Origin of the sequence: Hafnia alvei (genome assembly GCF_964063325.1) — a bacterium.
Lineage (GTDB): Bacteria > Pseudomonadota > Gammaproteobacteria > Enterobacterales > Enterobacteriaceae > Hafnia > Hafnia alvei_B.
This window is the reverse complement of sequence record NZ_OZ061315.1, coordinates 2,416,013-2,531,355: the sequence shown is the minus strand read 5'-3', so window position 1 is coordinate 2,531,355 and position 115,343 is coordinate 2,416,013. Positions and strand designations below refer to the sequence as shown.

Below are 115,343 nucleotides of genomic sequence, written 5' to 3'. Positions count from 1 at the left end.
TTGTGCGCCGCGTCACGGTTTTATTGACATGAATTTTAATTATCACTAAGCTCCAACCCAACACCGGTAGCTAATATCTGTGCGTAAGCGTTCACGTCATCCAACGCATTTAATCCTGTTTGCTATTTATGCAGGGGAGAAGGCGTTTCTTTTTGGCTTTCTCCTTGCTTTTGGAGTTAGCACTGTATGTCTCAATCTCATTTTATTAGTACCCCCAAAGCAAATCATGCGTTGTTGCCTTTGACGTCAGCCGTTTTTCTTACTTATCTCACGGTCGGATTACCTTTACCTGTTATTCCCTTATATGTGCACAACCAATTAGGCATGAGTAATACCATGGTTGGTATTGCTGTGGGAATGCAGTTTCTTGCAACGGTGCTCACTCGAGGCTATGCGGGACGGTTAGCCGATCAGCAGGGAGCAAAACGATCGACGCTTCAGGGTATGCTGGCCTGCTCGCTCGCAGGCGTTGCTTATCTGTTGGCGGCGCTGCTGCCGGCTGACGCTATGACCAAATTTATCATTCTTTTGGCCGGGCGTTTGGTATTAGGTTTTGGCGAAAGCCAGCTGCTGACTGGAAATTTAACCTGGGGTTTAGGTCTGTTAGGACCATCACGCTCAGGTAAAGTGATGTCATGGACGGGCATGGCTATTTACGGTGCCCTTGCGGCAGGTGCGCCACTTGGCTTGTTACTGAATCAATATTGGGGATTTGCCGCATTAGGCGTTTCTACTCTGATATTACCGCTTGTGGCTATTTTGATTAATTTCAAGGTTAAGCCGGTTGCTCCTCATGCTGGTCAACGCATTCCAATGTGGCGGATGCTGGGTAAAATTTGGCAACCCGGTGTGGCTCTGGCACTTCAAGGTGTTGGCTTTGCCGTTATTGGCACGTTTATTTCGCTATTATTTAGTTCCCACGGTTGGTCGCATGCGGGATTGGCACTCACCAGCTTCGGACTTTCTTTCGTGTTAATGCGAGTACTGTTTGGCCAGTTGCCAGATCGGATGGGGGGAATGAAAGTTGCTATTGCATCGTTGGTGGTTGAAACCATAGGGCTAATCCTGATTTATGTAGTAAGCACCTCCGTTGTGGCCCTCATCGGGGCTGCCTTAACGGGAGCTGGGTGTTCGTTAATGTTCCCCGCGCTTGGTGTTGAAGTCGTAAAAAGAGTGCCGGCTCATGTGCGTGGTACGGCGATGGGAGGGTATGCTGCATTTCAGGATGTTTCCTACGCTATCGCAGGGCCACTAACGGGCATTTTGGCAACTACGTTAGGCTATTCATCGGTATTTGCCGTTGGAGCAGCATGCTCGGCGTTGGGTATTATCGTTATCCTGCTCTTCCTACGACCAGCTGCGTCGCAGACCATTGAGTCTTAGGTGAAAAAATCAAGGCCTCGAATGAGGCCTTGATTCTAGAGATAAATTGAGTTTGGAATAGAGCCACCAGTAGGTGTTATCCCGTCCCGCCATTTGGGTGGGTTTCCGCCGGGTAAGCCATCGAGGTGGCCGACATTGTGCTTGAAGCAACAACCAACACTAATGAAATCAACTTCTTCATTTGACTCCTTCATGACCTGCGGTTTTAGTACCATAACGCGATGCATCAACTTGAAGCGTGATCGGGTTCACCCTCTGAGCAAATGGTTTGAGACGATGAAGTAATCCGTTGTTATTGCGGGTAATTATTCTCTTTACAATTTTGGCACGCAGAAATGACAAATCGAGCGGTCGCTGGAAACCGATAATCTTAGATATTCTGCTAAGCTTAATAGGATTAATTTTATTAACGATATCAATTGAGCTTGCCAATTTTGGTTGAGCATAGGCTATTGGAGGTCTAAATGGGTTTGCTAAGTTTCGTTAAAGACGCGGGAGAAAAACTTTGGGATGCCGTGAGTGGGAATCATGATGATAAACTCAAAGAGCATATCAATAAGCTTGGTTTACCAGGAGCAGATAAGGTTGACGTAAAAGTCGCGGGTGATGGCACGGCAACGGTTTCAGGTGAGGGCGTAAGTCAGGAGCTGAAAGAGAAGATCTTGGTTGCTATTGGTAACGTTGCTGGTATCAGCAAAGTAGACGATCAGCTAGCGGCTGCGCAGTCTGGCATTGAGAGCCATTTCTATACGGTTAAAGCGGGTGATACTTTAAGCGCGATTGCTAAAGCGCAGTACGGCAACGCCAATGACTACATGCGCATTTTTGAAGCTAATAAACCTATGCTGTCGCATCCAGATAAAATTTATCCAGGGCAGATGCTCATTATTCCACAAAAATAATTGGGCCATTGCGTTTATAAGCCGCGTATACGGCTTTTTTTGCGCCACATGTTATCCATGAAATGCCATTTTGCCCCTCGTCGATATCCGTTATGTCGCTGTCTTGCTATTATCGAGCAACAAAAAATAACGAGGCCTATCGGATGAAAAAAATTCTTACCCTATGTTTGAGTTCGCTATTATTGGCAGGGTGTGCGAGCAGTGAGGGGCAATCGCCGTTTAAGAGCTATTTCTCCTGTGATATCCCTGCGGCGAGTCACTATCCTACAATCGAGTCTACGTCAGATTTACTCGTGAATATGCGCAAACTGGGCGTTGATGCAGAACGTAAAAATGTTGTGGCGGCTCAGTGGGCACAGCAAGCCACAGATGCTAATGAGAAGACGAAAATAGAGTCCTGCAGCAGTGAAATACGTCAAGCATCAATAGAGATTATCCAGCCTCAGGTAAGCCGAGTTCAAAGCGTGACGACAGGCCCCAATCAGTTAAATGCACTCAATGACGTCAATGCAAAATGGCTGGCGTATATGAATTCAATTACGCTAAAAGGGACTGATGCCTCTCTAGCGAAAGCGTTCAATAACGCAGCAGATAATCTTGATAAGATGTGAGATGAGGTTAGGATTTTTTTTAAAAAAGCACCTAAATGACATTTAGGTGCTTAAGAGGCAAGTTTGATTTAACTTAGAAATCGTAACGCAGACGAACCAAATTTAGGTCACTTTTATTGTCTGTTGTATTTGTAAATACATGTTCGACGTCGATCTGGAAACCATAATCGAACTTGGTAGAAATACCGAGAGTCTGATGGTTGCTCTGATAATCACGACCAGTATTAAATTTCAGGCGGTCACCAGCATAATAAGGTGTAATGTTTTTCACCAAATATTGGCTGACAGGGAAAGTATAACCTGCATAATATTCAACACCGTAGCCATTTCCAGCAAAGTAATCATGACGATTTTTTACGCCGGTCATTAAGAAATTACGATACCATCCGGCAGATGCTGCCAGAGTCCAATTGTCAGGTTTCCAGCTTAACCCCGTCCCCAATAATTGTTGGCCATTGTCGTTCTTGCCACTATCCGCACCGTTATTTTGTTTGATGCTTTGTTGGATATAGCTGTACGCAGAACCCCCACGTTAATTCATCCGTGATGTGGTAATCCACACCTAATGCGCCGCCACCTTTACGTTGATAACGCAGCGGGTTGCCGTTATTTACGCCGGCAGGGTGGGAGTCGTCATGTAAAACACCACCAACATACAGATCAACGGGCCCAAAGGTATTTTTATATTGGACTAGATTGTAGCTGCGGTATGAGCCGTCGTAGTTGCCGTTATAACCGTTACCTGGAGCCTGAGCCTGCATATCGAAGTCCCAGATATCCGTTTTAGCGCCAACAACGGTGTAGTAGATACTATTTTGCTTGCCGTAGGTTAGAGTACCCCAAGTTGCGCTTTTCAGACCTCCGAACAGCATGCGTCGATCGGTGTTTGCTGCGCCATCTGCATAATGATTATCCCAGTTGAATAGCGCTGGAATATTCACACCCAATTCGTAGTAACCAATCAGGCTAACATCGTCGAACAGATAATAATCGGCAGAGAAACGAAAACGCGTTCCGCCGTCATAACCGTTGCGCTTATAAGAGCCTCTGTCACTGTTGCCCATTTCATCTATGAACTGTGGACGAATACTACCGCCAACCTGAAACTTCAAGCGGCTGAGTGGATCGCCAGCCTGCGGATCTTGCTCTAACAGAGTAATTTCTGCCAGCGAGGAGAAAGAAGCACAACCCAATGCCACTGCTAATACAATTTTTTTCGCCACATGATGTTTAATCATTTTTTATCCCTGACGTATAACGAATTTTTAATTTACATTCGTAATTGTTTTATAGGTAAAATAATAGAAATACATAAATATGATATATGTAACAGCCATTAAACTCGATATGTATTCAACTATATAGCGCAATAAATTGCAACAATAGTAACGTATTTAAACTAGATAATTAGAACTCGAATTTACTATTTAGCTGAAATTTAATACAAGTTAAAAACTGTTGCATTAAATTTGCTCAATCCTAATACAACGCGAACAATAATCCAACTAAATTGGTTGCTATCAGTGAATGAACATTGGGAGGAATTTATAAATAATAACGCACCTGAATTAACATGTATTAGTAGTGCCGTTTGGTTATAATTACGTAGCGTCATTTATCTCTATATACCACGGGTAACTATAATAGTCATAAACGTGATCTGTTCACGCAAGTTCAAAAATTCCAACAGGCGTTGAAGAGTGGCGATGTGTCAGAGGTGAAGTCTTTTTTGCATTTCCTCTCTTATGGGAAATTCTATTTTTTAGTTATGAAAAAATCGGCTCAAAGATACACTCATTATGTTTAATTGGTTTTATATGGATGTTTTTTGATGAAGATTATTTTCAATGAGATGATTTAACTTAACGACTTTATATTCATGAAAGAACAGATTAACTGGCAATGCTAATTAATACTGAGCTATTACTCTAGGTGGGTGAATAATAGGAACTAAAATAGTTAGGCCCATGATTGCAATTTATCGAGGAGCATATCTGCACAGGATTGTCCCTAGTTATAATTAAGAACAATGTCTGTTTCTGGTATATAGCAGGGCCTGTGACCGAGTACGCGTCAGTCACTAGTTCAAGGACCAGAACTGATCGAATCTGAGAGCATTATTGCTGCTGTTTTTTCGCCGTAGGGAAAGTTTTTCACAGGAAAATTTAGTTCTTAATTTTGTGATTTTATGCGTGATAACAATTATGTTGATGTGGCTCTGCTAGAGCCACTGTGTCTACTTACTTAACCATGAGGGCCTATTGATAATACTGTAATTCTCTTCGCTGTATTATCAACAGTAAAATGCACCCGATGTTGTTGTGATAATCTTATCGAGAAATTATATGGACCACGCTCAGGTAATCTCTCATATCTAAGATCGCCAACTCTAGCCGCAGCATCATTTGGTGGCAGGTTCATATCTCTAATCAGTCGCCTCCATTCATAATATTTTCTCATTCCTGATGGTTCAACTATTCTCAAATTTGATGCTTGTGGTGCGCTATCATTAAAATCCCAACTCATAACAGTTCCTTATTTTTAATGGTCTTAAAATATAACTCTTAATTGTTATCAAATTTATTTAAGTTTGTTGTTTTTATTAATGATTTATTAACTATGATATTAATTATAAATAATTAACTTCTTAACATTTAATATGTTGATGAATTGGTGGCTTTTATATGAACGAAGGATTTTAAAACACAGTTATTCTTTCTCAATGCAACGTTTTATTTTGAAAATGTCACTTCATGCAGTACAAGGTTATCCTAAGAAGGATCTTGAAAAGACTAGAGTCAAAAGGGGGCGTCCGTTCGTATATCGAGATATCTGATCTGAATGGACTAATGTTTCTCCCGATGCACCGCAATCAACAACACATTCATCACTGACTCAGTGCTCATACGTCGTCTCATGCTCCGTCTCCAACCGATATCCCTGTGTGAGAAGTGATCAAGATCAACGGCTAGATAGGCGGTTTTATATCAGGACTATTTTTGATCGATTAAAAAGAGACCTGATACGATTCCTGTATCAGGTCTAGGGTAATGGCTCTTGGGAGAGAGCCGTGCGCTAAAAGTTGGCATTAATGCAGGCTTGGATTGCCTTGCTATTTAAGAGTAGTCGACGGTTTTTTTTTTGCCAGTTTTTAGCCAATTATGCTGTTGAAGATAACTAAAGCAAATGTTAAGTCTTTCTTTTGATGGGAGATGAGCTTGCACGAGAGATTATGCCATTAGTAAAGCGTTGCTCTATTTTATCTTTAACGCATAACGTTAAGCGTGGCATTTTTGGGGTTGGAGAATGAAGTGGAAGGGCGATGCTTTTCTCAGAAGTCGTACCCATTATAAACTAAAAAAACACCGCCAGTCGGCGGTGTTTTTGTTCAGGGCTAGCGAAGAGGGATTGCAGTGCCCCAGCTTTGCCATTTATCCGGCGCATTATCATTAAGCAGGTAGTGCGTATTCGGTTGAGCCTGTGGCGCGAGCGGCGTAGTTGGTGGTGTGGCAAAGGCGATGCCGCCGCGAATAAATTGCTGGAACGTGCCAGTTTTAACCATACCGCCCGTTAATCCAAACTCGACGTTATAGCCTGATGCCAGCCAGAATACTGAGTTTTCACGCACCAGTTTTTGGTATTTCTTGCTGATGCGCAGCGCTACGTGCACGCGGTCAGACATCGAGCCCAGATAGAGGCCCGTCACGGTACCCACTTCGATACCTCGGAAAAGAACCGGAGTACCAATTTGCAGCGATCCCGTCTCTGGCGCATCGACAATCACGCTCAGTCCATCGAGGTAGCGTGAATCAGCGATAGAGGCTTGTTGCAGCTCAAAGGTTCGCATGGTGCGTCCATGACCTGGTTCTAAGTTGATGTAGGGCTGTAGCAGGGTTTCTAAATTACTGACGCCGGTAGCTGAAATCTCCGGTGTAACGATGGAGAAGCGCGTTCCTTGGCGTGCAAAGGAGTCCACATATTCGGGATAAAGCACCGCTTTCGCTAACACTTCGTTGCGTTCGTTGGAGAGTTTTAGCGATTCAACCTGTCCAATATCGATGCCGAGATAGCGAATTGGCATTCCGGCTGAGAGTTTTGAAGCATCGTAGGTGCGCAGGGTGATCTGGCTCCCAATCGCTCTGGCCGCCGTTTCTGAAGCATAAAGCTCAAGCTTCTGCCCCTTGGTAACGCTAACGCCCTCTATATTGTCGAAGCTAACCGCGCCTTTGATTGCGCGATCTAGCGGAGATGCTTGAATCGTCAATCCGCTGCCGTTGAGCTGGACTTTAGCTCCGCCTTCCGCCCAGAAAATAGTTTGCGGCGTAAGCAGCTTTCGGTAGGCCGGTTGAATATAAACATCGATTTCAAATTCATTGGATTTAGGACGAACATCAACAATTTCCCCAACTTGGAATTTACGATACAGCACAACGGAACCCGCTTGAATGTCAGGTAAGGTTTCTGCGCGCAAAGTCAGGGTTGATGGCGGAAGATTACCGGTAATGCCTTGCTCAGCATGTTCACTGTTTTGGTAGAGCGGGTATTTATCCTTGGGTTCACCTTTGCTGCCCGGGATGACGCGAATACCGCCATCTAGCCATTCTTGTGCGCTTGCACCAAGCAATTGAACACCGTCAACACCAAACTTAACGTCAAGACGGCTGTTGACCACAAACTTGCTGTCGGCATGAATCCGGCTGCGATACTGCGGCTCGATAGCGACGTCGAAGACAACCGAGTTATCTTTCAGAACCCGATGAAGGACTTGGCCAATTTTAATCCCGTTCATGCTGATAGGCTGGCCAACGTCCACGCCATAGCTTTGTGATGCGCTGAGCGATAGCTTAAGGATATTAGGCTGCTGTAACAGTGACTCTGCGCTAGGCAGTACGGCGAAATGGTTTTGTGGTTCACCTTCGCCAGGGAGCAGTTCAAATACGTTACCCGTGAGCAGCTGGCTCAGTTTGGCATTATCCAAGCTGAGGCGAGGGCTGGTCATTTTGATGCGGGTTCCACTGCGCATCAGATCGACGATGCTAGGATCAATCGTTAATTCACCGCTGACTTTGCTGTCTTTCTCCAACGTCATTTTGGTGAGCGTGCCGACCTGCAACCCTTGGTAAATAAGAGGCGTTCTGTCCGCTGTGAGGCCATCGCCATTGGGTAAATCTAAACCGATGACGACGCCGCGCTGGCTGTGAGCCAAATCGGGATAGAGCGTGTAGTTGTGATTGGCTACGGCCTGCTTGCCTCCGTGGGGTGAGTCAAAGGCAATGGCCCCATTCACTAACGCGGCCATGCTTTCCATCTGCACCGAAATGCCGTCTAAGGCAAAATCACCTTTGAAACCAGAGACATTCCAGAAACGACTGTTGTCTTTCACCAAATTAGCAAAGCGCTTATCGATAAGTACATCGATGCTAACGCCTTGCTGGTTTTCAGCAATGGTAAAATCGTAGACTTTACCCACCGGAATTTTGCGGTAATAGACCAATGAGCCGGTGCTTAGAGAACCTAAGTCAGGAGCAAACAGGTGGATGAGCAATTCACCGGTATTAAGGCGGAATTTGGGCTGAGTATCCAATGCGACGAAATGTTGGCTCGGCTTACCCGTACCCGGCATCATCCCAATGTAGTTACCGCCGACTAGCGCGTCTAACCCTGAGATCCCGGCCAGAGAGGCTTTGGGCGTGACGAGCCAAAACTGAGTGCCATCACGCAGGGCGTCTTTCATATCGCTTTTAATGCTTACGCTGACTTCAATTTTGTTGAGGTCATTGCTGAGCGCTATTTTTTGCACCGTGCCGACTTCAACGCCTTGATAACGTACCGGCGTTCGGCCAGCCACCAAGCCTGCCGCCGACTGGAAATCGATAATGACGGTATCGCCGCGCTCTTGCATTGTGGAATAGATTAACCAGCCTGCAATCAGAAGGGCGATAAAAGGTAATAACCAAAACGGTGAGATACGGCGTTTACGTCGTAGCGTTGCGTTAGTCGGTATATTCGGCGTTTCCTGTTGCATGAGCATCCCAAATCAGTCGGCTGTCTAACCATTCTACGGCAAGGATGGTTAGGAATACGGCGGCACCAAAATAGAAGGCCGCCGGTCCCATAGTAAAAGAAAGTAGCTGGTCGCGATTAACCAACGACATCATTAACGCGATAACAAAAAGATCGAGCATCGACCAGCGGCCAATCCACGTCACTAAGCGTAGTAGACGCATGCGTGTTTTTAGGCTGTGCTGGGTTTTAAATTGGATGCTGATCAATAAGAACAGCATCACAATCACCTTAGTGAAAGGAACTAAAATACTGGCAATAAATACGATTGCTGCAATAGGAATATTGCCCGAGGTTGCTAACGAAACTACGCCAGAAAAAATGGTGTCTTCCATCCGCACGCCGTTCACGTACAAAATTGAGATGGGCAGCATATTGGCGGGGAAAAGCATCACGATGGCAGCAATCAGCGCGGCCCATGTTTTTTGTAGGCTGTAGGGCTGACGAGCATGCAACGTGGTATGGCAACGCGGGCAGCGGCCTCGTTCATCAGGTAGCCCAGTATAGTGGCAGGCACAGCAGAGTTTCATTTCATACGGTGACGTTTTGGGCTGGGTTCGTGGATAAAACCGCTCCCACAGTTGATTCAGATTAAGATGAATCAATGTGACCAGTGTGAGTAACGTCATCATCACGTAGGCAAAAAAAGCGTTTCCTACGTTGATATCCGCATATTCCTGAACCTTTATACAGGCTACGCCCATGCCGATAAGATAGATATCGAGCATGATCCACTCTTTTAATCTGTCCAGCATCAATAACACTGGGCGCAGATTCATGCCTAGTTTATGGCCGAACCGTAGATAAAGAATGGAGAGCGGAAGCGTCAGCGGGGCGCCTACGGTACAAAATGCCACCATGCTGGCCGTGACCGGGTCCCCTTGGATCGCCATTTGCCAAATACCTTCAATCAAGCTGGCATAAATCGTCGTTCCTAGCAGGCGGATTTGAATCAGCGGCTCGTTTAAGGCAAACGGCATCAGTAGCAAAATTGCAATAGACAGCGCGGTTAAGCGCGTCATGGACCAATCACGTCCAGAGCAAATTTTGGCACAGCAACGTGGGCAGTATGCAGTATGATTTTTATCCAGCTCAGGTAGTTGGAAAACATAGTCGCATTCGTGGCAACGTTTGATGTGCTGTTCGGGTAGCGCAGTAATTCGAGTGATATTCATTCAGAAACGCAGGATGGCTGGCGCAAAGGGTGAAAGTATCGCATTGATGGCCTTAAAACAGAATGGTTGTTATAAAAATGTAGGTCTAACTGATGTAAAGATACAATGTGTAACGAGTTAAAGTGTAGTGATGTTGGATAGGCCTTGTGTGATAACGCATTTAATGCTTATTTTATGTGACGTATTCGGGCCTTATGGCTGTCGTCCAGTAACAAGATAACGAGATTTACATGAGTAAAAAAGAGTTTTATGCCGACCTAGCGCGTGATTTAGCTGCTCTAAGCAGCGGCGAATATAACTTTATCGCAACATTATCCAATGCAAGTGCGCTAATTTACGAGCGATTAGAGGATGTTAACTGGGTCGGATTCTATTTGATTGATGGTAATACGCTGGTACTTGCGCCTTTCCAAGGGAAATTAGCCTGTGTGCGAATTCCTGTAGGTAAAGGTGTATGTGGTACTGCGTTTGCCAAAAATGAGATCCAACGCGTTGCCGATGTGCACGCTTTTGCCGGTCATATTGCCTGTGATGCAGCCAGCAATGCTGAAATTGTGCTGCCTATTGAGGTAAATGGACAAGTTATTGGGGTTTTAGATATCGATAGCACAGTTTATGACCGATTCGATAAAGAAGATGAAAATGGTTTAAAATCAGTGGCTTCTGCTCTTTCTGAACACTTAAAAGAGTGCGACAGCACAAAATTTGTGACATTTGCATAAGGTTGTCGTGCGTATGGCGTGGCTTTTGGCGGTAGCGCCATTATAATGTCGCCTGTTCATGCCATCGCTGGTTGGCAAACCCGTTGTAATCAGGAAATTTCATGGAAAATCAACCCAAGTTGAATAGTAGTAAAGAAGTCATTGCATTTTTAGCCCAGCGTTTCCCGCAGTGCTTTAGCGCAGAGGGCGAAGCACGTCCGTTGAAAATCGGTATCTTTCAGGATCTGGTTGAGCGGATGCAGGGAGATGAAAACGGACTGAGCAAGACTCAGCTACGTTCAGCGCTCCGTCTGTACACCTCAAGCTGGCGTTATCTGCACGGCGTGAAAGTGGGTGCGGAACGAGTCGATCTTGACGGTAATTCGTGTGGTGTGCTGGAAGAGCAGCATGTGGAACACGCTCGTCAACAGTTAGAAGAAGCCAAAGCGCGAGTTCAAGCACAACGTGCAGAACAGCAGGCGAAAAAACGTGAGGCTGGGGAAACGACTGAGAATCGTCGCCCACGTCCAGCGGGTAAAAAACCTGCTGCACGTCGTACCGATGCTGCTAACGGTGATAAAGAAGTGCGTAAACCACGCACTCCTCGCCCGCAACAGGATCGCACGCCTCGCGCGAACACAGAATCAGCTAAACCGCGTGCTGTACCGGTGACTGACATTACTAAACTGACCGTAGGTCAGGGCGTAAAAGTCAGCGCAGGTAAAAGTGCGATGGACGCTTCCGTATTGGAAATCACCAAAGATGGTGTACGCGTTCAGCTTTCTAACGGTCTGGCGATGATTGTGCGCGCAGAACACTTGCAGTTCTGATACGGAGGCCAGCCAAGGCATGAACAAATTTTTCAGGGTATCAGCGATAGCCCTGGCGTTATTCGCTGGTGCCAGCTTTGCGGCTGATAATGTTGCTTACAACATTAATCAGTTACCGCAGTTGCGCCAAGAGCCGCAGCACGCGACCGTCAGTGAACGGGTGACGTCACGTTTTACGCGCTCTCATTATCGTCAGTTCGATTTGAACGATGATTTTTCTAAAAAGATCTTTGCGCGTTACCTCAATATGTTGGACTACAACCATAACGTGTTGTTGGCCTCTGACGTTGCGCAGTTCAAAGACCGTGAGACGGCGCTGGATGATGAGTTAAAATCCGGCCAATTAGATACCGCTTATGCGCTGTTTAATTTGGCACAAAAACGTCGCTTCGAACGCTACGAATATGCACTGTCCTTGCTGAAATCTCCGATGACTTTCGACGGTAACGACACCATTGATGTCGACCGTAGCAAATCACCGTGGCCAACCAGCACGGAAGAGTTGAATAAGCTTTGGGAAGCCAAAGTTAAATACGATGAATTGAACCTGAAACTGGCCGGTAAAGATTGGCCAGAGATTCAAAAAATCCTGACCAAACGCTACCAGTTTGCGATTAAACGTCTCACTCAAAGCAAAAGCGAAGACGTTTTCCAACTGTTCATGAACGCGTTTGCGCATGAGATTGATCCCCATACCAACTATCTGTCCCCGCGTAATACTGAGCAGTTTAATACCGAAATGAGCCTGTCTCTGGAAGGTATCGGTGCAGTGCTTCAGCAGACCGAAGACGACTATACCCAGATTAACTCGATGGTTGCCGGTGGACCTGCAGCGAAGAGTAAATCTCTCAAAGTTGGCGATCGCATCGTTGGCGTTGGCCAGCCGGGCAAACCGATGGTAGATGTGATTGGCTGGCGTCTTGATGACGTGGTTGAGTTGATCAAAGGGCCAAAAGGCAGCAAAGTTCGTTTGGAAATTCTGCCAGCAGGTAAGGGTACCAAAACACGCACTATCACGTTAACGCGTGAACGGATCCGCTTGGAAGATCGCGCGGTGAAAATGAGCGTGAAAACCGTTGATGGCAAGAAAGTCGGGGTTCTGGATATTCCTGGCTTCTACGTCGGCCTGACCGACGACGTCAAAGTACAGCTGCAGAAGCTGGAAAAACAGAACGTGAGCAGCGTGATTATCGATCTGCGCAGCAACGGCGGCGGTGCGTTAACCGAAGCGGTATCGCTTTCTGGCCTGTTTATTCCTAACGGTCCTGTTGTTCAGGTGCGCGATAATAACGGTAAAATTCGTGAAGATGCGGATACCGACGGCGTTGTTTACTATAAAGGCCCGCTGGTAGTTCTGGTTGATCGCTTCAGTGCGTCAGCGTCAGAAATCTTCGCTGCGGCTATGCAGGATTACGATCGTGCGCTGATTGTTGGTGAACCAACCTTCGGTAAAGGTACCGTGCAGCAATATCGTTCGGTAAATCGTATTTACGATCAGATGCTGCGTCCAGAGTGGCCGGAGCTGGGTTCAGTTCAATACACAATCCAGAAGTTCTACCGTATTAACGGCGGTAGTACTCAGCGTAAAGGCGTGACACCAGATATTATTATGCCGACGGGGCTGGAATCGATTGATACTGGCGAAAGCTTTGAAGACAACGCCTTGCCTTGGGATAGCATTAAAGCGGCTACCTACGATAAAGCCGGGGATGTGCAGAAGTTTGATCCGGTTCTGTTAGCCGATCACAATCAGCGTATCGCGTCGAATCCTGAGTTCCAATATATTGAGCAGGACATCGCTCACTATAAAGCGCTCAAAGATCGCAAAAATATCGTCTCTCTTAACTATGCACAGCGTGAGAAAGAGAACAAAGATGATGATGCAACCCGCCTGAAACGCATTAATGAACGCCTGAAAGTTGCGGGCAAAAAGCCAATTAAATCACTTGATGATTTGCCAAAAGATTATCAAGAGCCCGATCCTTACTTGGATGAAACGGTAAAAATTGCGCTTGATCTTGCTCAGCAAATGCAGGGCAGCTCAAAATAAGCGAGCACGGTGACAGTAAAAAGAGCGAGAAATCGCTCTTTTTTTATGTCTGCCGTTCTGGCTGAATGGTTGGGAAATAGTCAATTATGTGATTTTTAGTACGTCAAATTGTAAAGTTATGTTTCTTTAGTGTGTTATTGCTTAACACCACTTGAATCCCGCGCAGATGGCCTTACGATCTATACACTAAATCATTCGAGTTGCATGAAAGTAGCAAACAAGAGTTGCTAATGTTTCTGCCACTTGAAGTAAAACGAGTATATGCATCGCATAATGCGTGCTCCATAAATGAGGATTAATAAATAACATGATGCGTATCGCTTTGTTCCTGCTAACCAACCTTGCTGTCATGCTGGTGTTTGGTGTGGTGTTAAGCCTGACAGGGATCCAGTCCAGCAGCGTGCAAGGGCTGATGGTGATGGCACTGCTGTTCGGCTTTGGTGGTTCTATTGTTTCGCTGTTGATGTCTAAGTGGATGGCTTTGCGTTCGGTTGGGGGAGAAGTTATCGAGCAACCACGCAATGAGACAGAGCGTTGGTTGGTTGAGACCGTCCGCCGTCAGTCTCAGCAGGCAGGTATTGATATGCCGCAGGTTGCGATTTACCACGCACCGGATATGAACGCATTCGCAACAGGTGCGCGTCGCAATGCATCACTGGTGGCGGTGAGCACCGGTTTATTGCAAAACATGAGTCGTGATGAGGCCGAAGCCGTGCTCGCGCACGAAATCAGCCACGTTGCCAATGGTGATATGGTGACGATGACGCTGGTTCAGGGCGTGGTGAACACCTTCGTTATCTTCATCTCGCGCCTGATCGCTCAGGTAGCTGCTGGATTCTTGTCGGGCAACCGCGATGAGGGTGAAAGCAGCAGCGGCAACCCAATGATTTATTTCGCGGTATCCATGGTATTGGAGATTGTATTCGGGATCTTAGCGAGCATTATTACTATGTGGTTCTCGCGTTATCGTGAATTCCGCGCTGATGCGGGGTCGGCTAATTTAGTAGGGCGTGAAAAAATGATCGCTGCACTACAACGCTTGAAAACAAGCTATGAGCCGCAGGAAGAAGGGAGCATGATGGCATTTTGCATCAATGGTCGTAATAAATCATTTAGCGAACTGTTCCTGTCACATCCGCCGTTGGATAAGCGTATTGAAGCCTTACGTACCGGCCAATATCTGAAGTAATTCAGGTTTGCCATCGGTGGCCAAATAGCTAGCGACAAACAAAAAGGAGCCTTTGGGCTCCTTTTTACTATCCGATAACCATCAGATATTATCGCGCTACGCGCAGGCCGCCTTCAGTTCCGCGAGGAGAAAACACCACTTGCCATAGCTGGATATCTCGAGCGCGGAAAGCCCCCGCGCAGGCATTGAGATAATAGCTAAACATGCGGAAGAAGCGTTGAGAATAGTTATGCTCGATCTTCGGCCAATTCTGGACGAAACGTTCATACCAAGCCATCAACGTGCGGTCGTAATCAGCCCCAATATTGTGCCAGTCTTCCATCACGAATTTACCTTCACTGGTGGTTGCGATGTGCTTAACCGAGGGGAGGCAGCCATTAGGGAAGATATATTTATTGATCCACGGATCCACATGCATATTGGTTTCGTTTGCGCCAATAGTATGCAGTAAGAAAAGCCCATCAGGCTTCAAATTACGCGCCACCACGTTGAAGTAGGTTTGGTAGTTTTTTGGCCCGACATGCTCGAACATCCCCACTGACACAATGCGATCGTACTGTGCGTTCAAGTCACGGTAGTCTTGTAGCAAAATCTGCACGTCTAAATCTTTACAGCGTTCCTGAGCCATTTTCTGTTGCTCTGCTGAAATGGTGACGCCGTGAACGGATACGCCGTAGTTCTTCGCGGCATAAGCTGCCAGACCGCCCCAGCCACAGCCGATATCCAGCAGGGTCATTCCTGGCCGCAGTTGAAGCTTTTCACAGATCAGTTTTAGCTTAGCTTCCTGAGCCTGCTTTAGCGTCGTCGCATCTTTCCAGTAGGCGCAGGAATATTGCATATAGGGATCGAGCATTAGGCTGAAGAGATCATTTCCTAAGTCGTAGTGTTCCTTGCCGACGATCCATGCACGTTTTTTCGATTGAAGATTGGTAAGACGCGCCGCTGCGACACGCAAGGTGTCTTTGATGTGGTGTGGCAGCTGATTCTCAAGCCCAGCGCGCAGCACCTTCTGAAAGAAAATATCTAAACGGTCGCACTCCCACCAGCCATCCATATAGCTCTCACCCAGACCGAGTGAGCCTTCTTGCAAGACGCGTTTGAAAAAGTGTGGATTTTTAACGCGAATATCAAAAGGGCGCGAGCCATTAACCTCGATGTCTGCCGACTGCAACATTTCACTGGCAATTCGATACCATTGACTGTTTTGCACGCTTAGATCTTCTATACACGATGAACTCATAGTTTCTCCATGAACCAAATTCTTCATAAAACTGACCTGCTAGAGAGCGTTGGCAATCTAAAGGCGCACGAGTACCAACGGATAATCCGCGGTGTTTAACCCGACTTAGAAAAATGGAAAACTGAGGAAACCCATGCGGTTAGCAGGGACTCATCCTTAAGAAAAAATGTGATGTGCTCCGCACATCGGAAAGCAAAAGTTACTTACTAGCAGAATAATTGTAAAAGCAACCTTCGCAGTATAGGACGCAGCGGTGAGAGACTCAAGTATGAATCCGCACCGCTGCTCAATGGTTTAGCGTAAAGGAGACAAAAATAAATTAATGCTGTGACTGATGTTTTTTACCTGATTCACTCGCCGCTAGCGATTCATCGGATAATTTTCTTGTGACATTGTCACTTTTGAGCCAGTAACCGAAAGCAACCAATACTACGGTGCCCGCCATGATGGCGGTTGTGGCCAATAACGCTGACTCGACAAAAACGGATACCAGCAGGCTTGCCAAGAAACAGACGCCTAACTGTAGAGTGTTCTGCAATGCCGCTGCTTTGCCACTGCTTTCTGGGAATGGCGTTAATGCATTGGCAACCACGATAGGGTAAATCGCGCCGTTTGCCATGGCCATAATGCAGAAAGGGACTAACAGCGCAAAGAGTCCCGGTGAACCCAGCAGCGCCATCGCAAACATTCCTACCATGCTCAGGCTGTATACCACTAACAGCCAAGGCAGCATTAAGTTTCCGCCGATACGGCTCAGCAGCGCGCGGCAGCCATAGCCGCCAATCAAAAATGCGATGGTCTGTGGAACATAGCTTAGGCCAATGTCATTCGGGCCATAGCCCATATCGCCTAAAATGAACGGTGAACCGGTGAGCCACGCGAAGAAACCGGCGGAGCACGCCGCGAAAATCATCACGTTGCCGGAGAAAATATTCGAGCGCATCAGTTGGAAAAAGCTGATGTTCTCTTTAGGCTGGTTTTCTGCGGGTTTCCGACGCTCATCTTTAAGCATGAGGGTTGGGATTAACAGCAGCAAAGAGATGCCAAACAGCACGGCAAAGATAGCCTGCCATTCTAAATGGTTAAGCAACCACGCGCCCAATAGCGGCGCAAGAGCTGGGGACAATGCCACCAACGGCATGATGGTAGCGAACACGCGATTGGCAACGCCTTTGCTGTAGCGGTCGATAACCAGCGCCTGCCACGTCACGGCGGCAGAGCACACCCCAATCGCCTGCACAAAGCGCAGCACCAGAAGCTCTGTGGTGGTATCCACCCACAGCATGCCCAAGCAGCCAAGACTAAACAGGGTTAAGCCCATGGCTAAAACCGGCTTACGCCCGATGCGATCGGACAGAGGCCCCCATACCAGCTGCGCGAAGGCAAAACCGGCGAGGAAAATACTGAGACTCGCACTGATGGCACCAGCGGAAGCATTAAGATCCTGCTGCATCGCACCAAAAGCGGGAAGATACATATCAGTGGCCAGATATCCCAGCATGCTCAATCCGGCCAGATAGAACATGAAAAATGATGAAGTTCGCATTATTTTGACTCGTTATATATTTGTTGCAGAATGAATGTGTGACGCGGGGAGTGTAGCGATCTCTCTAATTACTTGTGAAACGCTAATATTTGCTATCATGGATGAAAATTTTTGAAAGCAAGAAAAGTGAGGTAGCGCACATGTGGTCGGAATACTCATTAGAGGTTGTTGATGCGGTTGCTAGGACGGGAAGTTTTAGTGCCGCAGCCCAAGAACTGCACCGTGTGCCGTCTGCCGTGAGTTATACGGTCCGCCAACTAGAAACTTGGCTAGCGGTATCACTGTTTGAGCGGCGTCATCGAGATGTTGAGCTCACCGAGGCAGGCGCATTTTTTGTTGATGAAGCTCGAACTATTATCAAAAAAATGAATTCCACCCGCCGTCAATGTCAACAGGTAGCAAATGGCTGGCGTGGACAGCTAAATGTTGCAGTAGATCGCATCGTTAATCCTCGCCGAAGTCGCCAACTGGTGGTCGATTTTTACCGCCATTTTCCTGATATGGAATTAATGATCCACCCAGAAGTGTTCAACGGCGTATGGGATGCACTGGTCGCCGGACGCGTAGAGGTGGCGATAGGAGCGACGCGCGCGGTTCCCGCCGGAGGGCGTTTTTCTTTTCGCGATATGGGGTTTCTACGCTGGCATTGTCTGGTTAGCCCCGATCATCCGCTGGCAACGCTGGAGGGTGAGTTAAGTGACGACAAAATTCGTCCCTTTCCTGCTTTATGCATTGAAGACACATCTCGAGATCTGCCTAAGCGCGATACGTGGCTATTAGATAACCAGCGCCGCTTGGTGGTGCCTGATTGGCAGTCGGCCTGCGATTGCCTGGAGAATGGGCTTTGCGTTGGCTTGATGCCTGCACACATGGCAGAACCGTTGGTTCATGCGGGTAAGCTGAAGATCTTAGAATTGGCTCAACCGTTTCCTGATAGCGCTTGCTGCGTAACTTGGGAAGATCATACCCGTTCGCCGGCGATTGACTGGTTGCTTGATTATTTAGGTGATACTGAAACGATGAATCAAGAGTGGCTGAGCCCTGAATAGGATTAGAGCATGATGATTTGGCCATGTGGCGGAACATCGTCTTCGTCGTGTGTCACTAGCAGGGTGGCAATATTCGCCTGACGTAATTCGCTAAAGACCCACTGGCGAAACTGTTGTCGCAGCGCTTTATCAAGCTTGGAAAAAGGCTCATCCAAAGCCACCACGCGAGGGCGAGAAAGCAGGGTGCGTAACAAACTGATTCTGGCGCGCTGGCCGCCAGATAATTCATCAGGATAGCGAGATGAAAATTCGTTCATGCCAATTTTCCCCAATGCCAGTGCGACCTGCCGATGCTGTTCTTCTCTGCTGGTGTTATCTGGTAATGCGAAGAGCAAGTTTTGCTCAACGTTAAGGTGGGGAAACAGCAAATCATCTTGGAATAACAGCCCTATCTTTCGCTGATAGGCAGGAAGCTCAGTCACCTCGCGATTATCAATCAGCACTTTTCCCTGCGTTGAGAGTGGGGCGTGAGCGTGTCCAGAAATGGCCATCAATAAGCTCGATTTCCCGCAGCCGCTTGGCCCCATCAGCGTGAGTATTTGGCCGCCTTCTACGTGGGTATTCAACGCTGAAGTTAGCGGTGTGCCATGCAGGAAAAGCTGAAATTGCTCGAGCGCTAAAACCGTCACAGTTTTTTATTCCTTGTTAATATGAATGGCAGAAATAGCGCGATACCGTAAACCAAAAGCGGAATGAACGTTTGCCACAGGGCCGCAACGGCAGCCATTCGACGATCGATACCGGATGCATAGGCAACGGTTTCAGTTGCCAATGTGGGGAAGCGCCCAGCGCCTAAGCCCAGCGTGGGTAAATATAATCCCATGCTAACCGCGAAACCTAGCGCAACGGAAAGCGTTAGTGGTTTGCTCAATAAACGGATCTTGATGCGCCAGAAACAGGTCCAAGGCGCTTTGCCAAGAGATTGTGCGGTGTAGAGCAGTCGTGAATCGAAAGCCTGCCACGCGCCGCTGAGGCTAAGAAAATAGTACGGAACGATAAACACCATATGGGCAAAGACAACGCTGGGCAGCAGGCCAATAACATCCAGCCAAGCGGCCATATGCTGTAAGCCGAAGATTAGGCTGATTTGTGGTATCAACAGTGGGGCGAGCAGAAGCCAAAAGTTCGTTTTGCTACGCGTATAAAATTGCCACTCCAAAAAACCAACGCACAGCACCAAGCTTAACAGGTTCGCCATCCCCGCAATGAGCAGGCTATTCATAATCGGCGCACTGAGCTGATGAATGCTGGTAAGCCAATAATCATCGGTCCACTGTAGCGGGAAAGAAGAAGAGAAAGGCCAACGCCACGCAATAGACCAAACGAAGAGTACCGCGTAAGCACCTAGCGTTAACAGCACGCCAATTGTCCAGAGCGGAGCAAGCGGCATACGCCATGTGTTGCGCCTTTGCCCATAAGCGTTGCGACAATATTTCAACCAGAGTTTTTCACCGCATCCCCATGCGCCAAAGCTGGCTAATGTCATCGCAATAAGCAACAGCGTGCCAGCGGCGGCCAAAGACTGGTGCCCCATCGAGGGTTCGCTTATCCATTGCCAAACTAACAACGCCAAGGTGGTTGGCTGCTGTGGCCCCAATAGAATCGCAATATCCACGGCGGATAGCCCAAAGGCGAGCACGCAAAACAGCGGCAGGCGCAGGGCCACCAGTATTTGCGGCACTAATAGCAACCACCAGACTTTTTCACTGTGGTAACCCAATGCGTTACCAGCCTGCATTTGACGGGCCACATCAATTCGCCCCGCGATGTTAAACGCCAGCAAAAATAAAAAGGGTGTCTCTTTGATCACCAGTAAAAGAATTAAGGACAGGGCATAAGGGTCATTGACGATCGTCCAATCAGGCGGGCGCACAAAACCCGTAAATGTTGGGGATATAAGCCTGAGTAGCCAACCTGAAGGAGATAACAGCAGTATGAGTCCGGTCGCCAGTGCAATATGCGGCATGGCTAAAATCGCGCTCGAAACAGCGCGAGCGGCCCCGCTGGCGCGCTGTATAACTTGCCCGCAAAGCGCTAATGCCAACCAAAGTGATATTAAGGTAGCGGCGATTGCGCTCCATAAACTCAGGCCAACCGAGCGCATCAAACCTGGCCATTGGAGTAAAAGCGTCCACGGCTGGATGAAGTTATTGAAAGAGGAAATGTCAGACAGCGGCTGAGTCAGTGCCAGCAGCGCTGCCAATATTGGCAACGCTCCGGCAAAGAACAGCACAACGGGGAACAGCGCTAAAAGAAAAGGGCTGCTCTTCATCACTTAGCGGCGATAGTCCAGATATGGGCCATCGGCAACGGAGCGACGCTCCACGAGTTTTGGATGAACTTCGATCGTTTGAGAATCTTCACGTTTGCTCACGATACGGTCGAGCAGCATATCAAAGGCCATAGAGCCCAAACGCTCTTTCGGCTGGTGGATGGTGGTCAACGCTGGTGAGAAGTAGCGAGCGTTGCGCACGTTATCATAACCGATCACCGATATATCCTGCGGTACACGTAAGCCCATCTCATCGGCGGCGCAGATTGCGCCCATCGCCATGATATCTCCGCCCACGAAGACCGCCGTTGGGCGATTTTTTTGCGATAGGATCTGGTGCATGGCTTTGTAACCGGATTCTGGCTCGAAGTCGCCTTCTACCATCCACTCATCGCGTGCGGAAATATTGGCTTCCTGCAGGGCTTTCAAGAAGCCGCGCAGACGACCTCCGCCGGTGTTACGGGAAAGCTGACCGGTAATCGCCCCAATATCGCGGTGACCGCGTTCAATTAAATAGCGACCGGCTAAATAGCCACCTTCGAACGCATTATCTTGAATGGCGTCGGTAAAATCACTGCGCTGTGTGCCCCAGTCCATCACTACCATTGGAATATTGCGGTAGTCCTCAAGGGTTTGCAGCAGGTTTTCTGGATATTCAGAGCACATCACTAACAGCCCATCGACGCGCTTTTGCGCCAGCATTGCCAAATAAGCTTTTTGCTTTTCAGGGTTATTGTGAGAGTTACATAAAATAAGCGTATAGCCTTGGCTGTAACAGGCGTTTTCAACGGCCTCAATCACCTCAGCAAAATAGGGCGCTTCGCTGGAGGTTGCCAGCAAACCGATCGATTTAGTGTGGTTCACTTTCAGGCTACGGGCGACGGCGCTGGGGGAGTAGTGCAATTCTTTAATGGCTTCCCAAACCGCGGTCTTGGTCTCTTCTGCGACAAAACGCGTCTTATTAATAACGTGAGACACTGTCGTGGTTGAAACGCCCGCGCGTTTTGCCACATCTTTAATCGTTGCCATGAAACAGATGACTCCTAAGCTAATGTCACAATGACATAGCTATTGCGTTAATCGTTTGCTTACGTACATCAAAATATACTGATTACAATCGCATCAAAGAGAGGAATATGCGGATTTATCAAGCGCCAGCCTATTCTTTTACGTTATGAAAGCTGATACGTAGCAGTAAACCGTAAATTTTGGCCTATAAAATGCAAAAGGGGAAGTCAAAATTGTGGGTTAACAGAAAGAATAATCGAAAGTTTTACTGCGTGCGATCCCATTTAAGGTATGTGAAAATGATTTCACACACTTTCTGCAAGTGTTTATGTATAATCAAAATTGATCTGATAACGAAATGCGGGAGAAGAAGAAATGGAAACCGACCTGAAATATTCTCTAATGACAACGGTCGCGGCGCTGGCTGTGATTGTTATCTTTAGTTTTGTTGCCGCGCTACATTGATTTATCGCTAAGTTTTCTATCGATAGCTATTAACATGGCTAAAACAAAAGGCGGTCAATTGACCGCCTTTTTCATGTGCGTAACTTAGCAAACTTATGCCAGATTTTTCGCCACGAATTCCCAGTTTACCAGAGCCCAGAAGTTCTCCAGATATTTAGGACGCGCATTGCGATAGTCGATGTAGTAGGCGTGCTCCCAAACGTCCACGGTCAGCAGAGGCTTATCACCGCTGGTCAGTGGTGTTGCTGCGTTTGAGGTGTTCACAATTGCCAAAGAACCATCGGCTTTTTTAACCAGCCAAGTCCAACCAGAACCGAAGTTGCCGATCGCGGATTTAGTCAGTTCTTCTTTGAAAGCGTCGAATGAACCAAATGCTTTGTTAATGGCTTCGGCTACTGCGCCAGTTGGTGCGTTGCCACCTTTTGGTGACAGGCAATGCCAGTAGAAGGTGTGGTTCCAAACCTGAGCGGCGTTGTTGAAGATCCCGCCGGTAGAGGTCTTGATGATCTCTTCCAGTGATTTACCTTCAAATTCAGTGCCTTTAACCAGATTGTTCAGGTTAACCACGTAGGTGTTGTGATGCTTACCGTAATGGTATTCCAAGGTTTCTGCGGAGATGTGCGGTTCGAGTGCGTTTTTTTCGTATGGTAATGCAGGTAATTCAAAAGACATTGCTCTCTCCTATTATTGCTCTATTTTGCAATGAAACAGTTACACGGAAGTGTTTTATGTTTCATGCATCACACCAACGTTAATGTCAGTGAGCGGGTTTTTAAAATTGAAACGATCTTGTTGTGCTCTTGTTATGGGGATCGATTTTAGCAAGTTTTGAATCTAATAACAGGCAAAATTTTTGTTTTTGGTTATCAATTGATGATTTGTACACCATTCGTTCAAAACGGCGACGGTACGAAAATGAGGGGAAGGGGATAATACAAAGACAGGGTAAATCTAAATGATAGGGATTATCACAAAATACGATTAATCCCTACCATAAATCTGTTTAACAATGACCTTCTGCTATTAACGAATCGTTTTTGGCGTCATTACGCGGCGGGCGCCAACGTAGTGTCCTTGCCAATAATCATTATCTAAATAGCTGATCCGAATTTGTTCGCCGGTGCGAGGTGACTGTATAAATTTACCTTCGCCCATATAAACACCTACATGATCGGCGGCGCCACGATTATTAATACGGAAGAAGACCAAGTCGCCTTTTTGTAGCTCTGTTTTTTTCACCGGAGCCGCATCGCGCAGATGATACATTTCATTGGCGGTACGCGGGATCTTGATGCTCAGTAAATCCTGATAGGCGTAATAGACTAAACCGCTGCAGTCGAAGCCCGTGCTTGGTGAAGCTCCACCCCAGCGATACGGTTTGCCTACCTGATTCATCAGCTTATTCATGGCCGTCTGCTTGGCATGCTGGTAGCGTTTTTTATGCTGAGGGCTCAAACGGATCGGTTTACCATCAACGATTTCAATATTGTTTTGATTCAGCTTGGCTAATTCGCCTTTGCTGTTTCTGCCATGGCTATTCAATTCACCGCGCTGGCGACCATAGGTTTTTTTATTACTAACGCGAGCTAGCCTAGCCGTGGAATGAGTGTCGCTTTTCTTGACGCTGGATTTTGCCTTCGGTTTAGAAATAGAGGCTAATACTGCTTTATCTATTTTTTTGCTATTGGCTTTATTGCGCGCAACGGCTCTATTTTTGGCGAACTTGGTGGCGAGAGCGGTAGGCTGAACGTCTGCTGTTTTTTTAGTCGCCTTGCTTTTTTGCTCTACCGATTTTTTATTTTTTGCCGTTGTTGTAGGTGCCGCAGTTTTTTCTTTTTTGCTGGTGGCCGGCTTTCGTTTTTTACGATCGGCAGTTTCGCTACTTGTCGCATGCGACTTTCGCTGATCGGCAACGACTTTATGCCCCGGAGAGGCATTCGCTGCATTAGCAAATAGCTGTGTAAACAGCAGAACAAAGAGCGCGATATATAGACGCATCGATAGGTTCCAGACTTTGTCCCAAGCAAAAAACATGGCAAACAGTATTAAATAAACCGCCGCAACAAAACAGCATTCATTTCTGCTATTTATATTCTCTTTGTGACCAAATGTTACGGTGATTGAATCAGATACTGTTTTGTTCAAAAAACGCGGTAATTCTGATCGTGTACAAAACGGATATAGCATAGCACGTTTTTAGATTAAACTGAGCTTACGCTGTGACGGGATGTTGAAATTCAGATAATAGCCACATAAAAGATGGCGTTTTTTTCTCAGAGCGACACTCGGTACAATCCAGTACAATAATTCGATATGCACTTGCATGCCATAGGCATAACACTGGCTAGAGGAAGTAAACTAAAATGACAATGACCACCATTGAAAAAATTCAGCGTCAACTGGCTGAAAACCCGATTATTTTGTACATGAAAGGCTCACCAAAATTGCCAAGCTGTGGCTTCTCTGCGCAAGCCGTTCAGGCATTGTCGGCCTGTGGCGAACGTTTTGCCTATGTTGATATTCTGCAAAATCCGGATATTCGTGCTGAACTGCCAAAATATGCGAACTGGCCAACCTTCCCGCAGCTGTGGGTTGAGGGTGAACTGGTTGGCGGCTGTGACATCATTATTGAGATGTACCGTGCTGGCGAACTGCAGCAGCTGATTAAAGAGACTGCTGCGAAGCATCCTGCGCAGGAAGAACAGTAATCGTTGATGATTATTGTGAGAAAAATAAAAGGCGCCTAAGGGCGCCTTTATAATTTATTGCGTTAACTCAGAAATAAAAATTCTTACACCGCTCGGTGCTGCAACAAGAAAAAGAGGCAGACTATTCGGTGGTTTCTGGCGCAGGCGTTGGCAATGGCCATCCACCCATACGTTTCCAGCGGTTTACCAACTCACAAAACAGCGTTGCGGTTTGTTCAGTATCATATAGCGCAGAGTGGGCCTGAGTGCTATCAAAGGGGATCTCTGCGGCGATACAGGCTTTCGCCAGCACGGTTTGTCCTAATACCAAACCGCTCAGGGCGGCAGTATCAAAGGTGGCGAACGGATGGAATGGATTGCGTTTTAAACCAGCACGTTCTGCGGCGGCCATCACAAATGAATGATCGAAGTGCGCGTTATGCGCAACGATTACCGCACGATTACAGTCCTGATCTTTAATGCCTTTACGAACCGCTTTGAAAATAGCATGCAGCGCTTCGTATTCGCTCACCGCGCCACGCAATGGATTTTCAGGATCGATGCCGTTGAATGCCAGAGCCTCTGGAACAAGAACGGAGCCAACAAAAGGCTCAACGTGGAAATGAAGTGTTTCATGTGGCTCTAACCATCCATCGTCAGTCATGCGTAACGTGACTGCCGCAATTTCAAGTAGCGCGTTGGTGTTGGCATCAAAACCCGCAGTTTCGACATCAATGACAACAGGATAGAACCCGCGAAAACGCGCGCTCAGCGTATTAAGATTGGTGGTTTCAGCCATGTTCAACTTCTGGTCTATGGAATGCAGCGCGCATTATGGCAAATTTTTTTGCAGTTTGCAGTCAGCAAACGTGGGGCGACTCTCATTCAGGTAAAACATAAAAAAGCGAACGGCTATGCGTTCGCTGGATTTTTAAGCAAAACAGTCAGGTTTTATCCTAGGGAGGCGAGGTTAGTTCCCTAAGCCTGCATCTGCCTGTTTGTTTTCGATCAGTTCGATTTTGTAGCCATCGGGATCTTCAACAAAAGCAATAATAGTACTCCCCCCTTTAACCGGGCCTGCTTCACGCGTGACTTTTCCACCCGCCTTGCGGATGTTTTCACAGGTCGCTGCAACATCATCAACGCCTAATGCCAAATGGCCAAACGCGGTGCCCATGTCGTAGCTTTCTACGCCCCAGTTGTAGGTCAGTTCGATAACGGAACCCACGCTCTCATCACTGTAGCCGACGAACGCAAGGGAGTATTTATACTCTTCGTTCTCGCTGGTACGCAGCAGACGCATGCCTAAAACGTTGGTGTAGAAGTCGATTGAGCGTTGCAGATGACCAACACGCAGCATGGTATGAAGTAAACGCATAATTTCCCTCTGAAATTAGAATGGCCTTGATGACAAGGCTTCGCTATCAGCAATAGCGACAGGATGTAGACACATTGTAACAGCCTACTTTCAGCGATCAATAAAAGCCCCTGATTAATCGCCAGAGCCGTAAATAAAAAACCCTCTGACAGAGTGGAGGCGGTCAGAGGGTTGGCAGCTATGCCAAGGTATTAATATTGCAGCTATAGCGTTGGATAATCTGTGTAGCCTTTAGCATCACCACCGTAGAAGGTTTCAGGATGTGGCGTATTCAGTGGGGCTTTTTTCTCTAAGCGCTCGACCAAATCAGGGTTAGCGATAAAGTTACGACCAAAAGCCACTGCATCAATGAGACCTTGGTTCAACAACGTTTCGGCCTTTTCTGCGGTATATCCGCCTGAACCAATAATGACGCCGCTAAACTGTTTGCGAACTGCCTGACGGAATGCCTCTGAATAAGGCTTGCCGCCTGCCCAATCTGGCTCAGAAAGATGCAGGTAGGCAATTTTACGTTGGTTAAGCTGACCGATCAGGTAAAGCGCCGCTTCTTCTTGATCTTCACCATTGTCCAGACCATTGAACGGGCCTAATGGAGAAATACGGATCCCAACGCGGCCTGCGCCAGATTCGGCAATCGCAGCGTCAACGACTTCTAGAGTTAAACGTGCGCGATTTTCAATGTTGCCACCGTATTGATCGGTGCGGTGGTTTGAGGCCGGTGACATGAATTGATGCAATAAATAGCCATGGGCAGCGTGAAGCTCAACCAGATCAAAACCGGCTTGGCTAGCAAGGCTCACCGCATGACGGAAATCGTTAACGATGCCCGGAATTTCACTGGTTTCTAAAGCGCGAGGTTCTGAACAAGGCACGCGTACCCAGTGACCATTTTCATCACGTACGGTGGTGCGGGTATCGGCGGCAATCGCAGAAGGTGCAACGGGAGCCTGTTGGTTAGGCTGCAGGCTATTATGAGAAATACGACCAACGTGCCACAGCTGTACGGCGATATGTCCGCCTTGCTTATGGACGCCTGACACAATTTTTTTCCATGCGGCTAGCTGCTCTGGCGTATGCAGGCCTGGAGCACCGGCATACCCTTTGGCTTGGAATGAAACCTGAGTGGCCTCAGTAATGATCAAACCTGCGCCCGCGCGCTGGTTGTAGTATTCACCCATCAGCGGGGTTGGAATATCACCCGGTTCTATGCTGCGCAAGCGTGTCAGCGGAGCCATGAAAACGCGATTAGGTAAAGTAACGTCACCAACGGTGACCGGAGTGAATAACTTTTCGATTTTCATAGTCAATCCTGTTGCAGTTGTTGCGCATTATCATGCGCCACGAAGTTTAGGTTAGCTCGTCAGACGTGGGTAAAACGTGACAGCGAGGCTTGGGCAAAGACTAATAGACCAGTTGGTCTAAGTCAATACAAGCACAGATAGTTTGTGAAGAAATAATTGTAAACGCAGGAATTATAGGCAGTTACAGAGAGTGAAACGCGCACGAACAGCACGCGACTGTTCGTGGGAAAGGGGGATTAGGAGAGGATTGTGGCTTAGTAAGCGGCGGTGAATTGCTGCTTAATAAATTGTGGTTGTTCAATTTCATTCAGGATGACAACGGCAAGATCCTCAACGGAAATACTGGCAGGCGCATCACCGTTCATCAGCAATGACGTTGTACCCAAACGGAAACTGCCGGTACGTTGACCCGGCTTTAGCATGGCCGCGGGGGATAATAACGTCCAATCCAGTTGGCTACCGGCACGTAATGTGTCACGCAGTTCGCGAGCACCTTGCGCGCCAGGACGGATCTCTGCGGGGAACTGTGGTGTATCGAGCAGTTCAACGCCTGGTGCCACTTCAAGGCTACCCGCGCCGCCGACCACCAAGAAACGTTTCACGCCTGATTTTTCGACCGCTTTCAAAATAGCATTGCTACCTTTGACAAAGTTGGCGTACAGATCAGGATCGGTCCAGCCGGGGTTAAAGGCGCTGATTATCGCATCTACGCCTTTGAGCGTTTGTGCCAGCCAATCAATGTCGGTCACATCGCCAAGTGCAATATGCAAATGGCTATTAGTGGGTAAATCTTTGGTATGACGAGCGATGGCGGTAACGTCATGACCACGCGCCAGCGCCTCGTTAACCACCACACGACCGACAAAACCTGTTGCACCGATAATAGCGAGTTTCATTATTCATTCCTTTTTCAACATTGATTGCGATAGAGAAACTTTAAGCCTTAACAGCGTGGCTGATAAGTGGCATATTGCCACTAACTTCTTTAAGTAAAACTTTAAGATGGGAAGGGGGATTCGATGGATAAACTTAATCGTATGGCGGTATTTGCCGTTGTCGTCGCGGAAGGTTCACTCAGCGCGGCGGGGCGGCGTTTAGGCATGAGCGCTTCCGCGGTGAGTCAACATATGCGAACGCTAGAGCAGAGTTTGGGTGTGGCGCTGCTGCATCGTTCTACGCGAAAACTAACGCTCACTGATGCGGGCGCGGCATTTTATCCAGGCTGCAAAGCCATGTTGCATGAGGCGAGTCAGGCGGAGCAAAGACTGGCCGAAATGCGCGACACGCTGGTTGGCGAATTGCGCATTGCTACAACGATAGGTCTTGGTGGAACACCGCTTGCGCAGGCTCTTGCCCCGCTATTGCAAGCTCATCCCAAGCTGAGTCTGCGGATCTTAGCTAACGATGAAATTATTAATTTAATTGATATTCGCGCTGATATTGCTTTGCGGGTTAATCGACAATTGGACGATGCTTCTTATATTGCGCATCCGCTCGCGACGTGGCCGATGGTGTTATGTGCATCGCCGCGTTATTTAAACCGCTGCGGGATACCTGAATCCCCGCATGAATTGACGCAGCATCAGTGGTTGATCAGCACCAACGATGCAATTCCTACCTCAATCACCTTACAAAAACGCAGCGGGGAAGTGTGCAAAATTCGGCTGCCCGATATTGCCACCGGCAGTAGCAGCATGAATGTATTACGCGCATTTACGCTGGAGGGATTAGGGATCTCAGTACAGCCGCTGTATGAAATCAGCCATGAGCTTCAGAGAGGAGAGTTAGTGGTGCTGTTACCTGAATGGCGACCCACGCCGCTCAAGCTGCACGCATTAACGTTAGAGAGAGTGCATACTGAAAAAAGCCGTCAGGCTATGCTCTGCTTGCGTAATTTCTTTCAGACATATAAAGATACAGAATATTAAACGAAAATTGATTTGCTCAGTTCCTTGTTTGCGTCTTCACTTAGGATAGTAAGCAGGAGGTATATCGTGGCCCAGCAGCTTGAGTTTTTTGATATTCCTAGCCCGTGTCGAGGTATATGCCAGACGGACGATCGGGGCTACTGTCGTGGCTGTATGCGTAGCCGAGAAGAACGGTTTGACTGGATGAAACTGAGCGATCCGCAAAAACGCGATGTGCTCCGTTTGTGCCGCCAACGATTTTTACGTCAGCGGCGCAACGATAATGCCGATCAAATCAATCCGCCGGAGCAGCCATCGTTGTTTTGATATCTCAGGGCTTGCTTGTCACTGAAGAGACCACGCTTTGCTGTAGCTGCGATAAAGAACAATATAAGCGCCATACCAGACCGGCTAAATCACGGCCGCTTTGATCCGGATGGCGAGATAACACCTCGCTGATCCTTAACAGTTCGGCTAAGGTGCCATCGAGCGACTCATGCTGAACGCCTTTCTCCGTCATAATCCCTTTCAAGCAGTGTATGCAAACGTCGCGCACCGCAGAAAGTGGATCGGAACGTGTCTGCCATTCCCGCAGTTGCCATACTATATGGCTACAGTTAAGTAACACGACGCCCCAACGCAGCACCCAAATACGCGATAGTTCATCCTTGCTTTGATTAAGCTGGCTGATGCGATGATAAATCCGAGACTCGAACTGGCTTTCATCCTGTTGAGGATGACGGCTTATCTGATCCATAAAATCTAGCCGCAGAGCGCGAACGATTCGGCGACTTTTACGTTTATCAGAGCTTGGCCGCAGGATTTGAAATGCCACGGCTGCCAGCAATACACCGCAAATTTTAGCGATGTTACCGTTCACGAAACTGCTGTAATCGTATTCTGGTGGGTTGGTGACCAACAAAAATGAACCCATGAAGACAATCAGCTGTCCCCATAGCGCCGCGGTTTTAGGATTTTGTAGTTTGATCAACTGCATAGTGAGTAAAACCGGCAGCAGGAATGCACAGAACACCCAGAAGTCATCGATTTGAATCATCAACCCAAATTTTGCCAGATAGCAGCCAATGGACAGCAACACCATCGCTTTGAATAACGTGCTTAGGCTGGTCATAGGGGAGGCTGACGTGGAATAGAGCACGCAGGTAATTGCGGTAATAGTTAATGCCGCAGAGCCCGCATCCCATTGGGTATTAATCCAGAATCCACAGCCGACGATGAGCACAATAAACGTACGCAAAGCATTGTAGCCCGACTCCATACTATCCGTATGCCGCGCGATACTGTGAACTTTTGGCGGCGAAAAGCTATCTTCTGGGGTTGAGTTTTCGATGTGGCGAATCCACCGGCTGCCTTGTAAATAGAGCCAGCAGAAATAACGTAGACGCAGATAAAACGTGCGTAGCCGATAATCGCTTGGATCCTGCGGATAAATGCGGCTGAGAATTTTGGCTAAACGATATTTGTTGGTGTTAGGATCCTGCAGCTCTTTTAGGGTGTCTTGTAATACATCCTGCAAGAATTCAGGACGTTCGGGCCAATTCACCAGCATTCGACGAATGCTGGAAATCACGCTGGTTAGCCGCAGTTGTCGATGCAGTAAAAAATTGAGCACATTATTGCGACTTCGCATCCGGTGGTTGCTCCAGAATGCCTGAATACGCAAGATATTCATGGTCAGGATTTGGCCGATCAGACCTTCATGGGATGTCCGCATCTCTGGTGTTGTTTCTGGATGCCACACCATGGTGGCATGTTCCAGTAAACGCTGATGCATTCTGCGTAGCGAGGTCACGAGATTGTTGCCATCGGACGTGCTCGGCAGAATCATCATCATAAAGGCACCGCACAGAATTCCTGTGATCACTTCGCAGACGCGAGCCTGTGCAATATCAAAAATTTGCATGGTATCGGTGGATTCTGCCGTTGAGAAGGCGATGATCGCAGCGGTATAACCTGCTAAAGCAAAAGCGTAGGCGACGTTATTTTGGTAATGATTCGAGACATAGGTGCAAAGCGAAATCCACGCCGCAATATAAAAAGTAAATAACCAAGGGTCGTTTAGTGTTTGTCCTGCGATCAATACGGAAGCTGCGGCGCCGATTAGGCTGCCCGCGATGCGGCCGATACTCTTGCTGATAACCCCGCCAACGGTAGGGAAACTCACTACGGCGGCAGACGTAAACGCCCAATAGGGGTCATCCAGATCTAATAAAAAAGCGACCCAGAGCGCCAAACACATGGCAATAGCGTTGCGAAGTGCATAACGCCATTGTGCTGCGTTGGCTTTTGCCCACGGAGTATTGCGCCAATCTAGCCAAGAGAAATTCACCATGCTGTCCTGTTAACGGCTGCGAACAGAAATTGTGCAGGTGGTTCCCGCAACCAGCAAAACATCTTTAGGCACATTTTCAAGCTTAATTCGGATCGGCACCCGTTGAGCCAGTCGTACCCAAGGCACGTTCGGTTTTACATTAAGCAGCATATTATCGCTGCTATCGACGCTTTGGTCATAAATTGCGCGGCCAATACTTTCTACGCGTCCCTGTAATGGAATATTTCCGTTATACAGAGTTATATCCACGTTATTTCCGATGTTTATATGTCTGAGTTTGGTTTCTTCGAAATAACCCATCACATAAAACGAATTAATATCAATAAGAGCCACGAGCGGTGAGCCAATAGAGGCATAATTTCCCACTCGGGTTTGTAAATTAGTTATAAATCCACTGACCGGAGCATAAATATTTGTGTGGTGTAAATTCCACTCAGCCTGTTCCAAATTAGATTGCGCGGATTTATAATTCGCTTTCATTGCTTGCGCATTCAGTTGGGCCTCGTCGAGGTCTTCTGCGGAGATAACGTTACGCGGTAGGTTTCCACGGCGAGCGGCTTCATGGTTAGCTTTGGCTAAATCTGACTCGGCCTTAGCCATCGCGGCATTGGCATTACTTAGCGCAATTTCGAACGGCGTAGGGTCTAAAGAAAATAACAGTTCACCTTGTTTTACCTGTTGGTTATCACTGATATTTACTTTAATTATTTTTCCCGATACTTCTGGTGTAATATTGACGAGCTCGGCACGGACTTTACCATCTCGCGTCCAAGGCGATTGCATATAATAATTCCAAGCCCACCAGCCGGCGGTGATTGCAATTGCACAAACTATAACCGTTGAGAAGTAGCGTAATGTGTTCTGTTTCATATTATTTTACCAACTGGTTAATAGCCAAAGACTGGTGCTTACACAGATGACGAAAATTGACAAATCCATTAGCGTTGGATGCCAAATATCGCCAGAGTAAATCACATCGCGGAATAAACGATGAATAAGCAACCAGAAAACAATACCGAGTAAAACAGCTTTAAAAATAGGCGGAAAATAGAGCGATGCGCCTAATATCAGATCTGGCAACGGTGAGCCTTGGGATGAAGAAAGGATGTCCATGTTTACCACTCCCGATCCATTAAGAGATTTATAGGTAACATAGATGTTAATTGTCCATAAGCATAGATTATTTTCTGGAGGATATAGATATACATTTGAAATTTTTACGATTGAGAACCAAACTAGTAGCTACTCTGGGTGAGTATCTTAGCACGCTAATTATAAGGAGAGTAAATTGGAATCGACACTAGGCTCGGATTTAGCACGATTAGTTCGTGTATGGAGAGCGTTAATTGATCAGCGTTTGAAACCGCTTGAATTGACACAAACGCATTGGGTTACTCTATACAATATTAATCGTCTACCGCCGGAGCAGTCTCAGATCCAACTGGCTAAAGCTATCGGCATTGAGCAGCCTTCATTAGTTCGCACGTTGGACCAGCTTGAAGAGAAGGGCTTAATTACACGCCATACCTGCGCAAACGATCGCCGCGCTAAACGCATTAAGTTGACGGAAGAAGCTGCACCTATTATCAAGGAAGTTAATGACGTTATCACGATGACGCGTGGTGAGATCTTATCTGGCGTTTCACCAGAAGAAGTGACACTGCTGACTAGCTTAATTGAGCGTCTGGAACAAAATATAATTCACTTACAAAACAAATAATTATAATTATTTTTTATTACTAACAGCAAACCAAAAAAAACCGGAGGCATTGCCTCCGGTTTCGTGTTCTCGTTTAACTAAGCCAATCAGGCTTAGTTAGTCGCTGAGACGCTGACGCTGCTGCCGCTAGACAGCAGCATGACACGCTGACCAACCGCGAAAGGTTTGCTGCCGTTTTTCTGCACTACGGCAATCGTTTTGCCATCGTCTTTACGTACCACTAACTGCACGCCATCGGTACGGTTAACAGCACCTTCAATGCTGTTACCGGCTAAGCCGCCCGCAACTGCGCCAGCCGCCGTTGCTAAGCTACGACCAGTACCGCCGCCCACGGTGTTACCTAAGAAACCACCTAACACCGCGCCACCGATAGAGCCAATGACGTTGCTATCGTTGCCAGCCTGAATACGAACCGGCTGAATTGACACGATGCTACCGTAAGTAACCTGCTGAACTTCTTTAGCCTGACCCGCAGTATAAACGTCACCAGATAATGTGCTGGTGTTTGCACAACCAGCCAATGAAGCGCCGGCAAGAGCGATAACAATAAGACGCTTAATCATAACAATATTCCTTCCATTCTAGCCTTCTACGCGCGGGCTTGTTTTTTGGCCTGTCGTTACGGCTGTGTGTTTACTCTAAAAGGTTGGCTATAAACAAACTATTGCCTATACCAATGCCTGTATCGCTGTAGCATACAGATGATTGACTCAACCAACAATAAACGACCGTTTAAGTTTTGTCGGTTTAAATAATCACCAACTCTTTTACTATTTTACTGCATTTTGTCAGTCTACGAATCGTTCGTAAGGAAAATATTACGTCAAGAAAGGTCAGCAATGTTTATGATATTGGCACGGAAATTAGATAAATCCGGTTCCGTTTAGTGGCTGAAGAGGCTAATTTCAACTAACGAAAATAAATAAGGACGATGAAATGAGATCGGGACGGTACATTGGCGTGATGTCAGGAACCAGCCTTGACGGGATCGACGTTGTCATTGCCGCTATTGATGAGCGGATGGTCGCACAGCAAAGCAGATATTCACATCCCATTCCTATGGACGTAAAACAATCAATTTTAGGCATGTGCCAAGGGCAAGCGGTGACGCTAGCGCAGGTCGGTGAGTTAGACCGACAGATGGGAAGTCTCTATGCCGAAGCGATTAACCATTTATTAAAGCAAGCCTCGCTGACACCGCAAGACATTACGGCCATTGGCTGTCACGGCCAAACCGTTTGGCATCAGCCCGAGGGTGATAATCCGTTTACCATGCAGTTGGGTGACAATAACCGTGTTGCCGCACTCACTGCGATTACGACCGTGGGTGATTTTCGCCGCCGCGATATGGCCTATGGCGGGCAAGGCGCGCCGTTAGTGCCTGCTTTCCATCATGCGTTACTCACGCATCCGGTAGAACGGCGCATGGTGCTTAATATTGGCGGCATCGCTAATCTTTCCCTGCTTTTACCGGGGTTACCGGTCAGAGGGTTCGATACCGGTCCCGGTAATATGCTGCTGGATGCTTGGATCTGGCGTAATCATTGCAAGGCCTATGACGAAGATGCTGCGTGGGCAAAACAGGGCTCGGTGAATCAGCCTTTATTGCAACACCTTTTGGCTGCCCCTTATTTTGCGCGTCCGGCGCCGAAAAGCACGGGGCGAGAGCTGTTTAATTTGGGCTGGTTGGAGCAGCAGCTAGCCCAATTCCCGGCGATTGCCGCCGTAGACGTTCAGGCTACGCTGGTGGAGCTTACCGCAATTAGCATTTGCGATCAGGTTCAATTGGCGGGCGGCTGTGAACGTTTACTGGTATGCGGCGGAGGGGCGAGAAATCCGCTCATTATGAGTCGTATGGCGGCGTTGCTGGCGGGAACCGAAGTCTGTAGCACTGACGCCTATGGCGTGAGTGGCGATGATATGGAAGCGTTGGCCTTCGCCTGGCTGGCTTACCGTACGTTATCGGGTATGCCCGGTAACTTACCTTCGGTCACTGGTGCTTCACAGGAAACCGTTCTTGGCGCGATTTATCCAGCCAACCACGCAATTTGATTTTCTGATTCAATTTAAAAATACAATGGGAGAACGCTCATGTTTAAATATATCGCTGCCGCAGGTGCGATTTTATTATTGGCAGGTTGTCAGACCGCGCACAAAGAGGCTGCGCCTGAGCCGCTGAGTTACCAATGTGGTACGACTCCGTTGACCGTAACCGTGGATAATCAGAAGGATCAGGTCAGTTTCATCATGGATGGCAATCAGTTAACGCTACCACAGGTGATTTCTGCGTCCGGCGCGCGTTACAGCGACGGTAAGTACACCTTCTGGTCTAAAGGCAATACCGCGTTTATCGAACGTAACGACCAAATCATCATTAACGACTGCGTGCTGAAATCTTAATCATTTCTGGGGCTGCACCCGCGGCCCCAACCGTTTTTCCCTTTCGTATAATGACTGTCCCTATAATACGCGGTGTACTGTCACTGCTCGTCGACGCATTTCGTAATGCTATGAAAAATTACTTTCAATTCAGTGTTATAGATATCTGCTGCCGTCTTTGAATGGCACGGGGATTTGCTCACAGGCATATTTTTTCCTCAATAATGGCTAATGCAGCCACAACGATAGCCGTGAGTGAATTGAGATTATCCCGCCACGGGAGCAGAATAGCGTTCTGGACTGGTGATGGACTGCTGAATATGAGTGAAAACAACGAGTTTGATGTTGCCGATCTGCGTCGTGAGTATGTACGCGGTGGACTGCGCCGAAGCGATCTGACGGACGATCCGCTAGAGATGTTTGAGCGTTGGTTAAAACAAGCCTGTGAGGCGCGTTTAGCCGACCCAACGGCCATGTGTGTGGCGACGGTAGACAAAAGTGGCCAACCGTATCAGCGCATTGTGTTACTCAAGCATTTTGACCAGCAAGGAATGGTGTTCTACACCAACCTAGGCAGCCGCAAGGCGCAACAGCTGGAAGAGAACCCTCATATTAGCCTGCATTTCCCGTGGCATATGCTCGATCGCCAAGTCAGCATATTAGGCACGGCAGAAAAGCTATCGACGCTAGAAGTGATGAAATATTTCCATAGCCGGCCGAAAGATAGCCAAATCGCGGCTTGGGTATCTCATCAATCGTCACGCATTTCGACGCGCGGCATCTTGGAAGGTAAGTTCCTCGAGCTGAAACAGAAATTCTTACAGGGTGAAATCCCCTTGCCAAGCTTCTGGGGCGGATACCGCGTAAAAATTAACTCGATGGAATTCTGGCAGGGGCGAGAAAATCGCTTACACGACCGTTTTATTTATCAACGCCAAGGCGATGCGTGGGAAATTGACCGGTTGGCGCCTTAATCAGCGAAAAACACCAGTTAAATCTAGCGCGATGGGCGTGACCCCTTTATTCTATAGGGCTTATCACCCGCACGAACTATCACTCGTATGGAACGCGCGGTAGTAAATTAAAATTTAATGGAGTCTTTAATGGCGAGCAGCAACCTGATTAAACAACTGCAAGAGCGGGGCCTCATTGCCCAGGTAACGGATGAAGAAGCGTTGGCAGAGCGACTGGCGCAAGGGCCACTAGCACTGTATTGCGGTTTCGATCCGACCGCTGACAGCTTGCACTTGGGCCATCTGGTTCCGTTGCTGTGCTTGAAACGTTTCCAGTTAGAAGGCCATAAGCCTGTTGCCTTGGTTGGCGGCGCGACAGGGCTTATCGGTGACCCAAGCTTTAAAGCTACAGAGCGTAAACTGAATACGCAGGATACCGTGCACGAGTGGGTAGATAAAATCCGCCATCAGGTTGCACCGTTCCTCGATTTCGACTGTGGTGAAAACAGCGCTATTGCGGCCAACAACTATGATTGGTTCGGCAATATGAACGTGCTGACCTTCCTACGTGATATCGGTAAACACTTCTCTGTTAATCAGATGATCAACAAAGAAGCGGTAAAACAGCGTTTGAACCGTGACGACGTGGGTATCTCGTTCACCGAGTTCTCCTACAACCTGCTGCAGGGTTATGACTTTGCTAGCCTGAACGAGCTGCACGGCGTTGAGTTGCAAATCGGTGGTTCTGACCAGTGGGGCAACATTACTTCAGGTATTGATTTAACCCGTCGTCTGCACCAGAAGCAGGTTTGGGGCTTGACCGTTCCGTTGATCACCAAAGCAGATGGCACCAAATTCGGCAAAACCGAAGGTGGCGCAGTGTGGCTGGATCCGAAGAAAACCAGCCCATACAAATTCTACCAATTCTGGATCAACACCGCCGATGCGGACGTGTATCGCTTCCTTAAGTTCTTCACCTTTATGGACCTGAAGGATATCGACGCGCTGGAAGAAGAAGACAAAAACAGCGGCAAAGCGCCGCGTGCACAATACGTGCTGGCTGAGCTGGTGACCCGCATGGTTCACGGCGAAGAAGGGTTAGCCGCTGCAAAACGTATTACCCAGAGCCTGTTCTCTGGCGCGCTGAGCGAAATGACCGAAGCTGACTTTGCTCAACTGGCGCAGGACGGTATGCCAATGGTTGAACTGGCACGTGATGCAGACTTGCAACAGGCGCTGGTGGATTCCGAGCTACAGCCGTCTCGTGGTCAGGCGCGTAAAACGATCGCGTCGAATGCAATTACCATCAATGGTGAAAAACAGTCTGATCCGGAATATACCTTCAGCGATGCTGACCGTCTGTTCGGACGCTTTACTTTATTGCGTCGCGGTAAAAAGAATTACTGCCTGATTTGCTGGAAATAAGCCACGGATGCAATAAAAGGGGGACTCAGGTCCCCCTTATTTTCCCCTTAATATGAATAAACCGCTGTCGAGAGCGACAGTGAAGTAGGTCGCATCCATGAAAAATATCCTATCTATTCAATCTCATGTGGTTTTTGGTCATGCAGGAAACAGCGCAGCTGAGTTTCCTATGCGTCGTATGGGCGTAAATGTCTGGCCACTGAACACCGTTCAGTTTTCAAATCATACCCAGTACGGTCACTGGACTGGCTGTGTGATGCCAGCCAATCATTTGACGGAAATTGTGCAGGGAATTGCAGACATCGATCAGCTTAAAAACTGCGATGCCGTATTGAGTGGGTATATTGGTTCGCCAGAACAGGGCGGACATATTTTGGATATTGTACGCAAAGTCAAAGCTGCCAACCCAAATGCTTGGTATTTCTGCGACCCAGTGATGGGGCATCCGGAAAAAGGGTGTATCGTTGCGCCGGGCGTAGCCGAGTTTTTTGCGCGCGATGCGGTTGCCTGTAGCGATATCATGGCGCCTAATCTGTTGGAGTTGGAACAGCTGACGGGACATACCATTAACAGCGTAGAAGAAGCGCTGGTTTCCGCTCGCAGCGTTATTGCTCGCGGACCGAAAGTGGTTCTGGTTAAACATTTGTCCTACGCCGGCTATCACAAAGATCGCTTTGAAATGATCTTGGTTACCGCCGATGAAGCATGGCACATCAGCCGTCCGTTGGTCGATTTTGGTGCCCGCCAGCCGGTTGGCGTGGGGGATTTAACCAGTGGTTTACTGTTGGTGAACATGCTGAAAGGTGAGCCGCTGAAGAAAGCCTTAGAACATGTGACCGCAGCTGTTTATGAAGTGATGCTGACCACCAAAGAAATGGGTGAATATGAGCTGCAGGTTGTGGCAGCTCAGGATCTGATCGCTCAGCCAGTGCATCAGTTTGCGGCTGTGGCGCTGTAAAACGGCTTAATATTGCATTGATAAAAAAATCCTCCTGCGGTCTACATGAGTGCAGGGGGATTTTTTATTTGCCTAAGATCAGAATGGTTTGGTCGGCAAATATTTCCCATCAAAGGTGATCACCGCGCGTGAACCACCGTCTGGATCTTCCACTTTCTTAATATCCAGCTTGAAGTTGATGGCGCTGATGATGCCATCGCCAAACTGTTCGTGCACCAGCGCTTTGAGCGTTGTGCCATATACCTGCAGCATTTCGTAGAAACGATAGATGGTTGGGTCGGTTGGGATACCCTGAGGAATCGAGCCGCGCAGTGGTATCGCCTGCAATAGCAGCGCCGCATCTTCTGGCAACTCGAGTTGTTTAACGATTTTTTGCGCGGCATGTTCCGGTAATGGATGCTGGCCTAACAATGCGGCGGTGACGAAGGCAATACTCATATCCGTGCCGTCGGCCAGATCCTGCCAAGTCAGGTTTTTCACCATTTTGGCCATAATAATGGTTTCAGTAAGAGCGATGCGGGCGTTTTGAGTCGTCAGTGTTTGAGTCATAATATTCTCCAAAATAGTCAATGAATTAGGCGGCGTTAGCTGCGCGGTGTGATGCCAAGGCGCAGGTGTAAGGATTTTCACTCAGTGAAACGAATTTTTTACTTTCCCCCTCAAGGGTCAGCATTTCTCCGCTTTCAATGTCATAGACCCAACCGTGCAGGTTGAGTCGTTCTTGCTCGATCGCGACCGCTACTGAAGGGTGCGTTTTTAGATTGGAAAGTTGAGCAACGACGTTAGCCTGCACCATGCCATTGAGGCTTTCGGCTTCGGACGCATAGAAACGGGTTGCATTAACCAGTTTGGCAGCATCCGCGTGTTTCAGCCATTGAGATACCATCGGCATATGGTCTAGGCAAACGCCTTGGTTAATCGCCGTCATGGCTCCGCAATCCGAGTGTCCACAAATTACGATATCGGTTACGCCTAAAGCGGCGACAGCGTACTCAACGCTGGCTGAAACGCCGCCGACTTCAGGGCCGTAGGACGGAACCAGATTACCCGCATTGCGAATAACGAAAAGATTGCCGGGCTCCTGCTGAGTTAAGAACTCTGGTACAACACGGCTGTCGGAACAGGTGATAAAGAGAACGCTTGGGCTCTGGTTATTCGCCAGATCTTTGAACAGCTTGGTGCGCTGCGGAAAGCATTCCTGTTGGAATTTTAAAAAGCCTTTAATGATGTTCTGCATGATATTTTCCTGCGTGCTAAAACGTGCAGCAAGAATGCGGTTATTTCTCTATAATGTCTAAGTGCCATTTTTTATACTTTGTATAAGTTTTTTGAATAGTAGGTGCTATGTTCCTTCGCAATCTTCGTGCTCTTCTTTCCGTGGTCAAACATCGAAATTTCACCCGCGCTTCAGAGGAAGTCTGCCTTTCTCAGCCCGCGCTATCACAAAAAATTAAGCAGTTAGAGGAGCAATTGGGCGTCGCTTTGCTCGATCGAACACACCGGATTGTGCGTCCAACCGACGTGGGAGAGGTGTACCTTGAACATGCGCGTCGTGCGTTGAATGAGCTAGAAATGGGCTATCGAGCGATCCATGATGTGCAGGATTTAAGCCGAGGAAGTTTACGGGTTGGCTTTACGCCGACTTTTAGTGCCTATTTGATCGGTCCGTTGTTTAAGCGCTTTTATCAGCTATATCCCAACATTAAGCTGCATCTGCGTGAACTTTCGCAGGAGCAATTAGAAAAAGACTTGCAGGAAAATGAGTTGGATCTTGGCTTGGCGTTTGTTTCTCATCACGTTGAATATATCGATTATCACCCGCTATTTTCTGAAGTGCTCGCCGTGGCTGTGGGGGATAACAGCCCGCTATACAGCAAAGAAAAGATGACGCTGGATGAGATTTCAGCGGTGCCAATGGCGCTGTTAAGTCAGGACTTCGCCACGCGTGCCTATATCGACCACTATTTTGACCAGCATCAGCTAAAACCTCATCTAGCCATTGAGGCCAATTCCATTAACACTATTCTGGATCTGGTTAAAAGCAGTGATTTGGTGTCAGTGCTTCCTCAGGCCATCATTGAGAAACAGCGTGAAATGCACGCTATCAGCTTAGTGCCTTCGTTACCCCAACGTACCGCTGCATTGCTGATTCATAAAACACATTATACAAGCGCGGCAAGCCAAGCTTTTAAGTCACTTATGTTTGAAGAGTTTATGCAGGATCATATTGATTCGAAATGAAAAAGGCCCACTAAGGGCCTTTTAGATAGAGCAGAAAGAGATTACTTGAGGCCTTCAGCCGTCAGTGCTGCGTCAACGGCAGGGCGAGCAGCAACGCGTGCCATATAGCTGACAATGTTTGGATAGGCTGGCAGATCGAAATGCAGAGCTTTAGCCCAGCCCAACACGGTGAACAGATAGGCATCAGCTACGCTAAAACGCGCGCCCAGCAGATAGCTCTGATTGCTCAGTACACCATTGAGATAGGTGAACTGCTGTTCCAGTTTCTGACGTGTGATGGCCTTATATTCATCAGGCGTTTTCGGGTTAAACAGCGGGCTAAAGCCCTTGTGCAACTCGGTCGCAATATAGTTCAGCCACTCAATGGCATGATAACGAGCCAGTGAGCCAGCCGGTGCGATCAAATTGCGGTCTGGCACCTTGTCTGCGAGATATTGCACAATGGCAACGCCCTCAGTTAACAAGCTTCCATCATCTAATTGTAGGGCAGGTACTTGACCTTTCGGGTTGATCTTCAGGAAGTCTTCACCGTGCTCGGTCTTCTTAGTGGCAAGATCGACGCGCTCAATCGTAAAGTCTAGCCCAGCCTCACGCAGAACAATGTGCGGAGAGAGAGAACAAGCTCCGGCTTTGTAAAACAGTTTCATCAAACACTCCTTAGACGATCCTGAGACATTGATATACCCGTCATACTATTTGGGGTATCGATATACCTAGCGAAGAACCATATTACGGCGACAATGAATAATTGTCAGTGACTGGTTTGAGTATTTTTGCAGGCGCTCGCAGATAAAAAAAAGCGCCCCAGAGGGCGCTTTTCACAATGATAACCGGAAGTGATTAAACGGTCGCAGCTTCGCGAGCGTTTTCTTCATCGCTGCTCTGAGTCATACGATTCAGTTTAGGCGCGGTCAACATCATCAGCACGGCAATAACCGCTGTTACGATACCAATTTGCATAAATACGTGGCTGTAGATAGCCAGTGATGCGTGAGCATCTGGTACGTCAGAAGGTACAGCGGTCAGCGCAGCCACTTTACCCGCAATCAGCGCAGCCGCTGCGGTAGTCAGGAACCATGAGCCCATGATGAAGCCCATCAGACGCTGTGGAACCAACTGTGCAACCATTGCCAGACCCAGACCAGAAATCATCAGCTCGCCGATACTCTGCAGAGCGTAGCTTAGGATCAGCCAGTTTACAGACATGATGCCTTGCTCGTTGGCGAAGGTTGCGCCCCATGGCAGCACTAAGAATGCACCGGAACACAGAACCATACCGATAGCGAACTTGTGTGGCATTGGCAGACGGTCGCCCATCTTGTTATAAACCGCAGCCAAAATTGGGCTAGCTACCATGATCCAGAATGGGTTCAGTGCCTGATACTGTTCTGGCTCAAACGCGATACCCAGAATAGAGTGCTCAACGTTGTGAATCGCAAAGAAGTTCAGAGACGTTGGCATCTGGCTGTACAGAACGAAGAAGACAACGGCTTCCAGCATCAGCAAGAAAGCAACGATCATCTTACGACGAGCAGGGCCGTGCAGAGCGAAAGTCTCTTTAGCGAATACCAGAACGATACCCAGAGAAATCAACGCCAGCGCCCAACGAGCAACGATCTGGTTGTGCAGAAGCCAGTAAGAAACACCGATCAGCACTACGATACCCACTAAGGTCATCAGCAGCTTATTAAATTTCAGAGGCTCAAAGTCAGGTTTAGAACCGTGGTTCTTAACCCAGCGACGGCACATCATGAAGTTAACCAGCGTGATCAGCATACCCACAACGCTCAGTGAGAATGCGATGTTCCAGCCATACTGTGCGGCCAACCATGGGGTTGCCAGCATAGAGAAGAAGGAACCGATGTTGATGGACATATAGTACATAGTAAATGCACCGTCCAAACGCGGATCGTTTTTCTCATAGCAGGTTGACAGCAGGGAAGATGGGTTGGCTTTGAACAAGCCGTTACCTACGGCAATAGTCGCCATACCTGCATAGACCCACGTGATATCGTGGCCTGAGAAGGCAACCAAGGCATAACCCACGGCGAGGACTAATGCGCCAAGCACGATAACGCGTTTAGCACCGAGAACTTTATCGCCTAACCAGCCACCGATAGCAACAAAGCCATATACCAGTGCGCTGAAGGAAGAGAACAGGGTGATCGAGTCGGCCTCGGTCATTCCAAGCATTTTGACCAGATAAACGGCCATGATGCCCTGAAGGCCGTAGTAACCAAAACGTTCCCATAGTTCGATGGAGAAAATCAGGTAGAAAGCTCTAGGCTGCTTAAAGGCGTTTAGGCTAACGCTCTCATCTGCCTTATTACTGTTGTTGTTTGCGGTTGACACAAATACCTCGAATTTTTTCATACCCTATCAGTGACAGGGAAACAAAGAGTGATGCGGGGAAGCATCCTTTTGCATTGTTATAAGTTGGAAGATCGGGGGTTAATGTTCACTATATGATGCAGTCTGACAATACCTATGAAATATTCTGTTACATAAACTTTATGCAGAACATCCGCGAGTTGTTACAAATGTTATGCAGAGTGAAGCATTGTGTTTTCGCTCTTTCCCGAATTAATGTTTTGATTAAATCCTAATCAGACCGTTTTTCGTTATATATTCTTCTATTGTAAAGATATGCAGTGTGATCGACTGCTTTCTATAAAAATGCCATTGCAATAATAATGCATAACCGTTTATGTGCATAATTATCCAAATAATTCACATTTTGTATGAAAATAGTTATTTTTCGTGACCTGATAAATGTGATCTATTTCAAAAAAATGACAACGAAAACCCTTGATCTCGGCGCTATGGCATCTTTTCACACATTTTATGAAAAAAGCGGACGGGATCACAGTTGCAGGAGGCGGCGCTAGGGCGAGATTTGGGGGCTAGTGAGGAAGCTGCATTCAATAATGCGCAAGAGAATACCTGCGCATTATGTATCGGTATGCTTAGGATTCGGGATAAACCTTCTCTTTGAACTCACACAGATCTTCGATGATGCATGAGCCACAGCGCGGTTTGCGCGCGATGCAGGTATAGCGGCCATGCAATATTAACCAGTGATGACAATCAAGCTTGAACTCTTTGGGTACCACTTTTAGTAGCTTAGCTTCGACTTCATCAACGTTTTTTCCTGGTGCAAAACCGGTGCGGTTGCATACGCGGAATATGTGGGTATCTACAGCGATCGTTGGCCAACCAAAGGCTGTATTGAGCACCACGTTAGCGGTTTTTCTGCCAACGCCCGGCAGAGCTTCCAGCGCGGCGCGATTTTCTGGCACTTCGCCATTGTGCTCATCAAGCAGGATCCGGCAGGTCTTAACAATATTCTCTGCCTTGCTGTTATATAAACCGATGGTTTTGATGTACTGCTTGATGCCATCAACGCCCAGTTTGAGCAGCGCCGCTGGGGTATTTGCCACCGGATATAGCAGCGCCGTTGCTTTATTTACGCTCACATCGGTAGCTTGCGCCGATAGCAGCACTGAAATCAGCAACTCAAAATTTGAGCTGTAGGCCAGTTCCGTGGTGGGGTGAGGATTATTCTCTTGTAGCCGCTTAAGGATCAGCGTGCGCTTTTCCTGATTCATAATGCTCGTTCGCTTTCATTATTGATAGTCGGAGCAACGGTTTGACGCGCTGCCTGACGGGCTTTCATTTTCTGATCAATAACATACTTCAGCGCCAACAAAAATCCTAGACCCAAGAATGCACCGGGTGGCAGCATTGCCAGTAGGAATGGCGTATCAGTGTGGAAGATTTCAATGCGCAACGATTTAGCCCAAGAACCTAACAATAAATCGGCACCGTCGAACAATGTACCGTTACCGCAGATTTCACGTAGCGAACCCAATACGAACAGCGCACAGGTTGCACCCAGTCCCATCGCTAAACCATCAATGGCAGAAAGACCGACCGGATTTTTAGCTGCATAAGCCTCGGCGCGACCAATCACGATACAGTTGGTCACGATAAGTGGGATGAAAATCCCCAACGACTGATACAGCCCAAACGCGTAGGCGTTGATCAACATCTGCACGGTGCTCACCACCGAGGCGATGATCATCACATAAATCGGAATACGGATCTCGTGCGGAACCCAGCGGCGCAGGGCAGAAACGGCGCTGTTGGTGAAAACCAGCACTAACGTGGTTGCCAAACCCAGCCCAAGAGCGTTGGTTGCGGTAGATGATACCGCCAACAAAGGACACAATCCGAGCAACTGAACCAGCGCAGAGTTATTTTTCCACAGGCCATTTGCCAGCAGCGTTTTGGCTTCACTCATCAGTTACTTTCTCCTGCGGTTATTTGGCAGCGCGGCATGGATTCAATACGTTCACGATTCTCTTGTAAGAAAACGGCCGTGTGGCGAACTTCATTGACCACCGCGCGTGGCGTAATGGTAGCTCCGGTAAACTGATCAAACACGCCGCCGTCTTTTTTCACAAACCAGCGTGGGTCATTATCCCCGTGAACGGTTTGATTGCGGAAGCTGTTAATCCAGTCAGAAATTCGGGCATCAATTTTATCCCCTAGACCGGGCGTTTCATGATGCTCTAAAACGCGTACGCCCAACACCTTACCGGAAAAATCAGCGGCAACCAGCAGTTGAATCGCACCGGAATAGCCATCGGGCGCGGTAGACTCCACCGCGGCGGCCACCGGTACGCCATCTTTCCGTGCCAGATATAAATGGTGCGGTGCAGCAGATCCAAGACGCTTATCCGTGACAACGTAACATTCATGCTGTAATTCGTTGTTATACATCTCGGTGGGTAGAACCTGGTCAAAGAGTTGTTTTTGCTGTAGTTCAGCCTGATGAGCGATGGTATCTTTGGTTAATTCATTCACCACCGCAGTTAAACCCGTGGCTAATACGGCAAACAACGCAAGCGTGGTGCCATGGCGGCGCATAGTAGAAAGCATAGCGATTCCTTAGCGATGTCCGTAAGCGCGTGGCTTGGTGTAGTGGTCAATCAACGGAACGGTAATATTCGCCAGCAGTACGGCAAAGGCTACACCGTCTGGATAGCCACCGTAGGTACGGATAATCCACACTAATGCGCCAATCAAACCACCGAAAATCAAACGCCCGCGCGGCGTTGTAGACGCCGTCACCGGATCGGTTGCGATAAAGAAAGCGCCCAGCATGGTTGCGCCGGAGAACAGTTCTAACATTGGCGGCACTGCGCTTTCGGGAGAGAAATAACCGCCGAGAGCCGAACATACCGCTAAGGCCGCAATAAAGCTCACGGGGATCTGCCAGTGAATCACGCCGCGCAGCAGTAACACGATGCCACCGAGCAAGAAACCGGCGTTAACCCACTGCCAGCCTAAACCAGCAAACTCGCCTTGATAAATTGGCTGGCGCAGAATCTCAGCCACGTCATGGCCAGAGCGAAGACTGGTTTTAAAGCTGTCTAACGGCGTGGCTTGACTGATGCCATCGGCGGTTTGAATCAGCTGATGGATAACTGTGCCGTCGGCGGTATGCCCGCTAAAAATAAGCAACAGCGTATCATTCACATTCAGCGGCGCGTTCATCAGGCTCTCTGGCGGCAGCCACGTGGTCATCTGCACGGGGAAAGAAATCAGCAGAACGACATAGCCAATCATCGCTGGGTTAAACGGGTTTTGCCCCAAACCACCGTAAAGCTGTTTGGCAATCACGATGGCAAACACCGTGCCTAATACCACCATCCACCAAGGCACCAGCGGAGGCAGACTGATCCCCAACAGCAACGCCGTCAGCAGAGCGGAATTATCGCCCAAGGTTTTAGCTACGTTTCGATGACGCAAGCGCAAAACCAGAGCTTCGGTCAGCAGCGCCGTCACAATGGCCAACGCGCATTGGATAAGATTGCCATAGCCAAAGAAATAGGCTTGAGCAGCGATGCCAGGAATACAGGCAAAAATCACCCACAGCATGATGCGCTGGGTTGATTGCTGATTATGAGTAAAGGGTGAGCTGGCGATTCTAAAAGCCATTTAATCCTCGTTAACCGCGGCTGACTTCTGCGCCGCCTGTTTCGCTTTTACACGGGCAATAGCAGCTGCAACAGCGGCCTTGCGTGGGTCTTGTGAGTTATCAGCGCCTTCATCAGAGGACGCTGAAACCGTATCATTTTCTTGCGCCTGAGCCGCTTTTTTGGCTTTAGCGCGTGCAATCGCAGCGGCCACCGCAGCTTTGCGCGGATCCGTATCGATGCTAGTTTCCATTTGATCCGCAGGAGATGTGGCATTCTCTAGCGACGTAGCTCTTTTCGCTTTGGCTCTTGCGATAGCGGCGGCAACCGCAGCTTTACGCGGATCTTCACCGGCTTCCTCAGCAGGAACGACGATATTTTCATTGGCCGTTGCGCCACCTTCAGCGGTATTTGCCTGAGCGGCTTTTTTGGCTTTAACGCGAGCGAGCGCGGCGGCAACAGCTGCCTTACGCGGATCGGCTTCGGCTTCAGGCTGGGAAACATTTTCCTGCTTACGTTCGCGAGCCAAGGCCTTGCGCGCCTCGCGAGCCGCGCGAATGCTGTTATCTTCCTGATCGTTGTTAAACGGGTGAATTGAGCTGATACCGTTCTGCTGCTCTTGACGCTGTTTAACGCGTGCCACCGCGGCCTGTACCGCAGTTTGGTCGCTTTCGGTCACTTTCACCGCGGCCTGTTTATGGCGCAATTCTCGAGCGGCTTTTTCACGTTCTAAACGCGCCTGACGGGCTTCGAAACGCTCTTTTGCCTGAGCGGCTCGCGCCGCTTCCTGATCGGCGGCTTTAATTTCCGCCTTCTCTTGGCGGTAGTATTGCACCAAAGGAATACTGCTTGGGCAAACGTAGGCGCAGGCGCCGCATTCAATGCAGTCGAACAGATGATGCTGGCGCGCTTTCTCATGCTCTTGACCACGGCTAAACCAATAAAGCTGCTGCGGCAAAAGACCGGCAGGACAGGCATCGGCGCATTGGCTGCAGCGAATACAGGCCTGCTCTTCGTTGGCTTCATCAAACTCATTTTTTGACGGCGCTAAAATGCAGTTGCTGATTTTAACAATCGGCACATTGAGATAGGCGAGGGTAAAGCCCATCAATGGACCGCCCATAATCACCATCGGTGAGCGGTTCTGAGCTTCAAACTCACCGGCCTGTAAAAGATGCTTAACCGGTGTGCCTAAGCGTGCCCACACGTTGCCCGGCTTTTTCATCAGTTCGCCGGTGAGCGTTACAACGCGTTCAATCAATGGCTCACCGTCGATAATGGCGCGTTTGATCGCATAAACCGTACCGACGTTTTGCATTAAAACGCCGATAGACGCGGAGTGTTTGCCAAAAGGCACTTCCATCCCTGTGAGGATTTTGGTGAGCTGTTTGGCACCGCCGGACGGGTATTTGGTCGGGATCACTCGTAGTTTGATATCGTCGTGGCCCTGTAGTGCGAGCTTCAGCGCCGCGATGGCTTCTGGCTTGTTATCTTCAATGCCAATCAGGGTGCGCTGAGGTGACAAAATATGGCGCAGAATTTCACAGCCGGCGATGATTTCAGCGGCATGTTCACGCATCAGACGATCGTCGGCGGTGATATAAGGTTCGCACTCAGCGGCATTGATAATCAGCGTTTCAACTTTGCTATAGCCGCCTTCCAATTTGTTACCGGTCGGGAAGCCCGCACCGCCTAAGCCCGCAATACCCGCCTGATGGATAAGCTCAGTGAGGGCTAACGGTGACTCTGCGCGGTAATCCGCGACCGGATGCAACTCTCCCCAGCGATCTTGATTATCGGGAATCAGGGTAATACAGGTTTCGCGCAGACCCGAAGGATGCGCGGTTATCTGAGGCGAAATGGCGCTAATCACCCCGGACGTAGAGGCGTGAACCGGCAGCATACGGCCCGTACCGCGCGTGAGCGGCTGACCTTTCATGACGTGCTGACCGACTTTCACTAACAGTTCACCTTCCGAGCCGATATGCTGCTGAACGGGAATAATCAACATTGGCGGCAGCGAAAAGTGGCGCAGCGGAACATGGCTGGACGGATGCTTCATTTCAGGCGGATGAATACCGCCTTTGAAGTCCCACAACTTGTCTTTTTTCAGCGCTGCAAACAGATTAAACATGGTGTTCCACTTCGCGTTCATTTACGGAAATTGTTCTGACCGGAATGGTGTTTAGGTCCCATTTCCAGTTTGCCGTGGTGGTCGGTACCGGCACTAACGTGATGCAGTCGGTTGGGCAAGGCGCGACGCACAGATTACAACCGGTGCACAGATCGCTCACTACCGTATGCATGGCGCGTGTTGCGCCAACGATGGCATCAACGGGGCAGGCTTGAATGCATTTGGTACAGCCGATGCAGTTCTCTTCATCAATCAGTGCCACCTGACGCACCGGCTCAGACTGGGCGGCTTCGCCGTCTAAAGGCTGAGGGTCTACCGCGAGCAGTTCGGCGATCTTCAACATCACCTGCTCGCCGCCTGGGGCGCAACGATTAATTTTTTCGCCACCGCTTGAAACAGCTTCGGCGTACGGGCGACAGCCAGGGTGCCCGCATTGACCACATTGGCTTTGCGGCAGGATAGCGTCGATCTGTTCAACGATAGGGTCAGCATCAACTTTAAAACGGCGCGCGGCAAAGCCGAGCACGATACCGGAAACCAGCGCGATAGCGCCGACGGCACAAATAGCAATCCACAACGACGACATTAGAATTTCACCAACCCGGTAAAGCCCATAAACGCAAGGGACATCAGTCCGGCGGTAATCAGTGCAATAGATGAGCCACGAAACGGCGCGGGTACGTCAGCCACGGCTAAACGTTCACGGATCGCGGCAAACAGAACCATCACCAGCGAGAAGCCGGCAGCGGCGCTAAAGCCATAAACAGCAGACTGCATAAAGTTATGCGACTGGTTGACGTTAAGCAGCGCCACGCCAAGCACGGCGCAGTTAGTTGTAATCAGCGGCAGGAAGATACCGAGCAGTCGATACAGCGCAGGGCTTGTTTTACGTACCACCAGCTCGGTGAACTGCACCACAACGGCAATCACCAAGATAAAGGTTAAGGTACGCAAATATCCTAGCGCCAGCGGCACCAGAATGAATTCATTAACCGCCCACGCGCAAACAGAGGCGAGGGTGAGTACAAAGGTGGTTGCCAGCCCCATACCAATGGCCGTTTCCAGCTTTTTAGACACGCCCATAAATGGACATAAGCCGAGAAACTTAACTAAAACAAAGTTATTGACCAGAACGGTACCGACCAGTAACAGCAAATAATCGGTCATCAACTAAACCTAGCAAGAAAAACAGTAGACGAAGAAAAACCGCCGTATTATCGGGATTTAGCCGCCGGACGACAACAGATCAAGTACAAGGTTATTCGATTTATTGCGAATTAACTCGAATGAGGGAGTACTGAACGCCGATAAAACAGCCTAATTACGGCTCAATAAACGTATCGCGTACGCGGCTTGAGCGCTTGATATAAGGAACAAAAATAGCGGCAGCCAATAGCGGCATCACCATATTACGTACCGCCGAGGCGTCGGTAACGGGAGAAAACGCAAAGGATTTCAACGCTAAAAGCACCATCACCAGCAGCCATAAAATGAAAAATTTAGGGAAGCGGCGTGAGCGTTTGCCAAAAAGATACAGATTAAACAGCGTGAAGGCCCAGACGATCACGGTGATAGCAAACGACAGCATCCACTGGCTGGAAAACGTGGGGCTATGCGAAAGCAACTGACTGCGACTGGCCGGCTGTATGATCGTCATCAAAAAGATAATCAGCATCAGACTGGACGACAGCAAAGAGACAATCATGTAAGCCAGCGGCGCAACCAGCCAGCCACCAATCCGTTTTGTTTTCATATTGCTACCTTCATTTGACATAGCCTGTTTTCAACATAGCTCGTCACGTTAAATCCCAAATTCAGCGTTACGCATCATACAGGCTAATTGAAGCGCTATCATCGATATCGTGCTGCCGAGCCGTCAACGGGTCACGGCATGCACGAAATGACGATAATTTCTTCAATGTTACAGCGTAACTTAATTATTTCATCAACTCAGTCCGACGATATTTCCCGCGCTATCGATATCAATATGACGGTAGGCGGGTAAGGTGCTAAGCCCCGGCATGGTCATAATGTTTCCGGCATAAACACGAATAAAACCGGCGCCAGCTGATACTTTCAGATCGGTGACAGGCAGAATGAAATCACGCGGCACATTTTTTAGGGCCGGATCGGCACTGATTGAGAGCGGTGTTTTTGCCATGCACAGTGGCAGGTGACCAAATCCAGCCAGCTCAAGCTGCTGCAATGTGGCCTGTGCCGCTGGGGTTAATTCAGCTCGTAATGCGCCGTAGCCATTTTTTGCCAGCGTCTGCAATTTATCCGCCAGAGACATGTCATCAGGATAAAGTAATGACACTTCGCCGCCGGTACGGCAGGCCGCAGTAACACATTCGGCTAGCTGGGCCGTGCCTTTGCCGCCCGCAGAGAATGCATCGCTGATTTCAACCCCGAAAGCACCATGTTCCATCGCGAATTGGCGAATGAAATCCAGCTCTTCCGCGCTGTCTTCTGGGAAGTGATTGATAGCCACGACGACCGGCAACCCATAACGGGACGCGTTGCCGATATGCCAGGCTAAATTGCTCGCGCCTTCGACCAGCAAAGGTAGGTTGGCATGCTTAACTTCTTCCGGCAAAGACTGTCCCGGTTTCATATTAAACTTGCCGCTGTTGGCTTTTAAACTGCGCAGCGTAGCAACCAATACAACGCAAGAGGGTTTGATACCCGACTGGCGAGATTTGATATTAAAGAACTTCTCCATGCCCATATCGGAACCAAAGCCGGCTTCGGTCACCACATAATCTGCCAGCTGTAGGGCAAGACGATCGGCTAGAACCGAAGAGTTACCGTGGGCAATATTCGCAAATGGCCCTGCGTGGATCAGCACCGGCGTGTTTTCACTGGTTTGCATTAATGTTGGATGAATGGCTTCTTTCATTAATACAGTCATTGCGCCAGCCACTTCCAGATCCTCGGTGGTAATGGCGTGACCCTGTAACGTATAGGCCAAAATAATGCGCCCAATGCGCTGACGCATATCGGCCAAACTTTCTGAAAGCGCCAAGATAGCCATCAGCTCCGACGCGGCGGTGATATCAAACCCGTCATGACGCGGAACGCCATTGTTACCGCCGCCCACGCCGATATCTATGCTGCGAAGCGCACGATCGTTATGGTCAATCACGCGTTTCCACACAACGTGTTCAGGGTCGATATCCAGACGTTTTAATCCGGTATGTTCAGTAAACTTTTCGCCCAAGCGCTGTTCATGGAACAGACGGGCATCCAGCGCGGCGGCAGCCAGATTATGTGCCGCAGTGATAGCATGAATATCGCCGGTGAGATGCAGATTGAGCTGCTCCATGGGCAGGACCTGGGCTACGCCGCCGCCGGCTGCACCACCTTTCACCCCGAACACGGGGCCAAGGCTCGGTTGACGAATACACGCCAGTGCTTTTTTGCCAATAAAGTTCAGCCCTTGGCTTAAGCCGATAGTGGTGACGGTTTTACCTTCACCTAATGGCGTTGGCGTAATACTGGAAACCAGCACTAACTGGCCAGTACCTTGCTCGGGTCTAATTGCCTTGATGTCTATTTTGGCCGCGTAGTGGCCATAGGGGATCAAATGTGTCGATGGGATCCCCAGTCGTTCAGCGATCTGGGCGATAGGTTTTAACTGAGGAGCATGCATCTGTTCGGGGAGGGACGTCATGGGGTCGTGATCCTTGCAAAAACAGGTAAAGGCAAACTGGTTAATGGCGACGATTATAGGCTATCGGGCAGTACACTCAATGAAGAATACCGCCCGACACGCATTTTTCGCGCGTAATATTTCACACTACGCAAACGTTTACTCTGCGAGAAATCAATGTTGTGGCAGTAGATATTTGCCCAGTGTCACCAGAAGAACTGCGACGATAATGACACACAGCGCAAGCCATTCGGTTGACGACAGCGTTTCACCGCCCAAACCAGTACCTAACAACACGGCGACTACCGGGTTAACGTAGGCATAGCTGGTGGCAACGGCGGGGCGAACGTTACGAATCAAAAACATATACGCGCTAATCGCGATCAGAGAGCCGAAAACCGCCAGATAACTTACCGCCAAAATACCCTGTATGCTTGGCATTTGCGTCATACGTTCACCGGCTATGGCGCTGGCGATAAGTAAGACTATCCCAGCGGTGAGCATTTCAATCGCTCCAGCCATCAGGCCTGCCGGTAACTCAACGCGAGAACCCCACACTGAGCCGAACGCCCACGTCATTGAACCCGCTAAAATAAGCAGCGCCATCCACGGATTGCCGCTTAAATGCCCGCCGCTGTTGAGCAAAATAATGCCACACAGGCCAATTGCAATCCCCAGCCACTCTAACCAACGCGTGGGCATTCCGTACATTCGACTAAAGCACAGGGTGAAAAGGGGAACGGTGGCCACCATGACCGCCGCAATCCTGGAGGGAACATCTTGATGCTCAGCCACGGTCACAGCGCCGTTGCCGGCTGCCAGCAGCAAAATACCGATGATGGCGGCGTTTAATAGAGGACGACCGCTTGGCATTTTGTGGCCGCGTAGACGGAGAAACGTAAGCATTACTAGGCCAGCACAGAGAAACCGCACGCCGGCCATCATTAATGGTGGCCAACTTTCCACGCCAAGACGAATGACAAAGTAAGTAGAACCCCAAATAATATACAGGGCAAATAATGAGCCAATGAGTGGGAGAAAGGTGGCAGCACGAGAGCGCATAGTAAGCATTATCCTTGGCAAAAATAAGCAGCCAGTAAACGCTAAAATGGGCTGAGTAAGTACTCTTTTCTCATGCTTTTTGCTTATTAATGAAATGAATTTAAAGGGAATTGGCTATAAGGCCACGACAATAAAGTTTATTGTCGAAAGATAACAAAAAATACGTTCACTTTAGCACCAAACGTTAAAGTGAAACCGCATTCAAACGAATAGCCAACGGCAATATAATGCGGTTAATAATTTTTATTGAACGTAGCGCCAGATCTCTTTAGGTACACAGCCCACATCATATAAGCGGCCGCCGCTGGCTAATTCTGCGCGGCGATGATCGGCAGCACGATACATATTAATAATTTCCTCATCCTCAATGAGAGAGTAATTAAGATGGTCAAAGAGTTTTTCTAAGCTTTCCAGTGTGCTAACTCTGCGGAACTTTAGCAGATAATCATTTACGTTCATTTTATATGTTCATCAACAGGAAGGATAACAGAAGAGTTTCCAGTATATGTAGTGAAAACCATCTGTCTAGTACAATATTAGTGATACGTGTTACATAATTAAAAAAAGGTTATAATTTAACAAGTAACACGCTGATCGCCTGTCTAATATATCGACGGCGGGCAGGTTCAAGATAATTTTCGGCTAATTAAATAGTGTGAAATACTTTCAAACAAAATGAAGTACTCAATTTCGCGTGGCGTGTTTTTATATTCACGATTGCTGTTTGCACGTGGTTTCGTTGTGCGAGACCATAAAAAATGGCAATCACAGTTATAACCACTGTGCTGCCATTTTATATTGCGTGATGGGTTATTTACGGTTCAACATGTAATACATTTCATTCCAGCGGATCTCATTTTTAAAGGCGGGAAGCGTGGTGGAATTATCAATGAGTAAGAACTCGATATTGTGCATTTCTGCATATAAGCGCAAATACTCAACGTCTAGCGCTTGGGTAAATACCGTATGATGCGCGCCTCCGGCCAAAATCCATGCTTCAGCCGCGGTGGCTAACGACGGCTGGGCTTTCCAGATGGCGCGTGCAACAGGCAGTTTTGGTAAATCACGTGGCTGTTCAACGGTATCTACGCAGTTAACCAAGAGGCGGAAACGATCGCCCAAATCAATCAGGCTGGCATTCAGCGCTGCGCCCGCAGGGGTTGAAAACAGCAGGCGAGCAGGGTCGGCTTTACCGCCAATGCCGAGATGCTGAACATCCAGCAGCGGCTTTTCTTCTTTGGCTATTGACGGACAGACTTCCAGCATGTGCGATCCCACCACCAGATCGTTTCCCGGCTGGAAATTGTAGGTGTAATCCTCCATGAAAGACGTACCGCCTGGTAGGCCCGCCGCCATCACTTTCATGATGCGCAACAGGGCGGCGGTTTTCCAATCGCCCTCGGCACCAAAGCCATAGCCTTTTTGCATCAATCGTTGGCAGGCTAAGCCAGGCAGTTGTTTTAGCCCATAGAGGTTTTCAAATGTGGTGGTAAAGGCATGAAAACCGCCTTGCTGAAGGAAGCGTTCTATACCTAATTCAAGGCGTGCGGCATCCAGCAGATTTTCGCGTTTTGCACCGCCGTTTTTCACGGCGTCGGTCAGGATATAGCTGGCTTCATACTCTTCCACCAGCGCGCTGATGTCGCCATGGCTAACTTCGTTGACCACCTGTTCCAAATCACCCAGCGCATAGCCATTCACGCTATAGCCAAATTGAATTTGAGCGCTGACTTTATTTCCTTCCGTCACCGCCACCTCACGCATATTATCGCCAAAACGTGCCACTTTCAGATGCTGACTTTCGTGTTTTGCAGCACAAGTGCGCATCCAACGTGCGATGCCTTCCTGTGCCTGTCGATCTTCCCAATGCCCGGCAACAACGCTGTGCTGCTGACGCATACGCGCGCCGATAAAGCCGAACTCTCGGCCCCCGTGTGCGGTTTGATTGAGATTCATAAAGTCCATATCCATGCTATCCCACGGAATTTGGGCATTAAACTGGGTATGGAATTGCAGCAGTGGTTTCTCTAGGCGGCGGAGGCCGTTGATCCACATTTTCGCTGGCGAAAATGTATGTAGCCAAACCAGCAGGCCAAGACAATTATCTTGATAGTTTGCATCGCGGCATAGCGCCGTGATTTCATCCGGCGTCGTCGCCAACGGTTTTTGCACCAGTTTGACCGGCAACCCGCTCTGATTCAGATGGGCGACCACTTTTTCAGCCTGCTCTTTGACCTGCTGTAATGTACGTTGGCCGTATAAATGCTGGCTGCCGATGACGAACCAGACTTCGCTTTGTTGGAACTGTTGCATGATGACTCCGTAAATTCTGAATGAGATTAAAGTTTGACGGCGGCGTAGCAGGGCTCAGCGCTCTGACACCACTGCTGATAACGTTCGTAAAGCTGCTGGAAACGCGCCACTCGCTCTGGATTTGGTTGTAACGTACGTTCAACTTGGCTGGCCATGTTCTGCTGGGCGGTGGCGATGTCGGGGTAGGTGCCTGCGGCAACGGCGGCAAAAATCGCGGCTCCCAATGCGCAGCACTGATCGGAGGCAACAATTTGCACCGGGCGATTCATCACATCGCAGCATACCTGCATGATCACCGGTGATTTACGCGCGATCCCTCCGAGCGTCAGGACGTTTTCCACCGGCACGCCCTGATGTTCAAAGCACTCCATGATGGCGCGTGCGCCAAAAGCCGTTGCGGCAATAAACCCGCCGAATAGGGCTGGTGCATCGGTTCCTAAATTAAGATCGGCGATCACGCCTTTCAGACGCTGATTAGCAAAAGGCGTGCGGCGGCCGTTGAACCAGTCCAAAACCACAGGAAGGTGATTAAGATGGGGGGCTTTGGCCCACTCTTCGGTGAGAGCCGGTAATAAGTTTTTGATGGTGCTTTCTAACAGTGGGGCCAGCTCGGGGTGCTGTTTGGCGATTTGATGCAGCGGCCACGTTAATAAACGGCTGAACCAAGCGTACATATCGCCAAACGCCGACTGGCCGGCCTCTAACCCGACATAGCCTGGGATCACGCTGCCATCGACCTGCCCGCAAATTCCGGCAATGGTGCGATCGCCGATTAACTGTTGATCGGCAATCAAAATGTCGCAGGTTGATGTACCAATCACTTTCACCAGCGTATACGGCTGCGCACCCGCGCCAACGGCACCCATATGGCAGTCAAATGCGCCGCCGGAAAGGACTACATCGGTTGAGAGGCCTAAGCGCTGTGCCCATTCATCGCTTAATTTCCCCACCGGAAGATCTGCGGTGTAGGTTTCACTAAACAGAGGCTGTTGAAGTTTTTCGCCAAGACAGGGATCGAGCGCTTCAAGAAATTCGCGTGGAGCAACGCCTCCCCATGAGGGATGCCAAAGGGCTTTGTGTCCGGTGCTGCAACGTCCACGTTTTAACTGATGCGGCTGCTGTTTACCGCACAACAGCGCAGGTACCCAGTCACATAACTCAATCCAAGATGCTGCTGATTGACATACCGCGCGATCTTGACGGCTGATATGTAGGATTTTCGCCCAAAACCACTCCGACGAGTACACGCCGCCGATATAACGCGTGTAGTCAGGGAACGTGCCGCTGCGGCATAGCTGGTTGATCTCCTCGGCTTCTTCGATAGCGGTATGATCTTTCCACAATACAAACATCGCGTTGGGGTTATTGGCAAACTCCGGCAGTAACGCGAGCACATCGCCGTCATCATTAATCGGTGCTGGCGTCGAGCCGGTAGAATCGACGCCAATCCCGACCACCGCAGCGTGTTGTTCCGCACTCATCCTTGCTACCACGGCTTTTATCGCCTGTTCGAGCGATTCAATGTAGTCGAGCGGATGGTGGCGAAATTGGTTGGCGGGCGCATCGCAAAATAGTCCTTCTTTCCAGCGTGGATAGTAGACGACCTCGGTATCTAACTCTTGCCCGGTCACACAATCTACGGCGAGCGAACGCACTGAGTCACTACCAAAATCCAGCCCGATTGCAATGGGGTTCACGCGCATTCCCTATCTCCTGTTATATAGATTTCACTGCTAACTAACATAGGAAATAGAGCCCCTTTAGTGTGAGGAGGGCTTAGCTGCAAGTATGTATTTTTCAGCTATGGCATGCATTTGTGTGAGCAGTATCAAAAGTTTTGATTGTTATTGAATTGCTAAATATATGCACATAATGGCTGTATTTTTCTGGTGTGATTTTGCTCTCTATTTGTTCTTTAATTAGCCGCTACAACTTAGCCCGTCTTATATAACGACCTTACATTGCAGTGTGATACCCCATCATTTGGCATCTACTGCGCTAAACCCCCTAAATTCGTACACCTAGCTTTGCGTTGTTAAACAGCATGGTCTGTATGACAAATCTGCTACATAAGAATGACGAAATTGGAGAGTTAGAAATATGCATAAATTCACTAAGGCTTTGGCTGCCATTGGACTGGCTGCCGTTATGTCACAATCGGCTATAGCCGAGAACATGAAACTCGGTTTTTTGGTTAAGCAACCGGAAGAACCTTGGTTCCAAACTGAATGGGCATTTGCCGATAAAGCTGGAAAAGATTTGGGATTCGACGTGATTAAAATTGCCGTTCCTGACGGCGAGAAAACGTTAAATGCCATTGATAGCCTTGCCGCAAGCGGCGCCAAAGGTTTTGTTATTTGTACGCCGGACCCAAAACTTGGCCCTGCGATTATCGCCAAGGCGCGTAGCTACGATTTAAAAGTCATCGCGGTCGACGATCAGTTTGTCAATGCCAAAGGTAAACCGATGGAAAATGTGCCATTGGTGATGATGGCGGCCAGTGAAATTGGCGCGCGCCAAGGGCAAGAGCTGTGGAAAGAGATGAACAAGCGCGGCTGGAAAGTGGACGAAACTGGGGTGATGGCGATTACCGCGGATGAACTGGATACCGCGCGCCGCCGTACCACTGGCTCAATGGATGCCTTAAAAGCAGCCGGTTTCCCAGAAAAGCAAATCTACAAAGTACCGACCAAGTCGAATGATATTCCCGGCGCGTTTGACGCGGCTAACTCCATGTTAGTGCAGTATCCGAAAGTTAAAAACTGGCTGATCGTGGGCATGAATGACAACACCGTGCTTGGCGGCGTGCGCGCAACGGAAGGCCAAGGGTTTAAAGCCGATAACGTGATTGGTATTGGTATCAACGGCGTGGATGCGGTTAGCGAACTTTCAAAAGCTAACCCAACGGGCTTCTACGGTTCTCTATTACCAAGCCCCGATATCCACGGCTACAAAAGCATCCAGATGCTGAATGATTGGGTGACGAAAGACGTTGAGCCCGCCAAGTTCACGGCGGTGACAGATGTGGTGCTGATTACGCGTGACAATTTTAAAGAAGAGTTGAAAAAGAAAGGGTTATAGCCGCCTTCGTTTAAATGAGAAACGGATCTCGCATTGAGTGGCGAGATCCTATCAATTCACGACTTTAGCCGCAGGCTGGTAAGGAGAGAGTTTATGACCTCCAACGTACCCTATTTGGAATTCCGCCATATCGGGAAAACATTTCCCGGGGTGAAGGCGCTGGATGACATCAGTTTTCGCTGCCAAGCGGGTCAAATCCATGCCCTGATGGGCGAAAACGGCGCGGGCAAATCGACGTTGCTGAAAATTCTCAGCGGCAGCTATACGCCGACGCAGGGTGAAATTTTGCTTAAAGGTGAGCCGGTTCAATTCAATAAAACGACCGATGCGCTGGATGCTGGTGTGGCCATTATTTATCAAGAGCTGCATTTGGTGCCTGAGATGACGGTGGCTGAAAACATTTATCTGGGCCAGTTACCGGCCAAAAAAGGCTTTGTGAATAATTCTCTGCTCAATTATGAGAGTCGATTACAGCTTGAACACTTAGGTTTGGATATTGATCCACAAACGCCGCTGAAATATCTCTCCATCGGCCAGTGGCAGATGGTTGAAATCGCTAAGGCGCTGGCACGAAATGCCAAGGTGATTGCTTTTGATGAGCCGACCAGTTCGCTGTCATCGCGGGAAATCGAGCAGCTGTTTCGAGTGATCCGCGAACTTCGCGCGGAAGGGCGCGTCATTATCTATGTGTCGCATCGTATGGAAGAGATCTTCGCATTGAGCGATGCCATTACGGTGTTTAAAGACGGCAAGTACGTAAAAACGTTTGACGATATGCAGCAGGTCAATCACGAGACCTTAGTTCAGGCCATGGTGGGGCGCGACTTGGGTGATGTCTATGGCTATCAGCCGCGTGAACATGGGCCGGTTCGTCTGGCGGTTGAACAGGTATTGGCTCCGGGCGTGAAGCAGCCTGTTTCGTTACAGGTGAAACAAGGCGAAATTGTTGGGCTCTTTGGTTTAGTGGGTGCCGGTCGCAGCGAACTGATGAAAGCGCTGTTTGGTGGCACCAAAATTACACAGGGAAAAGTGCTGTTGGACGGGCGTGATATGCAGGTGCGCAGCCCGATAGACTCTATTCGTCAGGGTATGATGCTATGTCCGGAGGATCGCAAAGCAGACGGCATTATTCCCGTTCACTCGGTGCGAGAGAATATTAACATCAGCGCACGCCGCAATACGTTAACCGCCGGTTGCCTGATAAATCATCAGTGGGAAGTCAAGAATGCGGATCGGCGTATCAGTGCGCTAAACATCAAAACCCCAAGCCCAGAACAACTGATTATGAATCTCTCCGGTGGCAACCAGCAGAAAGCCATTTTGGGACGTTGGCTGTCTGAAGATATGAAGGTCATTTTACTTGATGAGCCAACGCGCGGCATTGATGTCGGTGCTAAACACGAAATCTATCATGTGATCTACCAACTGGCTGAGCAGGGTATTGCCGTGCTGTTTGCTTCGAGTGATTTGCCTGAAGTGCTCGGCCTTGCTGACCGCATTGTTGTTATGCGTGAGGGCGCGGTTTCTGGCGAGTTACTGCGTGAAAACGCCAGCGAGGCCAAAGCGTTGGCCCTCGCCATGCCCGGTATCTCCACTTCCTCTCATGCGGCCTGAAAAAGTCTAGGAGCAGAATTATGTCGAGTGTCACGTCTACGCCGGCGACGGTTAAAGCAGGAAAAAAGGGGCTTAACCTCAGCCGCATTTGGGATAGTTACGGCATGCTAGTGGTGTTTGCCGCGCTGTTTATCGCCTGTTTGATTTTTGTGCCTAATTTTGGCTCGTTTATCAATATGAAGGGGCTTGGGCTAGCCATCTCAATGTCGGGCATGGTGGCCTGCGGGATGCTGTTTTGCTTAGCATCAGGTGACTTTGACCTGTCAGTTGCTTCGGTTATTGCCTGTGCGGGAGTTACTGCTGCTGTTGTCATTAACATGACTGAAAGCCTGTGGATCGGCATCTTTGCTGGTTTATTGCTGGGCGCCGTGTGTGGCTTGGTTAACGGTTTTGTGATTGCTCGTTTAAAGATCAACGCGCTGATTACCACGTTAGCCACGATGCAGATTGTACGCGGTTTGGCCTACATTATTTCTGATGGCAAAGCGGTCGGTATCGAAGACGAACGTTTTTTTGCATTGGGCTATGCCAACTGGCTAGGGCTGCCGGCACCGATTTGGATCACCGTTATCTGCTTTATTTTGTTTGGTTTCTTGCTAAATAAAACCACTTTTGGGCGAAATACCTTAGCGATTGGCGGTAACGAAGAAGCCGCGCGTTTGGCTGGGGTTCCGGTGGTACGCACCAAAATTATTATCTTTGTGTTGTCGGGGTTGGTATCGGCGGCGGCAGGGATCATTTTAGCGTCACGTATGACCAGCGGCCAGCCAATGACCTCAATAGGCTACGAGCTGATCGTGATCTCGGCCTGCGTGCTGGGTGGCGTATCGCTTAAAGGCGGAATTGGCAAGATATCTTATGTTATCGCGGGTGTGCTGATTCTAGGAACGGTGGAAAATGCGATGAATTTGCTGAATATTTCACCATTCTCTCAGTACGTGGTGCGGGGGGTTATCTTGTTGGCAGCGGTCATTTTTGACCGCTACAAACAGCTCGCCAAGAAAACGCTCGCCTAATCCCGTGAGGGAACAAAATTATGGCTAAAACGTGAGCTGAAATAGGATGAGTCCTGATTGTTAAGTATAAATTATAGATAATTATTTATCTGCTTCACATTTTTACAGCAATTATGAGCAGCGTTTTCGCTGCTCTGTAAACTGGTTAGGTGGTTTACTAATGGATGGGAGGGACGATGTATCAACGTTTAATGCAGGACCCACAACCAAATCCTTTATTACCGGGATACAGTTTTAACGCTTATTTGGTCGCAGGATTAACGCCGATTATTGCCGAGGGCCCATTAGACTTCTTTATTGATCGCCCTGAGGGCATGAAAGGCTATATCCTCAATTTGACGATCAAAGGTGAAGGCCGCATTTTTAGCGGCAAAGAGGGAGAAGAAACTTTATACAGCAAACCGGGAGAGTTGCTGTTATTTCCACCGAAAGCCAGCCACTTTTATGGGCGCTCATCGGAAAGCGATTGTTGGTATCACCGGTGGGTCTATTTTCGTCCTCGCGCCTACTGGGCTGATTGGTTAGAGTGGCATAGTCAGGTTAATGGCGTGGGGCACATGGTATTGCCTGAAAATACGCTACTGGAGTTTGATCGCCTATTTGCCAATATTGAACAAACACACAAATCCGGGCGCCGCTTTGCGGAAGAGCTGGCAATGAACCTGCTTGAGCGTTTGCTGCTGCGCGCGATGGAAGAAGACCCACAGGCACCACAGCGTATTATGGATGCACGCATTATTGAAGCCTGCCAGTTTATTACCGGTAATTTGGCCGATGAGCTGCGTATCGAAGATGTGGCGAAACACGTTTGCTTATCACCGTCGCGCCTCGCTCATCTTTTCCGTGAACAGGTGGGGGTGAATATTCTGCGTTGGCGTGAAGATCAGCGGGTTATTCGCGCTAAACTGCTGCTGCAAACGACTCAAGAACCTATTGCGACAATTGGCCGCGTGGTGGGCTACGACGATCAGCTCTATTTTTCACGCGTTTTCCGCAAGCGTGTTGGCGTTAGCCCGAGCGATTACCGTCGTCGTAATCATGAAGTCAATGATTCCTCATCGATGAGCGCAGGAGAGCGCCGCCAGAGCGAAAGACAGAGTACGTTGCTGAGAGTGTAGATTGGTGACAGTGTCACCTTTTTATCAAGGGTTTTTTATCATAGGAGATGAGATATCAAATGGAATTGGCTAAGAAACTTCTGGCAGTTGTTCTCGCTGGCGCACTGCTACCAAGCACGGCATTTGCAGTGAAAATCTTAAAATACAGCGATCACGAAGCGTTGGGTGGAACGCGAACCGAATTTATTAATGATGTATTTTTCTCTGCCATTGAAAAAGAATCTCATGGTCGTTTGAAAATAGAGCCTCATTGGGGCGGTGAACTTGCTGCTGGTTATGGGGCTCTGGCGTTGGTTGGTCAGGGAAAGCGTGCGGATATGGCCATCGTCGTGCCTGAATACACCGCGAAGCAGCTACCTTTACATCAGATTTTCAAAAGTTTCCCCGTTGGGCCTTCGGCCGATCGGCAAGTTAGTTTTTTCCGTCATATCTACGCTGAAGTCCCCGCTTTCCCTGCAGAACTCGAGCAAAACAACGTGGTAAATCTGTATTTCGCCACGGGTTATCCGGTTGCTTTCTTTAGCACTCATCCATTGACATCGTTGACGGAAGTAAAAGGAGAAACGTGGCGCTTAGCCAGTTTTTGGCATCAGGCTTTTTTAACACATGCAGGTGCTAAGGCTGTGACACTGCCGTGGGGAGATGAGACGCGTAACGCGCTGCGATCCGGGGCGCTGGATGGCATCATGGTTAACGTTGACAGTGGCTATGAGATTGATGCACACATAACAGCGCCCAATATACTGATAGCGAAAAACCTATGGTTAGGGCATATCTATCTGTTAGTCATAAATAAAGACACATGGAATGAGCTTGAGAAGCAAGATCAGGATGCGATCCAACGCGCAGCGGAGATAGCCTATAAAAAGCAAGGTTCAGTTATGAATAAGGCTTTTGACACACAGATTGCTGAGATGCGTAAAACCGGGGCTAACGTGAGCATTCTTCAGGCCAAAGAACTGCAGCAGTGGAAAACGCTCTCTCGGTATCAGGACGTGCAGGAGAGTTGGGTGAAGGAGCAGGAAAAATCGGGGGTTCAAAACGCCGGAGCTACGCTGCAGAAAATGACTCAAATGGTTAATCAAGCCCTACGTTAGCCTCTCTTTCTGGCTTTCTCACATCAAACTACAATCTCCAAAGATTGAGCCAATGATTTTGTTCTCGATGCGAGTGCGACCAAGGCGGCGCTTGCAGCGTTGAGACCTTGTCTAATAATTACCCGCCTAATCAAGATCGCACGGAGTCCCCTTGCTCCTCGTGCTAAAACAGGCTATCAAATAGCACTATCTTAATATTTCGATAACAATGTATAAGTTGAAAAGATGATCTAAGGTCATCTCTTACTTTTTTGATTGCTAGGGCAGCGAGGTTTTGTATGGCGGATTCAATTCGTGTTGGGCTTATCGGTTATGGCTTTGCGGGTAAAACGTTCCATGCACCGTTGATTGCTGGTACGCCGGGTCTAACATTAGCGGCGGTTTCAAGCAGCGATGCCGAGAAAGTACGCGCTGATTGGCCAGGAATGGCGGTGGTTGGCGAACCGGGGCAGCTTTTCACCGATCCTAATATTGATATGGTGGTTATCCCAACGCCTAACATTACGCATTACCCTTTAGCGAAACAGGCGTTGCTGGCGGGTAAACATGTGGTGGTGGATAAGCCTTTCACGGTCAATCTACAGGAAGCACGCGAGTTAGATATGCTGGCTAAGCAGCAAAAGCGGCTGCTGTCGGTGTTTCATAACCGCCGTTGGGACAGTGATTTTCTTACGGTGAAAACGCTACTGGCGGAAGGCGCACTCGGTGATGTGGTGCAGTTTGAATCACACTACGATCGTTTTCGTCTGGAGGTCCGTGACCGCTGGCGCGAGAAAGTGGGCGCAGGCAGCGGGATCTGGTTTGATCTTGGCTCGCACTTGCTTGATCAAGCCTTACAGCTGTTTGGCAAACCCCAAAGTCTGTTGGCAGATTTGGCAGCGATGCGGCCAAACTCGCAAACCACAGACTATTTTCACGCCATTTTGTATTACTCCGATAAGCGCGTCATTTTGCACGGCAGCATGGTTACGGCCGCTGAAACGCCGCGTTATGTGGTTCATGGCACGAAAGGCAGCTACATCAAACATGGATTAGATCCACAAGAGGATCGCTTGAAGGCCGGTGAGCGCCCACCGCAGGCGGATTGGGGTTATGACATGCGTGATGGCGTGTTAACGCTGGTGCAAGACGACATTATGGCAGAGCAGTCGTTGCTGACTATTCCGGGCAACTATCCGGCGTATTATGCCGGTATTCGTGATGCGATTAACGGTGACGGTGATAATCCCGTACCAGCTTGCGAGGCGATAACCGTAATGGAGCTGCTGGAATTGGGGCAAGAGTCTTCGTTACAGCAAAGAGCGTTGCCGATACCTGCTTAGTGTGGTGCTGTTATCTCTACGTTGATACAGCTTGCTGATACCTTTTGTTGATGTAATAGCGAGTAGTCTCAGATAAGCCTTCTTTCGTATATTCATTGAATCATAGAAAGAAGGCTTTGTTTTTTCATTAAACCTTATGTACATGCACATTTTTGGTAAGGGATGTTGAGTTATGTCTTGGCTGCAACGTTTGCGTATTGATAAGTTTTTACTGGTTCTGATTTGCGTGGTGATTCTGGCGTCGTTATTCCCTTGTGAAGGGATTTACAAAACGATCTTTGAACATCTCACCACTGCGGCGATTGCGTTGCTGTTTTTTATGCACGGCGCCAAACTTTCACGTGAAGCCATTGTTTCTGGCATGGGTCATTGGAAGCTGCATTTAGTCGTCTTTCTCAGCACCTTTGCGCTTTTCCCTCTACTAGGGTTAGCGCTCAACGTGGTGGTGCCTAATCTTTTGAGCCCTGCGCTCTACCTTGGTTTCCTTTATTTATGCGCATTGCCTGCAACCGTTCAGTCGGCGATTGCTTATACCTCAATGGCGGGGGGAAACGTCGCCGCCGCAATTTGTAGCGCATCGGCGTCTAGCATTCTTGGCGTGTTCCTTTCGCCACTGCTGGTGGGACTGTTGATGCATACGCAGGGTGGTGAAACCGATACGCTGCACGCAATTGGCGCAATTATCCTACAGCTGATGGTTCCGTTTGTGGTGGGGCATTTATCTCGTCCTCTCATTGCCAAATGGGTCGAACGTCACCGTAAGCTGATTAATATCACTGACCGATCTTCGATTTTGTTAGTGGTCTATACCGCATTCAGCGCAGCCGTTATTGAAGGAATTTGGCACCAGATTGACGTCTGGTCACTGTTGTCTATCGTTGTCTTCTCCACCGTGCTGCTAGCGATTGTGCTGGTCATTAACACCTTTGCGGCTCGTTGGCTAGGGTTTAACACCGCAGATGAAATCACTATTGTATTTTGTGGCTCTAAAAAGAGCTTGGCGAACGGGATCCCGATGGCAAACGTACTTTTCCCAGCCTCCGCGGTGGGTATGATGGTTTTGCCATTGATGATTTTCCACCAAATCCAGCTGATGGTATGTGCGGTTTTGGCGCAAAGATATGTGAATCGAGGGAAGAAGGTGGCTGAGGGGCGGGTGGAGGAATAGGGGGAGTATGTCGGGGTTGTGTGAGGTTACGTCCGCCTATTGGGAGTATGTCGGTTTTGTGTGAGGTTACGTACGCCTATTGGGAGTATGTCGGTTTTGTGTAAGGTTTCGTACGCCTATTGGGAGTATGTCGGGGTTGTGTGAGATTACGTCCGCCTAAAACACTGAACTCCACATTTAAACCGTGCAGGCGTCCGTGTTAGGGGGCCAGTCGCCGCCCCCTAACAACCCGGCTTGGCACCGTTCTTCAGCCTGCTTCGCAGGTTCCCTCATCTCGTCATTCCGGCTTTAACGGAACGAACGGCAATCGCCATCCTGGCTCCTCCGTTCTTTCGCCGACGTCCCTGTCGGCGAATCCTAGCCTTCATTCCTCTATTCGGCTGAAAAACAACGTGCCAGAAAAGGTCAAAATCAAATTCAAAAGATTTTATTTGTTTATGTCTTCGAAGAAAGAGCAACGCTAACAGGATGTTAGCGTTAGGGGAGGAGGCGCCAGGATGGCGCATGCCGACCCGGCGCGGAGATGGCGTCTCGGATAAAAGCGCGAGGATTGAAGGGGCGCGCGCTGGCGCCCCTCATCGTACGCCTTAGATTTAGCTATATGTGATAGCTGTTATTGATAGGCGGACGAAATCTTTCACCTTTCACCTCTCACCTTCCACCGACTCAACCCTACCCGATTTTCTTCTCTCGCAGAGCGCGTTTCTCTTCTGCAGAAATAAACGCCATCTCCAACCCATTGATCTGGGCGGTACGGATTTCTTCTGGCGTTAAACCTGCGGCAGGTGCGGCAACGTTATACTCATGTGCCAGCTCAATACCTTCGACCGCGGGATCGTCAGTGTTAATTGAGGCCAGAATACCGTGACGTAAGAAGGCTTTTAGTGGGTGATTTTCCAGTGAAGCCACGGTGCTGGTTTGAATATTTGACGTCAGGCACGATTCCATCCCGATACGATTTTCAGCCAAATAATCCAGCAGCTTGGCATCTTCGACCGCTTTGACGCCGTGGCCGATGCGTTCCGCGCCTAATTCATGAATGGCTTGCCAGATACTTTCAGGGCCGGCTGCTTCACCCGCGTGAACCGTAATATGTAAGCCGGCATCGCGTGCACGATTGAAATGATTAAGGAATAAGGAGCCAGGGAAGCCCAGTTCGTCACCGGCCAAATCCAATGCGGTGATGCCTTCACGGCAGGCCAGCAGGGCATCTAGCTCTTTCAAACAGGCGCTTTCGCCAAAAGTGCGGCTCATGATGCCGATGAGGCGAGTCTCAACGCCATAATCACGAACGCCAGGATCACGGCTTCAACCACGCCTTGAACGGGTAGCTGATGTTTCATCGCCATGTAATAGGGTGAAAAACGCAGCTCTGCATAGTCAATACCTGCACGAAGTGCGTCTTCCACGTTTTCATAGGCAACGCGGCGGCAGGCATCGAGTGAACCTAAAACGGCAACGCCCCAATCCAGCTTCTGTAAAAAACTGACTAAGTCTGGAGCGGTATCGGTGATTTGCACGTGGGGGCGCAGGGCTTCCAGTTCTTCAGCGGGCAGAGTCAGATTGAACTGACGACCCAGTTCCAGAATAGTTTGTGGACGAATGTTACCGTCAAGATGACGATGGATATCGGTCAGAGGAAGGCGGATGTCAATCATGATATGCACTCTCAGTTATTCTGGATAAAGTGCGTAACAGTATAAAAACAATACACTGCAAATTACCAGTAAGTTGCATAAAAACGTGATATTCATCACAAATAATGGCGAGAAGTCTAAAATTTGCGGGGTGCTGTATAAATATACAGTTATGGCGTATGGTAAGAAATCAAGATAAGTATTATGGAATATTTTATTGTTCTTCGAACAACTTTTCGATGGATTTGGTTGGGTAGAAAAGCGAGTTTGCGTTATTGCCTGTAAGAGCAATAAACCCAAGTTTCAGGTAGAACTGCTTCGCTTTATCATTGAGTGCATCGACAAACATGCCATGAACACCCACGGCTAGCGATGCTCGATAAACGACTTGCATCGCGTGAGTAACCAGCGCCGTTCCCCACTCTTGTCCATGCAGCTCTTTTTGAATCGCTAGACGCCCTAGAGTGATACTGGGCACGTTAACGTAAGGTACTTTGCGTTTCTGTGTATTGGATGGAAGCGTTTCCTTCTCGAAGCAACTGCCAGATAGCGTGTAATAGCCAACTACTTTGGGTTTTGGCGTTTGGGTTATGAGCACATAGCCACGTAAAATTCGTGCATTATGCTGGCGCGCAAGATGATCGCTAAGAAAAACATTCAGAGATTCTTCGCCGCAGTCAAAGCCAGAGAAATCGTATTCGGCCTCACTGGAAAAAATCTCAATCGCTAACTCAGCCATGCTTTACTCCATGCTCTGTAGACGTTTGGCTGCTCGTTTAAGTCTATCGTTTGGCGCTGGAGGGTTACTGATGGCGTCCATCACCAGATTCCATGATTCATCGCTGAGGATCAGACGACGGTGTTGCTCGATAACTTCCGCAGCGCGTTCAGAAGCGCTGGTAAGCATAAACTGCGTGATAGTTTGGTTGGACATAGCCGCAGCTTCTTCAATTGCGTTTTTATCTTCATCAGTTAATCGAAGATCGATACGCTGTTTTTTTAATGCAGACATGCTGTATTCCTCGACGGCTCGCGGCAGTCATTTTTTTGTTTTAAAGATTAGGTTTGAGCCGTTTAATTCAATATGGATGTGTACGGTATTTTTCCGTACGTAGACTATAGAAGTGCTTGAACAAACTTTCAACCAATAAATCAGTTAGCGAGATCATTTGATGCTTGAGATTATGAGTTTTGAGGGGCGTTTGGTTATGGCGTCAGTAGGTTTAGCTGCCAATTTTGAAGAGGACTAAATGCCCCCGCCGCTGGGTAGCTGCGGGGGGAGGCTGACTACTTAACTAACTTTTTTAAAGCAGAAATCAGTTTTTGCACACCTAATTCAACCTTGCTGCGTGGGCAGCCAACGTTAAGGCGAACAAAACCGCGGCCTTCTTCACCGTAGGTAAAGCCGGGCATAATCGCCACTTTTTCCTCATCGATGAGTACGCGCTGTAGCTCTTGGTCATCCACGCCCAGGACACGCAGGTCTATCCAGGCTAAATAGGTGGCCTGCGGGATTTTCCATGCCAATTGTGGGAAGGCTTGGTTAAGTTCGGTGGCAACGTATTCCAGATTGGCCTGCAAATAAGCGCGCAGTTCATCTAGCCACGGCTGACCTTCTCGGTAGGCGGCGATATGCGCCGCAACCGCAAGCACTGCCGGAGACGAAAGACCATCTTTGCTTTTAAGCTGCAAGAAATAAGCGTCGCGAGTGGCTGGATCGTTAATAAAACCATAGGCGCCGGTTAACGCAGGGATATTGAAGGATTTTGAGGCGGAGGTCAGCAATGCCCACGGTGTTTTGCCCACTTCATTCCACGGCAGATGCTGGCGATCGCCCCACGTCATATCCATGTGAATTTCATCACTGATAACTTTCACGTCATGGCGCTCACACAGCTCAGCCATGGTTTCAAGTTCCGCACGTGTCCAGACTTTACCCGTTGGGTTTTGCGGGCTGCATAACAGCAGTACTTTGGTCTGCGGACGAGCCAGTAGCGCTTCCAAATGAGCCATGTCGCAGAACCATTCCCCCTCAGACTGCTTCATCGGGCAGGCTAGCAATTGACGCTGATTGCCAAGCACGACTTTGTAGAAAGCATCGTAGGCGGGTGTATGAGTAACAACGCATTCACCGGGTTGAGTCCACAGGCGAATGAACTGTGCCACCATATAGATCACGGAGGGGCCATAAACAGCTGTATCGGTGTCTATGGCGCTGTTAAAACGCTTAGCGTACCAATGACGCAGTGCGCCGAGGAAATCTTCGTGCTGCCAGCGACTGTAGCCGAGCACGCCGTGTGCAATGCGTTTTTCCAGTGCCTGCGTAATGCATGGGGCAGTCGCAAAATCCATGTCGGAAATGGTGAAAGGCAGTAGATCGTTAACACCAAAACGATCGCCGATATAATCCCACTGGGTACACCACGTGCCGTGACGGTCAACAGTTTTAGAAAAATCAAACATATTTCATTCGCCTTAATTTGATGTTTGCTCGAATGAGAAATAAAGCGGGGCGCTAAGCGCCCCAAATGTATGGTCAAACAAGGTTATACGCTTGGCTGAGCTATTAGGTAGTCTAATTCATCTTTCACCGACTGTACCTGTGGCCCAATGACAACCTGTAAATTATGTTCATTCACATGCACCACGCCAATCGCTCGCAGGTTTTTCAGCGTGGCATCGTCAATCAGCTTCATGTCTTTCACCGAGAGACGCAGACGGGTAATACAGTTGTCGAGTGACACGATATTATCCGCGCCGCCCAGTGCAACCAGAATCCCCGGGGTGTCATAGCCCGATTTGCTTGCAGAGGCCGCCTTCGCGGATTTTTCGCTGGTGGTGCTGTTATCGATATCACGTCCCGGCGTTTTGATATTGAAGCGAGTGATAGCGAAACGGAAGATTGCGTAGTAGGCAACGAACCACACCGCGGCCACCACAGGAACCATATACCATTTGGTTTGCAGACCGTGCAGAACACCAAAGACCACGAAATCGATGATGTTGCCGTCGGTGTTACCGATAGTCACGCCGAGTACGGACATGATGGTGAAGCCCAAGCCAGTCAGAATAGCGTGGATCAGATACAAGAACGGCGCGACAAACAGGAACAGGAATTCGAGCGGCTCAGTGGTACCTCCAACAACACAGGCAACCACGCCAGAAATCAGCAGGCCTTTAATTTTATGACGGTTCTCAGGACGCGCACAGTGGTACATCGCTAGAGCTGCACCCGGTAAACCGCCCAAGAAGGCAGGCATTTTGCCCTGAGACAGGAACTGCGTTGCGCTTTCAGAGAAACCGTGAGTGGTTGGGCAAGAAAGCTGAGCTTGGAAGATGGTCAATGCACCGCTAACGGAGTGACCACAAACGTCCATGGTGCCGCCTGCTTCGGTGAAGCGAATAATGGCAACCAGAATGTGCTGCAAACCAAACGGTAACAGCAGACGCTCGCCGGTACCGAAGATCATCGGACCAAATGCGCCAGCGCTATGGATAAGGCGACCAAGACCATTAATGCCCATAGCGAACCACGGCCAGATCAATGGAACCAGCAGACCCAGCAGGCCTAAAACCAGCAGCGTGATAATTGGAACGAAACGGGTACCGCCGAAGAATGAAAGCGCATCAGGGAGGCGAATAGTGCTAAAGCGTTCGTGCAGCAAGAACACCACAATCCCGACGATAATCGCACCCAAAATACCGGTATCAATAGACTGAATACCCAGCACGGTTTGAATGTTATTGGCTTTCAGCACCAGAGGATCAACGCTAGGCAAAATCCCTTTGGTCGTCAGATAGAAGTTAGTGGCCAGATTAAATACGGTAAAACCTACAAAACCCGCAAATGCAGCGACGCCTTTGTTATCGCGCGCCATACCCAGCGGGATAGCAACGGCGAACATCACCGGCAGGAAGCTAAAGCCGAAGGAGCCGATTTTGCTCATCCAAGTAAACAGCAGCTGAAGCGGGGTATGATCCAGTACTGGCAGCAACGTTAAAACATCGCGGCTGCTCAGCGAGCTACCAATTCCCAGCATAATGCCGCAGAAAGAGAGCAGCGCCACGGGCAGCATAAAGGTCTTACCAAGGCTTTGGAAAAACTCCCATAGCGTAATTTTTTGTTTGGTCGGGCTGGGCATGGTAACTCCTGATGGAAAGATCCTTTGATGGATCGCTGTGTCTAATAAAAATCATCAATTAGTCTTAGTCTTTCTGGTAAAAGAAGATAAAACGTTTTACCAAACAAAACCATTTGCCGGATCACAGTTCTAAAAATCAGTGTTAATGTGAATTATGCGAGATTGGATTAAATGTTTTACTAAAAAATACGGTAAAATAACCTACAGAAATGAACACCCTATGCTATCGATAAGTGAATAATTAACGGCATGAACCCGAAAAAGATCACCATAACCGACGTGGCGCAGCATGCAGGCGTATCAGTCACTACCGTTTCTCTGGTCCTTAGCGGCAAGGGGCGTATTTCTGATAAAACCTGCCATCGTGTTAACTCGGCGATTGAAACCCTTGGTTATGTCCGCAACCAACAGGCAGCGATGCTGCGCGGAAGCGTGTCTAACGTGATCGGGCTTATCGTTAGTGATATTAGCGAGCCGTTTTATGCTGAAGTCGCGGCAGGAATTAGCGAAATTCTGGAAGCGCAGGGCAAGGTGTTATTTCTTACCCAGTGTGGAAAAAATGGGCTGCATCTCGCTCGTTGCCTCGATAGCCTGAGCGGTTATGGTGTTGATGGCATTATTGTTGGCAGCGGACGTTTTCTTAGCGATGAGATGAAACAAAAAGCGCGAGATATGCATTTGCCGCTGGTATGCGCCGCCCGAGCCAGCGAATTTGATGATATCGACGTTATTCGCCCTGATAACTCGCAGGCAGCAAAGATGGCGACGGAATATCTGATCAAGCATGGTCATCGCCAGATTGCTTATCTGGGCGGTGAAAGTAGTTCGCTTACCCGTGCTGAACGCTTAGGTGGGTTTTGCGGAACCTTGATCCAATATGGTCTGCCGTTCAAATCGGAATGGGTCGTCGAGTGCGACTGTAAGCAACAAGAGGCGGCTGAAGCCACCAAAAAACTGCTCAATCATCACCCGAAGATAACGGCTATCTTGTGCCATAAGGCGTCTATTGCCATGGGCGCTTATTTTGGCGTAATCGGCATGGGCAATAGCGTGGGTAAAGACGAAAACGAAAGCTACTATTCGCGTCAGGTGGCATTAATAGGTTTTGGGGATGTGCCTGAAGCGGAGCTGACCGACCCTCCGCTAACTTTTATCAGTAGCTCTGCGCGTGAAATTGGCTATAGCGCGGCGAACCGGATGCTACAGCGCATTGATGCGCCGGATGAACAAGTCCAACATATTATTTTGCCACCAAAGCTGATTGCCAGAGGCTCGGCGTAATCCTTTCTGAATTAGCTTAAAAAAACGGCCCCAACAGAGGCCGCTTATCGTTAACATCGTGTCTGAATGCTGAATCAATTCCCCGCAGGGGCTTCGCTCTGATCCTGCATACCACCTAAAATCCCAAACAGGCCAACAAACTGAGCCAGCGGCATTTTGGTGCCATTCAAATCAACCTGACCATCGGCATAGCTGAAGCTGCTCGAAATCACGTTGTCTTTTTGCGTTGTCAGTTTAAACATCTGGCCCATGGCTGAAATGCCTTGGACTTGCTGTCCTGCCAAGCGCGTGGCTTCTTCAGCATTATAGCCTTCCAGCTCGGCAGCCTGAGAGGCTAACTGGGTTGCCATTGGCATGGAGATCGCCAGTTTTGCATCCAATTTTTTGATTGACTGCAACATCAACGGCTCGCTGGTGGTTTCTGTCTGTGGCTGAGGATTAGCAAGGTTGAGATCGAGACTAAACTGGCTTTCACCCTGAGAAGTTTTCCAGCTCAGCGGTTGAATATTCAGCGTTGGGTTGCCGGCGAGTAGGGCAGGCATATTCTTTTCAACCAGCGCCGCTAACTCTTGCTGATAGATATCAGGATCGACGTCGTCGCCCTGCGCCAGTTGGCGATTGATAAAATCATTGTACTGCGAGGTGAAGGTTTTCAATCCTTTCCCATCAACGCCGTTAAATTTCAGCGTTAACGCCCCCTGACCGAAGTCTTTACCGCTGATTTTTAGCGCATCAAGCGTGTAGTTCAGCACGCCATTAAGGTTTTTATCATCTTCGCCGACGTTCGCGTCTAGCTTGAAGCCATCAAGCACGGCAGATTCTTTGCCATCAACAGACACCGATAGATGCTTGGCATTCATTTTCTGCGAGCCGATATTCAGGTCAAACTTGCCGCGATGGCTGTCGCTTTCCATAGTGAAGCCTTGCAGGGTGATTTGCTCTTGCTGGCTCATTTCATTTGGTGCGGAAATCACCACGTTATCGCTGTTCATGTCGAATTTCAGCGTGGAAAGATCTTTGGCAACGTCGGCGTTAATCACTGCGCCGTCAAATTTCACCGAAATTTTGTCTTTCGCGTAGTCGACAGGGATCAGTGTAACTTTCGACTGTGTATCACCGTTATAGGCGATACGGGTATCCGCATCGATCAGCGATTTGCCCTTAGTGGCATCAAATAACGCTTTTACCGCTGGCGTGTTTTCTAATTCGGTATGTACGGATGCCATACTCGGCACAAAGTTGAAGTTCTTGAGCTGTGCGAGCGGGAATGGCCCGTGGGTAATGGTTTCTTTCAGTACAATTTGCTCACCGGCTTTAAGACTTGGTTCGCCTTTGAAGGTCGGGTCATTTTGCAGAATATAGCGAACATCGGTCGAGAACAGATGGCGGTTGTAGTCTTCGTAGCTGAGCTTTAGCCCCGCTTTAGGGAAGTAATTGTTGATCTGGCTATTGACGTTCTCAACCTCAGTCGTCATTCGTTGCTCAATGAGCTTTCCGGTATACCAAGAGGCTCCGGTCCAGGCTGCGCCTAACACCACAATGACCGCAACCGCGACAGCTGATTTTTTCATATTGAGTTCTTCCTTAAGCCTTAAATGTGCTGCCGCGAGGGAAATGCCTCAAAAACGGCGTGTCGAACAAATGATGATAGATCGTACGTACCCAAAAAAATTCAAGTTGCTTGAAGTATGACGGGTATAACAAAAAAACGCCCGTAGGCGCTTTTCATTGTGGCTTTAAACCCATGCAATGTAAACCAAGCCCATTCGCAAATACTTATCTGAATTTGCTGGGGAAAGGGATACTTCCACCAAGGTTTACACTAGGTTTATTTTCATAGCATAAATCAGAGTTCGTTAAATACGCGCGCTAATTGGCCATGGCCTTGCACCTGTACCGGTGACTCACTGGCGGGCAGATAACAGGATTCGCCGGGAACCAGCACGATACGCTGCTCGCCTTTGACCAACGTGGCCTCACCGGTAACACAGAACAAAATCGCCGCACTTTCTTGCGCTAATGGCTGTGGCGTCTCGGTCAGGGTATGCACGGCAAAGGCAAAGTCTTCCACCGGAATAGGGAAGCGAGTTTCGTGTTCGTTCACAACAGGAGTGGTCAGCAACGTGTTAGCCGGCTTAGCAATAAACTTCACATTGGCTAATAGCTCTGGCACATCGATGTATTTTGGCGTTAGGCCCGCACGCAGCACGTTGTCGGAGTTCGCCATGATTTCCAAGCCGACGCCATCCAGATACGCGTGCGGAGTTTCTGCATACAGGAACATACTTTGGCCTGGTTCAAGCTCAACGGTATTGAGCAGCAACGGCGAGAAGAGACCACTGTCGTCTGGATAGAAACGAGCAATACCGCGTACGGCGTCCCATGCAGGCCCTTGCTGGTGGTTTAGCGCCTCGGCCAGCACGCTTAAGGCCTGTGTTTTTAATTCACCGGACATGCTCAGCAAATTGCCAAATAGTACGGATAAATGCTGCGCGTCTGGAGACTGAATAAATTTCGCAATGTCAGGATGCGCAGTGGCTACGGGTTGTAATAACTGAGCAATTTCGGCGAATTCGCGAAATCCATTCATGGCTTTGAAAGGCGTTAACGCATAAACCAGCTCGGGTTTATGGTTAGGATCTTTGTAATTACGATTTGCAGCGTTGATCGCAATACCTGCGGATTCCTCGCGCGCAAAACCTTCCTCTGCAGCATGTTTGCTTGGATGGACTTGAATCGACAGCGGCTGTGCTGCGCACAGGACTTTGAATAAGAATGGCAGTTCTCCAAAACGCTTCGCGACGGCGCTGCCTAGGTTTCCCGTCAGATCTTTGGCGATCTCATCGCGTAATGACACCTTATTGCCTTTTTTATCCAACACTTTAGAGCTGCTGAGCGGATGAGCCCCCATCCACAGTTCAGCCATCGGTTTGTTGTCTGGATTCGAGAAGCCATACAGCTTGCTCAGCGCATCGTGACTGCCCCAAGCATAGTTCTGTACGGCATTAATCATTTTTTGCATTGGTATCAACCTAGAGTGAAGTTAAAGCGAAACGTTAATATGAATAATAAAGCATGGCGGTAAGTAAACAGGAGAGGACCTATCTGATGCAAGGGTATTGATGTAAGAAATTCGTTTAGCTCTCACATTCTAACTGGTTGATATCCCGCTATACTCATTGAAACAATGGCTAACTCACCGGAATCATGCATTTATTCTCAAGGAGAAGATATGACAGCTATGCGTGTTGAAAGAGACTCTATGGGCGATATTGATGTTCCTCAAGCGCGACTGTGGGGCGCGCAAACGCAACGTTCTTTGGAGCATTTTCGTATTTCGGTGGAAAAAATGCCGCAGGCGCTCATTGATGCTTTGGCATTGGTAAAGAAAGCCGCCGCGCAGGTTAATCTCGATCTTGACCTGCTGAGTGAAGATAAAGCCGATGCTATTATGCAGGCGGCTCAAGAGGTTATAGATGGTTTTCGTTATCAGGAGTTTCCGTTGGCCGTATGGCAAACCGGATCGGGAACTCAAAGTAACATGAATATGAATGAAGTTTTGGCGAATCGCGCCAGTGAATTACTTGGCGGCGAACGTGGAAATGAACGTAAAGTTCATCCTAATGATGATGTCAATAAAAGCCAAAGCTCAAACGATGTTTTCCCCACGGCGATGCATGTTGCCGCCGTGCAAGCTATTCGCCTCCAACTTCTGCCGCAAATAGACGTTTTGGTACAAACTCTACAAGATAAATCAGCGCAATTTGACGACATAGTCAAAATTGGACGCACGCATTTACAGGATGCGACGCCGCTAACGTTAGGCCAAGAAATCTCTGGCTGGGTCGCTATGCTGATGCACAGTAAAAAGCATATTGAACATAGTTTGGCGCATCTTTATGAATTAGCGCTGGGGGGAACGGCGGTAGGAACGGGGCTGAATACCCATCCTGAATATGCGGTCCGCGTGGCTAAAACAATCGCGCAATTGAGCGGTAGCGATTTTATCTCGGCGCCGAATAAGTTCGAAGCCTTAGCCAGCTGTGACGCTCTGGTTCAATCCCATGGCGCTTTAAAAGGACTCGCTGCATCAATGATGAAAATTGCTAACGATGTAAGATGGTTAGCATCCGGCCCGCGCTGTGGGATCGGGGAGATTCTTATTCCTGAAAATGAACCTGGCAGCTCAATTATGCCGGGTAAAGTTAATCCGACGCAGTGTGAAGCGGTAACCATGCTTTGTGCTCAGGTAATGGGCAACGATGTGGCGATCAATATTGGCGGCGCGTCAGGTAATTTTGAACTGAATGTTTTCCGCCCATTAGTTATTCATAACTATTTACAGTCAATACGCCTACTGGCCGATGGTATTGAGAGTTTCAATGAGCACTGTGCGCGCGGCATTGAACCCAACCGTCCTCGAATCAATCAGCTATTAAACGAATCACTTATGTTAGTGACCGCGCTTAATATCCATATTGGTTATGATAAGGCCGCCGAAATTGCCAAAAAGGCTCATCACGAAGGGTTAACGCTAAAAGAGTCGGCATTGCTTTTAGGTTATGTCACTGAATCGCAGTTTGATGAATGGGTGAAGCCGCAAGATATGGTGGGGAGTCGCGTTAAAGCGTGACGTTGTCACGCTATTCAAGCTCACGGTACAGGTGCAAGCGAGGGATCAAGAGTTCGAGCTTTTTAGCTCGCGGACGATGTTTAACATTAATATTTTCCGCATCGTAATCACTCAAATCGCCAAGGATTGGGATGGGCGTTTCGCTAAATTCATCCGTTAACGCGATAAGCGGCATGCTACAGGGATGTTGTACCTGCTTCTGTTCTTCTTGATACCAGACTCGCGCAATCGGCTGGACTTTAACCGGCCGTTTTATTTTCAGCTTAACGTCTTCCGGCAAACGCATAATGTCATCAAGCTCTTTTGTTACCATCGCCGCCCATTGCTCGCGTGAGTAGGGCGGAACAGAGCGATTGGCAGACAAACTTTTCTCGAGGCGGTTAGTAATCTCTTCGCGACTCATATTATTGATCACGCTTTTATTCGCCCACCCGAAGCGAACGGTCGAAGGGTTGTGTAGCACGGTTAAGGAGCGATAGGCACTCAGCGTCAGCAAACCTTTGAGATGAGCATGCACAAATTCAAACCTTTGCTCAGGGGGAAGACCGGATTCAACGGCGATAATCTTCTCCAGCTGTTTCTTGAGTTGGTTAACGTCGGTAATAAGGGCGCTGGTGGATTTTACCTGAGAGTTACTGGCTGAAAAACAGAGCACACCGGGCATACGAACCGCGGCTTTGCTGCTGATATGCTGTGCATGATGATGGATGAACAAACGACGAAAATGTTGTAAACCTACTTCAAATGCAGCCTCACCCGAGCAGGGGATAACGCTGATTTTTGTAATATCATCATGTTCTTTACCTTTCTCAATATCAGGCAGCAAAAATACGTTGGCCTGAAGCCGCGTCAGTGATTTCAAAACAGCATCAATTTCAATTAAGCCTTGCTCAAGCTGGCGAAAACAGGTGTTCATACGATCGATAACATGGTTCGCAGACATGGTTTTTCCTACCACAATAATTTAGTTACAACATACATTGTATGTTATTCCCTAATCGTTGTCTGTAGCCACTATGACATTTCAAGCGATAGCGTTACCTATTAAACCGAGAAAGAGCTTAGTAACGAAGGGGAGTATTGATGTCGTCTGTCGGAATCCCCGCCATGCGGGGATGGTGCTCGAGGGTTAAATTCTCTTTGCTTCAGGCAATCTTTTTAGTGCTCGACTGATCCACAGTGCCAAAACCAGCATTACGCTAAGGAAAATTACGATGCCGTTCCAGCCATAGTTATTCCAGAACACGCCACCGAGAGTACCGGCCACGCTAGAACCGACATAATAACAGAACAGGTAGAGTGATGATGCTTGGCCTTTAGCGCGGCGGGCGCGGCGTCCAATCCAGCTGCTTGCCACAGAATGAGCGGCAAAGAAGCCCGCAGTAAACAGCATCATGCCAATAAAAATGGTGGTCAGTGGGGCAAAAAGCGTAATCAACAGCCCAATCAACATAATAAGAATCGAAACGGTCAGCACTGGCCCCCGACCAAATTTGCTGGTTAACGCTCCGGCTTTAGGCGAACTGTATGAGCCTGTCAGGTAAACGACCGATAGCAACCCGACCAGCGCCTGGCTGAGAGAGTACGGCGTGCCGAGCAGCCGATACCCAATATAGTTAAACAGCGTGACGAAGCTTCCCATCAGCAGAAAGCCTTCAGCAAAAAGTAGCGGTAGGCCTTTATCATGCCAATGCAGTCGAAAGTTAATCAACAATGTCCTAGGGCGGAGGGGCGTGGCCCTGAAGTGTTTCGACGCAGGCAGGATTTTCCAAAACATAAACGCGGCGGCGAGGGCAAACAAACCAATAATTGCCACCGCGATACGCCAAGAGAAGAAATCAGTCAGAACGCCGCTGACTAAACGACCGCTCATTCCACCAATCGAGTTACCGCTGATGTACAGCCCCATCGAAAATGCGACTACGGCAGGATCTATCTCCTCGCTGAGATAGGTCATGGCTACTGCGGCAACGCCGCTTAAAGAAAGTCCAACCAGCGCGCGCATCACTAAAATACCGTGCCAGCTGGTCATCATTGAACAAATTAATGTGCATATTGCTGCCATCAATAGCGCGGTAACCATCACCTGCTTGCGCCCAATGGCGTCTGATAACGGGCCCGTGAACATCAGGCCAACGGCAAGCAGCCCTGTAGAGACCGAAAGTGACAGGCTACTGCTGGCCGGCGAAATACCAAAATCGTGCGATAGAACAGGAAGAATCGGTTGCACACAGTAAAGTAGGGCAAAGGTTGCCAGGCCTGCGGAGAATAGCGCCAGAGTCACGCGGATAAACTGGGGTTGGCCACGTTCAATATACGGAAGTTTGTTTAGCGCGCGGCGCGTTGGTGCTACAGGCGACACAACAAGCGCATTTGAGGTTGAATCAATGCGAGGCGGCATTGTTTCTGCCGGAGGGATTTCCAATCTGTATCCTTACCGAAAATATCGGGTAAAACGGTTCATCAGCTCTGCTTGCCCATATTATGTGCGGCAGGTCACAATGGCTGATATAAATTCAGCATAGGTATCCCCGAATATATTGTCTAATATATTAATAAATGAAAATAAGACGTTTAAGATATTAATTAGCCTATGCGTATAGAAATTAGACATCTCAAATACTTTATTGCCGTTGCTGAAGAGTGTCATTTTGGACGTGCAGCAGAGCGTTTAAATATCTCTCAGCCGCCATTGAGCCAACAAATTCAGTCGCTTGAAGTGGAAGTGGGCGCTCGGCTTTTAGAAAGAAACAACCGAAATGTCAGCCTCACGCAAGCAGGAGAACTCTTCCTAAAAGAGTGCTACGAAATTGTGGAGCATCTTTCGCAGGCTGCAGAAAATGCCGCGCGAGCACATCGAGGTGAATTAGGTAATTTGAAGATTGGCTTTACCTCATCCGCTCCTTTTATCAGTTTGGTTGCTAGCAGTCTGTTTATTTTTCGGCAGCGTTTTCCTTTGGTTCACATGCAAATGCGCGAGGTGAACACTAAGCAGCAGATTGAGCCGCTGTTAGAGGGAAAGCTCGACATTGGCGTGATGCGTAACACGCGATTACCCGAAACGCTGACTCATCAACTTTTGCTGCGTGAGCCTTTGGTTGCGGTATTACACCAGAATCACCCTTTGGCAACGTCTGGGCGAGAGCGATTGAAGTTTAGCGATTTGGCGAATCAGCCCTTTGTCTTTTTTTCTAGAGAAGTGGGAACGGCACTGCACGATGAAATATTAACGCTGCTGAAAAATGCGGGGATCACACCGTATATCACGCAAGAAGTGGGGGAAGCGATGACGATTGTCGGGTTGGTATCCGCAGGGCTTGGGGTGTCTATTTTACCCGCGTCGTTTACGCGAATTAAGGTGGATGGTGTTTGCTATAGATACTTAGATGAGGAAACAGCATTTACGGAGATCTGGTTAGCGTACAGTAAAAATAGGCCTTTGAGCGCACAGGCGACGGCATTGATAAATTTAATGATTGCTCAACCATAGATAAATAATTGCTGCTAAAATCGACCATTGCTGGGCTTATTTGTGCACTAAATCACATAACGAATCAAATAGTTGACGGGTTTACTCAAAACCGACACCATAGCGTTAATATTTATTTAGAAGCGCGAAAAATAAGCGGGAGTAGGTCGGTGATAGCTGAAAGCCAGCCGGGACATATTGATCAAATCAAGCAGATAAATGCTGGGGCGGTATACCGTCTTATTGATCAGCATGGCCAAATTTCCCGCATTGAACTTTCTAAACGCGCACAGCTTGCGCCCGCAAGCATCACTAAAATTGTGCGTGAACTGCTTGAAGCGCATCTGGTGCAAGAAACCGAATTTCAAGACGTTGGCAGTCGTGGACGTCCTGCCGTCGGCCTAATTCTCGACACTGTGGCTTGGCATTATCTCTGCGTTCGTGTGGGTCATGGTGTGATGACGCTGGCGCTGCGCGACCTCAGCAGTAAATTAGTGGCTGAAGAAGACGTTGAATTGCCTGCACAGGCAGACCAACCATTGCTAGAACGTATCATCAATGAAATTGATCAGTTCTTTATCCGCCATCAGCATCAGCTAGAGCGACTAACGGCTATCGCCATTACGCTTCCCGGATTGATTAATTCGGCGAAGGGTATGGTTCATCGCATGCCTTTTTATGCCGATGTGTGTGATATGCCGCTGGGCGTCGAGTTGGAACAGCATACCGGTCTACCGGTGTTTCTTCAGCACGATATCTGCGCATGGACGATGGCAGAATCGCTGTTCGGTGCCGGTGAAAACTGTAGAAATATGCTGCAGGTAGTTATCGATCATGATGTGGGTGCCGGTGTGATTACCGATGGTCGCTTGTTAAACGGTGGTCGTCATAGCGTGGTGGAGATTGGTCATACGCAGGTCGATCCTTATGGCAAGCAGTGTTATTGCGGTAATCATGGCTGTTTGGAGACGGTTGCAGGGCTTGGGCATATTCTTGAATTAGCCGAGCAGCGGTTACCGCTTTCGCCATCGTCTTTGCTGCATAACGCGCCGATCACAATTGATGCTATCTGTCAGGCCGCTATGCAGGGCGATCAGCTGTCGAAGGATATTATCAGCAGCGTGGGTAACAACGTGGGACGAATTCTCGCCATTATGGTGAACCTGTTTAACCCCGAAAAAATCCTGATTGGCTCACCGCTTAATCAAGCCAGCGCGGTTCTCTTTCCCTCTATCAATGCGGCAATTCAGCAACAGTCTTTACCTTATTATGCGCAGGGACTGAGCGTTGAGGCTACGCGCTTTCGCAATAATGGCACCATGCCTGCGGCCGCATTAGTCAAAGAAGCACTTTACAATGGTTCATTGTTGGTTCAGCTGCTGCAGGGCTAGCAGGAACTGCACGTATTTGGCTAAATTCCTTTCTAATTCATACCTCTAATTTGGTACAGATGCCGGTTTTTCATGAAATTGTCACCTCGTTAAACAAAATATTGAGCTAACGCAAGCTGCAGCTTTACCGCTTCGCCTAGACTTTTCATTATTGTTGATGGCGGAAGGAAATTGTCGTTCCGCCAATTTTTTGGTTTTTTTTATCGGAGATTCTCCGGAGTATCATTCATGTTAAAGCGTGTTTTTGTCACAGGAACAGACACTGAAGTCGGTAAAACCGTCGTTTCTCGTGCGTTACTGCAATCCATCCATGCTTCTGGTGCTACTGCTGTAGGCTACAAGCCTATCGCCGTCGGTAGTGAAGAAACCCCGCAAGGACTGCGTAATAAAGATGCGTTAACATTGCAGGCGTCTTCTTCTATCCCATTGAATTATGATGAAGTAAACCCGATAACGTTGCAGGAAGAAATTGCGAACGCCTATACCGGCGAGCCATTGGATTACAGTTTGATGAGCCGCGGGCTGCAAAACCTAAGCGGTAAATCAGCGCATTTAGTGGTTGAGGGGACCGGCGGCTGGCGTGTTTTAATGCACGATTTGCGCCCATTGTCTGAATGGGTTGTGCAAGAGCAACTGCCCGTGATTTTGGTGGTGGGTATCAAGCTTGGTTGCATCAGCCACGCCATTCTGACTGCGCAGGCCATCATTAATGATGGTTTACCCTTTGCCGGTTGGATCGCAAACCGAATTAACCCTGGGCTTTCGCATTATGCCGAAACGTTAGAAGCGTTACGCCAAAAGTTGCCTGGGCCACAGCTAGGCGAAATCCCTTACCTGTTCCGTCCAGAGGAAAAAGATCTGTCTAAGTATATCGATCTTTCTCCTCTCAAATAGCGCCGCCTATTTGCCGTAAACTGACCCTGTCCGCAGCCAGCGTGACAGGGTTGTTGCCATCACGCAGGCCAGCAATAATCCCGGTAGCAACGTATATTCTCCCGTCATCTCAAACACCATGAGCGCAGACATCACCGGCGCATGCGTGGTTGCAGCCAACAGCGTTGCCATGCCGGTCAGCGCCATCAATAGTGCAATGTGTTCGCCCATTCCCGGCCAGTGCGCAAATAGTTGCCCGACAAAAGCACCTAGCGCGGCGCCGATAAACAGCGTTGGGGTAAATACACCTCCGGGAGCGCCTGAGCCATTGCTGGCCAGTATCGCAACCAGTTTACAAAGCAAAATCGCCCCAATGAGTAAGGCACCCGGCGGGGCAGAGAGTAACGATTGCACTACGCTGTAACCATTTCCCCAAACCTCGGGAAAAATGATTGATAATCCACCGACGATCAGACCACCAAGCGCGAGCTGCAGCGGCGGAGGAAGGCGTAGGTGTTGAAAGAAATGGCTGCTGTATTGCATTAATGAAAGAAATAGTGGCCCCGCAAAGCCCGCTACCACACCCATCAACGCCATCAATAAATACTGTACTGGCCACGGTGCGACCAGAATTTGTACCTGATACAGGGTTTCTTGCCCACCGTTAAGCAGATTACTCATCAGCAGAGCACTGACCGCAGCGATCACCACCGGGCCAAGAGAGGCGAGGATTAGCGATCCAAAAAGGATCTCCGCAATAAATAAACTCCCCGCCAAAGGCGCGTGGTAGGCGCTAGCCATCCCAGCGGCGGCGCCACAGGCAACCCACAATTTCCATTCCTTTGGTGGTGTAAACAACCGAGCAAAAACCGATGCAAACAGGGCCGCGAGCAGGATCATTGCGCCTTCGCGACCGATAGCACTTCCGCTCGATACCACAATTAGAGAGGCTAAGCTTTTGACAAGGCTGGCGGAGATATCTAAACGGCCATCGCCTGCGTCGAAGGCTTCCATGTAATCTGTCGGGGCGGATGGTCGTTGGTGTTGATATTTCTGAAATAGCCACAGTATGGAACCCGCAACCAGCCCGCCTAAAGCAGGCGTTAGCAAACGTCTCCATAATGGCAACTCGGCCGCGGCGGCCACCAGACTTCCCCCGCGACTGCCTAAGAATAACCATTCGAGTTTCAACATCGATTGATGAAATAGCCAAACAACGGTGGCTGCAGCGATCCCCAAAATCATCGCAATGGCTAAGCGGCGCAGCATCAGTTGATAATGTTGCATATGAATCAGACGTTTCATGCGTGGTGAAGTCATGTTTAGCCGCGGGTTAGCAAAAAAGAAGCACGCTCTGCGTCGTGCTAAGGCATAAAAGTGCTAGCAGTTTAAGGGTTTTAACAGCAGGAAGAAACCGCGCCGCAAAAATGCGGCGCCTAGAGATGATTAATGAATGGGATAAGGGGTATAAACGCCGTTTAGCGACTCAAGGAACGCCACAATATCATCCACGTCTTTCTGTGGTAACGAGGTTCCAACCTGATATTTCAGCATCAGCTTCACCGCTTCATCCAGCGTGGGTACGTCACCACGATGGAAATAAGGTGCCGTCAGAGCAACATTGCGCAGCGTTGGCACTTTCTGCCGGAAACGATCGCGTTCCCCTTGAGTCACATTAAGTCGGCCAATATCCGCGCTGGTCACCTTGCCAAAAGCAAAATTCTGCTTCAGCCCTAGAGGTTCAAAAGCCTGACCGCCGAGTATTTTCCCCGTGTGGCAGGTAGCACATTTATTATCTTTAAAGAGCTGATATCCATGCATTTGCTGGGCGGTTAGCGCTTTATCATCGCCGCGAAGATAGCGGTCAAACGGACTGTCGGGTGTAATAAGCGTTTTCTCGAATTCGGCAATCGCATCGGTGATGGTATCACCGGTAAAACCTTCGGAGTAAACCGCTGTAAATTGCTGTTTGAAAAGAGAATCTTGGTTGAGCTTGCCAGTGATTTCATCCCATGACTTGGACGCCATTTCGATTGGGTTAAGCGGCGGGCCACCAGCCTGTTTTTGTAAATCTGGCGCTCTGCCATCCCAGAATTGCTCAATGTTAAACACCGCGTTAAATACCGTTGGCGCATTGATTGGGCCAACTTCACCGCCTACGCCAATGGAGGTTTGTCGGCCATCAGCGCCGCCGGCCCCTAACTGATGGCAATGAACGCAAGCAATGGAATTATCGCCAGACAAACGCGGGTCGTGGTACAAGCGGAAACCCAATGCCACTTTATCAGCCTGAACGGGAAGGGTACGTGGCAATGGTTGAACGGGTTCATTCATTAATGCCGGAGCCATATCTTTCGCGGCATAGTATTTTATGCGCTGTTCTTTCACCCAGTTCAAAATGCCGGAGCGCTCTTCATCACTCAGAGCGCCAGCCCAGTGTAGCGCGGTGTAACGAGTCGGCGGCATGGTGTCGTGCTGCATGACCCATTCCACTTTAGTCATGTCTCCCTGTTGAGGGCGAGTATTATTAATGAGGCTATTGCGAATAGGAGTGAGATCAAAGGATTTGTAGCCAAGATTGATGTCATATTCCATCAGTTGCTTAGCAATGGGAAGTTGTGAATAAAACGGAAGCTGTGCCGATGGGGTGTGGCAGTAATCACAGCCTTTTACACTCAGGGTTTTCAGTATTGCCGCATTTTGTGGCAAAAGCGAAGTCTGATCGGGCATCGTAATTCGTTGCTTATCATGGTAATAGACATATCCCACTAGACCTAAATAGCCAACAACACCGACAGTGGCTGCAATTCCCAAAAGTTTTGTTATTTTTTTCATGTTAAAACTCCATTTCAGAGCATGAATTCGGGCTGCGCCAACGCTGGGTACACAACCCTCAGAGGGCCAAAATTTGGCTTATCCATGGTGCGTGTTGTATCCCGTGTGTTTGTTGACAATCATCAATGATAGGGGCCGGTAGCGCCTATCATTGAGATAGGAAACAGCAATCAATCAAAAATCATTTTAGCTTATAGGTGACAATGTCACTTTTGTATTCATCTCAGTCCTATTCTCTCTTCGAGAGTTCACACTATTAGCCTAGATATTCATGGTAAGGTGTTGAGCTAAATTTCTATTCGCTTTTTCGCGAGGCAGCATGGTTGAGCAGGTAGAACAGCAATATTTACATCGAGGCATTGTGCTAACCGCGTGTATGTTAGCGACCTTTATGGCGGCTATTGAGGTAACGATAGTGTCGACGGCCATGCCCACGATTATTGGTGACTTAGGCGGTTTCTCACTGCTGGGCTGGGTATTTGCTGCATATCTATTAACACAGGCCATTTCAATTCCTATCTATGGTCGACTCGCCGATCTTTATGGTCGCAAGCGGATGTTCTATATCGGCGCCTCGCTTTTTTTATTGGGTTCGGTGCTGTGCGGTTTTTCTCACAATATGCTGTGGATGATCGTTTTCCGTGCGATTCAGGGGATGGGCGCAGGGGCGATCACCCCGATTGCATTCACCATCGTTGCAGATATCTATTCACCGGCGGAACGTCCAAAAATACAGGGTTATCTCTCTAGCGTCTGGGGCGTATCGGCTATCGTAGGCCCGTTGATGGGGGCGTTTATTGTTCAGCACTTCAACTGGGCACTGGTTTTCTGGGTTAACGTTCCTATTGGTATCACGGCGATGTATCTGCTGTGGCGCTATTTCCCCGAAACGGTACATCCACGGCAGCATCCTATCGATTTTGCCGGTACGTGTTGGCTAACTATCGCGGTGGCCTCGTTGCTGGTTGCGCTCTTACAGGCCGATATACTGAAGTACTGGGTGTTTCCGTTGCTATTACTCTTTGTCGTCGCAGCTTATTTTCTGCTACGGCAAGAGAAAAAAGCCCCCGAGCCCTTATTCCCGTTGGCGCTCTGGCGGAATAACGTGATCGTCGCGGGTAATATTGGCGGGCTTATTGTCGGCGCATCCATGATGGGCGTTGCCGCATTTCTGCCTACGTTTGTGCAGGGCGTGATGGGGGGAACGCCGTTAGAGGCGGGCACCACGTTAGCCATGATGTCAATCGGCTGGCCGTTGGCTAGTACCCTTAGCGGGCGGATGATGTCGCTAACGTCCTATCGTACGACAGCAATGTTAGGCAGCTTTCTGCTTATCGCCGGAAGCTTCATTTTACTCATGCAGCAGCCGGATAGTGGCTTGCTATGGGGGAGAGTGGCTGCCTTTGTGATTGGCTGCGGTATGGGGATGACCAATACCACATTTCTGGTTTCGGTACAGAATGTTGCGCCCGCTAATATGCGAGGAATTGCCACCGCATCAACGGTGTTCACCCGTATGCTAGGTTCAGCGCTTGGCACTGCCATTTTAGGTGCGACGCTCAATCTCAACCTCGATTGGCGCTTGCCGGATATCCATGATCCGGTCCAGAAACTCATGAGCATGCACCAGAGTGGCATACAGCCAGATGCCAATATGGTCAATTTAACGACTCAGGTGGCGGCATCTATCCATTGGGTGTTTATCGTCGCGGCAATATTGTCGTTGTTTGCTTTAGTCACTGCGTGGCTCATTCCGGCAAAATTAAAGCCTGAAAGTGAGACCTGCGTGGAATTTGATGGCGAATGCTAGGGACAAAAAAGGCTGCCATGAGGCAGCCGTTTCGAGATAACGCTGATAATTAATGAGTAGCCGGTGCTGGCGTGCTGTCGTCTTCAGCGCCGCTAGTGCGCTGATAGATGATCTTCTGCGTGTCATTTTCGCAGTGACCCACGACCTGACCACCGCTTGCTTCAGCCTGATCGTTCGGCACAACGTCCAACGTAAAGCCAGACTCAGGTACACCATTTTTGATGATTTTTTGGCTAATATCTGCTTTGACTGTCTCACAGGAAGCCTGCGCAGCCAGTGGAATAGCACTCAACAGCATGATGCCAAGCAATAATTTCTTCATGAAATATCCTCCAAGGATCCTTGCAAAAGCGTTTAAACTTAATGCTTATGGATTAAGCGGTCGTCCGGTATTTCTATCTAAACAACGTTGGGTATTCGGTTCCCAGTACGCATTAACGTTTAGACTTTTTTCACATGAGTCTTGCAAATCTACAGCTGTGTCGAACTTGTCGAACTGCTTCTCAACGCGGGTATTAACTTTATTGCGCAGAGAGCGGGTATCATCCCATTGTTCTTTCTGCTGACGAGCATCTTCTTTTGTCAGGGAGTTATCCTGACCGCCGCTAGAGCCAAATACACAGGTGCTGCCTGACGCACAAGAATCGGCTAAAGCCGTGGCCTGCCAGCCACCGATCATGATGGCTACGGCTAAAGGCATCCAACGAGCGGCCATTTGCAATTTATTCAGTTGCAATTTATTCAGTTTCAATTCGCTATCCTCTTTTCACAATAACCGTCTTTCAGGCCATCATTCTCGATATGAAGACACTATAGCACTCCGTCAGTTCCGCTGATAGTTTGCGAAAATGTTGGTTTCAGTACGGTTTAGTGCGAAAACAGAAGTTTACAATGTCGTGAAATTTAGCCGCGGTAGACAGACAGCGGGGCAAAAGACTGACTGACCGGCATCATTTCAATGGTATTGATGTTAACGTGTGGAGGCAGAGTAGCGACCCAATACACGGCTTCAGCAATATCATCTGCGCTTAATGCATTGGCATTCTCATATGTTTTCCCTACGCGCTCATCATCGCCTTTAAAACGAACGTTTGAAAACTCGGTACCGCCGACCAGTCCAGGTTCGATATCGCTAACCCGCACTTGGGTTCCGTGTAGGTCTGCACGCAAACCAAGACTAAATTGCTTAACAAACGCTTTTGTCGCACCGTACACATTGCCACCGGCGTATGGCCAGTTAGCTGCCGTCGAGCCGATATTAATAATATGACCGACGTTGCGTTCAACCATATTGGGCAAAATAGCCCTAGTCATGTTAACCAAACCTTTGGCATTCGTGTCGATCATGGTGTCCCAATCATCAACATTTGCTTTATGTGCAGGCTCTAAACCTAAAGCTAACCCCGCATTGTTAACTAAAACATCGATACTACGTTTCTCTGCCGGAAGACTCTCTAACGCCTGCTGTATGGCCGCGCGGTTGCGAACGTCGAGTTGCACGATAGTTAATGCATCACCCAATTCGTCTTTCAACGTTTCGAGACGGCTTAAACGACGACCGGTCGCAATCACCGAATGTCCGTTCTTGATAAATTTGCGCGTTATCGCCTCACCGAATCCTGCGGTGGCTCCGGTTACAAATATATTCATACTCAATTGCCTCGTTAATTTAGCGAAAGAACAGGCCTTTCAATCTACCAGAAGCGAGCTAAATTGCCATGACACGGGGCAGAATAATGACGTGCATCTATACTTGAAAATACGGAACATTCCTAGCCAAAATATAGGCAGAACAGGGAGTTATTCCATTGAGAACCGGTTGCAGATTTAGTACTATCGCCATTCATATACGTACACGATATAACAATCGCTTTAAATTGAAATGGCGATATATTATTTGTTTAAGAGCAATGTCAGCTAATGTAATTATGAGTTTGTATGGGAAATCCTATGAGTCTTGAGCAAAAAAACGGTACTGATGAGATTGATCTGCTTGACCTGCTATTACAGTTATGGAACGGAAAGAAAACAATCATTGCGGCTGTTTGTATTGCGATCGTTTTGGCTATTGGATATCTAGCCGTTGCAAAAGAGAAATGGACATCGACAGCGATTATTACGCCTCCGCAGCTAGGCCAGCTGGCGGATTATCCTACGGCTGTGGCCGTTATTGACCCTAGCAATAGTAAAGATATAAGCAATGATGTGTTTGCTAACTTTGTATCCCGTGTTTCAGCTGAAACACTGACGTTTCTGCCAGAAAAACCCTTGGAGATTAAGCCGACAACCTCCGGGAGCAGAGATTCATTTACCGTGAGCTTTAGCGCTGAAACGGCGAAGGACGCACAGAAATCATTGGTTACCGTTTTAAATAAAGTTAACAAGCAAACTTCCAGCAGCTTTTATTCAAATGCTGAGAAGGCATTGGCAGTGAGAATGCAGGCCATTAATACTGCATTAGATTCTCAGGTAAAAACGGCTGAGGAGAAAAAAGCACGTCGCTTAAATGCCTTATCGGAAGCATTGAAAGTTGCAGAAGCTACAAACACTAAGAGCGTAGCTGTCAAAGAGGTCACCGGACTTTCTGATGAAATGCTATTTATGCTGGGTGAGCCTGCGTTAAAAACAATAATTGCCAATGAAACTTCTTGGCCGTTGTATTTAAGTGATAGCTATTACTCTAACCGAGAAACATTACAAGCGCTGCGCGAGATTAAACTTAGCGATAGCGGTAATGATAAATTCGAAGCATTTTCATTCTCACAACAGCCGTCATTGCCAGTCATGAAAGACGCACCGAAAAAATCGTTAATATTAATCCTATCCGTATTACTAGGTGGTTTGATCGGTAGCGGAATTGTATTGTGCAAGGGACTTATCCGTAATATAAAAGAGAAGCAAGCGGCTTAACGGTAAATTAGAATTAACCTACGAGGGCGGCACATCAAGAAAACGTGGTGTATCGCCCTTGATTGTTTCTAGAGGAAGAAGGATATCGATGTTTAGCATTACGCGCATAGGAAAAATGGACAACCCACTTTATAAAAGTGTAGATGAACTCTATGAAAGTGCTTTTCCTTATCATGAAAAGCGAGATGAAAGGGCGAAGCAGGCAGCGCTTGATAACCAGAAATACCATCTAAATGCTTGGCATCATGATAATGTATTTGTTGGGTTTATTGGATATTGGAAGTTTAGAGACTATGTCTATATCGAGCATCTGGCAATCAATCCAAGCTTGCGCTCTCAGGGATATGGCAAAAAAGTTCTAGAATGTTTTATGTCTCAACACCCGCAGACAATCTTAGAAATAGATCCGTTGACGACCGAAATTGCGAATAGGCGTTTACGTTTCTACCAAAGCCTTGGGTTTGTAGAAAACAGTTATTCCCATACTCATCCAAGCTATCATTCAGAGATTAACGACCATGAATTAGTGGTGCTGAGCAACAAAAAAATTATTACCAATAGTCAATATGTGACTTTCCTCAATGACTTACAAAACGTAGTCATGATCTTAAACTGATCACCTTATATTTATATCTGCAATAGAGCCTACCTCTCTAAAAATGTGTACATAATCCTAAGGTTGCTCAATCGCCTTGGGAGCATTGTCACGGTAATCGCATCCCACTCATTGCTACCCTTATTTAATTACATGAACTTTCCTGCGCATCAGCATGATTGATAGCAAAGGATAATTAATTAAACCGGGAAAATAAGGAATAGGAATGTATTCTTTGAAAAAATGCGCGATTGCTTTATCCATTAATATGGCATTAATCTCAACGGGTTTTACCTGCACGACATTTTTAGCGGGCAATGAGGCCACGGCAGATGGTTCTATTATTGTTGCACGTAGTGCGGATAGTGATGCATTAAAGGCGCAGCACTTTGTTATTCATCCTGCAAAACAGAATCAGACAGGGACATACAGTACTAAAGCACATAATGGCGCGAATGATTTTACCTATCCTTTACCGAAAGATTCATTACGTTATACAACGGTGCCTAATTGGAAAACACAGCTGCATGGCGCGACTGGATTTAATGAAGCCGGTGTTGGCGTGAGCGGAACCGAGTCTATTTTCGCATCACCTAAAGCGCTTGCTTTTGACCCTTATGTTGAAGAAACAGGGATTACTGAGGACGATATCCCGGATATTTTGCTGTCACAAACCAAAACTGCACGCGAGGCGGTGAAGTTACTGGGGCATATTATTGAAACCAAAGGGGCAGGTGAGGGATTTGGCGTTGCCGTGGTAGATGAGAAAGAATTGTGGTATTTAGAAACGGGGTCTGGCCATCAGTGGATGGCACAGCGAGTGCCGAATAATCAATACGTTGCTACCGCCAACCAAGGACGATTACAAAACTATGACCCTAAAGATCCTAACGTTATGGGGTCAAAGAATCTGGTTGAATTTGCAGTAGAAAAGGGGCTTTATCAGCCTAAAACAGACGGCAAATTTAATTTCTCTAAAGCCTACACCCGCGATGATGAGCGCGACCGGACTTATAACGATCCGCGTGTTTGGACAATACAGAAACAGCTAAACCCATCGGTTAAGCAAGTTATGGCAGAAGGGCGACAGTCTCCGGTTTTCCTAACACCAGAAAAGAAAGTTACGCTTGATGAAGTTAAAGCCATTCTGCGTAATCACTACCAAGGCACCAAACACGATCCGTATTCGAACGGGCTAAATGGTAAGGAAGAGTGGCGACCAATCAGCGTTTTCAGAACCTATGAAGCACATGTGATGCAGGTACGCCCCGAGTTACCAAAAGAAATCGGTGAAGTGACTTATGTGGGATTAGGAATGGCTGACCTAACGGCGTTTGTTCCTTATTACAGTGGGCTGACGTCTTTCCCTGCTAATTATGCCACCGGCTCGGACCACGCTGACAGCCAGTCGATCTACTGGAAGTATCGCAAACTACAAACATTGGTCATGACGGATTACCCGAAACTTGCGCCGGTCGTCCAGAAAGCATATCTAGACTGGGAAGCGAAAGTTGCGGATCAACAAAAAGAAACTGAGGCACAATATCTAAAACTGGCGAAAACAGATAAGGCCGCAGCCGATAAAATGCTAAATGATTTCAATCTTCGTGTCATGGCAGATGCAGAGAAACTCACCGAAGATCTCACCAATGAAATTTTCACCATCCGCACCAAAGATATTCAGTCTGACATTTTCTTTGCCAACAAAGCGAAGAAGGATTGATGATATACGGATAGAGCATTCTTGAATGAAGAGGCCCAATCATCAGATTGGGTTTCTTGTTACATATTACTTAATTTTCAGCATCCAAGTGAAACTGATGCAATATCCGATGAGCAATAGGTGCCAGCACTAATCCTAAGGTTGTCATAAATACTAGGCTGGTAAACATCCCATAAAACGCAAAGAAGACCTTTCCGGCCAAGCTTTGAGGAATAAAATATGGGCCAATGCCATTGGCGATAAACGCGCTATTTAATGTCGCATCATGCCAATTGATATTGGTATCAAAAACCATGTGTCCTACGACGCCAATAAGTAAGGTAGTGATTATTAGAACAAGAGCGCCACCAAAATGTAGTGAGAGACGTTTTAAAAACGCACCAAGTGAAATCACGGGCATATTTTTTGATTCATACATATTGATAAGCTCCTATTGGTGATGGTGTCACTATTGTAACGATTTTGAGTAGCCTTGCTCTGAACCTCAGCTCAACAACTTAACTTACATTTATCATTAGGTTCGAAGAATGTGCCCGAAAATTTGCCGGGTTAGGTACGCCGGCGACGTATTAGCAGATGAGTCCAACCATGACCAAAAACCTTTAAATTCTACCTATCCTTATCATAGTTCGTATAATGTATATTATGTTAAATTGAATATCTGGCTGATAAGGAGTCCAAACAGCATTTCCCTACCCCCCACTCATTTCCTTCTTGTTGCATACTTATTTTGTTTAACTTAGCCTCGCTGATCCTCGAAATCAGTAGATTAGATTTTGGCGGCGCTCTGTGAAATCTAAAAAAGTATGGGTACATCACCCGCCTAGAATTTACAGAGCGCTACCAATACTGAAATCAATTCTCATGGGTTTTATCAATCTTGATGCCTGTCTCATCGCTGACATTATCATGATGACTTGGTTATGGCTGACGCAAGTAAACATGAGTTTCGGTGTACTTAATCACAATTGGTGAAAGCAGCGCTAGCGCTACAACGTTAGGCAAAACCATCAGGCCATTAAACGTATCTGCCATATTCCAAATCAGATCGACCTTAAACACAGATGAGCCAAACAGCGCGCACAGCATTAAGGCTTGAAATATACGCAGTGATAACGGGGAGCCAAAAAGATAGCGAATATTAGTTTCTGCGTAGTAGTACCAACCAATAATCGTAGAGAAAGCGAAAAACATCAGGGAAACAGTGATAAACACCCCACCCCAATAGCCAAAAATCAGCGTATACGCATATTGCGTTACTGCGATACCTGTCCCATGTTTCCCCATGAACGGTAAAAACTCTGATACCGGTAGTCCTTGTAAATCCAACATTTTCAGCCCAGTGCTGACTATCGCCAATCCGGTTAATGTTACGATCACGCAGACGGTAAACACCCCTGTCATGGCAATGAACGCCTGATCCTCTGGATTTTTAACTTTTGCTACGGCATGAGCATGTGGTGTGGAACCCATTCCCGCTTCATTCGAGAACAATCCGCGAGCAATACCAAAACGTGCAGCCTGTTGAATTGAAACTCCAATCGCACCACCTAGTGCGGCCTGCGGATTAAACGCAGCAACGACAATCATATGTAATGCAGGAAACACATAGTTATAGTTAAGCAATAAAATAAGCACGGCCCCAATCACATAAACCGTTGCTTTCAGCGGCACGAGTTTTTCATTTAATGCTGCAATATAGTGCAGTCCTCCCACCACAACCAAGCCAACGAGTATCGCGATGCACAATCCCACAATCCAGGTACTGACGCCAAAGGAGAGATGAAAAGCATTCGCAATAGAAGCACAGTATGACATCGTTATTATTGGTGGTGGCCCAGCAGGACTTAGTGCGGCGATTTATGCTGCAAGAGCCCGTTTAAAAACATTGGTCATTGAAGAAAAACGCCAAATGGGTGGCCAATGTAGTACCACCGCTGAGTTAGAAAATTATCCTGGTATATTGCAAGACAGTGGTCATGGTTTGATGGATAAATTCCATCAACATGCCGTTCACTTCGGCGCTAAATTTCAACTAGGCAAAGTGATATCACTCAACCTTAATAAGGATGGACAAGAAAAGGTCCTCAAACTTAAAGACGGTGCAAGCATTATCAGTAAAGCCGTTATTATTGCCACTGGTACTCGGCCACGCACATTGGGTATTCCCGGAGAAAAAGAGTTTGCGGGTCGCGGTGTTTCTTATTGTGCAACCTGTGACGCCGACTTTTATACTGACCTAGATATTATTGTTGTTGGTTCTGGCAATACGGCTATTGAAGAAGCGGTATTTCTCACTCGCTATGTCAACCAAGTTACGCTCATTGTTATTCATGCTGAAGGACATTTAGATGCGGATCTGATTGCTAAAGAGCAAGCATTCTCGAACCCTAAAATTCATTTTATCTGGAATAGCGTGGTCACGGCCATTATCGGCGATGAGTTGGTACAGAGTGTGGAAATTAAAAATGTTAAAACAGGCGTCACTCGTCTTGTTGAGACCAACGGCGTATTTATGTTTGTAGGCACCGTTCCACAAACAGATTGGCTTGAACCGCACAGAAAACAATTGCCGCTGACTTCTGCGGGCTATATCAAAGTCAATACTCAGCAAGAAACCCTGCTGCCTGGCATTTTCGCCGTGGGTGATGTGTGTCAGAAATTCCTTCGTCAGGTCGTTACCGCCGCTGGTGATGGTGCCAGCGCCGCCGTGGCAGCCAGTCAATACATTGAGCAAGAAGATTTTTGGACGCACCATATTCTGCAATCAGAAAAATGCTCATTAGTACTGTTCTGGTCACCGTTGCAACCTGAAAGCGTCGCGTTAATGACTGAGCTCGAATCACGTACTCACGATGATTCACACTGGCAGTTAGTCCCGATCGATACCTACAAAAACCAGCGTTTAGCTAACCGTTATCACGTTTGTCAGCTACCGACGCTAGTGTGCCTAGAGCGCGGCAAAGAAACGCGGCGTTTCGAAGATCCCAATGAATCAGAACTCAGCGAGTTATTAGAGGAGTCACTCAATGCTTGAATTGAATAAAGATAACTTCACTGAACAGACCGCTAACGGACTTGTTTTAGTCGATTTTTGGAGCGAAAACTGCACCCGATGCAAAGAGCTAATGCCCGATATACATCAGCTTGCAGAAAAATACGCCAACAAAATGACATTTTGCAGCCTGAATATTCAGGGGAATCGCCGCTTGGCGATGCAGCAGAAAGTGATGGGACTACCCTCCATCGTCTTTTATCGAAATGGCGAGCGTATACAGCATATCAGCGGGGAAACACTCGACCGGGAGCAAATTGAACAGGCAATAACAACACTTTTGGCTTAGGTCTGCATTGACCTTTAAGCCTTGACTCTAAGCGTTACTTACAACAACTGGAGGTTATAAGTGGATTTAAAAAGCAAGAAAATCATAATGCTAGGTGATAGAGATGGTGTGCCAGGCCCTGCAATCGAAGCCTGCGTGAAGTCGGCAGGCGCAGAGGTCGTGTTCAGCACAACGGAATGTTTTGTCTGAACCAGCGCCGGAGCAATGGATCTGGAAAATCAGCGTCGTATTAAAGCACTGACAGAAAAATACCCACCACAAGATTTAGTCGTAATTCTGGGTGGCGCAGAAGCTGAGGCATCTGGTCTGGCATGTGAAACTGTCACTAACGGCGATCCGACTTTTGCAGGCCCTCTGGCTGGAGTTCAGTTGGGACTCCTGTGTTATCACATCGTTGAAGATGAAATTAAACAGGCCGTCAGCAATGACGTTTATCAACAGCAGGTTGGCATGATGGAGATGGTTCTCGATATCGATTCTATCGTTGCGGAAGTGAGCCAATACCGAGCGCAATACTGTAAGTACCTTAATCAATAGACGTTCCCCCAACCGGAACGGTGGCTTTGCGTGGATGAATCAGGCGCAAAGGTTCGCGTGGTTGGGGTCACCATCCAATATTGGGAGTATTTTATGGGACATGCAGTGATTCTGAATACGGGCTACATTTTGGCTCACGCACCAGATTTGCTGGTTTGGCACGGTTCTACCGCGCAACAGATACGGGAGCAACAACCTTCTCACCCATATCTTGATGAGATGAATCACCACCTGCGCAACTTTGAACACGCCGTCAACTATCCGCCAAATCAATGCTACATCGGCAATATTTCGCCACCGCAGCTATCAGCAATAGCGATGCCGTGGTGTGCTTGCAACAAACCAATGAACGCTCGGGCTGAGTCTGGCGAGATCTTCACTCAAGAGCTGCTCTATGCCCTACTTAACTACGTAGACTCATTTGAATTAACCGCATGGCATCCAGATTTTGTTGCCCGCACCGCTGAGCTGATTGAGCAACACCCAAAGATGTCGAGTCTGCCGATCTTTTAGTTTTAATTGACCTCGAACAGTCATATTTCGTGTTTGATATTCGTGAGGATATCCTATCCGGTATCCATAAAGGCGATAATGTCAGTCTACGCATCCCTGCGCTAAACGAAAAAGTAGTTACGGCCCAAGTGAGATATATTTCTCCACTTGGCGATTTTTCGACAAAAAGAGCCACGCGAGCGACCGGCGATTTTGACTTAAAAACATTCGAGATCAGATTGTATCCATCAGAATCCATTGAAGGGCTACGCCCAGGGATGAGTGTATTATGGTTATGGAAACTATAAAAACCAATCTTGGAATATATTTTTATTTATCAATAAAGGAAATAAAAATAGCGTTTAAAAAACCCATATACCATTGGCTATGCTGGATTTTTCCTTTGTTGTTATTCACACTGCTTAATGCAAGTTTTTCCAGTGGAACACTATTAGATATTCCTGTTGCCGTGGTCGACATTGATCACAGCCCGTTATCAAAAAGAATCACACGTGAGCTTAATGCTGCATCTCATGCACAGATAAAATCCTTTAATGATAATTTGGAACAGGCAAAGTTGGCTCTTGAACATGGCGATGTTTATGCCGTGCTGTATATTCCTTTTGATCTTGAAAAAAATGTTCTAGCAGGAAAAAGTCCAAGCGTTCTGTTTTTATACAATGCGCTTTTCTATGCCTCAGGTAGCTATTCATCTCAGGATTTTTCAGGACTGATATCTGAGATTAATAGCACTTATCGCCCTATCGTGAATGCCCAGAATGAGCACCAAGGAATAAAACTATCCGCGCTTCACCTCGTTTATAGCAGTCTTTTCAATCCAAGCGGGAGTTTTGTTTATTATCAGCAATTCGCTGCAACAATACATCTTTTACAACTGTTTGTTATAACGACAACTATTTATATTCTCGGGGGGACGCTAAAAACAAACTCAATTATTGGCTTCAATATGATGATTATGTGCAAAATCATTCCATATACAGTGATATTTACACTATTGCTCGTTGTTGAGTTGGCGATACTCATCACTCATTCTGGCGCCAAAGTGAATGGAAATCCGCTCTATATTATATGCGTTGGCTTCTGCTATGTTCTTGCAGCTCAAAGTTTAGGGTTAATTCTCTATACCCTCACGCCGTCAACAAATATGGCGTTTACTCTGATTGGGTTACTGGTCAGTATTGCACTAAGTTTCTCTGGTTTGGCAATGCCGGAGTTTTCACTGACGATTATTGGAAAAGTAATATCTGAAATGGAGCCGCTAACCCATGCGTTAAAAACGATGTTTGATATATTCTTACGTCATATTTCAGCACAAACAGTGCTGAAATCATGTGCAATACTCACTATTTACCCCATCATAACTTTTATCCTTATTCGTCGCAGACTTTATCTTAGAATTAAACGAAATCCTAGAGGTCACTATGCGTGAGTATTACCATACTTTCTACCATATATTCATGCATTTGATAAAAAAGCCATTGTGGTTGCTAGTTTTGGTCTCTTTGCTCATGATGAGTTTGGTTTATGGAAATCATGTCTGGAAACTACCCGTTGGATTAGTTGATTTAGACCACTCCAATATGAGTCGTGCGCTAGCGCGAAAACTCAATGCTATGTCGAGATTGGAGATCATCCATTACCCTGTCGAACTGGAAACAAGAAAGGATCTGGCAGACAAGAAGATCTTTGCTGTCATTATTCTTCCCAAGGATACGGAAAAAAATACGCTTAATGGTAAAGGAATCTCGATTCAAGCCTATGGTGACGCAACAAACCGCTTGCCTAATGGGTTAATTCAGAAAGATATACTGTCTGTATATGAAGATACTATTTCAAATTATAATAAAACGCTGGCTATGAAAAATAACTGGAGTGATAAAGACTTCGCTTCATATGAACAGCCCATCAGCGCATCTCTGGTAGAGCTGTATAATGCAGGGATCAGTTTTTCTGCCATTATTTTCCCAGGGCTTGTATCAATGATACTGCAACAATCGCTTCTGGTTGCCTGCGTGACAATTACTTTAGGGTTAAAGCGCCGAGATGGCGATTTAATGCTATTCAGTGAGTACATGGGCGGCGTGAGCGCAACGTTTCCTATATGGATCATATTATCGCTTGTGGTTTATGTCATTCTTCCAAATATCTTAGGCTACAGGCAAACCGCCGACATTCCGAGTCTAATAGCCGTCACAATTCCTTTTATCTATGCGGTTATTGGCCTTAGCCGAGTGATCACCGAGTGTCTTCTTCACTCGGGATTAATCTACCTTACACTCCCTTTTATCACTCTTCCGGTATTTTTTATCTCTGGAACTATTTGGCCACTTCAGGCAATGCCATCTACTGTCCGTTTTATTTCCTATATGCTGCCGTCAACGTGGGCCACAAAAGCAATGGCCGGAATGAACCAGATGTCTATGCCACTTGCGGACGTCACAAAAGAAATCGTTATCCTTATTATTCTTGGAAGTCTTTATTTGGCCATTGGCGAGTTTGTATATAGAAAAAGAAACCGTTTACGGTTTCGGTTCATGCAAAGAAAGATATAAATTAACAAACAAGGAAAATCGTATGAAAAAGTATATTTTTTTATTGTATTTGGTTTTATTCTCCTCCTATTCACTTTCTGCCGTTGAAGTGAGTAAAAGTCAAACAACTACGTTACATAAAGTCGGCCATGTGTCTATACATGGTGATACGACAATTCTTTCCCCTGAGGATGCAAGAAATGCGCTTAATGCCAAGGTTGATAAAACGGGGGCGCGATACTATTACATCGTTGCACTGGGAACCGCTGGTGATTCTAGCGTATACAATGTCGATGCCATTATTTATAACTAACGCTTTACAGTTTGAGTATTTTATCTAAAACGTCGTATCAAGTGCGAACCCTAAATTTTTTCAAATAACTATCGTTCGCACTTAATGCTACTTTAGCGCACCTTACCTCATCATCTTTTAACTTATTTCAACTGCTTGCGCTACGTGAAATCTGAGCATTTAGCAGTAGGATTACCGGCCAGATTTCGTCAGTTGAAACCTATATAAAGCAGACAAAAAAGCCCAGCGTCACTTGCTAGGCTTTTCATTTTGCGTTTTACGGCTGATCTCGTTTTAACGAAACTGTTACGACATGTCAGATAGCTAAACCAATACGCGTTCCAATGCGTCGAGATCGTTTGAACTGAGCAATAGCTTAATCTTCTCAATCTCTGCTTCAGGTCTGCTATAAATATTCAACGCTAAAATCCGAACAATATCTGCGTCAGAGAACCGGTACCTAATCAGCTTTGCCGGATTGCCACCAACAATGGCATACGGTGGAACATCTTTGGTTACGACGCTTCCCGCAGCAATAATGGCACCCTCGCCCACGTTAACGCCGGGCATCAACATACTGCGCATTCCTAACCAACATGCATCGCCAAGAACGGTGTCGCCTTTGTGTTGATAGCTGTCGTATATCGTTTCCATGAAGGGATAGAGATTTATAAAATCAGTGCGATGATTGTGATTCCCACCCATTAAGATCACGCATTCTGCGGCTATGCAGACATAATCACCAATCAGCAGTTTATCTATATACCCTAGGGGTTCCCAATTTTGGCTAACAGCGTCACCGTGCAGATACCGAACCACCGAGCGTTCAAATCCGCCGTCCCAGTAATCGCTGTAATAACTGTGGGTACCTTTAACAATGATATTCGGGTTGGTTACCGAGAGGTGCAACAGCTCGGTCTTTGACCAATGTTTTTCTTTCATGACTCATCCTTTTCTATATAAGAGCCACGGAACGATTTTATTTCGTGGCAGTAATTACTCGTTCAGATAATTACTGTCATTAGAGATTCGAGGGTGTTTTAGCAGAGGTAAATGTGGAAGGTTCATACCTGATTTCCTTACGGCAAATTCGGTCAAATAGTATCGAACATACCGTATTGTGTAAATATTGAAGCTAAACATGGGCTCACTGTGAGATAAATTTTTCGCAAATGGGCCACCCATGAATATAAAAAAGCCCACAGACGTGGGCTTTTAGCATATTAAAAATCTTAACGGAACGGTGGTTCATTGAAGGTGCGCAGCTTACGCGAATGGAGCTTATCGCCTTCGGCTCTCAATAAATCAATCGCGCGAATACCGATTTGCAAATGCTCGGATATTGCGCCTTCATAGAAATGGTTAGCTTGGCCTGGAAGCTTAATTTCACCATGCAGAGGCTTATCCGAGACGCACAACAGCGTGCCGTAAGGAACGCGGAAACGATAGCCTTGCGCGGCAATCGTTGCGCTCTCCATGTCTACCGCTACCGCACGGCTTAAACTAAAACGCAGCGCCGACGCGGAGAAACGTAGCTCCCAGTTGCGATCGTCAGACGTCACCACGGTACCGGTACGAAGTCGTTGTTTCACCTCTTCTCCCGGCATTCCGCTTACGGCCTTGGTGGCATCATATAATGCACGCTGTACTTCAGCGATGCTTGGGATCGGAATATCAGGCGGCAAAACGGCGTCTAACACGTGATCATCACGTAAATAAGCATGCGCCAAAACATAATCGCCGATGGCTTGGCTTTCACGCAGCCCACCACAGTGGCCAATCATTAACCAGACGTGTGGTCTGATAACGGCCAGATGATCGCAGATCGTTTTCGCATTTGAAGGGCCCACCCCGATGTTAACCAGCGTGATCCCCTGACCTGTCGATGAAATCAGGTGGTAGGCTGGCATCTGGTGTTTCTTCCACGCCAAATCAGAAGTGGTTTTCTCTGGGTCGGCCGTTTCAGCGGTGATATAGCTGCCACCGGCGCAGGACAACGCCTCGTAAGGGCTATTCGGATCAAGAATTTGCTCGCATGCCCAACTAACAAACTCATCAACATAGCGACTGTAGTTAGTAAAAAGAATATAGGGCTGAATATGTTCGGCTGGCGTACCGGTATAGTGTATGAGGCGTGCCAGAGAGAAATCGGTGCGTAGCGCGTCAAAGTGTGACAGCGGGAAGACATCACTCCCCGTTTCTAAACCATCGGTGATCCCATCGCCAATTTTGGCCAGATCGGTGGTTGGAAAATGCTGCGCTAATCCTGCCGTCATGGTTCTATCCAGAATAAGATCAGAACCATCAATAACAAACGGATACGGCATTTCTTGTTGTGACGGTGTCACTTCAAAGCTCGCGCCGTATTCGGTTTCTAATAATGCTAGCTGCTCCGATAAATATTCTCGAAATAGTGCTGGGCGGGCAACCGTCGTGCTGTATTGGCCTGTTCGCGAAAAACGCCCATAGGCTCGTGTTCTTAGGTGTTCGCGAAATTTCCCATCCCAACTAACGCTCAGCTGCGGGTAAGAAAACAGTCCTTTGGCCCTTTCTCCTACGTCTGGCAATTTCCCCTCATGGATATAATCGCTGATGGCGGTACGCAGTGCGGACAGCGCTGACTCATACAGTAATTCAAGTCGATCAAGTGCTTCGGATGCCGTGAGATGCATAGTCTCTTGTGATTTATTCAAAATATCCCCTTAATGACTCGAAAAGCGCAGGTTTAACAGTATGGTCTACTCGTAAATTTTTGCTTATCGCTGATATTATTCAGCGGGTTCATTATGCAGCAACCAGCGCCGCATGAGATCGGCTAATTGCTGCCTTTCGGTCGCTGTAAGCGGTTCAAGGATCTCTTTTTCATTCTGAACGTGATGTTCTAGCGCCCGATCTATCACATTCAGGCCCTCTTCTGTCAGCCCTATTTTGCAGCTGCGTTTATCATGCGCATTCGGCTGCTTGAACACCAATCCCCGCGATTCCAGCCGTTCGAGGCGCACCGACATGGCACCGGAAGAGAGCATGACCGTTTGATAGAGGTCGGTTGGCGTTATCAATTCTCCGCTTCTGCGTAGCGTAGCCAAAATATCAAATTCGATGGTGTCTAAACCGTGTTGCTCATAAACGCAGGTGACTTTGCCCGATAACAGCTGCCCCATACGCGCCATTCGGCCAATAATCCCCATCGGAGAACAGTCGAGGTCTGGTCGCTCGCGTTGCCACTGCGCGATAATTTTATCTACGTGATCTTGTGTCATCGCTCCTCCACGATATCTTTTTAAAAAGATACTTGTTTTATTTTTATTTCGCTACTAACTTGTCTTTTACAAAAGTAACTTTTCAAAAAGATAAATATGAACATACTCATCGCTTTTATGGTTCCGCTGCTGTGGGGAAGTACCTACGCCGTTGTTGGCTACTTCCTGCAAGACATCCCGCCTGTCTGGATTGCGGTTTTCCGCGCCCTGCCTGCCGGTATTTTACTGTTGCTGATCCATCCCACCAAGTCACCGTTAAAATGGAGCCGAATGTTTGCAATAAGCATTTGTAACATATCTCTTTTCTTTGTGCTTTTGTTTATTGCCGCGCATCGATTACCCGGCTCTGTGGCTGGCACATTGGGCGCAACGCTGCCGTTGATGGTGTTGCTGTTACAGTGGATTCAGGAGGGAAAAAAACCGGCGTTATCTAAGCTTGGACTCGCAGTATTAGGGCTGGTTGGCGTGATGTTACTGCTGAATCCTTCGGCTAATTTAGACATTATCGGCGTGGCTGCGGCGTTGTTGGGCACGTTATTGATGGCGCAAACGTCTCTGTGGATCTCACGTTGGCCCACCAACGACCAGCTTGGTCTTGCGGCCTGGCAGCTATTCCTTGGCGGTATTCTTTTATTGCCCTTTGCATTCATGTTTGCGGGAATACCCGCTCTACCTACCCCAAAAACCTGGGTTGGCCTAACGTGGTTAGTGGTGTGTAACACCGCATTTGCCTACTGGTGCTGGACACGTTCGGTGACGCTTCTTGGCCCGCATACCATGTCAATGATATCGCTGTTTAACCCTGTTACCGCAGTCTTACTCGGTTTTATCATCCTGAGCGAACGGCTTTCTGTCGTTCAATGGAGCGGTATTATCCTGATCTTCTTGTCGATATTGCTGATGAAAACGATAAAGGCCAAGCCCGCAGCCGTCTAGCAACCGGTGTCCTATCGCGCTGTTGTTATCAATGGCTCTATATTTATTGCCTGTAACACAAATGCCATATGAAAATGCTATACCTAAAGAGTAATCATTTATTCCTCTCTGAGGTGTCTTATGAATACTTTCGGGCTAACGCGTACCTTTGCAGGAATTTTGATTGTCGACTGCTGCCACTGTGCGCAATACGATCATATTGAAGAGAGCTTCCAGCTTGCGGTGCAGAAATACAGTTTTCTGGTGCGCCCGGGAGAACATATCGACGGCAAAGAATGGGTGCGCAGAATTGAGCAGAGAGATCCGCCGCAAAATGTTGAGCATATGCTGAATGCGATTCTGGCCGTCATGCACCAAAATCCAGAGGTTAAACACGAGTGTGTTTATTACTGAGCCAGACAAACTTATTAATGCCTATCAATTAAGGAGCTTTATCACTAAAGCTCCTTTCTCGCTGTATTAACCGTTTTTTTAACTTATTTTTTTCGCCAGCATGGTGGCGAAGCGCATTTTAATGCGGTTGCCGTCGGCATCAACCCGATGCAGCTCCCCTACATCTTCGTTGTATTTTGCAAACTCCCAACCGCTGTAATAGTTGCGCAGCTCGTCGGGCTTGAAGGTGAATGAAAACGGAACGTTGCAAGGATAATCAGGGCTATCTACCGCGGCCACAATCAGGTTGTAACCGCCGATGCGGGTGCTGTCTTGCATGTTACGAATAATGGCCGGAATTTCTGGTCGCCCCAGGAACATAAACACCACCGTTGAAAGAATGAAATCATACTCTCCACTGAAGCGATGGGTATTGAGGTCAACTTGCTCTGCCGTAATGTTTTTTAGCCCCTCAGCCTGAATAATGTCATTCAGGCTGTTGATGCTCATGACGTTTTTGTCCCACGCGGTAACGTTAAACCCTTTCAGGTTCAGATACAGCGAGTTGCGACCACGGCCACAGCCAAGATCTAATGCATTCCCAACAGGAACGATCTTAGCGGCATTCACTACCTCAGAGTGCGTCGACGTCAGTTCATATTTCTTCGTGAAGTAATCGCTGTCGCGTGTCATGTGAGTTGTTTCAGAATTCATTAGCGTGTCCATATCAATTACCAGAATTAATCGGGTAATTATCCCTTATTCCACCCACAAATGCTTCCCTGCACGTCAGTGGATTTTGCCGCTTGCGGTAATCAGAGCTTTACAGCATCCGGTTTTTTGGCCGTTGGACGTTTAGCGCCTCCTATCGTTTCACCAAAAGGACCGGTGTTAATGCTCTGAGCACGCTGCGCTGGCGTGTGATTTAAGGTCAGCAACGGCATCACCAGTTCGGCAAAACGATGCGCTTCTTCTAGGTGCGGATACCCAGACAGAATGAAATTATCGATGCCCAGCGCTTGGTATTCAGCAATGCGGTCGGCAACCTGCTGCGGATTTCCAACCAGCGCGGTGCCCGCGCCGCCGCGTACCAATCCCACCCCCGCCCACAGATTGGGGCCAATTTTCAAACTGTCTCGAGAACCGTTATGCAGCTCACTCATGCGTTTTTGCCCCGATGAGTCCATACGGGCGAAAATTTTCTGCGCGGCGGCAATGGTTTCATCGTCCACATGGCTAATCAGTTTTTCCGCGGCAGCCCATGCTTCCTCTTCGGTTTCGCGCACAATAACGTGTAGACGGATACCATATTTCAGCGTTCGCCCTTCTTGTTCAGCGCGCTGGCGTACGGTCGCGAGTTTTTCAGCCACCAAATCTAGCGGCTCTCCCCACGTAAGATAGGTATCAATTTGGCTGGCAGCAACGTCGATAGCTTCAGGCGATGAACCGCCAAAATAGAGCGGAGGGCCATCTTGCTGAACGGGTGGAAACAACAATTCCGCGCCTTCAACCTGAATATGCTCTCCGGAATAGTCGACTTTTTCACCTTGCAGCAATTTTTTGTACACGTGCAAAAATTCATTCGTGACGTTGTAACGTTCGGCGTGACTCAGGAATATACCGTCACCTTTGTTTTCAACCGGATCGCCACCGGTGACAACATTAATCAGCAGCCGCCCTTCAGAAAGCCGGTCGAGCGTTGAAGCCATGCGCGCAGCCAAGCTGGGCGGTTGCAATCCGGGACGCACCGCGACTAAAAACCGTAGGCGTTTCGTCATGGGCGCTAATGCCGCCGCGACAAGCCATGAATCTTCACAGCTTTTCCCCGTTGGAATCAATACGCCGTAGTAGCCAAGATAATCTGCCGCTACCGCAATTTGTTGTAAATATTGAAGATCAACGGAGCGTCCTCCCTCAGCGGTACCCAAATAGCGGCCATCGCCATGGGTTGGAAGGAACCAAAAAACGTTAATGCCAGATTGATGCTGTTCGCTCATTATGCTTTTCCTTTATAACCATATTTAAAGAATATCTATTGAAATAACTTCTTTGGTTATAAATCTTTCTGCACAAGATATGCCAACATGCTTGGTTTTTATTTATCATTAAAATCAATTAATTATGACAAATTCGGTTTCTCAGGCTTGCTGCAAATGCAACAGCATCGGCACCTAAGCTGCTGCATTTGCAGCAGAACGCGGTTTGCTGCATCTCGCCGCCAGAGCATCGATGAGATATGTTCGATTGCATCACGCATTCATTATGGAAATGAGTTATGCCGTTGCCGTTACTTTCATCACAGCCGGTGTTGGTCGACCCCGCCTCTATCGCGTTTAAAAATGTGCTGGATAAACTTGCGCCCACCGATGCCACCGTGCTGATCGTTGGGGAAACCGGAACCGGCAAAGAAGTCGTGGCCCGCTATCTTCACCATCATAGCCTACGCAACGATCGGCCTTTCTTGGCGGTTAACTGCGGTGCATTAAGTGAAAGTCTGGCCGAAGCCGAGTTATTTGGGCATGAGAAAGGCGCGTTTACCGGGGCGCTAAATCGGCATCAGGGCTGGTTTGAAGCCGCTGAGGGTGGGACTTTATTGCTGGATGAAATTGGCGAACTTAGCCTGTCGTTGCAGGTCAAGCTGTTGCGCGTGCTGCAAGAGCGAGAAATCACCCGCGTGGGTTCTCGAACGCCGATTCCTATCAACGTTCGCGTTATTGCAGCCACGCACGTTGACTTAGCCGATGCGATTAAAGAGCGCCGCTTTCGTGAAGATCTCTATTATCGCCTCAACGTTGCCGCAGTCACGTTGCCGCCTCTACGCCAGCGTCCACAGGATATCCCTGCGCTGGCACAGCATTTTCTAGTTTTATATGCCAACCGTTTAGGGCGACCGCAGCTCACCTTAGCGGATAATACGCTCAAGGCGTTAGCCGACTACCGCTGGCCGGGCAATGTGCGAGAGCTCGAAAATACGCTGCACAACGCGGTGCTGCTCAGCCAAGAACAACAGATACTCCCCCATGCATTAAAACTCGCCCCGCTAAAAAGTGACGTTGTCACTAATATCGAAGCTAATGATGAGAATGAAATTGCCCTTTTTATTCGCTCGCAGCTTGAAAAAGAGACGCCAAAGCTGTTTCAGCAAATCACTGATGCGCTGATACATCATGCGTTTAGTATGAACAATAACAACCAGCAACAAACCGCCGCTATGTTGGGCATCAGTCGCAATACGTTACGCACTCATCTTGCGAATCAAGGGCTTATCAAATCACGGAGAAAAGAGACTTTACCGCCGCGCAGCCACGCTGCGTTTGAGGGCGTAACAGCCGAACGCGAGCTGCGCATTGGCTATCAAAAGTTCGGTAATTTAGGCATGCTCAAAGCTCGACAGAGTCTTGAGAAACGACTGACGCAACGGGGTATAAGTGTGCTGTGGAGCGAATTCCCCGCAGGCCCGCAGTTGCTGCACGCGCTGCAGAACAATGAGATCGATTTCGGTGCCACGGGCGAAGTTCCCCCTGTATTGGCTCAGGCGCAAAATAGCTCGCTTATCTATGTCGCCTACGAACCGCCGTCTCCCCACAGCGTAGCAATGGTGGTTGCTCAAGACAGTTCTATTCATCACTGTTCAGATCTACGCGGAAAACGTATTGCGGTGAATCGCGGTTCAAACGTGCACTATCTGTTGCTGCAAATGTTGGATGAACATGGGTTAACCCTCGACGACGTGCGCGTGAGCTATACGCCGCTACGATATCCCCTGACTCCGTCAGACTTTCATTCTGTGGATGCGTGGATGATGTGGGATCCTTTGCTGAGCGATGCTGAGATTTCCGGCGATATGCGCATTATTGAAGATGGTCACGGCAAGGTACTCAATCAGCAATTTTATCTCTCGCGCCGCGATTTTGCCCAACGTTCAGCCGATCTGATCAAGATTGTCTTGGATGAGCTTAAACAGACCGGGATGTTTATTGCCGCCGAGCCAGAAAAAGCGGCACAATTATTGTCGCAAGAATTAGGCCTGCCGCAGGCTTCACTGGCGCTGGCATTATCTCGCCGTCAACATGAGCCGCGTGCCATTAATAGAACCGTGATACGCGATCAGCAAACCATCGCCGACCGGTTTTATGCGTTAGGCTTGATGCCGAAAGCAATAAGCATACGCGATGCCGTTTGGAATGAGGGATTAGCTTAACATCCCCGTTTTGATGGGGATGTTAAGCCGAATGAAGAACCAAGCTATACGTTGAACTGTCCTACCGCGCCGACTAAATCGTTGGCCTGCGACAACAGCGCACCGGAGGCCGCCGTTGATTCCTCTACCAACGCGGCGTTTTGCTGCACCATGGTATCAAGATGGGTAACGGCTTTATTGATTTCATTGATGCCGCGCATTTGCTCATCGGCGGCGTTGGTGATCTCCGACATTATCGTAGTGACGGCGGAAACGCTGGTCACGATATCCGTCATGGTTTCACTGGTTTGACGCACCTGCGTTGAGCCGGAAGCGACGCTGCGCACCGTCGACTCAATCAGAGATTTAATCTCTTTAGCCGCTTGCGCGCTGCGCTGCGCCAGAGTTCGCACTTCACCAGCCACAACGGCAAACCCGCGTCCTTGCTCACCCGCTCGAGCCGCTTCCACGGCGGCGTTTAGCGCCAGAATATTGGTTTGGAAAGCAATGCCGTCGATGACGCCGGTAATGTCACCAATTTTGCCGGAGGCGGTTTCAATCGATTGCATGGTGCTGATCACTTTGGCAATCGCCTCACCGCCGCGAGAGGCATCCGCAGAGGCTGAATGAACCGCGTTGTTTGCCTGTTTCGCGGCACCTGCCGACTGCGCCACCGTGGAAGAGATTTGCTCCAACGCTGCGGACGTTTGCTGCAGATTGGCCGCCGCAGATTCGGTTCTGCTGGAGAGATCTTGGTTTCCTGATGCAATTTCATTGGCCGCAACGCGCACGGACTCACTGCTGCTACGGATAGACTTCATCACGTCGCTAAGCTTATCAATGAAGCGGTTAAACGAACCGGCAATTTGTGAAACCTCGTCTTTGCCGTTGGTTGGCAAGCGCTGGGTCAAATCTGCCGTGCCTGAGCTGATGGCATCCATCGCATCGCGAATTTTAATCAGCGGTGTTAGCGCGCGCTGGGCAATGATGCCGATAATCACGGCGGCGGCGACGATCAATACCAACAGCGTCACCAATGACGTGGTCAGCAACGAACGCATTCCTGCCGTGGCCTCGGTTTTATCCATTGCTACCACAGTAAACCACGGCGTTCCGGCAACCGGCTGTGCCAGCAACAGTTTGGCGCTGCCGTTAACGTCATATTCAATCGGTGAACGAGCATTCAGCAAACGGGACAATTCTAGGTTAGGTGCAATGTCAGATAACGGCTTGAGGGTCAGCGATTCATCGGGATGCGCCATAATGTTGCCAGCCGCATCAATGAGCATGCCAAAGCTGTTTTCCGTTGGATGTATAGAACGCACGTTTTCAATCACGCTGTCCATGGTCACATCCCCTTCCACCACGCCTTTTAGAATGCCATTTTCGATATGCGGTGCGGCAAACGTGACCACCATTTTCTTGGTGTTAGCGTCAACATAAGGCTCAGTGACTATGGGTTTACCCGCTTTTACGGCTTGGATATACCAAGGTCGCGTAGTGGGATCATAACCTTCGGGAACGCTGTTAGGCACCGATGAAATATCGATCTTATTAGGATAACCAATATCAATCCCCATGAAGTTGCCGCCGTTGGCGGTTTGCACCATCAGTGGCATTGGGTCAGGAGAGGTGACATGCGGCGTAAGGGATGCAACCAACCGGCTTTTGCTTGCCACCCAATCGGAAATTGCGCGGTTGTGGCTGGAGGAAACGGCCTCAAGCGTGCTATCAATTGCGCTATTATTGTATTTATTCGCAATTGAGTAATTAAGATAGGTGTTGATACAAAGAGAGCAAATAACAATGGCGGTAGAAGCTGCCAGAATACGTGAACGGATAGAGTCGAACATGATAGCTTGCCCTGATTAGAAGAGAGATATGCCAGACTTATGTTTTTTATTGAAACAGCACACTAGATAACGGCTTGAATAAATAAAACTTGAGTTATTTACGCTATAAATAAATTAATGACTATTTATCAGATAGCTAAGTAGTTGATATCTTTGTCTTGATGTCATTGGCCTAGGCGCTATAAATTGTGACCAATTCGCAGTATGCTAGTCCCAGCAAAGTTCCCCTGTTTTCCTAACCTTAGTAAGTGCCATGAACCCAACTCCAGTCTCCCGTAAAACCGCATGGTTAAGAGTGGTTACGCTTGCCGTTGCCGCCTTTATTTTTAATACCACTGAATTTGTTCCCGTTGGCTTGCTTTCAGACATCGCGGCCAGTTTCTCAATGAGCACCGCGCAGGTCGGCCTGATGCTGACGATTTATGCTTGGGTTGTTGGGCTGATGTCACTGCCGTTCATGCTGATGACCAGCCAAATGGAGCGGCGCGGGTTATTGGTGAAGATCTTCATCCTGTTTATCGCCAGCCATGCACTTTCGGTGGTGGCGTGGAATTTCTGGATCCTCGTTCTTTCGCGTATCGGCATTGCATTGGCTCACGCGGTGTTTTGGTCAATTACCGCATCGCTGGCTATTCGTTTAGCCCCAGCAGGTAAGAAAGCGCAGGCGTTGAGTTTATTAGCCACGGGCACGGCCTTGGCGATGGTGCTTGGGCTGCCGCTTGGCCGCATTATCGGGCAGTATTTAGGCTGGCGAACCACGTTTATGGTGATTGGCATTGTGGCTACCATGACGCTGATTTGTGTCATTAAGCTATTACCTAAACTTCCTAGCGAGCATTCAGGTTCACTGAAAAGCATTCCAATCTTAATGAAGCGCCCGGCGTTGCTGTGTTTATACGCACTCACCGTCGTGGTGGTCACAGCGCACTACACGGCATACAGCTATATTGAGCCGTTTATTCAGAGCGTTGCGCTGATGAGCCAAGGCTTCGCCACTATGCTGTTGCTGGTGCTCGGGGCCGCAGGGATCATCGGCAGCGTACTGTTTAGCATGCTAGGAAATAAGCACCCTGCCACGCTGATCATTGGTGCCATTGTGCTGCTGGCATTGAGCTTAGTCTTATTGCTTCCTGCTGCATCAAGCCCAATGTGGATTGCTTTACTGTGTGTCGTGTGGGGGATCGCCATCATGACGATTGGCCTTGGCATGCAGGTGAAAGTCTTGGCAATGGCGCCGGATGCCACTGACGTGGCCATGTCGCTCTATTCTTGCATCTTTAATATCGGCATTGGCGCAGGCGCGTTACTGGGAAATCAGGTGAGTATTCATTTAAGCATGGCAAATATTGGTTATATCGGCGCTATTCTGGCACTGGTTTCTCTGATGTGGTGCATCTTTATTTTCCGCCGCTATGCAGAGATCTTGGCAAAAGGTTATTAACCTGCGAGGAAATATGATTCTATCGGCCTTGAAAAACAAAAACTATGCATCTGCATTAGATGCCGCTATCGCGCAATTAGTTATCGAGCCGGACTCCGCGTTAATGCACTACTATGCGGCATGGGCCTGTGATGGTTTGGGGCAAGAGAATCGCGCGATCCCTTATTATGAAAAAGCGATTGCCTTAGGATTGCCTGAGGCTGATTTAAAGGAAGCCTATCTTGGACTCGGTAGCACCTATCGCGTGACCGGACACTATCAGCAATCGTTGGATTTGCTTACGCGTGCAACCGCCGAATTTCCTGATGATAAAGCATTACAGGTGTTTTATGCCTTGGCTAAATACAGCGTGGGCGATGCTAAAAGCGCCCTGCGTGATACCCTATTACTGCTCACCAGCACCACACAGGATGATTCCATTTTAGCCTTTCGCAAAGCCATTGATTTTTATGCACAAGACTTAGATTTCATCAGCGATTAGCGTGTTTTTTGAGTCTCAGGCTTTATGTGTGTCGCAGTACCATAATTATTGAGTATAAAACTCTCTAGCATAGTCGCAAAACAATGATGAACTTCCTGCGTCGGATGCACATGGTCATTATAAATATATTGCGGCCTGATATTTAACTTGGGATCTTTTTCATCAAGACGATGAATGTAGCCATGCTCAGTATAGGCATGGTTTGTATCATAACCAATCTCATGGGCGACTTTCGTTATTTTGTTAAACGCTGAGAATGTATCAAAATACAAAACAGTACTTTTTGGATATACTTTGTTCAATTCCTCAACTTTACTTTGCAATAATGCGTTGTGGGCTACCGTCGCGTCTTTCATTATCTCTTTATCACCAGATATTTTTGCGCTAGGCGTAGCAGATAAATCGGGCAATCCCATAATAAGAATATTTTTAACCCCGCGAGATAATATTTTTTCAATATCGTGAATTTGTTGTTCAACCACTGTCACCACATTACTTTTATGCAGTGTGATGTAATCATTTGCGCCTAATAAGAAAATAGCCAGGTCCTTATTTGACGGTGAGTAAGATTTCATTTGCTTATCTAAATTTGATAAGAAATCCCCGACAACGTTAAAACATGAATAGCTTGCCGAAGTGCTTCCTCCCTCAGAAAAATTAATAATCTCTTTTTTTAAAAATGAAGGGGATGAAAGAAAATCGCTCCAGACAAATCCATTAGTAAATCTTCCTTCATAATATTGACTATAGGAAGGAAAGATGCGGTGTGTTTTTTCAAACATTCTGCCTTTTGTGTCAGAGAGGCTATCGCCAAACACGATCAGCCTATCTATATTATCTAAAGAGTTTTTGGTATCAATAGGATATAACTTGAGTATTTCCTTGGCTAGCCTGAAGGATGACGTTGTATCCGTGTATGTTTCACTCTGGATTGCTTCAGGAGCAGAGACCTTAACG

104 protein-coding genes and 3 pseudogenes (1 of these 107 cut by a window edge) are annotated in these 115,343 nt (G+C 48.1%); 48 read left to right on the top strand and 59 right to left on the bottom strand.

Translation table 11 applies throughout. The features are described 5' to 3' along the window. Positions 1–186 precede the first annotated feature (186 nt). The 3 genes from AB3Y96_RS12105 (at position 187) to AB3Y96_RS12095 (ending at position 2,896) form a co-directional block, all read left to right on the top strand. Positions 187–1,383: an MFS transporter gene (locus tag AB3Y96_RS12105; protein ID WP_367299304.1), complete on the top strand. Its 1,197-nt coding sequence runs from the start codon at positions 187–189 to the stop codon at positions 1,381–1,383. Positions 1,384–1,847: 464 nt separating this feature from the next. Further along, positions 1,848–2,285, top strand: a complete 438-nt coding sequence (lysM, locus tag AB3Y96_RS12100) for a peptidoglycan-binding protein LysM (protein ID WP_367299303.1) — start codon at positions 1,848–1,850, stop codon at positions 2,283–2,285. 143 nt (positions 2,286–2,428) lie between these two features. Next, entirely contained in the window at positions 2,429–2,896 is a 468-nt protein-coding gene (locus tag AB3Y96_RS12095; RefSeq protein ID WP_072309537.1) for a hypothetical protein, read from the top strand. 73 nt (positions 2,897–2,969) lie between these two features. Here AB3Y96_RS12095 and AB3Y96_RS12090 read toward each other — a convergent pair. The 4 genes and pseudogenes from AB3Y96_RS12090 to yebS form a co-directional block, all read right to left on the bottom strand. Further along, positions 2,970–4,119: pseudogene (locus AB3Y96_RS12090) on the bottom strand (porin). 1,021 nt (positions 4,120–5,140) lie between these two features. Further along, positions 5,141–5,422, bottom strand: a complete 282-nt coding sequence (locus tag AB3Y96_RS12085) for a hypothetical protein (RefSeq protein WP_367299302.1) — start codon at positions 5,420–5,422, stop codon at positions 5,141–5,143. A gap of 868 nt (positions 5,423–6,290) precedes the next feature. Further along, complete coding sequence (locus tag AB3Y96_RS12080) at positions 6,291–8,921, bottom strand: MlaD family protein (protein ID WP_367299301.1); 2,631 nt, start codon at positions 8,919–8,921, stop codon at positions 6,291–6,293. Next, entirely contained in the window at positions 8,890–10,134 is a 1,245-nt protein-coding gene (yebS, locus tag AB3Y96_RS12075) for a membrane integrity lipid transport subunit YebS (protein WP_367299300.1), read from the bottom strand. The genes AB3Y96_RS12080 and yebS overlap by 32 nt, the downstream gene beginning before the upstream one ends. Positions 10,135–10,364: 230 nt before the next feature. Between yebS and AB3Y96_RS12070 the strand changes: the two genes are divergently transcribed. The 4 genes from AB3Y96_RS12070 (at position 10,365) to htpX (ending at position 14,904) form a co-directional block, all read left to right on the top strand. Continuing rightward, on the top strand, positions 10,365–10,856 hold the full coding sequence (locus AB3Y96_RS12070; RefSeq protein ID WP_367299299.1) for a GAF domain-containing protein: 492 nt from the start codon (positions 10,365–10,367) through the stop codon (positions 10,854–10,856). A 101-nt stretch (positions 10,857–10,957) separates the two neighbouring features. Beyond that, positions 10,958–11,665 (top strand): RNA chaperone ProQ, encoded by a 708-nt coding sequence (proQ, locus tag AB3Y96_RS12065; RefSeq protein WP_367299298.1) that lies wholly within the window; start codon positions 10,958–10,960, stop codon positions 11,663–11,665. A 19-nt stretch (positions 11,666–11,684) separates the two neighbouring features. Beyond that, a complete protein-coding gene (prc, locus tag AB3Y96_RS12060) occupies positions 11,685–13,715 on the top strand; it encodes a carboxy terminal-processing peptidase (protein ID WP_072309531.1) in 2,031 nt (676 codons plus the stop codon). 307 nt (positions 13,716–14,022) lie between these two features. Then, positions 14,023–14,904: a protease HtpX gene (gene htpX, locus AB3Y96_RS12055; protein ID WP_008813588.1), complete on the top strand. Its 882-nt coding sequence runs from the start codon at positions 14,023–14,025 to the stop codon at positions 14,902–14,904. An 88-nt stretch (positions 14,905–14,992) separates the two neighbouring features. Here htpX and cfa read toward each other — a convergent pair whose 3' ends face one another. Next, a complete protein-coding gene (cfa, locus tag AB3Y96_RS12050; protein WP_072309530.1) occupies positions 14,993–16,144 on the bottom strand; it encodes a cyclopropane fatty acyl phospholipid synthase in 1,152 nt (383 codons plus the stop codon). Positions 16,145–16,463: 319 nt separating this feature from the next. After that, complete coding sequence (punC, locus tag AB3Y96_RS12045) at positions 16,464–17,690, bottom strand: purine nucleoside transporter PunC (RefSeq protein ID WP_367299297.1); 1,227 nt, start codon at positions 17,688–17,690, stop codon at positions 16,464–16,466. A gap of 140 nt (positions 17,691–17,830) precedes the next feature. Here punC and punR point away from each other — a divergent pair, with 140 nt between their 5' ends. Further along, positions 17,831–18,739 carry a DNA-binding transcriptional activator PunR gene (gene punR / locus AB3Y96_RS12040; RefSeq protein ID WP_072309621.1) on the top strand — a complete coding sequence of 303 codons (909 nt, stop codon included), beginning with the start codon at positions 17,831–17,833 and terminating at the stop codon, positions 18,737–18,739. A 2-nt stretch (positions 18,740–18,741) separates the two neighbouring features. On the opposite strand, the gene AB3Y96_RS12035 is transcribed toward punR, so the two are convergent. The 3 genes from AB3Y96_RS12035 to purR are packed head-to-tail and all read right to left on the bottom strand — an operon-like array spanning position 18,742 to position 22,040. Continuing rightward, positions 18,742–19,368, bottom strand: a complete 627-nt coding sequence (locus AB3Y96_RS12035; protein ID WP_367299296.1) for an ATP-binding cassette domain-containing protein — start codon at positions 19,366–19,368, stop codon at positions 18,742–18,744. Beyond that, on the bottom strand, positions 19,365–21,011 hold the full coding sequence (locus AB3Y96_RS12030; RefSeq protein ID WP_367299295.1) for an ABC transporter permease: 1,647 nt from the start codon (positions 21,009–21,011) through the stop codon (positions 19,365–19,367). The genes AB3Y96_RS12035 and AB3Y96_RS12030 overlap by 4 nt, the downstream gene beginning before the upstream one ends. 3 nt (positions 21,012–21,014) lie before the next feature. After that, positions 21,015–22,040, bottom strand: coding sequence for an HTH-type transcriptional repressor PurR (purR, locus tag AB3Y96_RS12025; RefSeq protein WP_072309526.1), 1,026 nt, complete (start codon positions 22,038–22,040; stop codon positions 21,015–21,017). 354 nt (positions 22,041–22,394) lie between these two features. Here purR and AB3Y96_RS12020 point away from each other — a divergent pair, with 354 nt between their 5' ends. Beyond that, entirely contained in the window at positions 22,395–22,484 is a 90-nt protein-coding gene (locus AB3Y96_RS12020) for a YnhF family membrane protein (RefSeq protein WP_020303734.1), read from the top strand. A gap of 93 nt (positions 22,485–22,577) precedes the next feature. Here AB3Y96_RS12020 and sodB read toward each other — a convergent pair whose 3' ends face one another. Continuing rightward, positions 22,578–23,156 carry a superoxide dismutase [Fe] gene (sodB, locus tag AB3Y96_RS12015; protein ID WP_367299294.1) on the bottom strand — a complete coding sequence of 193 codons (579 nt, stop codon included), beginning with the start codon at positions 23,154–23,156 and terminating at the stop codon, positions 22,578–22,580. A 351-nt stretch (positions 23,157–23,507) separates the two neighbouring features. Further along, positions 23,508–24,482: an NlpC/P60 family protein gene (locus tag AB3Y96_RS12010; RefSeq protein ID WP_367299293.1), complete on the bottom strand. Its 975-nt coding sequence runs from the start codon at positions 24,480–24,482 to the stop codon at positions 23,508–23,510. Positions 24,483–24,847: 365 nt separating this feature from the next. Between AB3Y96_RS12010 and AB3Y96_RS12005 the strand changes: the two genes are divergently transcribed. After that, a complete protein-coding gene (locus AB3Y96_RS12005) occupies positions 24,848–25,192 on the top strand; it encodes a Grx4 family monothiol glutaredoxin (protein WP_025801068.1) in 345 nt (114 codons plus the stop codon). Between the two features lie 121 nt (positions 25,193–25,313). Here AB3Y96_RS12005 and rnt read toward each other — a convergent pair whose 3' ends face one another. The 4 genes from rnt to AB3Y96_RS11985 form a co-directional block, all read right to left on the bottom strand. Further along, complete coding sequence (gene rnt / locus AB3Y96_RS12000) at positions 25,314–25,970, bottom strand: ribonuclease T (RefSeq protein ID WP_072309523.1); 657 nt, start codon at positions 25,968–25,970, stop codon at positions 25,314–25,316. A gap of 171 nt (positions 25,971–26,141) precedes the next feature. Further along, entirely contained in the window at positions 26,142–26,549 is a 408-nt protein-coding gene (gloA, locus tag AB3Y96_RS11995; protein WP_046457053.1) for a lactoylglutathione lyase, read from the bottom strand. A gap of 203 nt (positions 26,550–26,752) precedes the next feature. Continuing rightward, positions 26,753–27,850: an alkene reductase gene (locus tag AB3Y96_RS11990; protein ID WP_367299292.1), complete on the bottom strand. Its 1,098-nt coding sequence runs from the start codon at positions 27,848–27,850 to the stop codon at positions 26,753–26,755. A gap of 254 nt (positions 27,851–28,104) precedes the next feature. Beyond that, positions 28,105–28,746 (bottom strand): NAD(P)-dependent oxidoreductase, encoded by a 642-nt coding sequence (locus AB3Y96_RS11985; RefSeq protein ID WP_072309521.1) that lies wholly within the window; start codon positions 28,744–28,746, stop codon positions 28,105–28,107. Positions 28,747–28,869: 123 nt separating this feature from the next. On the opposite strand from AB3Y96_RS11985, the gene AB3Y96_RS11980 reads away from it, so the two are divergent. Both AB3Y96_RS11980 and AB3Y96_RS11975 read left to right on the top strand, forming a co-directional pair. Continuing rightward, positions 28,870–29,778, top strand: a complete 909-nt coding sequence (locus AB3Y96_RS11980) for a LysR family transcriptional regulator (RefSeq protein WP_367299291.1) — start codon at positions 28,870–28,872, stop codon at positions 29,776–29,778. Between the two features lie 66 nt (positions 29,779–29,844). Then, positions 29,845–30,084, top strand: a complete 240-nt coding sequence (locus tag AB3Y96_RS11975; protein ID WP_367299290.1) for a DUF1289 domain-containing protein — start codon at positions 29,845–29,847, stop codon at positions 30,082–30,084. A gap of 4 nt (positions 30,085–30,088) precedes the next feature. Here the strand turns inward: AB3Y96_RS11975 and AB3Y96_RS11970 are convergent, their stop codons facing one another. Genes AB3Y96_RS11970 through AB3Y96_RS11960 form a run of 3 tightly spaced genes read right to left on the bottom strand, consistent with a single transcriptional unit; the run spans position 30,089 to position 33,223 of the window. Further along, positions 30,089–32,110 carry an FUSC family protein gene (locus AB3Y96_RS11970; protein WP_367299289.1) on the bottom strand — a complete coding sequence of 674 codons (2,022 nt, stop codon included), beginning with the start codon at positions 32,108–32,110 and terminating at the stop codon, positions 30,089–30,091. 9 nt (positions 32,111–32,119) lie between these two features. After that, positions 32,120–32,980, bottom strand: a complete 861-nt coding sequence (locus AB3Y96_RS11965) for an HlyD family secretion protein (protein ID WP_072309518.1) — start codon at positions 32,978–32,980, stop codon at positions 32,120–32,122. Between the two features lie 6 nt (positions 32,981–32,986). Then, positions 32,987–33,223, bottom strand: a complete 237-nt coding sequence (locus tag AB3Y96_RS11960; protein ID WP_046457060.1) for a DUF1656 domain-containing protein — start codon at positions 33,221–33,223, stop codon at positions 32,987–32,989. A gap of 175 nt (positions 33,224–33,398) precedes the next feature. On the opposite strand from AB3Y96_RS11960, the gene slyA reads away from it, so the two are divergent. Then, a complete protein-coding gene (gene slyA, locus AB3Y96_RS11955; protein WP_072309517.1) occupies positions 33,399–33,830 on the top strand; it encodes a transcriptional regulator SlyA in 432 nt (143 codons plus the stop codon). Positions 33,831–33,922: 92 nt separating this feature from the next. On the opposite strand, the gene AB3Y96_RS11950 is transcribed toward slyA, so the two are convergent. Next, positions 33,923–34,393, bottom strand: a complete 471-nt coding sequence (locus AB3Y96_RS11950) for a glycine zipper 2TM domain-containing protein (protein ID WP_025801058.1) — start codon at positions 34,391–34,393, stop codon at positions 33,923–33,925. A 373-nt stretch (positions 34,394–34,766) separates the two neighbouring features. Between AB3Y96_RS11950 and anmK the strand changes: the two genes are divergently transcribed. From anmK to pdxY, 5 genes are all read left to right on the top strand, one after another. Continuing rightward, positions 34,767–35,882, top strand: a complete 1,116-nt coding sequence (anmK, locus tag AB3Y96_RS11945; protein ID WP_367299288.1) for an anhydro-N-acetylmuramic acid kinase — start codon at positions 34,767–34,769, stop codon at positions 35,880–35,882. Between the two features lie 39 nt (positions 35,883–35,921). Next, positions 35,922–36,230 (top strand): MliC family protein, encoded by a 309-nt coding sequence (locus AB3Y96_RS11940; RefSeq protein ID WP_072309514.1) that lies wholly within the window; start codon positions 35,922–35,924, stop codon positions 36,228–36,230. 299 nt (positions 36,231–36,529) lie between these two features. Next, on the top strand, positions 36,530–37,183 hold the full coding sequence (gene pdxH / locus AB3Y96_RS11935) for a pyridoxamine 5'-phosphate oxidase (RefSeq protein WP_072309513.1): 654 nt from the start codon (positions 36,530–36,532) through the stop codon (positions 37,181–37,183). Between the two features lie 129 nt (positions 37,184–37,312). Next, a complete protein-coding gene (gene tyrS / locus AB3Y96_RS11930) occupies positions 37,313–38,587 on the top strand; it encodes a tyrosine--tRNA ligase (RefSeq protein ID WP_025801054.1) in 1,275 nt (424 codons plus the stop codon). 97 nt (positions 38,588–38,684) lie between these two features. Beyond that, entirely contained in the window at positions 38,685–39,545 is an 861-nt protein-coding gene (pdxY, locus tag AB3Y96_RS11925; protein WP_367299287.1) for a pyridoxal kinase PdxY, read from the top strand. A 78-nt stretch (positions 39,546–39,623) separates the two neighbouring features. On the opposite strand, the gene cynS is transcribed toward pdxY, so the two are convergent. Further along, positions 39,624–40,094, bottom strand: coding sequence for a cyanase (cynS, locus tag AB3Y96_RS11920; RefSeq protein ID WP_072309511.1), 471 nt, complete (start codon positions 40,092–40,094; stop codon positions 39,624–39,626). Between the two features lie 25 nt (positions 40,095–40,119). Beyond that, positions 40,120–40,782, bottom strand: a complete 663-nt coding sequence (locus AB3Y96_RS11915) for a carbonic anhydrase (protein WP_072309510.1) — start codon at positions 40,780–40,782, stop codon at positions 40,120–40,122. 107 nt (positions 40,783–40,889) lie between these two features. Here AB3Y96_RS11915 and cynR point away from each other — a divergent pair, with 107 nt between their 5' ends. Beyond that, positions 40,890–41,786, top strand: coding sequence for a transcriptional regulator CynR (gene cynR / locus AB3Y96_RS11910; protein WP_072309509.1), 897 nt, complete (start codon positions 40,890–40,892; stop codon positions 41,784–41,786). 41 nt (positions 41,787–41,827) lie between these two features. On the opposite strand, the gene gstA is transcribed toward cynR, so the two are convergent. From gstA to AB3Y96_RS11835, 15 genes are all read right to left on the bottom strand, one after another. After that, positions 41,828–42,433, bottom strand: coding sequence for a glutathione transferase GstA (gene gstA, locus AB3Y96_RS11905; protein ID WP_072309508.1), 606 nt, complete (start codon positions 42,431–42,433; stop codon positions 41,828–41,830). 193 nt (positions 42,434–42,626) lie between these two features. Next, complete coding sequence (dtpA, locus tag AB3Y96_RS11900; protein WP_072309619.1) at positions 42,627–44,138, bottom strand: dipeptide/tripeptide permease DtpA; 1,512 nt, start codon at positions 44,136–44,138, stop codon at positions 42,627–42,629. Positions 44,139–44,752: 614 nt separating this feature from the next. Continuing rightward, positions 44,753–45,394, bottom strand: a complete 642-nt coding sequence (gene nth / locus AB3Y96_RS11895) for an endonuclease III (protein ID WP_072309507.1) — start codon at positions 45,392–45,394, stop codon at positions 44,753–44,755. Beyond that, positions 45,391–46,089, bottom strand: coding sequence for an electron transport complex subunit E (locus AB3Y96_RS11890; protein ID WP_072309506.1), 699 nt, complete (start codon positions 46,087–46,089; stop codon positions 45,391–45,393). The genes nth and AB3Y96_RS11890 overlap by 4 nt, the downstream gene beginning before the upstream one ends. Beyond that, a complete protein-coding gene (rsxG, locus tag AB3Y96_RS11885) occupies positions 46,089–46,730 on the bottom strand; it encodes an electron transport complex subunit RsxG (protein WP_072309505.1) in 642 nt (213 codons plus the stop codon). Before rsxG ends, AB3Y96_RS11890 begins: the two co-directional genes overlap by 1 nt. Positions 46,731–46,739: 9 nt before the next feature. Beyond that, positions 46,740–47,792: an electron transport complex subunit RsxD gene (gene rsxD / locus AB3Y96_RS11880; RefSeq protein ID WP_367299286.1), complete on the bottom strand. Its 1,053-nt coding sequence runs from the start codon at positions 47,790–47,792 to the stop codon at positions 46,740–46,742. Then, positions 47,793–49,904, bottom strand: a complete 2,112-nt coding sequence (gene rsxC / locus AB3Y96_RS11875; protein ID WP_367299285.1) for an electron transport complex subunit RsxC — start codon at positions 49,902–49,904, stop codon at positions 47,793–47,795. Continuing rightward, entirely contained in the window at positions 49,897–50,490 is a 594-nt protein-coding gene (rsxB, locus tag AB3Y96_RS11870) for an electron transport complex subunit RsxB (protein WP_072309502.1), read from the bottom strand. The genes rsxC and rsxB overlap by 8 nt, the downstream gene beginning before the upstream one ends. Beyond that, positions 50,490–51,071: an electron transport complex subunit RsxA gene (gene rsxA / locus AB3Y96_RS11865; protein ID WP_025801041.1), complete on the bottom strand. Its 582-nt coding sequence runs from the start codon at positions 51,069–51,071 to the stop codon at positions 50,490–50,492. Before rsxA ends, rsxB begins: the two co-directional genes overlap by 1 nt. A 154-nt stretch (positions 51,072–51,225) precedes the next feature. Then, positions 51,226–51,657, bottom strand: a complete 432-nt coding sequence (locus AB3Y96_RS11860; protein ID WP_072309618.1) for a DUF2569 domain-containing protein — start codon at positions 51,655–51,657, stop codon at positions 51,226–51,228. A 192-nt stretch (positions 51,658–51,849) separates the two neighbouring features. After that, positions 51,850–53,577, bottom strand: a complete 1,728-nt coding sequence (locus AB3Y96_RS11855; RefSeq protein WP_367299284.1) for a formate--tetrahydrofolate ligase — start codon at positions 53,575–53,577, stop codon at positions 51,850–51,852. 153 nt (positions 53,578–53,730) lie between these two features. Further along, positions 53,731–54,618: a drug/metabolite exporter YedA gene (yedA, locus tag AB3Y96_RS11850; protein ID WP_367299283.1), complete on the bottom strand. Its 888-nt coding sequence runs from the start codon at positions 54,616–54,618 to the stop codon at positions 53,731–53,733. A 243-nt stretch (positions 54,619–54,861) separates the two neighbouring features. Next, positions 54,862–55,077, bottom strand: a complete 216-nt coding sequence (gene ydgT, locus AB3Y96_RS11845; RefSeq protein ID WP_072309499.1) for a transcription modulator YdgT — start codon at positions 55,075–55,077, stop codon at positions 54,862–54,864. Between the two features lie 351 nt (positions 55,078–55,428). Then, a complete protein-coding gene (gene araA, locus AB3Y96_RS11840; RefSeq protein WP_072309498.1) occupies positions 55,429–56,931 on the bottom strand; it encodes an L-arabinose isomerase in 1,503 nt (500 codons plus the stop codon). A gap of 26 nt (positions 56,932–56,957) precedes the next feature. Beyond that, positions 56,958–58,634, bottom strand: a complete 1,677-nt coding sequence (locus tag AB3Y96_RS11835) for a ribulokinase (protein WP_367299282.1) — start codon at positions 58,632–58,634, stop codon at positions 56,958–56,960. 397 nt (positions 58,635–59,031) lie between these two features. On the opposite strand from AB3Y96_RS11835, the gene AB3Y96_RS11830 reads away from it, so the two are divergent. From AB3Y96_RS11830 to AB3Y96_RS11800, 7 genes are all read left to right on the top strand, one after another. Beyond that, on the top strand, positions 59,032–60,012 hold the full coding sequence (locus tag AB3Y96_RS11830) for an arabinose ABC transporter substrate-binding protein (RefSeq protein ID WP_367299281.1): 981 nt from the start codon (positions 59,032–59,034) through the stop codon (positions 60,010–60,012). A gap of 93 nt (positions 60,013–60,105) precedes the next feature. Next, a complete protein-coding gene (gene araG, locus AB3Y96_RS11825) occupies positions 60,106–61,626 on the top strand; it encodes an L-arabinose ABC transporter ATP-binding protein AraG (protein ID WP_072309496.1) in 1,521 nt (506 codons plus the stop codon). 20 nt (positions 61,627–61,646) lie between these two features. Beyond that, a complete protein-coding gene (gene araH, locus AB3Y96_RS11820) occupies positions 61,647–62,642 on the top strand; it encodes an L-arabinose ABC transporter permease AraH (protein ID WP_367299280.1) in 996 nt (331 codons plus the stop codon). A gap of 176 nt (positions 62,643–62,818) precedes the next feature. Continuing rightward, the gene (gene araC, locus AB3Y96_RS11815) at positions 62,819–63,760 is read left to right on the top strand and encodes an arabinose operon transcriptional regulator AraC (protein WP_072309494.1); all 942 of its coding nucleotides are present in this window, start codon (positions 62,819–62,821) and stop codon (positions 63,758–63,760) included. Positions 63,761–63,819: 59 nt separating this feature from the next. Continuing rightward, a complete protein-coding gene (gene dctP, locus AB3Y96_RS11810; RefSeq protein ID WP_367299279.1) occupies positions 63,820–64,857 on the top strand; it encodes a TRAP transporter substrate-binding protein DctP in 1,038 nt (345 codons plus the stop codon). A gap of 278 nt (positions 64,858–65,135) precedes the next feature. Continuing rightward, positions 65,136–66,179 carry an oxidoreductase gene (locus tag AB3Y96_RS11805; protein ID WP_367299278.1) on the top strand — a complete coding sequence of 348 codons (1,044 nt, stop codon included), beginning with the start codon at positions 65,136–65,138 and terminating at the stop codon, positions 66,177–66,179. Positions 66,180–66,351: 172 nt separating this feature from the next. Next, positions 66,352–67,347, top strand: coding sequence for a bile acid:sodium symporter family protein (locus AB3Y96_RS11800; RefSeq protein WP_072309491.1), 996 nt, complete (start codon positions 66,352–66,354; stop codon positions 67,345–67,347). A 672-nt stretch (positions 67,348–68,019) separates the two neighbouring features. Here AB3Y96_RS11800 and add read toward each other — a convergent pair. From add to malX, 5 genes and pseudogenes are all read right to left on the bottom strand, one after another. Beyond that, positions 68,020–69,005 (bottom strand): annotated as a pseudogene (gene add / locus AB3Y96_RS11795) (adenosine deaminase). Positions 69,006–69,198: 193 nt separating this feature from the next. After that, complete coding sequence (locus AB3Y96_RS11790; protein WP_367299277.1) at positions 69,199–69,723, bottom strand: GNAT family N-acetyltransferase; 525 nt, start codon at positions 69,721–69,723, stop codon at positions 69,199–69,201. A gap of 3 nt (positions 69,724–69,726) precedes the next feature. After that, positions 69,727–69,996, bottom strand: a complete 270-nt coding sequence (locus AB3Y96_RS11785) for a DUF1778 domain-containing protein (RefSeq protein WP_072310450.1) — start codon at positions 69,994–69,996, stop codon at positions 69,727–69,729. Positions 69,997–70,271: 275 nt separating this feature from the next. After that, entirely contained in the window at positions 70,272–71,447 is a 1,176-nt protein-coding gene (locus tag AB3Y96_RS11780; protein ID WP_367299276.1) for a MalY/PatB family protein, read from the bottom strand. 83 nt (positions 71,448–71,530) lie between these two features. After that, a complete protein-coding gene (gene malX / locus AB3Y96_RS11775; RefSeq protein WP_367299275.1) occupies positions 71,531–73,126 on the bottom strand; it encodes a maltose/glucose-specific PTS transporter subunit IIBC in 1,596 nt (531 codons plus the stop codon). Between the two features lie 249 nt (positions 73,127–73,375). On the opposite strand from malX, the gene malI reads away from it, so the two are divergent. Beyond that, positions 73,376–74,407, top strand: a complete 1,032-nt coding sequence (gene malI / locus AB3Y96_RS11770) for a Mal regulon transcriptional regulator MalI (RefSeq protein WP_072310447.1) — start codon at positions 73,376–73,378, stop codon at positions 74,405–74,407. Between the two features lie 74 nt (positions 74,408–74,481). Here the strand turns inward: malI and AB3Y96_RS11765 are convergent, their stop codons facing one another. Both AB3Y96_RS11765 and manA read right to left on the bottom strand, forming a co-directional pair. Further along, entirely contained in the window at positions 74,482–75,978 is a 1,497-nt protein-coding gene (locus AB3Y96_RS11765) for a YdgA family protein (protein WP_367299274.1), read from the bottom strand. Positions 75,979–76,253: 275 nt separating this feature from the next. Further along, a complete protein-coding gene (gene manA, locus AB3Y96_RS11760) occupies positions 76,254–77,429 on the bottom strand; it encodes a mannose-6-phosphate isomerase (protein ID WP_367299273.1) in 1,176 nt (391 codons plus the stop codon). Positions 77,430–77,639: 210 nt separating this feature from the next. On the opposite strand from manA, the gene fumC reads away from it, so the two are divergent. Then, the gene (fumC, locus tag AB3Y96_RS11755; RefSeq protein ID WP_367299272.1) at positions 77,640–79,040 is read left to right on the top strand and encodes a class II fumarate hydratase; all 1,401 of its coding nucleotides are present in this window, start codon (positions 77,640–77,642) and stop codon (positions 79,038–79,040) included. A 10-nt stretch (positions 79,041–79,050) separates the two neighbouring features. Here fumC and tus read toward each other — a convergent pair whose 3' ends face one another. Next, entirely contained in the window at positions 79,051–79,983 is a 933-nt protein-coding gene (gene tus / locus AB3Y96_RS11750; protein ID WP_367299271.1) for a DNA replication terminus site-binding protein, read from the bottom strand. A gap of 186 nt (positions 79,984–80,169) precedes the next feature. Next, positions 80,170–81,441, bottom strand: a complete 1,272-nt coding sequence (locus AB3Y96_RS11745; RefSeq protein WP_367300316.1) for an MFS transporter — start codon at positions 81,439–81,441, stop codon at positions 80,170–80,172. Positions 81,442–81,633: 192 nt separating this feature from the next. Here AB3Y96_RS11745 and AB3Y96_RS11740 point away from each other — a divergent pair, with 192 nt between their 5' ends. The 3 genes from AB3Y96_RS11740 (at position 81,634) to bioD (ending at position 84,794) form a co-directional block, all read left to right on the top strand. After that, positions 81,634–82,530: a LysR family transcriptional regulator gene (locus AB3Y96_RS11740; RefSeq protein WP_367299270.1), complete on the top strand. Its 897-nt coding sequence runs from the start codon at positions 81,634–81,636 to the stop codon at positions 82,528–82,530. 149 nt (positions 82,531–82,679) lie between these two features. After that, entirely contained in the window at positions 82,680–83,900 is a 1,221-nt protein-coding gene (locus AB3Y96_RS11735) for an ROK family transcriptional regulator (RefSeq protein WP_072310440.1), read from the top strand. A 228-nt stretch (positions 83,901–84,128) separates the two neighbouring features. Next, positions 84,129–84,794 (top strand): dethiobiotin synthase, encoded by a 666-nt coding sequence (gene bioD, locus AB3Y96_RS11730; RefSeq protein ID WP_367299269.1) that lies wholly within the window; start codon positions 84,129–84,131, stop codon positions 84,792–84,794. A 6-nt stretch (positions 84,795–84,800) separates the two neighbouring features. Here bioD and clcB read toward each other — a convergent pair whose 3' ends face one another. Together clcB and AB3Y96_RS11720 are read right to left on the bottom strand one after the other, a co-directional pair. After that, entirely contained in the window at positions 84,801–86,078 is a 1,278-nt protein-coding gene (gene clcB / locus AB3Y96_RS11725; RefSeq protein ID WP_367300315.1) for a voltage-gated ClC-type chloride channel ClcB, read from the bottom strand. Between the two features lie 141 nt (positions 86,079–86,219). Continuing rightward, positions 86,220–87,608, bottom strand: a complete 1,389-nt coding sequence (locus AB3Y96_RS11720) for a cytochrome-c peroxidase (protein WP_367299268.1) — start codon at positions 87,606–87,608, stop codon at positions 86,220–86,222. A 319-nt stretch (positions 87,609–87,927) separates the two neighbouring features. Here AB3Y96_RS11720 and AB3Y96_RS11715 point away from each other — a divergent pair, with 319 nt between their 5' ends. Next, positions 87,928–89,418 (top strand): MDR family MFS transporter, encoded by a 1,491-nt coding sequence (locus AB3Y96_RS11715; RefSeq protein WP_367299267.1) that lies wholly within the window; start codon positions 87,928–87,930, stop codon positions 89,416–89,418. Between the two features lie 49 nt (positions 89,419–89,467). Here AB3Y96_RS11715 and AB3Y96_RS11710 read toward each other — a convergent pair whose 3' ends face one another. From AB3Y96_RS11710 to ydfG, 3 genes are all read right to left on the bottom strand, one after another. Further along, positions 89,468–89,740 (bottom strand): DUF1161 domain-containing protein, encoded by a 273-nt coding sequence (locus tag AB3Y96_RS11710; RefSeq protein WP_367299266.1) that lies wholly within the window; start codon positions 89,738–89,740, stop codon positions 89,468–89,470. Between the two features lie 45 nt (positions 89,741–89,785). Beyond that, positions 89,786–90,133 carry a DUF1283 family protein gene (locus AB3Y96_RS11705; RefSeq protein WP_367300314.1) on the bottom strand — a complete coding sequence of 116 codons (348 nt, stop codon included), beginning with the start codon at positions 90,131–90,133 and terminating at the stop codon, positions 89,786–89,788. 188 nt (positions 90,134–90,321) lie between these two features. Further along, positions 90,322–91,068, bottom strand: a complete 747-nt coding sequence (gene ydfG / locus AB3Y96_RS11700) for a bifunctional NADP-dependent 3-hydroxy acid dehydrogenase/3-hydroxypropionate dehydrogenase YdfG (RefSeq protein WP_072310436.1) — start codon at positions 91,066–91,068, stop codon at positions 90,322–90,324. Between the two features lie 300 nt (positions 91,069–91,368). On the opposite strand from ydfG, the gene wzzB reads away from it, so the two are divergent. The 3 genes from wzzB (at position 91,369) to AB3Y96_RS11685 (ending at position 94,646) form a co-directional block, all read left to right on the top strand. Then, positions 91,369–92,328, top strand: coding sequence for an LPS O-antigen chain length determinant protein WzzB (gene wzzB / locus AB3Y96_RS11695; protein WP_367299265.1), 960 nt, complete (start codon positions 91,369–91,371; stop codon positions 92,326–92,328). An 88-nt stretch (positions 92,329–92,416) separates the two neighbouring features. Next, the gene (locus AB3Y96_RS11690) at positions 92,417–92,944 is read left to right on the top strand and encodes a GNAT family N-acetyltransferase (RefSeq protein ID WP_367299264.1); all 528 of its coding nucleotides are present in this window, start codon (positions 92,417–92,419) and stop codon (positions 92,942–92,944) included. A gap of 205 nt (positions 92,945–93,149) precedes the next feature. Beyond that, on the top strand, positions 93,150–94,646 hold the full coding sequence (locus AB3Y96_RS11685; RefSeq protein WP_367299263.1) for a C69 family dipeptidase: 1,497 nt from the start codon (positions 93,150–93,152) through the stop codon (positions 94,644–94,646). Between the two features lie 70 nt (positions 94,647–94,716). Here AB3Y96_RS11685 and AB3Y96_RS11680 read toward each other — a convergent pair whose 3' ends face one another. Continuing rightward, entirely contained in the window at positions 94,717–95,064 is a 348-nt protein-coding gene (locus AB3Y96_RS11680) for a hypothetical protein (RefSeq protein WP_072310433.1), read from the bottom strand. Positions 95,065–95,567: 503 nt separating this feature from the next. Beyond that, a complete protein-coding gene (locus AB3Y96_RS11675) occupies positions 95,568–96,464 on the bottom strand; it encodes an alanine/glycine:cation symporter family protein (RefSeq protein WP_367299262.1) in 897 nt (298 codons plus the stop codon). Between AB3Y96_RS11675 and AB3Y96_RS11670 the strand changes: the two genes are divergently transcribed. The 8 genes and pseudogenes from AB3Y96_RS11670 (at position 96,445) to AB3Y96_RS11635 (ending at position 101,884) form a co-directional block, all read left to right on the top strand. Next, positions 96,445–97,683, top strand: a complete 1,239-nt coding sequence (locus tag AB3Y96_RS11670; protein ID WP_367300313.1) for an FAD-dependent oxidoreductase — start codon at positions 96,445–96,447, stop codon at positions 97,681–97,683. The genes AB3Y96_RS11675 and AB3Y96_RS11670 overlap by 20 nt on opposite strands. After that, a complete protein-coding gene (locus tag AB3Y96_RS11665) occupies positions 97,676–97,990 on the top strand; it encodes a co-chaperone YbbN (RefSeq protein WP_072310430.1) in 315 nt (104 codons plus the stop codon). The genes AB3Y96_RS11670 and AB3Y96_RS11665 overlap by 8 nt, the downstream gene beginning before the upstream one ends. A 60-nt stretch (positions 97,991–98,050) precedes the next feature. Beyond that, complete coding sequence (gene grdA / locus AB3Y96_RS11660; protein WP_367299261.1) at positions 98,051–98,527, top strand: glycine/sarcosine/betaine reductase complex selenoprotein A; 477 nt, start codon at positions 98,051–98,053, stop codon at positions 98,525–98,527. Positions 98,528–98,557: 30 nt separating this feature from the next. Beyond that, positions 98,558–99,040, top strand: a complete 483-nt coding sequence (locus AB3Y96_RS11655) for a hypothetical protein (protein ID WP_367299260.1) — start codon at positions 98,558–98,560, stop codon at positions 99,038–99,040. Then, positions 99,028–99,327 (top strand): annotated as a pseudogene (locus tag AB3Y96_RS11650) (secretion protein HlyD); the annotation flags it as partial. The gene AB3Y96_RS11655 and the pseudogene AB3Y96_RS11650, both read left to right, overlap by 13 nt. Further along, entirely contained in the window at positions 99,309–100,469 is a 1,161-nt protein-coding gene (locus AB3Y96_RS11645) for an ABC transporter permease (RefSeq protein WP_367299259.1), read from the top strand. The pseudogene AB3Y96_RS11650 and the gene AB3Y96_RS11645, both read left to right, overlap by 19 nt. Next, positions 100,462–101,592 carry an ABC transporter permease gene (locus AB3Y96_RS11640; protein ID WP_072310415.1) on the top strand — a complete coding sequence of 377 codons (1,131 nt, stop codon included), beginning with the start codon at positions 100,462–100,464 and terminating at the stop codon, positions 101,590–101,592. The genes AB3Y96_RS11645 and AB3Y96_RS11640 overlap by 8 nt, the downstream gene beginning before the upstream one ends. 22 nt (positions 101,593–101,614) lie before the next feature. Next, positions 101,615–101,884, top strand: coding sequence for a YdgH/BhsA/McbA-like domain containing protein (locus tag AB3Y96_RS11635; protein WP_367299258.1), 270 nt, complete (start codon positions 101,615–101,617; stop codon positions 101,882–101,884). Between the two features lie 303 nt (positions 101,885–102,187). Here the strand turns inward: AB3Y96_RS11635 and AB3Y96_RS11630 are convergent, their stop codons facing one another. The 3 genes from AB3Y96_RS11630 to AB3Y96_RS11620 form a co-directional block, all read right to left on the bottom strand. Continuing rightward, complete coding sequence (locus tag AB3Y96_RS11630; protein ID WP_367299257.1) at positions 102,188–102,805, bottom strand: CatB-related O-acetyltransferase; 618 nt, start codon at positions 102,803–102,805, stop codon at positions 102,188–102,190. Positions 102,806–103,095: 290 nt separating this feature from the next. Further along, positions 103,096–104,556 (bottom strand): AMP nucleosidase, encoded by a 1,461-nt coding sequence (locus AB3Y96_RS11625; RefSeq protein WP_367299256.1) that lies wholly within the window; start codon positions 104,554–104,556, stop codon positions 103,096–103,098. A gap of 75 nt (positions 104,557–104,631) precedes the next feature. Continuing rightward, a complete protein-coding gene (locus AB3Y96_RS11620; RefSeq protein WP_072310411.1) occupies positions 104,632–105,123 on the bottom strand; it encodes a MarR family winged helix-turn-helix transcriptional regulator in 492 nt (163 codons plus the stop codon). Positions 105,124–105,219: 96 nt separating this feature from the next. Between AB3Y96_RS11620 and AB3Y96_RS11615 the strand changes: the two genes are divergently transcribed. Together AB3Y96_RS11615 and AB3Y96_RS11610 are read left to right on the top strand one after the other, a co-directional pair. Continuing rightward, a complete protein-coding gene (locus AB3Y96_RS11615) occupies positions 105,220–106,059 on the top strand; it encodes a DMT family transporter (protein ID WP_072310410.1) in 840 nt (279 codons plus the stop codon). 120 nt (positions 106,060–106,179) lie between these two features. After that, complete coding sequence (locus AB3Y96_RS11610; protein ID WP_072310409.1) at positions 106,180–106,452, top strand: hypothetical protein; 273 nt, start codon at positions 106,180–106,182, stop codon at positions 106,450–106,452. A gap of 78 nt (positions 106,453–106,530) precedes the next feature. Here the strand turns inward: AB3Y96_RS11610 and tehB are convergent, their stop codons facing one another. Together tehB and ssuD are read right to left on the bottom strand one after the other, a co-directional pair. Then, entirely contained in the window at positions 106,531–107,145 is a 615-nt protein-coding gene (gene tehB / locus AB3Y96_RS11605; protein ID WP_072310455.1) for a tellurite resistance methyltransferase TehB, read from the bottom strand. Positions 107,146–107,246: 101 nt separating this feature from the next. Further along, on the bottom strand, positions 107,247–108,428 hold the full coding sequence (ssuD, locus tag AB3Y96_RS11600) for an FMNH2-dependent alkanesulfonate monooxygenase (protein WP_072310408.1): 1,182 nt from the start codon (positions 108,426–108,428) through the stop codon (positions 107,247–107,249). Positions 108,429–108,706: 278 nt separating this feature from the next. On the opposite strand from ssuD, the gene AB3Y96_RS11595 reads away from it, so the two are divergent. Continuing rightward, positions 108,707–110,632, top strand: a complete 1,926-nt coding sequence (locus AB3Y96_RS11595) for an aliphatic sulfonate ABC transporter substrate-binding protein (protein ID WP_367299255.1) — start codon at positions 108,707–108,709, stop codon at positions 110,630–110,632. Positions 110,633–110,676: 44 nt separating this feature from the next. On the opposite strand, the gene AB3Y96_RS11590 is transcribed toward AB3Y96_RS11595, so the two are convergent. Beyond that, positions 110,677–112,464: a methyl-accepting chemotaxis protein gene (locus AB3Y96_RS11590; RefSeq protein WP_072310406.1), complete on the bottom strand. Its 1,788-nt coding sequence runs from the start codon at positions 112,462–112,464 to the stop codon at positions 110,677–110,679. A gap of 253 nt (positions 112,465–112,717) precedes the next feature. Here AB3Y96_RS11590 and AB3Y96_RS11585 point away from each other — a divergent pair, with 253 nt between their 5' ends. Further along, positions 112,718–113,905, top strand: a complete 1,188-nt coding sequence (locus tag AB3Y96_RS11585) for a sugar transporter (RefSeq protein ID WP_367299254.1) — start codon at positions 112,718–112,720, stop codon at positions 113,903–113,905. Positions 113,906–113,918: 13 nt separating this feature from the next. After that, positions 113,919–114,386, top strand: coding sequence for a tetratricopeptide repeat protein (locus AB3Y96_RS11580; protein WP_072310404.1), 468 nt, complete (start codon positions 113,919–113,921; stop codon positions 114,384–114,386). On the opposite strand, the gene AB3Y96_RS11575 is transcribed toward AB3Y96_RS11580, so the two are convergent. After that, positions 114,383–115,343 carry the 3' portion of a type III secretion system effector gene (locus AB3Y96_RS11575; protein ID WP_367299253.1) on the bottom strand. The gene runs 332 nt beyond the window's last position, so 961 of the gene's 1,293 nt are visible here — the last part of the coding sequence; the start codon falls outside the window, past its right edge; its stop codon occupies positions 114,383–114,385. The genes AB3Y96_RS11580 and AB3Y96_RS11575 overlap by 4 nt on opposite strands.

What these genes read in the sequence shown, in the direction of transcription:
- AB3Y96_RS12105 (WP_367299304.1), top strand. Translation starts at nt 187, where the DNA reads ATGTCTCAATCTCATTTTATTAGTACCCCCAAAGCAAATCATGCGTTG.
- lysM (WP_367299303.1), top strand. Translation starts at nt 1,848, where the DNA reads ATGGGTTTGCTAAGTTTCGTTAAAGACGCGGGAGAAAAACTTTGGGAT.
- AB3Y96_RS12095 (WP_072309537.1), top strand. Translation starts at nt 2,429, where the DNA reads ATGAAAAAAATTCTTACCCTATGTTTGAGTTCGCTATTATTGGCAGGG.
- AB3Y96_RS12085 (WP_367299302.1), bottom strand. Translation starts at nt 5,422, where the DNA reads ATGAGTTGGGATTTTAATGATAGCGCACCACAAGCATCAAATTTGAGA.
- AB3Y96_RS12080 (WP_367299301.1), bottom strand. Translation starts at nt 8,921, where the DNA reads ATGCAACAGGAAACGCCGAATATACCGACTAACGCAACGCTACGACGT.
- yebS (WP_367299300.1), bottom strand. Translation starts at nt 10,134, where the DNA reads ATGAATATCACTCGAATTACTGCGCTACCCGAACAGCACATCAAACGT.
- AB3Y96_RS12070 (WP_367299299.1), top strand. Translation starts at nt 10,365, where the DNA reads ATGAGTAAAAAAGAGTTTTATGCCGACCTAGCGCGTGATTTAGCTGCT.
- proQ (WP_367299298.1), top strand. Translation starts at nt 10,958, where the DNA reads ATGGAAAATCAACCCAAGTTGAATAGTAGTAAAGAAGTCATTGCATTT.
- prc (WP_072309531.1), top strand. Translation starts at nt 11,685, where the DNA reads ATGAACAAATTTTTCAGGGTATCAGCGATAGCCCTGGCGTTATTCGCT.
- htpX (WP_008813588.1), top strand. Translation starts at nt 14,023, where the DNA reads ATGATGCGTATCGCTTTGTTCCTGCTAACCAACCTTGCTGTCATGCTG.
- cfa (WP_072309530.1), bottom strand. Translation starts at nt 16,144, where the DNA reads ATGAGTTCATCGTGTATAGAAGATCTAAGCGTGCAAAACAGTCAATGG.
- punC (WP_367299297.1), bottom strand. Translation starts at nt 17,690, where the DNA reads ATGCGAACTTCATCATTTTTCATGTTCTATCTGGCCGGATTGAGCATG.
- punR (WP_072309621.1), top strand. Translation starts at nt 17,831, where the DNA reads ATGTGGTCGGAATACTCATTAGAGGTTGTTGATGCGGTTGCTAGGACG.
- AB3Y96_RS12030 (WP_367299295.1), bottom strand. Translation starts at nt 21,011, where the DNA reads ATGAAGAGCAGCCCTTTTCTTTTAGCGCTGTTCCCCGTTGTGCTGTTC.
- purR (WP_072309526.1), bottom strand. Translation starts at nt 22,040, where the DNA reads ATGGCAACGATTAAAGATGTGGCAAAACGCGCGGGCGTTTCAACCACG.
- AB3Y96_RS12020 (WP_020303734.1), top strand. Translation starts at nt 22,395, where the DNA reads ATGGAAACCGACCTGAAATATTCTCTAATGACAACGGTCGCGGCGCTG.
- sodB (WP_367299294.1), bottom strand. Translation starts at nt 23,156, where the DNA reads ATGTCTTTTGAATTACCTGCATTACCATACGAAAAAAACGCACTCGAA.
- AB3Y96_RS12010 (WP_367299293.1), bottom strand. Translation starts at nt 24,482, where the DNA reads ATGCGTCTATATATCGCGCTCTTTGTTCTGCTGTTTACACAGCTATTT.
- AB3Y96_RS12005 (WP_025801068.1), top strand. Translation starts at nt 24,848, where the DNA reads ATGACAATGACCACCATTGAAAAAATTCAGCGTCAACTGGCTGAAAAC.
- rnt (WP_072309523.1), bottom strand. Translation starts at nt 25,970, where the DNA reads ATGGCTGAAACCACCAATCTTAATACGCTGAGCGCGCGTTTTCGCGGG.
- gloA (WP_046457053.1), bottom strand. Translation starts at nt 26,549, where the DNA reads ATGCGTTTACTTCATACCATGCTGCGTGTTGGTCATCTGCAACGCTCA.
- AB3Y96_RS11990 (WP_367299292.1), bottom strand. Translation starts at nt 27,850, where the DNA reads ATGAAAATCGAAAAGTTATTCACTCCGGTCACCGTTGGTGACGTTACT.
- AB3Y96_RS11985 (WP_072309521.1), bottom strand. Translation starts at nt 28,746, where the DNA reads ATGAAACTCGCTATTATCGGTGCAACAGGTTTTGTCGGTCGTGTGGTG.
- AB3Y96_RS11980 (WP_367299291.1), top strand. Translation starts at nt 28,870, where the DNA reads ATGGATAAACTTAATCGTATGGCGGTATTTGCCGTTGTCGTCGCGGAA.
- AB3Y96_RS11970 (WP_367299289.1), bottom strand. Translation starts at nt 32,110, where the DNA reads ATGGTGAATTTCTCTTGGCTAGATTGGCGCAATACTCCGTGGGCAAAA.
- AB3Y96_RS11965 (WP_072309518.1), bottom strand. Translation starts at nt 32,980, where the DNA reads ATGAAACAGAACACATTACGCTACTTCTCAACGGTTATAGTTTGTGCA.
- AB3Y96_RS11960 (WP_046457060.1), bottom strand. Translation starts at nt 33,223, where the DNA reads ATGGACATCCTTTCTTCATCCCAAGGCTCACCGTTGCCAGATCTGATA.
- AB3Y96_RS11950 (WP_025801058.1), bottom strand. Translation starts at nt 34,393, where the DNA reads ATGATTAAGCGTCTTATTGTTATCGCTCTTGCCGGCGCTTCATTGGCT.
- anmK (WP_367299288.1), top strand. Translation starts at nt 34,767, where the DNA reads ATGAGATCGGGACGGTACATTGGCGTGATGTCAGGAACCAGCCTTGAC.
- AB3Y96_RS11940 (WP_072309514.1), top strand. Translation starts at nt 35,922, where the DNA reads ATGTTTAAATATATCGCTGCCGCAGGTGCGATTTTATTATTGGCAGGT.
- pdxH (WP_072309513.1), top strand. Translation starts at nt 36,530, where the DNA reads ATGAGTGAAAACAACGAGTTTGATGTTGCCGATCTGCGTCGTGAGTAT.
- tyrS (WP_025801054.1), top strand. Translation starts at nt 37,313, where the DNA reads ATGGCGAGCAGCAACCTGATTAAACAACTGCAAGAGCGGGGCCTCATT.
- pdxY (WP_367299287.1), top strand. Translation starts at nt 38,685, where the DNA reads ATGAAAAATATCCTATCTATTCAATCTCATGTGGTTTTTGGTCATGCA.
- cynS (WP_072309511.1), bottom strand. Translation starts at nt 40,094, where the DNA reads ATGACTCAAACACTGACGACTCAAAACGCCCGCATCGCTCTTACTGAA.
- AB3Y96_RS11915 (WP_072309510.1), bottom strand. Translation starts at nt 40,782, where the DNA reads ATGCAGAACATCATTAAAGGCTTTTTAAAATTCCAACAGGAATGCTTT.
- cynR (WP_072309509.1), top strand. Translation starts at nt 40,890, where the DNA reads ATGTTCCTTCGCAATCTTCGTGCTCTTCTTTCCGTGGTCAAACATCGA.
- gstA (WP_072309508.1), bottom strand. Translation starts at nt 42,433, where the DNA reads ATGAAACTGTTTTACAAAGCCGGAGCTTGTTCTCTCTCTCCGCACATT.
- nth (WP_072309507.1), bottom strand. Translation starts at nt 45,394, where the DNA reads ATGAATCAGGAAAAGCGCACGCTGATCCTTAAGCGGCTACAAGAGAAT.
- AB3Y96_RS11890 (WP_072309506.1), bottom strand. Translation starts at nt 46,089, where the DNA reads ATGAGTGAAGCCAAAACGCTGCTGGCAAATGGCCTGTGGAAAAATAAC.
- rsxG (WP_072309505.1), bottom strand. Translation starts at nt 46,730, where the DNA reads ATGCTTTCTACTATGCGCCGCCATGGCACCACGCTTGCGTTGTTTGCC.
- rsxD (WP_367299286.1), bottom strand. Translation starts at nt 47,792, where the DNA reads ATGGCTTTTAGAATCGCCAGCTCACCCTTTACTCATAATCAGCAATCA.
- rsxC (WP_367299285.1), bottom strand. Translation starts at nt 49,904, where the DNA reads ATGTTTAATCTGTTTGCAGCGCTGAAAAAAGACAAGTTGTGGGACTTC.
- rsxB (WP_072309502.1), bottom strand. Translation starts at nt 50,490, where the DNA reads ATGTCGTCGTTGTGGATTGCTATTTGTGCCGTCGGCGCTATCGCGCTG.
- rsxA (WP_025801041.1), bottom strand. Translation starts at nt 51,071, where the DNA reads ATGACCGATTATTTGCTGTTACTGGTCGGTACCGTTCTGGTCAATAAC.
- AB3Y96_RS11860 (WP_072309618.1), bottom strand. Translation starts at nt 51,657, where the DNA reads ATGAAAACAAAACGGATTGGTGGCTGGCTGGTTGCGCCGCTGGCTTAC.
- AB3Y96_RS11855 (WP_367299284.1), bottom strand. Translation starts at nt 53,577, where the DNA reads ATGACGTCCCTCCCCGAACAGATGCATGCTCCTCAGTTAAAACCTATC.
- yedA (WP_367299283.1), bottom strand. Translation starts at nt 54,618, where the DNA reads ATGCGCTCTCGTGCTGCCACCTTTCTCCCACTCATTGGCTCATTATTT.
- ydgT (WP_072309499.1), bottom strand. Translation starts at nt 55,077, where the DNA reads ATGAACGTAAATGATTATCTGCTAAAGTTCCGCAGAGTTAGCACACTG.
- araA (WP_072309498.1), bottom strand. Translation starts at nt 56,931, where the DNA reads ATGCAACAGTTCCAACAAAGCGAAGTCTGGTTCGTCATCGGCAGCCAG.
- AB3Y96_RS11835 (WP_367299282.1), bottom strand. Translation starts at nt 58,634, where the DNA reads ATGCGCGTGAACCCCATTGCAATCGGGCTGGATTTTGGTAGTGACTCA.
- AB3Y96_RS11830 (WP_367299281.1), top strand. Translation starts at nt 59,032, where the DNA reads ATGCATAAATTCACTAAGGCTTTGGCTGCCATTGGACTGGCTGCCGTT.
- araG (WP_072309496.1), top strand. Translation starts at nt 60,106, where the DNA reads ATGACCTCCAACGTACCCTATTTGGAATTCCGCCATATCGGGAAAACA.
- araH (WP_367299280.1), top strand. Translation starts at nt 61,647, where the DNA reads ATGTCGAGTGTCACGTCTACGCCGGCGACGGTTAAAGCAGGAAAAAAG.
- araC (WP_072309494.1), top strand. Translation starts at nt 62,819, where the DNA reads ATGTATCAACGTTTAATGCAGGACCCACAACCAAATCCTTTATTACCG.
- dctP (WP_367299279.1), top strand. Translation starts at nt 63,820, where the DNA reads ATGGAATTGGCTAAGAAACTTCTGGCAGTTGTTCTCGCTGGCGCACTG.
- AB3Y96_RS11805 (WP_367299278.1), top strand. Translation starts at nt 65,136, where the DNA reads ATGGCGGATTCAATTCGTGTTGGGCTTATCGGTTATGGCTTTGCGGGT.
- AB3Y96_RS11800 (WP_072309491.1), top strand. Translation starts at nt 66,352, where the DNA reads ATGTCTTGGCTGCAACGTTTGCGTATTGATAAGTTTTTACTGGTTCTG.
- AB3Y96_RS11790 (WP_367299277.1), bottom strand. Translation starts at nt 69,723, where the DNA reads ATGGCTGAGTTAGCGATTGAGATTTTTTCCAGTGAGGCCGAATACGAT.
- AB3Y96_RS11785 (WP_072310450.1), bottom strand. Translation starts at nt 69,996, where the DNA reads ATGTCTGCATTAAAAAAACAGCGTATCGATCTTCGATTAACTGATGAA.
- AB3Y96_RS11780 (WP_367299276.1), bottom strand. Translation starts at nt 71,447, where the DNA reads ATGTTTGATTTTTCTAAAACTGTTGACCGTCACGGCACGTGGTGTACC.
- malX (WP_367299275.1), bottom strand. Translation starts at nt 73,126, where the DNA reads ATGCCCAGCCCGACCAAACAAAAAATTACGCTATGGGAGTTTTTCCAA.
- malI (WP_072310447.1), top strand. Translation starts at nt 73,376, where the DNA reads ATGAACCCGAAAAAGATCACCATAACCGACGTGGCGCAGCATGCAGGC.
- AB3Y96_RS11765 (WP_367299274.1), bottom strand. Translation starts at nt 75,978, where the DNA reads ATGAAAAAATCAGCTGTCGCGGTTGCGGTCATTGTGGTGTTAGGCGCA.
- manA (WP_367299273.1), bottom strand. Translation starts at nt 77,429, where the DNA reads ATGCAAAAAATGATTAATGCCGTACAGAACTATGCTTGGGGCAGTCAC.
- fumC (WP_367299272.1), top strand. Translation starts at nt 77,640, where the DNA reads ATGACAGCTATGCGTGTTGAAAGAGACTCTATGGGCGATATTGATGTT.
- tus (WP_367299271.1), bottom strand. Translation starts at nt 79,983, where the DNA reads ATGTCTGCGAACCATGTTATCGATCGTATGAACACCTGTTTTCGCCAG.
- AB3Y96_RS11745 (WP_367300316.1), bottom strand. Translation starts at nt 81,441, where the DNA reads ATGCCGCCTCGCATTGATTCAACCTCAAATGCGCTTGTTGTGTCGCCT.
- AB3Y96_RS11740 (WP_367299270.1), top strand. Translation starts at nt 81,634, where the DNA reads ATGCGTATAGAAATTAGACATCTCAAATACTTTATTGCCGTTGCTGAA.
- bioD (WP_367299269.1), top strand. Translation starts at nt 84,129, where the DNA reads ATGTTAAAGCGTGTTTTTGTCACAGGAACAGACACTGAAGTCGGTAAA.
- clcB (WP_367300315.1), bottom strand. Translation starts at nt 86,078, where the DNA reads ATGAAACGTCTGATTCATATGCAACATTATCAACTGATGCTGCGCCGC.
- AB3Y96_RS11720 (WP_367299268.1), bottom strand. Translation starts at nt 87,608, where the DNA reads ATGAAAAAAATAACAAAACTTTTGGGAATTGCAGCCACTGTCGGTGTT.
- AB3Y96_RS11715 (WP_367299267.1), top strand. Translation starts at nt 87,928, where the DNA reads ATGGTTGAGCAGGTAGAACAGCAATATTTACATCGAGGCATTGTGCTA.
- AB3Y96_RS11710 (WP_367299266.1), bottom strand. Translation starts at nt 89,740, where the DNA reads ATGAAGAAATTATTGCTTGGCATCATGCTGTTGAGTGCTATTCCACTG.
- AB3Y96_RS11705 (WP_367300314.1), bottom strand. Translation starts at nt 90,133, where the DNA reads ATGGCCGCTCGTTGGATGCCTTTAGCCGTAGCCATCATGATCGGTGGC.
- ydfG (WP_072310436.1), bottom strand. Translation starts at nt 91,068, where the DNA reads ATGAATATATTTGTAACCGGAGCCACCGCAGGATTCGGTGAGGCGATA.
- wzzB (WP_367299265.1), top strand. Translation starts at nt 91,369, where the DNA reads ATGAGTCTTGAGCAAAAAAACGGTACTGATGAGATTGATCTGCTTGAC.
- AB3Y96_RS11690 (WP_367299264.1), top strand. Translation starts at nt 92,417, where the DNA reads ATGTTTAGCATTACGCGCATAGGAAAAATGGACAACCCACTTTATAAA.
- AB3Y96_RS11685 (WP_367299263.1), top strand. Translation starts at nt 93,150, where the DNA reads ATGTATTCTTTGAAAAAATGCGCGATTGCTTTATCCATTAATATGGCA.
- AB3Y96_RS11680 (WP_072310433.1), bottom strand. Translation starts at nt 95,064, where the DNA reads ATGTATGAATCAAAAAATATGCCCGTGATTTCACTTGGTGCGTTTTTA.
- AB3Y96_RS11675 (WP_367299262.1), bottom strand. Translation starts at nt 96,464, where the DNA reads ATGTCATACTGTGCTTCTATTGCGAATGCTTTTCATCTCTCCTTTGGC.
- AB3Y96_RS11665 (WP_072310430.1), top strand. Translation starts at nt 97,676, where the DNA reads ATGCTTGAATTGAATAAAGATAACTTCACTGAACAGACCGCTAACGGA.
- AB3Y96_RS11645 (WP_367299259.1), top strand. Translation starts at nt 99,309, where the DNA reads ATGGTTATGGAAACTATAAAAACCAATCTTGGAATATATTTTTATTTA.
- AB3Y96_RS11640 (WP_072310415.1), top strand. Translation starts at nt 100,462, where the DNA reads ATGCGTGAGTATTACCATACTTTCTACCATATATTCATGCATTTGATA.
- AB3Y96_RS11635 (WP_367299258.1), top strand. Translation starts at nt 101,615, where the DNA reads ATGAAAAAGTATATTTTTTTATTGTATTTGGTTTTATTCTCCTCCTAT.
- AB3Y96_RS11630 (WP_367299257.1), bottom strand. Translation starts at nt 102,805, where the DNA reads ATGAAAGAAAAACATTGGTCAAAGACCGAGCTGTTGCACCTCTCGGTA.
- AB3Y96_RS11620 (WP_072310411.1), bottom strand. Translation starts at nt 105,123, where the DNA reads ATGACACAAGATCACGTAGATAAAATTATCGCGCAGTGGCAACGCGAG.
- AB3Y96_RS11615 (WP_072310410.1), top strand. Translation starts at nt 105,220, where the DNA reads ATGAACATACTCATCGCTTTTATGGTTCCGCTGCTGTGGGGAAGTACC.
- AB3Y96_RS11610 (WP_072310409.1), top strand. Translation starts at nt 106,180, where the DNA reads ATGAATACTTTCGGGCTAACGCGTACCTTTGCAGGAATTTTGATTGTC.
- tehB (WP_072310455.1), bottom strand. Translation starts at nt 107,145, where the DNA reads ATGAATTCTGAAACAACTCACATGACACGCGACAGCGATTACTTCACG.
- ssuD (WP_072310408.1), bottom strand. Translation starts at nt 108,428, where the DNA reads ATGAGCGAACAGCATCAATCTGGCATTAACGTTTTTTGGTTCCTTCCA.
- AB3Y96_RS11595 (WP_367299255.1), top strand. Translation starts at nt 108,707, where the DNA reads ATGCCGTTGCCGTTACTTTCATCACAGCCGGTGTTGGTCGACCCCGCC.
- AB3Y96_RS11590 (WP_072310406.1), bottom strand. Translation starts at nt 112,464, where the DNA reads ATGTTCGACTCTATCCGTTCACGTATTCTGGCAGCTTCTACCGCCATT.
- AB3Y96_RS11585 (WP_367299254.1), top strand. Translation starts at nt 112,718, where the DNA reads ATGAACCCAACTCCAGTCTCCCGTAAAACCGCATGGTTAAGAGTGGTT.
- AB3Y96_RS11580 (WP_072310404.1), top strand. Translation starts at nt 113,919, where the DNA reads ATGATTCTATCGGCCTTGAAAAACAAAAACTATGCATCTGCATTAGAT.